Annotated in this window: 74 protein-coding genes and 2 pseudogenes (1 of these 76 cut by a window edge); 41 read left to right on the top strand and 35 right to left on the bottom strand. The window is 56.9% G+C overall.

Annotation, left to right across the window (positions count from 1 at the left end; all coding sequences use genetic code 11):
- Window positions 1–286 precede the first annotated feature (286 nt).
- Window positions 287–596 (top strand): annotated as a pseudogene (locus ACR0K1_RS08875) (DDE-type integrase/transposase/recombinase); the annotation flags it as partial.
- A 49-nt stretch (window positions 597–645) separates the two neighbouring features.
- On the opposite strand, the pseudogene ACR0K1_RS08870 reads toward ACR0K1_RS08875, so the two are convergent.
- The 4 genes and pseudogenes from ACR0K1_RS08870 to ACR0K1_RS08855 form a co-directional block, all read right to left on the bottom strand.
- A pseudogene (locus ACR0K1_RS08870) lies at window positions 646–1,348 on the bottom strand (PfkB family carbohydrate kinase).
- A gap of 230 nt (window positions 1,349–1,578) precedes the next feature.
- A complete protein-coding gene (locus tag ACR0K1_RS08865; protein WP_480850068.1) occupies window positions 1,579–2,493 on the bottom strand; it encodes a 2-hydroxyacid dehydrogenase in 915 nt (304 codons plus the stop codon).
- Window positions 2,493–2,849, bottom strand: a complete 357-nt coding sequence (locus ACR0K1_RS08860; protein ID WP_480850066.1) for a hypothetical protein — start codon at window positions 2,847–2,849, stop codon at window positions 2,493–2,495. Before ACR0K1_RS08860 ends, ACR0K1_RS08865 begins: the two co-directional genes overlap by 1 nt.
- Window positions 2,846–3,184, bottom strand: coding sequence for a cupin domain-containing protein (locus ACR0K1_RS08855; protein WP_480617677.1), 339 nt, complete (start codon window positions 3,182–3,184; stop codon window positions 2,846–2,848). The genes ACR0K1_RS08860 and ACR0K1_RS08855 overlap by 4 nt, the downstream gene beginning before the upstream one ends.
- A 441-nt stretch (window positions 3,185–3,625) precedes the next feature.
- On the opposite strand from ACR0K1_RS08855, the gene ACR0K1_RS08850 reads away from it, so the two are divergent.
- Window positions 3,626–4,147: a glutathione peroxidase gene (locus ACR0K1_RS08850; protein ID WP_480850064.1), complete on the top strand. Its 522-nt coding sequence runs from the start codon at window positions 3,626–3,628 to the stop codon at window positions 4,145–4,147.
- A gap of 543 nt (window positions 4,148–4,690) precedes the next feature.
- Here ACR0K1_RS08850 and ACR0K1_RS08845 read toward each other — a convergent pair.
- The 6 genes from ACR0K1_RS08845 to ACR0K1_RS08820 form a co-directional block, all read right to left on the bottom strand.
- Window positions 4,691–5,500, bottom strand: coding sequence for an NAD-dependent epimerase/dehydratase family protein (locus ACR0K1_RS08845; RefSeq protein WP_480850062.1), 810 nt, complete (start codon window positions 5,498–5,500; stop codon window positions 4,691–4,693).
- A complete protein-coding gene (locus ACR0K1_RS08840; protein WP_480850060.1) occupies window positions 5,488–6,390 on the bottom strand; it encodes a hypothetical protein in 903 nt (300 codons plus the stop codon). The genes ACR0K1_RS08845 and ACR0K1_RS08840 overlap by 13 nt, the downstream gene beginning before the upstream one ends.
- Before the next feature lie 52 nt (window positions 6,391–6,442).
- A complete protein-coding gene (locus tag ACR0K1_RS08835) occupies window positions 6,443–7,438 on the bottom strand; it encodes a substrate-binding domain-containing protein (protein WP_010437236.1) in 996 nt (331 codons plus the stop codon).
- 56 nt (window positions 7,439–7,494) lie between these two features.
- The gene (locus tag ACR0K1_RS08830) at window positions 7,495–8,481 is read right to left on the bottom strand and encodes an ABC transporter permease (RefSeq protein WP_174818509.1); all 987 of its coding nucleotides are present in this window, start codon (window positions 8,479–8,481) and stop codon (window positions 7,495–7,497) included.
- Window positions 8,482–8,483: 2 nt separating this feature from the next.
- Entirely contained in the window at window positions 8,484–10,079 is a 1,596-nt protein-coding gene (locus ACR0K1_RS08825; RefSeq protein ID WP_480850057.1) for a sugar ABC transporter ATP-binding protein, read from the bottom strand.
- Between the two features lie 105 nt (window positions 10,080–10,184).
- Window positions 10,185–10,856, bottom strand: a complete 672-nt coding sequence (locus ACR0K1_RS08820; RefSeq protein ID WP_170546594.1) for a GntR family transcriptional regulator — start codon at window positions 10,854–10,856, stop codon at window positions 10,185–10,187.
- A gap of 106 nt (window positions 10,857–10,962) precedes the next feature.
- On the opposite strand from ACR0K1_RS08820, the gene ACR0K1_RS08815 reads away from it, so the two are divergent.
- The 13 genes from ACR0K1_RS08815 to ACR0K1_RS08755 all read left to right on the top strand — a co-directional run bounded on the left by ACR0K1_RS08815 (window position 10,963) and on the right by ACR0K1_RS08755 (window position 21,676).
- Window positions 10,963–11,832 (top strand): SMP-30/gluconolactonase/LRE family protein, encoded by an 870-nt coding sequence (locus tag ACR0K1_RS08815; protein ID WP_480850055.1) that lies wholly within the window; start codon window positions 10,963–10,965, stop codon window positions 11,830–11,832.
- A gap of 26 nt (window positions 11,833–11,858) precedes the next feature.
- Window positions 11,859–12,893 carry a sugar ABC transporter substrate-binding protein gene (locus tag ACR0K1_RS08810; protein ID WP_480850053.1) on the top strand — a complete coding sequence of 345 codons (1,035 nt, stop codon included), beginning with the start codon at window positions 11,859–11,861 and terminating at the stop codon, window positions 12,891–12,893.
- Window positions 12,894–12,977: 84 nt separating this feature from the next.
- Window positions 12,978–14,501 (top strand): sugar ABC transporter ATP-binding protein, encoded by a 1,524-nt coding sequence (locus ACR0K1_RS08805; protein WP_480850051.1) that lies wholly within the window; start codon window positions 12,978–12,980, stop codon window positions 14,499–14,501.
- 41 nt (window positions 14,502–14,542) lie between these two features.
- Window positions 14,543–15,499: an ABC transporter permease gene (locus ACR0K1_RS08800; protein ID WP_480850049.1), complete on the top strand. Its 957-nt coding sequence runs from the start codon at window positions 14,543–14,545 to the stop codon at window positions 15,497–15,499.
- 1 nt (window position 15,500) lies between these two features.
- On the top strand, window positions 15,501–16,289 hold the full coding sequence (locus tag ACR0K1_RS08795) for an SDR family NAD(P)-dependent oxidoreductase (RefSeq protein WP_480850047.1): 789 nt from the start codon (window positions 15,501–15,503) through the stop codon (window positions 16,287–16,289).
- 22 nt (window positions 16,290–16,311) lie between these two features.
- Entirely contained in the window at window positions 16,312–16,806 is a 495-nt protein-coding gene (locus ACR0K1_RS08790) for a lactoylglutathione lyase family protein (RefSeq protein WP_010437254.1), read from the top strand.
- On the top strand, window positions 16,799–17,830 hold the full coding sequence (locus ACR0K1_RS08785) for a C-terminal binding protein (RefSeq protein WP_480850044.1): 1,032 nt from the start codon (window positions 16,799–16,801) through the stop codon (window positions 17,828–17,830). The genes ACR0K1_RS08790 and ACR0K1_RS08785 overlap by 8 nt, the downstream gene beginning before the upstream one ends.
- A 12-nt stretch (window positions 17,831–17,842) precedes the next feature.
- Window positions 17,843–18,532: an RraA family protein gene (locus tag ACR0K1_RS08780; protein ID WP_108861947.1), complete on the top strand. Its 690-nt coding sequence runs from the start codon at window positions 17,843–17,845 to the stop codon at window positions 18,530–18,532.
- Entirely contained in the window at window positions 18,513–19,433 is a 921-nt protein-coding gene (locus ACR0K1_RS08775) for a 2-dehydro-3-deoxygalactonokinase (protein ID WP_480850042.1), read from the top strand. The genes ACR0K1_RS08780 and ACR0K1_RS08775 overlap by 20 nt, the downstream gene beginning before the upstream one ends.
- Window positions 19,430–20,056, top strand: coding sequence for a 2-dehydro-3-deoxy-6-phosphogalactonate aldolase (locus tag ACR0K1_RS08770; RefSeq protein WP_480850039.1), 627 nt, complete (start codon window positions 19,430–19,432; stop codon window positions 20,054–20,056). The genes ACR0K1_RS08775 and ACR0K1_RS08770 overlap by 4 nt, the downstream gene beginning before the upstream one ends.
- Window positions 20,053–20,754: an SDR family NAD(P)-dependent oxidoreductase gene (locus tag ACR0K1_RS08765; RefSeq protein ID WP_480850037.1), complete on the top strand. Its 702-nt coding sequence runs from the start codon at window positions 20,053–20,055 to the stop codon at window positions 20,752–20,754. The genes ACR0K1_RS08770 and ACR0K1_RS08765 overlap by 4 nt, the downstream gene beginning before the upstream one ends.
- Before the next feature lie 9 nt (window positions 20,755–20,763).
- Window positions 20,764–21,282, top strand: coding sequence for a 2,4'-dihydroxyacetophenone dioxygenase family protein (locus ACR0K1_RS08760; protein ID WP_170347546.1), 519 nt, complete (start codon window positions 20,764–20,766; stop codon window positions 21,280–21,282).
- Window positions 21,248–21,676 carry a methylglyoxal synthase gene (locus ACR0K1_RS08755; RefSeq protein ID WP_480850035.1) on the top strand — a complete coding sequence of 143 codons (429 nt, stop codon included), beginning with the start codon at window positions 21,248–21,250 and terminating at the stop codon, window positions 21,674–21,676. The genes ACR0K1_RS08760 and ACR0K1_RS08755 overlap by 35 nt, the downstream gene beginning before the upstream one ends.
- Before the next feature lie 24 nt (window positions 21,677–21,700).
- Here the strand turns inward: ACR0K1_RS08755 and ACR0K1_RS08750 are convergent, their stop codons facing one another.
- The 4 genes from ACR0K1_RS08750 to ACR0K1_RS08735 form a co-directional block, all read right to left on the bottom strand.
- The gene (locus ACR0K1_RS08750; RefSeq protein ID WP_480850033.1) at window positions 21,701–22,846 is read right to left on the bottom strand and encodes an alpha-hydroxy acid oxidase; all 1,146 of its coding nucleotides are present in this window, start codon (window positions 22,844–22,846) and stop codon (window positions 21,701–21,703) included.
- Window positions 22,847–22,893: 47 nt separating this feature from the next.
- Entirely contained in the window at window positions 22,894–24,177 is a 1,284-nt protein-coding gene (locus tag ACR0K1_RS08745) for a TRAP transporter large permease (RefSeq protein ID WP_170357711.1), read from the bottom strand.
- Window positions 24,178–24,187: 10 nt separating this feature from the next.
- Complete coding sequence (locus tag ACR0K1_RS08740; protein ID WP_480850030.1) at window positions 24,188–24,673, bottom strand: TRAP transporter small permease; 486 nt, start codon at window positions 24,671–24,673, stop codon at window positions 24,188–24,190.
- 78 nt (window positions 24,674–24,751) lie between these two features.
- Complete coding sequence (locus tag ACR0K1_RS08735; protein ID WP_480850091.1) at window positions 24,752–25,714, bottom strand: TRAP transporter substrate-binding protein; 963 nt, start codon at window positions 25,712–25,714, stop codon at window positions 24,752–24,754.
- A gap of 154 nt (window positions 25,715–25,868) precedes the next feature.
- Here ACR0K1_RS08735 and ACR0K1_RS08730 point away from each other — a divergent pair, with 154 nt between their 5' ends.
- The 3 genes from ACR0K1_RS08730 (at window position 25,869) to ACR0K1_RS08720 (ending at window position 28,142) form a co-directional block, all read left to right on the top strand.
- Window positions 25,869–26,540, top strand: coding sequence for a GntR family transcriptional regulator (locus ACR0K1_RS08730; RefSeq protein ID WP_480850028.1), 672 nt, complete (start codon window positions 25,869–25,871; stop codon window positions 26,538–26,540).
- Window positions 26,541–26,714: 174 nt separating this feature from the next.
- Window positions 26,715–27,422: an IS6 family transposase gene (locus ACR0K1_RS08725; RefSeq protein WP_480850026.1), complete on the top strand. Its 708-nt coding sequence runs from the start codon at window positions 26,715–26,717 to the stop codon at window positions 27,420–27,422.
- 27 nt (window positions 27,423–27,449) lie between these two features.
- Window positions 27,450–28,142, top strand: a complete 693-nt coding sequence (locus ACR0K1_RS08720) for an IS6 family transposase (RefSeq protein ID WP_480850089.1) — start codon at window positions 27,450–27,452, stop codon at window positions 28,140–28,142.
- Window positions 28,143–28,376: 234 nt separating this feature from the next.
- On the opposite strand, the gene ACR0K1_RS08715 is transcribed toward ACR0K1_RS08720, so the two are convergent.
- The gene (locus ACR0K1_RS08715; protein WP_480850024.1) at window positions 28,377–29,540 is read right to left on the bottom strand and encodes a pyridoxal-phosphate-dependent aminotransferase family protein; all 1,164 of its coding nucleotides are present in this window, start codon (window positions 29,538–29,540) and stop codon (window positions 28,377–28,379) included.
- A 135-nt stretch (window positions 29,541–29,675) separates the two neighbouring features.
- Here ACR0K1_RS08715 and ACR0K1_RS08710 point away from each other — a divergent pair, with 135 nt between their 5' ends.
- On the top strand, window positions 29,676–32,552 hold the full coding sequence (locus ACR0K1_RS08710) for an FAD-binding and (Fe-S)-binding domain-containing protein (RefSeq protein ID WP_480850021.1): 2,877 nt from the start codon (window positions 29,676–29,678) through the stop codon (window positions 32,550–32,552).
- Window positions 32,553–32,561: 9 nt separating this feature from the next.
- Window positions 32,562–33,239, top strand: a complete 678-nt coding sequence (locus ACR0K1_RS08705; protein WP_480850019.1) for a GntR family transcriptional regulator — start codon at window positions 32,562–32,564, stop codon at window positions 33,237–33,239.
- A gap of 38 nt (window positions 33,240–33,277) precedes the next feature.
- Here ACR0K1_RS08705 and ACR0K1_RS08700 read toward each other — a convergent pair whose 3' ends face one another.
- The 5 genes from ACR0K1_RS08700 to ACR0K1_RS08680 all read right to left on the bottom strand — a co-directional run bounded on the left by ACR0K1_RS08700 (window position 33,278) and on the right by ACR0K1_RS08680 (window position 38,134).
- Complete coding sequence (locus ACR0K1_RS08700; protein WP_480850017.1) at window positions 33,278–34,354, bottom strand: Ldh family oxidoreductase; 1,077 nt, start codon at window positions 34,352–34,354, stop codon at window positions 33,278–33,280.
- Window positions 34,344–35,186 carry an ABC transporter permease gene (locus ACR0K1_RS08695; RefSeq protein ID WP_480611106.1) on the bottom strand — a complete coding sequence of 281 codons (843 nt, stop codon included), beginning with the start codon at window positions 35,184–35,186 and terminating at the stop codon, window positions 34,344–34,346. Before ACR0K1_RS08695 ends, ACR0K1_RS08700 begins: the two co-directional genes overlap by 11 nt.
- A gap of 26 nt (window positions 35,187–35,212) precedes the next feature.
- Window positions 35,213–36,022, bottom strand: coding sequence for an ABC transporter ATP-binding protein (locus ACR0K1_RS08690; protein WP_480850015.1), 810 nt, complete (start codon window positions 36,020–36,022; stop codon window positions 35,213–35,215).
- Entirely contained in the window at window positions 36,019–37,044 is a 1,026-nt protein-coding gene (locus ACR0K1_RS08685; protein ID WP_480609453.1) for an ABC transporter substrate-binding protein, read from the bottom strand. Before ACR0K1_RS08685 ends, ACR0K1_RS08690 begins: the two co-directional genes overlap by 4 nt.
- 61 nt (window positions 37,045–37,105) lie before the next feature.
- On the bottom strand, window positions 37,106–38,134 hold the full coding sequence (locus ACR0K1_RS08680) for a fumarylacetoacetate hydrolase family protein (protein ID WP_480850013.1): 1,029 nt from the start codon (window positions 38,132–38,134) through the stop codon (window positions 37,106–37,108).
- Between the two features lie 28 nt (window positions 38,135–38,162).
- Between ACR0K1_RS08680 and ACR0K1_RS08675 the strand changes: the two genes are divergently transcribed.
- From ACR0K1_RS08675 to ACR0K1_RS08585, 19 genes are all read left to right on the top strand, one after another.
- On the top strand, window positions 38,163–38,843 hold the full coding sequence (locus tag ACR0K1_RS08675; protein ID WP_480850011.1) for a FadR/GntR family transcriptional regulator: 681 nt from the start codon (window positions 38,163–38,165) through the stop codon (window positions 38,841–38,843).
- 194 nt (window positions 38,844–39,037) lie between these two features.
- Window positions 39,038–39,721 (top strand): fumarylacetoacetate hydrolase family protein, encoded by a 684-nt coding sequence (locus ACR0K1_RS08670; RefSeq protein WP_480850008.1) that lies wholly within the window; start codon window positions 39,038–39,040, stop codon window positions 39,719–39,721.
- 50 nt (window positions 39,722–39,771) lie between these two features.
- A complete protein-coding gene (locus ACR0K1_RS08665; RefSeq protein ID WP_480850006.1) occupies window positions 39,772–41,307 on the top strand; it encodes an acyl--CoA ligase in 1,536 nt (511 codons plus the stop codon).
- Between the two features lie 4 nt (window positions 41,308–41,311).
- Complete coding sequence (locus ACR0K1_RS08660; RefSeq protein ID WP_480850004.1) at window positions 41,312–42,289, top strand: 2-dehydropantoate 2-reductase; 978 nt, start codon at window positions 41,312–41,314, stop codon at window positions 42,287–42,289.
- 274 nt (window positions 42,290–42,563) lie between these two features.
- Window positions 42,564–43,619: a LacI family DNA-binding transcriptional regulator gene (locus tag ACR0K1_RS08655; RefSeq protein WP_480850002.1), complete on the top strand. Its 1,056-nt coding sequence runs from the start codon at window positions 42,564–42,566 to the stop codon at window positions 43,617–43,619.
- Window positions 43,620–43,733: 114 nt separating this feature from the next.
- Window positions 43,734–45,041: an ABC transporter substrate-binding protein gene (locus ACR0K1_RS08650; protein WP_480609471.1), complete on the top strand. Its 1,308-nt coding sequence runs from the start codon at window positions 43,734–43,736 to the stop codon at window positions 45,039–45,041.
- Between the two features lie 120 nt (window positions 45,042–45,161).
- A complete protein-coding gene (locus tag ACR0K1_RS08645; RefSeq protein ID WP_480850000.1) occupies window positions 45,162–46,028 on the top strand; it encodes a carbohydrate ABC transporter permease in 867 nt (288 codons plus the stop codon).
- A 10-nt stretch (window positions 46,029–46,038) separates the two neighbouring features.
- Window positions 46,039–46,869, top strand: coding sequence for a carbohydrate ABC transporter permease (locus ACR0K1_RS08640; RefSeq protein WP_480609473.1), 831 nt, complete (start codon window positions 46,039–46,041; stop codon window positions 46,867–46,869).
- Window positions 46,870–46,881: 12 nt separating this feature from the next.
- Entirely contained in the window at window positions 46,882–47,886 is a 1,005-nt protein-coding gene (locus tag ACR0K1_RS08635; RefSeq protein WP_480849998.1) for an ABC transporter ATP-binding protein, read from the top strand.
- The gene (locus ACR0K1_RS08630; RefSeq protein WP_480850086.1) at window positions 47,883–48,656 is read left to right on the top strand and encodes an L-iditol 2-dehydrogenase; all 774 of its coding nucleotides are present in this window, start codon (window positions 47,883–47,885) and stop codon (window positions 48,654–48,656) included. Before ACR0K1_RS08635 ends, ACR0K1_RS08630 begins: the two co-directional genes overlap by 4 nt.
- Complete coding sequence (locus tag ACR0K1_RS08625; protein WP_480849996.1) at window positions 48,644–50,119, top strand: mannitol dehydrogenase family protein; 1,476 nt, start codon at window positions 48,644–48,646, stop codon at window positions 50,117–50,119. The genes ACR0K1_RS08630 and ACR0K1_RS08625 overlap by 13 nt, the downstream gene beginning before the upstream one ends.
- A 165-nt stretch (window positions 50,120–50,284) precedes the next feature.
- The gene (locus tag ACR0K1_RS08620; protein ID WP_480609480.1) at window positions 50,285–50,524 is read left to right on the top strand and encodes a helix-turn-helix domain-containing protein; all 240 of its coding nucleotides are present in this window, start codon (window positions 50,285–50,287) and stop codon (window positions 50,522–50,524) included.
- Window positions 50,525–50,543: 19 nt separating this feature from the next.
- A complete protein-coding gene (locus ACR0K1_RS08615; protein WP_480849993.1) occupies window positions 50,544–52,922 on the top strand; it encodes a glycogen/starch/alpha-glucan phosphorylase in 2,379 nt (792 codons plus the stop codon).
- Window positions 52,919–55,120 (top strand): 1,4-alpha-glucan branching protein GlgB, encoded by a 2,202-nt coding sequence (gene glgB / locus ACR0K1_RS08610; RefSeq protein WP_480849991.1) that lies wholly within the window; start codon window positions 52,919–52,921, stop codon window positions 55,118–55,120. Before ACR0K1_RS08615 ends, glgB begins: the two co-directional genes overlap by 4 nt.
- 49 nt (window positions 55,121–55,169) lie before the next feature.
- Window positions 55,170–56,408: a glucose-1-phosphate adenylyltransferase gene (gene glgC / locus ACR0K1_RS08605; RefSeq protein WP_480849989.1), complete on the top strand. Its 1,239-nt coding sequence runs from the start codon at window positions 55,170–55,172 to the stop codon at window positions 56,406–56,408.
- Between the two features lies 1 nt (window position 56,409).
- The gene (glgA, locus tag ACR0K1_RS08600) at window positions 56,410–57,846 is read left to right on the top strand and encodes a glycogen synthase GlgA (RefSeq protein ID WP_480849988.1); all 1,437 of its coding nucleotides are present in this window, start codon (window positions 56,410–56,412) and stop codon (window positions 57,844–57,846) included.
- Window positions 57,843–59,948 (top strand): glycogen debranching protein GlgX, encoded by a 2,106-nt coding sequence (gene glgX, locus ACR0K1_RS08595; protein ID WP_480849986.1) that lies wholly within the window; start codon window positions 57,843–57,845, stop codon window positions 59,946–59,948. Before glgA ends, glgX begins: the two co-directional genes overlap by 4 nt.
- On the top strand, window positions 59,945–61,945 hold the full coding sequence (gene malQ / locus ACR0K1_RS08590; protein WP_480849983.1) for a 4-alpha-glucanotransferase: 2,001 nt from the start codon (window positions 59,945–59,947) through the stop codon (window positions 61,943–61,945). The genes glgX and malQ overlap by 4 nt, the downstream gene beginning before the upstream one ends.
- Window positions 61,933–63,564, top strand: a complete 1,632-nt coding sequence (locus tag ACR0K1_RS08585; RefSeq protein ID WP_480849981.1) for an alpha-D-glucose phosphate-specific phosphoglucomutase — start codon at window positions 61,933–61,935, stop codon at window positions 63,562–63,564. The genes malQ and ACR0K1_RS08585 overlap by 13 nt, the downstream gene beginning before the upstream one ends.
- A 74-nt stretch (window positions 63,565–63,638) precedes the next feature.
- Here ACR0K1_RS08585 and ACR0K1_RS08580 read toward each other — a convergent pair whose 3' ends face one another.
- The 11 genes from ACR0K1_RS08580 to ACR0K1_RS08530 form a co-directional block, all read right to left on the bottom strand.
- Window positions 63,639–65,102 (bottom strand): M81 family metallopeptidase, encoded by a 1,464-nt coding sequence (locus ACR0K1_RS08580; protein WP_480849979.1) that lies wholly within the window; start codon window positions 65,100–65,102, stop codon window positions 63,639–63,641.
- 16 nt (window positions 65,103–65,118) lie between these two features.
- Entirely contained in the window at window positions 65,119–65,973 is an 855-nt protein-coding gene (locus tag ACR0K1_RS08575; RefSeq protein ID WP_480849977.1) for an alpha/beta fold hydrolase, read from the bottom strand.
- A gap of 44 nt (window positions 65,974–66,017) precedes the next feature.
- The gene (locus ACR0K1_RS08570; RefSeq protein ID WP_480849975.1) at window positions 66,018–68,033 is read right to left on the bottom strand and encodes a CocE/NonD family hydrolase; all 2,016 of its coding nucleotides are present in this window, start codon (window positions 68,031–68,033) and stop codon (window positions 66,018–66,020) included.
- The gene (locus tag ACR0K1_RS08565; RefSeq protein WP_480849973.1) at window positions 68,030–69,031 is read right to left on the bottom strand and encodes an ABC transporter ATP-binding protein; all 1,002 of its coding nucleotides are present in this window, start codon (window positions 69,029–69,031) and stop codon (window positions 68,030–68,032) included. The genes ACR0K1_RS08570 and ACR0K1_RS08565 overlap by 4 nt, the downstream gene beginning before the upstream one ends.
- The gene (locus ACR0K1_RS08560; RefSeq protein ID WP_480849971.1) at window positions 69,028–70,014 is read right to left on the bottom strand and encodes an ABC transporter ATP-binding protein; all 987 of its coding nucleotides are present in this window, start codon (window positions 70,012–70,014) and stop codon (window positions 69,028–69,030) included. The genes ACR0K1_RS08565 and ACR0K1_RS08560 overlap by 4 nt, the downstream gene beginning before the upstream one ends.
- Entirely contained in the window at window positions 70,014–70,856 is an 843-nt protein-coding gene (locus tag ACR0K1_RS08555; protein ID WP_480849969.1) for an ABC transporter permease, read from the bottom strand. Before ACR0K1_RS08555 ends, ACR0K1_RS08560 begins: the two co-directional genes overlap by 1 nt.
- A gap of 16 nt (window positions 70,857–70,872) precedes the next feature.
- A complete protein-coding gene (locus ACR0K1_RS08550; protein ID WP_480849967.1) occupies window positions 70,873–71,817 on the bottom strand; it encodes an ABC transporter permease in 945 nt (314 codons plus the stop codon).
- 55 nt (window positions 71,818–71,872) lie between these two features.
- On the bottom strand, window positions 71,873–73,432 hold the full coding sequence (locus tag ACR0K1_RS08545; protein ID WP_480849965.1) for an ABC transporter substrate-binding protein: 1,560 nt from the start codon (window positions 73,430–73,432) through the stop codon (window positions 71,873–71,875).
- Between the two features lie 88 nt (window positions 73,433–73,520).
- A complete protein-coding gene (locus tag ACR0K1_RS08540) occupies window positions 73,521–74,213 on the bottom strand; it encodes a helix-turn-helix domain-containing protein (RefSeq protein ID WP_480849963.1) in 693 nt (230 codons plus the stop codon).
- Between the two features lie 129 nt (window positions 74,214–74,342).
- Window positions 74,343–76,382 (bottom strand): oxidoreductase, encoded by a 2,040-nt coding sequence (locus ACR0K1_RS08535; protein WP_480849960.1) that lies wholly within the window; start codon window positions 76,380–76,382, stop codon window positions 74,343–74,345.
- Window positions 76,379–77,041 (bottom strand): helix-turn-helix domain-containing protein, encoded by a 663-nt coding sequence (locus ACR0K1_RS08530; protein ID WP_480849958.1) that lies wholly within the window; start codon window positions 77,039–77,041, stop codon window positions 76,379–76,381. Before ACR0K1_RS08530 ends, ACR0K1_RS08535 begins: the two co-directional genes overlap by 4 nt.
- 166 nt (window positions 77,042–77,207) lie before the next feature.
- Here ACR0K1_RS08530 and ACR0K1_RS08525 point away from each other — a divergent pair, with 166 nt between their 5' ends.
- Complete coding sequence (locus ACR0K1_RS08525) at window positions 77,208–79,175, top strand: CocE/NonD family hydrolase (protein WP_480849955.1); 1,968 nt, start codon at window positions 77,208–77,210, stop codon at window positions 79,173–79,175.
- Window positions 79,176–79,249: 74 nt separating this feature from the next.
- Here ACR0K1_RS08525 and ACR0K1_RS08520 read toward each other — a convergent pair whose 3' ends face one another.
- From ACR0K1_RS08520 to ACR0K1_RS08510, 3 genes are read right to left on the bottom strand one after another with little or no spacing between them, the layout of a single operon-like run.
- On the bottom strand, window positions 79,250–80,065 hold the full coding sequence (locus tag ACR0K1_RS08520) for an alpha/beta fold hydrolase (RefSeq protein ID WP_480849953.1): 816 nt from the start codon (window positions 80,063–80,065) through the stop codon (window positions 79,250–79,252).
- Window positions 80,062–80,736 carry an RraA family protein gene (locus ACR0K1_RS08515; RefSeq protein ID WP_480849951.1) on the bottom strand — a complete coding sequence of 225 codons (675 nt, stop codon included), beginning with the start codon at window positions 80,734–80,736 and terminating at the stop codon, window positions 80,062–80,064. Before ACR0K1_RS08515 ends, ACR0K1_RS08520 begins: the two co-directional genes overlap by 4 nt.
- A 3-nt stretch (window positions 80,737–80,739) precedes the next feature.
- Complete coding sequence (locus tag ACR0K1_RS08510) at window positions 80,740–81,111, bottom strand: cupin domain-containing protein (RefSeq protein WP_480849949.1); 372 nt, start codon at window positions 81,109–81,111, stop codon at window positions 80,740–80,742.
- A 159-nt stretch (window positions 81,112–81,270) separates the two neighbouring features.
- Here ACR0K1_RS08510 and ACR0K1_RS08505 point away from each other — a divergent pair, with 159 nt between their 5' ends.
- Window positions 81,271–82,185, top strand: a complete 915-nt coding sequence (locus ACR0K1_RS08505; protein ID WP_480849947.1) for a LysR family transcriptional regulator — start codon at window positions 81,271–81,273, stop codon at window positions 82,183–82,185.
- Window positions 82,186–82,208: 23 nt separating this feature from the next.
- On the opposite strand, the gene ACR0K1_RS08500 is transcribed toward ACR0K1_RS08505, so the two are convergent.
- Window positions 82,209–82,820, bottom strand: partial view of a LacI family DNA-binding transcriptional regulator gene (locus tag ACR0K1_RS08500; RefSeq protein WP_480849945.1) — the 3' portion only. The gene runs 399 nt beyond the window's last position; 612 of the gene's 1,011 nt are visible here — the last part of the coding sequence; the start codon falls outside the window, past its right edge; the stop codon is at window positions 82,209–82,211.

Below are 82,820 nucleotides of genomic sequence, written 5' to 3'. Positions count from 1 at the left end.
AATCTAGCACCAAAAACCAGAGCGTTCGTGGATTACCTGGCGCGACGGTTTCGGGATTCCAAAGAAAACCAAAGGAACGGCTAACTACGTACAGAAACGATCGCGGCTGTCCAAATCAATCCAAACCCATCTGCTGTAAGTGCTTAATAGTCCGGCCGAAACCTGAAGAGAACTAATGGGGTATCTCGATCAGAAATCTGGCATTGGTCGGTAAATGCAGCATTGGTCACGGCCTTGTCAGAAGAGCTTTGGTTGAGCGGGCAGTGCGGTTGCGTAGCTTTTGCCCATGACCAGACCTACCTCTTTCAAATACTTTATAACCAATCCCGAGATCATCCGCCTTGCGGTGATGCTGTACTTCCGATTCCCGCTATCGCTTCGGAATGTCGAGAGATCTGTTACACTAGCGAGGCATCGACGTGAGCCACGAAACCGTCCGATACTTTTGGAACAGATTTGGCCCGATGTTTGCTGCCGGGATCAGACGGAAGCGTGTTCAGCAGCTGCGCGCATTATCGAAATGGAAGTGGCGGTTGGACGAGGGTTTCGTGAAAGTGAATGGCAAGAGACATTATTTTTGGCGGGCTGTTGGGTATGCCTAAGGTCATTCACCTGGTAGTGACGCGAGCGTCAACGACCTAAAATTCACAACAATATTGCACGACCCACAGCCGTTTCAATTCGATTTATAACGGCGCCCTTGGAAAGAACTACCCGTGACATCAGCGCTGGGCCTGAACAGACTGCCTCTTCTATTGATTGCTCGGAAAAACGGCTGGCGATGAACGCCGCATTAAAGCTGTCGCCGGCACCTATTGTATTAACTGGGTATTCAATTCGTTCAAACTTGAATTGTCGCGTCTCGTTTACTTTAGAGTAGTAAATCGGTCCGCCGCCTGTCTTCAGGAGAACACTCGGTGCTCCCAAAGCTCGCAGATTTAAGCGCCGGATCATGGGTTTTAACTTGCCAAAGTTCAGACACATCATCTTGGGATGGCAAAGCCAAAGTTGAAACGGCCAATGCTCGAGTGATCGATGTTCGGGCAAAGTCGGAGTCTTCCCAGAGAACCGACCTGTAGTTCAGGTCAAAGAAAACGTCGCGCCCGTCAGATTTGAGGTATTCCATCAGCCCAAGGAGACGAGCCCGAGCGTCTGTACTGAGAATCGCCAGTTTTACGGTTGAGACGAACAACGCCCGTGCATTTCTAACCGCGTTTTCTTCAAGCGCAGACAATTGTAGCAGGCCACGCGCTGCCGATTGGTCGCGCCAATAAGTGAATGAGCTGTCTCCGTTCTCATCGCATTCTATCGTGCTCAATCCAAGCGTTTTTGCGGGGACACTGGCTATGCAGTTTGTTTCTACGCCCTCACCGGTCAGATTGGACAGGACCCAATCTCACAAAGCGTCGTCCCCCAAGCCGTGTCACATATTTAACATTGCCCGGGCCGAGCACCTGGCCAAATAAATCGCCGTGTTCAGTGTGTCGCAACCATGCCCTTTTCGAGACCTCCCGGGAGAACCTTCGGACTGAGTCAGTTCGACCAGTGCCTCGCCAATAGATACGACCCGCGTCATTTTTAGAGCTCCAAGGGTGTTATAAGTGGCTTCCCGTCGAAGAAGGCTGCGAGATTGTCGATTACAAGCCGTCCCATCGCCTGTCGCGCATCCTTTGTCGCTGATGACTGATGAGGTGTCAGCACGACGTTTCTCATCTGCGCAAATTCCGGACGCGGAGACGGTTCATTCTCGAATACATCAAGCGCGGCACCCCCGATTACGCCCTCCTTCAGGGCAAAAACCAGGTCATCCTCGTTAACAATACTCCCGCGTGCGATATTGACTAGCAGTCCATTCTCGCCAAGTGCCTCAAGCACCTCGGCGTCTACTATTCCAGCTGTTTCAGCGCCGCCAGCCGCGGCGATAACGAGGATGTCCGCATCGCGGGCGAGGGCGGTTGCCGTCGCTCGATACTTATCTTCTTCTCCTGCTGCGGGTGCGCGTCCGGTGTACAATATTGTCATTCCAAAACCACGCGCCAATTCACCTATCCGCCGACCGATCCTGCCATACCCAAGAATTCCTAGGGTGCGGCCGCGTAAGCTGTAACCGAGACCAAGTTTGGACTTTGACCAGGCACCACTTCGCACATGATTGTCCCCTTCGACTACACGCCTGGCCGACGCTAGTATGAGTGCGACGGCGTTTTCTGCGACTGCGTCAGTCAACACGTCGGGAGTTGTGGTAACAACGATTCCACGTGCACGTGCTTGTTCAAGATCGATCTTGTCAACACCAACTCCATAAACCGCGATCAGCCGCAAGGCAGGCAGCTTTGCCATGATCTCACCCGGCAGGCCGATATTGCCTTTTGTGGCGACAGCCGTGACTCTTTTGGCTGAAGCCATTGCATCGGCCTCATCCACCGTTTCGAATCTGTCCCTGATTTCTTTGGTGATTTCTGGCGGTTGCAAAGGTGCGCGAAGCAGTATCATCAGCGTATTCCGATCAGGTCAGGCGCAATCCGCCGCGGTAGGCCGAGCGCGATCTCAGGGAAAACGATAGTCGCTAGAAGAACGCCCAACATGCCGGTCAGGTAGACCGTTTTCGGCCCCATGGATTTCAGCATAGCTAAACCTCCGATCTTCGATGCTATCTTCAGACACTGCCCGTAGGGTGGCGTGATGAGCCTGAAGCCAAGCGCCATATCGCCCACAATTCCAAAGTGAACCGGGTAGATAAAGGACAGCCTCAATGGCCTACCAGAGACGAGTTCGAATTCGTCAGACAGCACCCGGCGAAGGGCTGAACTGAACCCTTCAATCCACTCTTGGACAATGGATGAACTCATTTAAGGACTTCCATCGTAAACTTGTCGGATAAATGGACGCTAATGATCTCAAAGGGTCCTTTTCCTGAAGTCAAAACCGTATGTGGCGTATTTGCAGGAATAACCAAGATGTCGCCTTCTTTCACAACTGCCTCTTCGTCTCCAACAGTGACCCGAGCTTGTCCCTGACGCACCAGATGAACTTCGTCATATGAGTGCTTGTGGAACGGCGGTCCTTTGCCGGATTCTGTCACTTCATTGAAAAGAAACGAAATGCCCATTCCAGCGTTTTGCCCTTCGCGTTTTTCGTTCCAACCTTCGTCTGAGGCCCAATCAGTTCGCAAAAAAATGTTCATCTTAGTTATCCATTCTCCTGAGAGATGTCGCTCACCTAAAATTACAGCTTTACTTCCGAATTGTCCGCTTAGCAGGTTTTGGTGCGGTAAGAACCGGCTCAATCCGCATGAGTTTGTCTTACAATCGAACGATTTCAGAAGGCTAGGCCGCAAGCAGGATCAGGATCCATCTGAGTTTGGCTTAGGTTTCTGACAATTGGGCAGACGGGCCTCCAACACACGACCGATATCAAGTGCATTCGGTTAAAGCCGTTTTGGCAGAACTACTGAGAATTAGGGCAATTTCTGATCATGGGCCTGAAGTTACTTTTCGCATACTCCAAACTTTCAATTTTGGAGTTGCGACCATCGAGCTTAACGCGCAGCGCGCGCGATATCTCCGCAAAATGAAATCCACCCGTATTGATCTTGCGTATTCAAATAAAGAATTGGAGGCGTAGAATGTTGCGAGTAATTGTGCTTTGCGGCTTGATCTTGTTGGGCAAACAAGTGCGGGCTTTTGAACTTGATGCGCAGTTTGACTCGATCGACGGGGGAACGTTTTCGCTGTCAGATTGGCACGGCCAACCGGTTCTAGTGGTCAATACGGCATCACAGTGTGCGTTCACCCGTCAATACCGAGGGCTTCAAGACCTCTACGATCGGTATCGCAACCGCGGATTGGTTGTCGTCGCGGTCCCTTCGGATGACTTCAAACAAGAGTTGGCGACCAACGAAGAAGTGCGAGATTTCTGCGCGCTACAATACGGCATAGATTTGCCGATGAGCGTGATAACACGCGTGACTGGACCTGATGCTCACCAATTCTTCCGATTCTTGAAAGAGGAGGAAGGCTTCGTGCCACGGTGGAACTTCAACAAGGTCTTGATTGGCCCCGATGGCACGGTCGTCGAAACATTCAGCTCGACCGTTGATCCGCTTTCGGCCTCTATTACGAATGAGATCGAGGCACTCCTGCCGTGAACAGACGGATCACGCCACCCGTTCATCACAAAGTAAAAACACCCAAGTAATTGTGCGAGAACGGTCTGCGGCAGCACCTGACGTGATCCTTGTATTGGGGGATCAACTTTCGCCAAACATCGCGTCCCTGAACACGTCGGATCAAGCCCGCGACGTCGTCTTGATGGCTGAGAAAGGACATTGGGAATACAGAAACCGATGGCGGCTTTGTCCGCAAGGCGGTCACTCAGACAGAACGCAGCGAACGGCAGCTCTGAACCCAAAGTACCGAATGCTGGAGATTGCACAAATGTCCGCATCCGATGTTTAGGTGGCGCGAACTCAGATATTTACGCGCATGCCAGATTTGGTGCGATCCATAGCAACAAAAGTTCGAAAATTCCGGAGGTATTGTCAGAAGAACTTGGGTTGAGCGGGGCAGGGGTGTTATGTCGCTCTCCGTCGACCGCGAAGACGAAAACGCTTATCTTTTTAAGTTCTTAATTCGATACGAGGTTTCGAAAGCTGATTGTGCGAGACGCAACAATGCCCGGACCTTGTACTCTACCAATCCGGAAAACGTGTCGTGAAATAGCTGGGGAGTCGGACTGCAAACAGCCGTTTCAGCGTGGATCTTAAGACAATGCCCACTGTTGTTTTCGCGGGGCTTCCGTCCTTTGGAGAGTAGCCAATCGCTTGCCGCGTTTCGGTGATATCCCAGCGCATCCCCGGGTTATCTGACATTAGGTTCAGGGCTGCGAAGGAAATGTCCTTGGCATCTATTGCGGCGCGCATTCCGCCTAAAAAGTCCCGATCGCTCAGCCACATTTCCTGACCCCATCGGCCCATCGCCATATGCGAGCCGGGCTGATTGTCATGAGTCCATTGCGTCCATCCGATGCGCAGGCAGATGACCGACAGTCCTTGATGCTCGGCGAAATAGGCCCCTGTCCGTTCACAGAACAGCTTTGACATGCCGTAAGCGTTTACTGGCCCTGGTGGTGTCGTGCTGTTGAGAACGTCGTGCGTGAACCTTTTGTCGCCGTGAACCCAGTTGGAGCTGGCAAGAACCACGCGGCTGACGCCCATGGCTGCCGCATGGTGATAGAGAGAAAGCGTTGCATCCATATTGTGTTTGATCGCGGAGGCCCAAGTGGCGGAAGGCTCTCGGTCTCCGGCAAGATGCACGATAACGTCCACTCCCTTTAGCAAACTGACCCAACTGCTGTCGTCGGACAGGTCTGCGGTGTGAATGTCGGGATGATCAACGGGACGGATGTCGATGCCAGAGACGGTGTAATCGGAGTCGCTTTCTAGCACGTTGAAGAGTTTGCGGCCGAGATGCCCGCCTGCGCCTGTAATCAAGACATGCATGACAGGAACTCCTTGTTGTTTGTGAACCCCAATTGCATTTGGGTTGCATCTTCATCCGTCAAGACGCGGAACGTCTGCCGAAAACTCAGCGTTTCACTTGGTGCGAGCTTGCGTGCCGGGGAGTGCCACTCCGCTTCGCAATAGGCGTAATCGGCTGAATTAAAGACCTCAAACGGATAGTCGTGTGCAAATTGATCGCCCTTTTGAGGTTCTGGTACCGAGCACATTAGCAACGGGGCATCAGCGCCGCTCCGTACCAATGTACGACCGTTGGGGTTCGGTAGCCCGACCTTGAATTCCTGCTGTCTGTTGCAATCCACGACAATGCCTTTGCCGTGCGTAGCTATCATCCCTTCGGCAGAGCCAAAAACAGGATAAAATGCAGGGTCTTCCAATTCGACACCGACCTTGGTGGGGGTGTTAAGCATCATGACTGACCAAATGCCGGTCAGGCGCGAGGAGGTCCCATGGTTGACCACGATGTGTTCTATTTCCCAGCTTTCCGCCGAGGTCAGCGTGATGCGGCGCGACAATGACAAGTGCGAGGTCGGGCATAATGCGCTGGTCATGTCGATACGATTGCTGCTTCTTGAAGTGATCTGGTAAGAGCCGCTGTCCAACACGGGAAACGGAGCGCCGTTTACCCAGGATGCATCTGGGGCGATCCAAGTCTTCTCGCCGCCCCAGAGTGGAAAACCAAATTGTGGAGAGCGTGTGGGCAGATCAGTAAGCCGTGTGTCATCGACATCCAAACCGTCGAGATCTGCGTTTTGAAATAGGAGGGAGCGACCTTGGAAGTTTATATCCCATAAGCGGCCCCCGATGCCGGGCAGGAGTGTCAGCCGCAGATCCTTTTGCTGCAGGTGAAGAACGCTCCATCTGTCCGACATTTAACCCCTCCTATCGTTTTCCCGGCGCGATAGAATGCACCGGGACAATCGCTTAGGTGTGCTTGAACTGGACGACGTTCTCGGCAGTAATTGGCATAACCCCGGTTTCTACGCGCTCGGGTAGAGGATTGATGCCAGCCGCCTTCCAATCGGGCAAGACCTTCAGCGCGTCAGTGTTTTGCCAATGCATCATGTGGAAGGCGAGAAAGATCTCAAGATAGGATTTCTGCGCCACTGCGCCGTGAATTGTGCCGTCTTCGATATAGGGAAGCATATCATCATTTCGGTCCATCGCGACGATCTTGATGTCCTTGCGTCCCGCCTCATTCACGGCAATTGCAGCGCCTTTGCCGCTGTCGCCGTCCGTGCCGCCAATGCCAACAATATCCGGGTTCGCTTGAATGGCCTGAAGATAGGCTGTCGGCGCATAGGACGGGTCGGCCTTATCGTTGACGACGTCGACCACCTCGATATCCGGGTATTTCTCGGCAAAGATTTGTTTATACCCTTCGACCCGCTCCAATGTGGAGGGGGCAGGGAAAGTGCCGAGAATGACTTTGCCCTTACCGCCAATCGCTTGCGCCAGCATTTCGCCGCCGACACGTCCTGCCTGAACGCCGTTGATACCAAGGAATGTGGACCGGGGACTGTCGGGAATGTCGCCAATACAACATGTGACAGGAATACCGGCCTCAACCGCACGTTCGACGCCGGGGGCCAGAGTGGCCGGATCACCGGGGAAGATAAGGATGCCTGCGGGACGTCTTGCGATCAGTTCATCCAATTGGCGTGCTTGTGCGGCCGTGTCGAAATCCAACGGGCCCGTGAATGTGGCCTTGATGCCCATCAGTTCCTCAAGGTCTTCCATCGCATTTCGATAGTCCACCCAGAACGGCACCTGCGTGACGATGGACAGGAACACATACTCCTTGCCGGCCGCTTGCGCCATGGCTTCTTTGGACAGCATGGGCAGTCCGAACGCTGCGGCCAATCCAGCGGTGGTGCCCGCTGTCAGCAGCCTGCGCCGATTCACATTCAATTCAGTCATCGTAGTCTCCCTGTTTTGGATCTTTAGTTGTTGTTGAGTTTTGGAAAGCTTCGGGCTCAGCCCCGTTTGCTTCGGATCAGCATGTCCAAGGCGACCGCTGTAACGAGTACACCGCCGATGACGATCATCTGCCAGTAGATCGATACGGCCAGCATCGTCATAGTGTTGTTGATCAACGCGACGAAAACGACGCCGAGGAAAGCACCAAGAATAGTACCTTCGCCGCCGCGTAGGGATGCGCCACCGATGACAGCTGCTGCCAGAACCTGAAGTTCGATACCGTTTCCTGCCGTGGGCGTGCCGCTCATCAGGCGGGAGGCCAGCAATACACCCGCCAAAGCAGCCAGAATACCGGTCAGTGCGTACAGAATGATACGCACGCGTGTGACATGGATGCCTGACAACATCGCGGCCTTTTCATTGGCGCCGATGAAATAGACCTGACGGAAAAAGCGCGTATGGCGGACGGCCAGGTCAAACAGAACGACGAGCAGAATGGTGAACAAGACGATTACCGGAAAGCCGCCTATGTCAGCTTTGCCGATCCAGGCAAATGATGCCGGCAGGCTTGAGACAGAAAAACCTTCGGTCAGGACAAGAGCGATGCCTCGCGCGATCGACATCGTGCCGAGGGTCGCGATAAGCGGATTGATCCCGAGGCCGGTCACGAGCAAACCGTTCACTACCCCGACAATTCCACCCAACACTAATCCGCATACCACAGCGAGCGGAATTGGCATGCCAGTCAAAAGCAGCATGGCTACGACGGTAGAAGACAAAGCCATAACCGATCCAACGGAAAGATCGAACCCGCCGGATGCAAGTAGGATCGCCATACCGATCACGATGATCGCGGTGGGGGCCATGCCCACGGCCACGGCTCGAAAGTTCGAGAAGCTGAGGAAATAGGGATTAACGTTGGACATCACGATGATGATGGCGGCGATCAGAACGATCAGCGTCAGTTCACGAATATCAACAAACGCTTGCAAAACACGGCGCAGCAGCGGACGCTTCATGGGCAAGTTGGCTTGAGCGGTCATGGTCACGTCGCGACTCCTGATTGATTGGATTGGGGCGCATCAACAATTGGGGCGGAATTTCCGGCGGCCATTTGAAGAAGCGTGGTTTCGGTTGCCTCAGCGGCTGCGATGTCTCCCATGAGGCGACCGTCGTGGACGACAAGGATGCGGGTCGAGAGAGAGACAAGTTCGGGAAAATCGGATGACACGACGAGGATGGCCATTCCCTCGGCTGCTCGACGCAAAAGTTCCTTGTGAATTTGGAATTTGGCTCCGACATCGACCCCTTTTGTGGGCTCCTCAATGATCAGAAGAGCTGGCGCGCGTTTGAGCCACTTGGCCAACATAATCTTTTGCTGATTGCCCCCTGAGAGATCACCAACAAGTTCGTTAATCCCGCTGGTTTTGACACTGAAGGCGTCAATGGCTGTTTGGCTGGCTGCTTTGATCGAGCCCGAACGCATGAACCCAGCAGACGCATGATCGGAAAGACTGGCCGCGATCAGGTTGTCGCTGAGTGATTGTTCCAGAAAGAGGCCTTCAGTCTTGCGTTCTTCGGGAACAAACCCGACCCCAGCACGCATCGCCTGCCGCAAGGACGCAAAGTTAACAGGTTTGCCGTGAAGTCTGATCTCCCCGGTCGCGCCATGCATCAGCCCGACAATCGATCGAACAATCTCGCTACGGCGAGCGCCCATCAACCCCGCCATGCCTACAATCTCTCCGGCTTTAATGGAGAGAGAAATGTCTTCGAATTCACCTGGATGGGTTAGGTGTTGGACATGCAAAACCTCTTCGCCGTTAATCTTGCCTGACCGCGTGACATCACCGGGGTGAGCGCCGCCGATCATCTCGGCAACGACTTGTTCCTGAGAAGTTTCCGAAACCGGTAAAGTGCTGATGTGTCGCCCATCTCGCAAAACGGTAATGCGATCCGAGGTCTGGAAAATCTCGGCCATATGGTGGCTGACATAGACGATGCCAATCCCTTTTTTTGTCAGGGACTTTAGGACTTCGAATAGTGCCTCTACTTCGTCGGGTGCCAATGCAGATGTCGGTTCATCCAGCAAAAGGACGCGGGAATTCAACGACAGAGCCTTGGCGATTTCAACAATCTGGCGGGAGCTGATCGGCAAGTTTTCCACGGGTGTTGAGACGTCGATATCCAGACCGAATTCCGCCAGCAACGCCTCCGCTCGGCGGCGCAGTTCGGGCCAGTCAACTACGCCGAACCGGGTGGGTACGCGGCCCGCGTAGATGTTTTCCGCAACAGAGAGCGCGCCAGCGAGGCTGAGCTCTTGGAAAACACAGCCGATGCCCAGGGATTGCGCGTGCGATGGGCTTTCGACTCGCTGTTCCTTGCCGTCGCACAGGATACGCCCAGCAGAGGGTTGGTGAAGCCCATAAAACAGGCCGAGACAGGTGGATTTTCCGGCGCCGTTTTCCCCACAAAGCGCGTGAACTTCGCCGGGTCTCAATTCAAAGTCGACGCCATCCAAAACAATGTTCGTGCCGAAGCTTTTGCCAACCCGATCCAGCTGGATCAGTGGCTGTAGCCCTGGTGAATCAGGCTTCATTACTGGCGTCATACAAGCTTCCTCCCGCCTTTTGATTGGCATCTGATATCTCAGATGTCAACTGAAAAAGAAAAACCCGGGAGGTGCCCAAAAGAAAGGGGCGGCGTCGTTTTGGCCCGCCCCCGTCACAACGAAGCTACGTTTTTGCTAGGATGCGGTCGCTCCTTCGAGGACGATGGCGGCGCTTTTGTAGGCTTGTCTGGTGCGGTCAATATGCGCAGTGAGAAGAGATTTGATTTTGGCCATGTCGCCTTCGCGAACTGCAATAGCGATTTTCGAATGCTCATCGAAGGAGAGCTCAGTATGCTGTGGCAGCTTCGCCAAATGGGTTCGCAATGCGGCAATCTTACCGATGTAGCGTGTATAGCTGGCCGTCAGGTAGTCGTTACCTGCATGTTCAAAAATCAATTGATGAAATGCGGTATCCAGTGAAAGGTAGCCCTTTTCATTACCTCGCCTGCGTTCTTTCTCCATGTCCTTCACGACACGCTGCATGTCGCCGGCAAGACCTTCCGGGTTCCGCAACAACGCAAGTTCAAAGGCGGCAGTTTCGATAGCCTGTCTGAAATCGCAGATCTGAGTCACTTCCGGCTCAGACAGCGAAAAAACGCGTGCGCCTTTTTGAGGCTCGATACTGACCAACCCTTCGTCACGTAATTGAGCGAGTGCTTCGCGGACTGGCGATTTCGATACGCCCAACTCTTCGGAGATTTTTCGCTCCGACAAAACCTGACCCATTTTCAGGGAGCCATCGATAATACTATTCCGCAAATGTTCCAGTGCGAGTTCACGCAAAGACTTGGGTCTCTCAAGCGCCATCTGAGGATATCTCCAAAAAAAGGTGTTGCCAGATGCAAGATATCTGATACACCAGATTAGGCAAGCTGGTATATCAGATATCAGAATGTACTTAGGAGATCAAAAAGTGCGCGCAGAGTTGGTCGTCGATTGTAAGAACCAGCACGGGGAAGGGATTTTCTGGAATCCCGCCGATGGTCTTGTCTGGTGGACCGACATTGAAGGTTGTGCGCTTTGGTCATTTGATGCTGCAACGTTAGAAGCTGCCTCTCATGAGATGCCGGAGCGTGTGTGTTGCTTCGCGCCGCGCGCGTCTGGCGGTCTGATTGTTGCTTATGCTGATCGAGTTGTCTTGTTCGATTCGCCCAATAGCGAGGAAACCCTCGTGGCACGATTCGAGCCGAACAATCCGGAGACACGGCTGAACGACGGGCGAACCGATCGCCAGGGGCGATTGATTGTTGGAGGCATGAACGAAGTTTCTGGTAAGGCCGATTCGTCAGTCATCCTCGTCGATAAAGACTTGAGTGTGCGGACGATTATCGAAGGAGTGTCTTGCGCCAATTCGACTTGCTTTACATCCGACGGTGAGACGATGTTCTTCGCGGATACTCCGGATCGGGAAATCGTCGCATTTGATTACGACACCCGCAGTGGAACCGTTTCGAACCGTCGGCGGCACGCTTCTTTCAATGATGAGCCCGGCTTGCCTGATGGGTCCTGTGTCGATGCCGAAGGGGGCGTCTGGAACGCCGAATGGGAAGGCCATCGCGTTGTTCGCATCGCACCTGATGGCACGATAGATCGCGTGCTCGAGGTGCCGGTCTGGAAGCCCACCTGTTGCGCTTTCGGTGGCCCTGATCTCGACACGCTGTTCATCACGACCTCAAGGCTGATGAGTGACGAAGCAGCTTTAACAAAAGAACCGGAATCCGGCGGCCTCTTTGCTGTGAAACCCGGCGTTCGTGGCGTGATCGACGCGCCATTCAAAGGATAACCAACGAAATTCTGGAGGAGAAAACTATGTTGAAAACGCTTTTCACCACTACGCTTGCCGCGGGGTTCGCCACGCTGGCAACGGTCGCTCTGGCGGAAAATTATCCAACACCGGTTCCACTTGAGGACGGGGCACAAGCGCCAATCGATGCAATAGAACCCAAGAACGATACATTCCGGATCGCGTATATGCCGCCGGCGACCGAGTTCAACTACTACATCGCCATCGGTGAAGGTATCAAAGCGGTTGCTGCTGAGGCCGGGGTCGAAGTCTTCATGCTTGCGCCCCAGTCCGGTGCGGACATCAACGGCCAGATGGGTATGATCCAGGATGTGCTGACGCAGGATGTGGATGCGATCATCTTTGGTACACACGATGAATTTGCTGCCGCACCACTGCTTAAGCAGGCCGTCGACAAGGGCATGGCAGTTTTGATGATCAACTCGGACATCCCGAACTTCCCGACACCCATTCATGGCGTTGTCGGGTACTCTCAGCGGAACGGTACGCATGCTATCGCTGATTGGGCCATTGAGACTTATGGTGATCAACCGTTGAAAGTAGGCATCATCGAAGGGCAGCCTGGCTATCACTCGACCGAGCGGGTGGGCGGCTTCCTCGACGGTATCGAGGGCAACGAAAACTTCGACGTTGTGGTGTCTATTGACGGTAAATGGAACGTTGAAGGCGGCAACACAGCTGGCATGGATATCCTGCAGTCGAACCCCGATCTCGACATGATCTTTGCGGCGAACGACTACATGATCATCGGGGCATCTTTTGCGGCGAAAGCGCTTGGCCGCAGTGACATCGTCCTTTTGGGTAATGATGGCGACACGTCCGGCCTTGAAGAAATTGCGGCTGGCAACATCACGGCAACCGTCAACACCTCACCGTTCTTGATGGGTAAAGCGGCTATGCACGCAACCATTGATGCGCTCAACGGGTCCTATCCCGGCGGGTGGATCGAAACGCCCACATCAATTGAAGACAAAGACGGAGCGATAAGCGTGCTGCAAGAGCCAGAAAAGCTCTTCCCGCAGCCGTCCAAAGAGTACTGAGATTTCTCCCCGCTTCCCGGTGGCGCGTGCGCGTGCTGCCGGGTCGCAACTCAACCGAGTTTCACTTTTGTCGAGGCAATCGCAATGACACCCGCAGCGCCACTTTGGGAGTTTGTCGATATCACCAAGGCCTATCCTGGGGTTTTGGCGAATGACAAGGTTTGCATCCGGCTTATGCCCGGTTCCATACATGGGCTGCTGGGTGAAAATGGCTGTGGCAAGTCGACTATGATCAAGACTCTGTCCGGCGTGCAGCAACCCGATAGCGGTCAAATCCTGCACAATGGCAAGCCGGTCACGATCAGCGACCCGCAGGCGGCACGTGAATTGGGTGTCGCAACAGTTTTTCAGGAATTCTCGATCGTACCCGCCTTGTCGGTTGGCGAGAACATCTTCCTTGGCAATATGCCTCGGTCCCGCTTTGGTGTGATCGACTGGACCAAGGTCCACAACGAAGCCGCTCGCGTTCTGGCGGAAATGGATGTCGATGTTTCTCCCGAGACCATCACCGGCTCGCTATCGGTAGGCGAGCAACAACTGGTCGAGATCGCGAAAGCCGTCGCGATGGACGCCCGCATGATCATTCTGGATGAGCCGACAGCGGCATTGGGTGAGGATGAAATTGAGCGCCTGCACCAGCTACTGCGTAATATGCGTGAGCGCGGCACCGCTATTCTCTATGTGTCGCACAGGCTGGATGAGGTTGAACGGATCGTTGATGAAGTGACGATCCTACGCAACGGCTGTGTTGTGCGTGCAAGTGGCGAAACCAAGATCAACGTCTCTGAGATTGTCAGCGCAATGGTCGGTGAGGACATTGGTGAGCATTATCCGAAGGAGCAGAACGCGACCAAGGATATTGTGCTAGAGGCGGCGGGTCTGGCCACCCATTCGGGCGTGAAAGATGTATCGTTTTCGTTGCACCGGGGTGAAGTTCTGGGCTTGGGTGGTGTATTGGGCAGTGGCCGCACGGAGATTGCCCGCGCCCTATTCGGGACAGATGAGCTAACCGCCGGGCAGATATCACTGAACGGCAAACCAGTTCGCTTTCGCCGGGAAATTGATGCGATCCGTGCGGGTTTGGCGCTTGTTCCAGAGAACCGAAAGTTTGATGGGTTGTTCTTCAATTTCCGCGCAAGCGGGAACGTCACCGCAGCGTCCCTCGGCGGGCTAAGCCGGTTCGGTGTTTTGAATCTCAAGGCGGAAGAGCAAGCCACCCATGACCTGATCCGCGATCTGGAAATCTCGACCCAGGCTGAGGAAAAGACGGTCAACTTCTTGTCTGGTGGTAACCAGCAGAAGATTGTAATTGCACGCTGGCTGTTCTCAGCCTCGGACATTCTGATCCTTGATGAGCCGACGCAGGGGATCGATATCGGCGCTAAGATCGCTGTTTACAAGCTGATTAACAGGCTCACGCGGGCGGGAAAATCGATCATTCTAATCAGTTCAGACCATGATGAGTTGCTTGCGATGAGCGATCGGATTGCCGTCGTGCAGCATGGAACGATAGTGCGCACGGTCGATGCATCCGACCTTACTCATGACGATCTTGTTCGCGCGTCCGCCGACACCCCCCAATCCAAGCCTAAGGAGGCTTTCGCATGAAGCGGATCTTTGACACCCAGTTGATCGGACCATTCGCAGCAATGGTGATCGTCGCACTGATCGTGGCCCTTACGACCGAACGCTTCCTGAATCCGGGCAACCTTTCTAACCTGTCGCTACAGGTAAGCATCGTGGCCTTGATCGCGATCGGGTCTACGATCGTGATCTTCGCTGCGGGCATTGATCTGAGTTCCGGGTCTATGGTGGCTTTGCTGACCATGATCCTTGCGCAGATGTTGAAATTTGTCGGCATTCCACTGGTTCTGTCGTTGCCACTCATTCTCCTCATGGGCGGATTGCTTGGTCTGTTCATTGGGCTGATAACAGCCTATGGGCGTATCCCTTCTTTCATCACAACACTGGCGGCGTTGATTGCCTTCAGGGGCCTTGCCCTGACCTTCAACAATGGATCGCCGATCTTTTCGCTGGATCCGGCGCTGGAGCCAATATTTTACGGCAAGCTGTTCGGCGTTCCGATGCCTTTCTTCTACCTCGTGTTCTTCTACGTCCTTGCCGCGTTCACAATGAACTTTACGAAACTCGGCCGTGAGATCTATGCCGTGGGTGGCAATCCAGCCGCTGCCGTTCTGACGGGTATCAACGTACGTAAAGTTCAGACGACGACATTTGTCATCGCGGGTTTCATGACTGCGGTTGGTGCGATCCTGATGTCAGCGCGCCTCAACTCTGGTTCGCCCAACTATGGCCAGACCTTGGAACTTCAGGCCATTGCCGCTGCTGTTGTCGGCGGAGCCAGCCTTGCAGGTGGCCGCGGCAACATCCTCGCCACGCTGATGGGGGCGATGACAATCGTTATCGTCCAGAATGGTTTGAACCTGAACGCTGCGCCATCTTCGGTTCAGAACATCGTGCTGGGCCTGATCATTCTGTTGGCCGTTGGCATAGACATGTGGCGCGCGGAAATTTCGGGCTTGATGGGTCGAATGTTCGGTCGCCCTTCATCGCAGCAGTCATCTAACGTTAAGAAGGAGGCCTGAGATGGATCTGGGGCTCAAAAATAAGCTGGTTCTGGTGACTGGCTCAGGTTCCGGCATCGGCAAAGCCACTGCCCGGGTCTACCTGGAAGAGGGCGCGCGGGTCATCGTGCATGGCCTGACCGAGGCGGAAGTGTCCGACTGCGTCGACGACCTATCATCTCTGGGCGACGTTGAGGGCATTGCTGCCGACCTAACCAAGACCTCAGATGCAGAAACACTGGCGGATTTTGCGCGAGCTCGCGGTGCCGTAGACATTCTGGTGAATAATGTCGGCATCTTTTCGGTTAAGCCGTTTGAGGATCTCACGGATGACGACTGGGTGCACTATTTTAACATCAACGTCCTGTCCGCCGTTCGGATGAGCCGAATTTTCCTGCCTGACATGCTTGGCCGGGATAAGGGATCTATCATCAACATGGCCAGCGAAGCGGCAGTGAAACCACTACCTCATATGGTGCATTATTCTGTCACTAAAACTGCCATGTTAGGTCTGACACGTGGCATGGCAGAATTGACAAAGGGGACAAAAGTCCGGGTTAACTCGATCCTGCCTGGTCCAACCTGGACCGAAGGTGTCGAAGCCTATTTTGACGGCCTCGCCGATCAAAAGGGTGAGCCGCTCGACACGATCGTGGACAACTACTTCAAATCAGATGAGCCCACATCGCTCATACAACGCTTTGTCCAACCAGACGAAGTCGCCCGCATGATTGTCACGATCTCAGCAAGCACGGCCTCCAATGGTTCTGCGCACCGGATCGAAGGCGGCATCGTTCGCAACATTCTTTAACTTCTAACTGGAGGAGCCCTACATGGCCGCTCTCACTTTCTCTCACATCGGCATCACAGTTCCCGACCTGGAAAAAGCCGTGGAGTTTTATTCCAAGGCATTCGGCCTCTACGTGCTGATGGAACCAACTGAAATCCTGCATGACGAAAGCGCCATCGGTCAGATGTGCGACGATGTATTTGGGGAAGGTTGGGGAAGCTTCCGCATCGCGCATTTGTCGATGGGCGACGGTGTTGGCATCGAATTGTTTGAGTTCCCGAAGACCGTCGAAGAAGAACGCCCGTTTGAATATTGGCGGCGTGGCTTGTTTCATTTCTGCGTACAGGACGAGGATCTGGAAGGCCGCGTCAAGGTTATCGAAGACCTGGGCGGGCGCCAGCGCATGAGCCAAGTGCGCAAGTATTACCCAGGTGAAAAGCCCTATCGCATGGTCTATATGGAAGACCCTTTTGGCAACATTTTCGAGCTCTACAGCCACTCGTACGAATTGACCTATTCGGCGGGTGCTTATGACTGATCGCGCCGCCTTTCCCCCCAGAACGGACAAACCCAAGGTCGTGATCACCGATTACGACTTTGGTGATGTTGCCGTTGAGACGGAAATCCTGGAAGCCGCAGGAGCCGAGGTGATTGCGCTTCAGGCCAAACGTCAGGAAGACCTGTTCGATGTCGCGCCGCATTGCGCAGCGATGATGAACCAATATGCCCGGATCGGGAAAGAAACGATCACGCGGATGCGAAACTGCGAGGTCATCGCGCGCTATGGCGTAGGCGTGGATATCGTGGATGTCGGCACGGCGACGGAAAAGGGCATTCTCGTCACCAATGTGCAAAACTATTGCACCGAGGAAGTCGCCGATCACGCGATTGCCCTTTGGCTGACCCTGGCGCGCAAGTTGCCGGACTATGATCGAGCCACTCATGCAGGGGTCTGGAAGTGGCAAAGCGGGCAGCCGGTCTACCGGTTGCGCGGGCGGACGATGGGTGTCGTTTCGCTGGGTAAAATCGGGCAAGCCATCGTTGCGCGGGCGCAATCTTTCGGAGTTACGGTCATCGCTTACGACCCGTATTTGCCAAGAGAAGTCGCCGCGAAGATTGGGGTCGAGCTGGTGAGCAAGCCCGAATTGCTAGCAAGGTCCGACTATATCCTGATGCAGGCGCCGATGACGCCGAACACGCATCACTTTTTGTCGGATGCCGAGTTCTCGGTCATGAAACCCGGTGCGATACTCGTGAACACTGGACGCGGACCAACGGTCGACAACAAAGCCCTGTTCCGGGCGCTGACCGAAGGCCATTTGGCCGCTGCAGGGCTCGACGACCCCGAAGAAGAGCCGGCAAAGCGCGCCAACTGGACGCCTGATGACAACCCGTTGTTCAAACTGCCCAACGTCCTCGTAACACCACATGCCGCCTACTATTCCGAGGAATCAATACACGCAGCGCGGGTTACCGCGGCTACGCAAGTGGCCAAGGTCCTGACAGGACAAAAACCCGACTACACAGTCAATGCCGACGCATTGGCCGTATCCACCGCATAACAGGAGACAAGAATGCCAGACGTCAGCACAGACCTTAGGGTTTTCAATGATTTTGAAAGAAACCCGGAACTTCTCAAAAAATTCGACAAGGTGTTGGAGGCGTACTCTGCTGCTGCCATTTTTGCGGATGTGCAGTACCGAACAGGCGTGATGGACAGCGCCATCAAGCCTGCTTTCCGCGCCAAGGTGACAGGCCAGGCCGTGACGGTTCAGCTTTCAAAAGGCGATCTGGTCGACCCATTGCGAGCGCTTGAAATGGGACAACCCGGGGACGTGATCGTCGTGGACGCGGGTGGTGATCGTCAAACGTCAGTCTGCGGCGGTTTAATGGGCGGTCTAGCCAAGAACCGTGGCATACGCGGTATGATCGTTGATGGCACGGGGCGCGATACAGATGAGCTGGAAGACATCAACTGGCCAATCTGGACGCGAGCGATCACGCCGCGTGGAACGCACACGATGTTTTCAGAACGTAAAGAAGAACTTTCAATCAATGTGCCAATCGCCTGTGGGGGCGTCGTGGTAAACCCCGGAGATTTCATTGTAGCTGATCTTATGGGCGTCGTCGTGGTTCCACAGGAAATTGCCGAAGAAACCGTGCGCCTTGCTCAAGAGCAAGCTGACCGTGAGGAGGAAACCCGTAAATGGGTGGCCCAAGGCAAAACCGTTGAGGATCTGCTAAATGAATTCGGTCGCATCTGAGCCAGCGCTTATCGGCGTAGATTGGGGCACTTCATCGTTTCGTGCATTTCTCATTGGTGCGGAGGGCGAGGTGATCGATGGGGTCTCGTCGCCTGAAGGTATCATGCAGGTTGCGGGACAAACTTTTGAGGCGGTCCTTGATCGTCTCATCGGCCCTTGGGTCGCCAAGGCTAACCTGCCGATCCTGGCATCTGGCATGATCACCAGCCGCAATGGCTGGGTAGAAACGCAATATGCTGAAATGCCGCTGGGTGCTGGCGGTCTTGCGCGAGCGTTGGTCCCGCACGAAGCGGCCAACGGAGCGCGTATTCATTTTGTGACAGGTGCTTCGACAGAACATGCTGGAGGACCGGACGTAATGCGCGGCGAGGAGACCCAGATCATCGGGGCATCTTCGCTAGGCTTGAGTGAAGGTATGTTCGTGATGCCGGGAACGCACAGCAAATGGGTTCAGGTTGCGGACGGGAAGATCGTGGATTTCTCGACTTACATGACAGGTGAGATCTTTTCGGCGCTGAAAGAACACACGATCCTTGGCACCTTGATGAAGGAGGACGCTTTCAGCGAAGACGCATTCGAGATGGGCGTAAAGGCGGGCCTCAGTGGTGAGTCGAACCTGCTGCACAGCCTTTTTCATGTTCGAACGCTTCCTCTCATGGGCAAAATCCCAAAGGTTGCCACGGCCGACTACTTGTCAGGCTTGTTGATCGGGACCGAGGTTGCTGCCGCGACCGGCGAAGTAAAAGACGTCGGCACGATCACTGTTGTTGGACGAAGTGACTTGTCCGACCGATACGAAATAGCGCTTCGAACTGCTGGTTTCGACAGTCGTCGCGCGCCAGATGATATCGTTGCGAAAGGGCATTTTCTGATTGCTCGCGCTGCGGGGTTGGTTGGATGATTGACCTCACCGCAGCTCTTGCCGAGAACCCGCTGATTGCGATTTTGCGGGGGCTAGCACCAGAAAATGCGCGCCCGGTGTCTGATGTACTCTTCGATGCCGGGTTTCGGATAATCGAAGTGCCACTCAACTCACCGGGCCCGCTGGAATCGATAGGGCAGATCGCCGTGAAACATGGCGCTCAAGCCATAGTCGGCGCTGGCACAGTGTTGACTAAGGATCAGGTCGCGGCGGTCGCAGATGCAGGCGGGCGGATCATCGTGTCGCCCAATATGAACCCGGACGTCGGGCGCGCGGCTGTCGCTCGGGATCTTTATTGGTGTCCAGGAGTCATGACCCCCTCCGAGGCCTTTACGGCGTTGGATATCGGAGCTTCGGTCCTCAAATTCTTTCCGGCGGAAATGGTGCCACCACCTGCCATAGCTGCCATGCGCGCCGTATTGCCTGCAGACGCAGTCATCGCTGCGGTAGGGGGCATAACGCCGGAAACGATGGTGTCATACCATGCCGCGGGTGCAGATGGATATGGGTTGGGCTCCGCGCTGTTCAAACCGAGCTATACATTGGATGATATCGGCAGGCGCGCGCGCGCCTTCACCAGTGTATTGGAGGAACTTGGATGAAACAGGCCCTTGTTACGGGCGGTACGCGAGGGATTGGTGCGGGTGTTGCACGGTCGTTGGTAGACGCAGGTTGGTCCGTCATTGCCGCATCCGCCTCCCAATCCGAATTGGATGCATTCGAGCCTCAGTACGGGTTAAAGGTGCAGCTCTTGGATGTCACCGACCAGACGTCCATCAATGATGTATTCGGCGAACTCACGGGTCTCGATGCCTTGGTGAACTGCGCAGGTATTCTTTTGCGTGGCGAAGAATATGACATCGACGTCTTCGCCAAGGTGCTCGATGTGAATCTGACCGGCACCATGCGCTGCTGTCTTGCCGCGCATCCATTATTGGCTGAAGCGAGTGGGGCCATCGTCAACACTGCCTCTATGCTCAGTACCTTTGGTGGGCCTTTAGTTCCGGCGTATACCGCTTCTAAGGGCGGCGTGGCACAGTTGACCAAGGCCCTCGCAGGTCGCTGGGCCGAAGACGGTATCCGGGTCAATGCCATCGCGCCGGGTTGGATTGAGACAGAGATGACCCAGGGCCTTCGGCAAGACCCTGAACGAACAGCGGGGATCATGGCGCGTACGCCAATGAAACGCTGGGGGAAACCCGAAGAAGTCGGTGCGCTTGTGCGATGGCTTTTGAGTGAAAACGCCAGTTTTGTGACCGGATCGATCTATCCGGTTGATGGCGGCTATCTCGCTATGTGAGGAAAATCTATGAATGACGATGACACCGCCCGAATGCCATATCAATTGCCATTCCCCAAGGATGCGCAAGACGAGATCGTGATCCCGAATGCCATGAGTGAGGACGACAGATTATGGGTTCCGCAGGCAGAGAACGTCTGGTTCCGACCGCTCTGCCTGAACCGCTCGCAAGGTTATTGGATGAACCTTCTCAAAGTGCGCAAAGCTGGTGTTCTTTCGCGGCACCGCCATCCCCAGCCAGTCCACGGCTTCGTCCTGAAAGGGCGCTGGCACTATCTGGAACATGATTGGGTTGCAGAAGAAGGGGGATATGTCTTTGAGCCGCCGGGTGAGACGCATACTTTGGTCGTCCCCGACGATGTTGAAGAGATGGTCACCTATTTCCAGGTCAATGGCGTGATGTGCTATGTGGATCCGTGGGGCAAGGTCACTGGCTACGAAGATGTCTTTACCAAGATTGATCTGTGCCGAAAACACTTCGCGGAAGTCGGGCTTGGAGAAGATTACGTTGAACAATTCATCCGGTGATGCGCCGCGTTTCGCGCTTGTGGCCCATGATGCGCGAAAGGACGAAATCGTTGAATGGGTGGGTCTGCAATTGGCCCGCCTGTCCAGAGTACAAATCTTTTCGACAGGGACCACCGGTAGTCGCATAGAGCAAGCCTATCCGCAACTAGATGTGACCTGCCTGAAAAGCGGACCACTCGGAGGCGACCAACAGATCGGCGCCATGATCTGCGAAGAGAAACTGGATGCATTGATTTTCTTTGTCGACCCTCTCTCACCCATGCCACATGACGTCGACGTTAAGGCTCTGACCCGTCTCGCCACGGTATATGATCTGCCAATGGCATGTTCGCGCTCAACCGCGGATCTGATCGTCAAGGGGTTGATTGACGAGGATGACAACTCGCCTGTCTGATACGCCGCACGTCGGAATTGCCGATCAGCTGGTTCTCAGAAGGTGCTCTGCCAGCCCGCCGAGGTTTTCGCTGCCAAGCTGGCTCATGTTGGCCTCAATGTCAGCTTTCAGGATGTGAACGAGATGGTCGATCCCTCGTGCTCCGAACGCTGCAACGGCATATTGAAAGGCGCGTCCGACCATGACGAAATCTGCACCTTTCGCCAAGGCACGCATGATGTCCAATCCCCAGGCAACGCCAGAGTCATAGATCAGTGGCACATCTGTTCCGACCGCCTCGCGGATGTTCGGGAGTTGGTCAATCACGGCGGGCCCGGCTTCGAATTGACGCCCGGAGTGGTTTGAGACCCAGATGCAATCCACGCCTTCGGCCACCATTTTTTGCGCGTCCTCCGGCCGCAGGACACCCTTGACGATCAGGTGGCCCTCCCATTCCTGCCGAAGTTCGCGCAGGTAGTCCCAATCTGGAATCCCACGGATCAGAGCGCCTGCATGAGTAAAGCTTTCTCGCCCACGCGCGGGGACGTAATCGTCAAAGAACCGCATACGTGGCATGATGCCCTCGCGCAGATGCGCAAGACACCAGGCGGGTCGTGACGCCATTTCTGTCAGCGTGCGCAGGTCAGCTTTTGGAGGCACGGTCAGGTTGGCGCGGCGTTGTCGTTCGCGCCGGCTTTCTTCTGGTACGTCCACCGTGATGATCAGCGTATGAAATCCTGCTGCCTTAATCCTCGGCAGCATCGCGCGGCGCAAATCGCTGGAGTTCACCGGGTAATGCTGAAACCATCCGTTTTTGCCAATGTAAGGTGCCACATCTTCCGGTGAAGCAACCGCCACGCTCGACAACGAGAACGGAATGTTGTGAGCAACCGCTGCCTTGGCAAGCATCCGCTCTGCTCCTGCCCACATCAGGCCGGACATGCCTACCGGTGCTATCCCGAAAGGCAGATCGTATTTTTGACCCATCAATGTAGTCTGCAGTTCGGCCTTTGTTCGGCCACATAGCACACGCGGCATGAATCCTATGGCATCAAGTGCGTCACGGTTGACCTTCAATCCCAGCTCCCGGCCGGTCGCGCTGTCGAGGTATTCGAAAGCAAACTTCGGAATGCGCTTCTGTGCGGTTCGCCGAAGGTCTTCTATCGACGGGTGAGATAGGTCCAGATCCATCCGGGTCCTCTGGTGTTGTTGTCTAACGTTAGAAGGGCTTCAGCCGGTCACCAAAGGGATGGCAAGGCTAAGGAAATTGCGGGCACATAAGTGATGAACATCAACAAGATCAGCATGCCGGCAAAGAATGGCAGGATTGCCCGGCTGAGGCTTTCGATGGAAACCTTGGAAATGCTGCTGGCCACGAACAGGTTTACACCCAATGGCGGTGTGCAGAACCCAATGGCCAGGTTGACCGTCAAGATGACACCAAAAACGATCGGATCGACACCCAGCGCGGTTGCAACCGGCAGCAGGATCGGCGTCATGATGATGATCGACGAAATCGTCTCCATGAACATGCCGATCACCAGCAAAAGCAAATTGATCAACAACAAAATGATGATCGGATTGTCGGATAGGCTGGTGATTGTTGTTGCGAGCTCTGTCGGAATTCTTGCGAGCGTGATCAACCTGCCAAAGGCGGTCGCCATGATTACCAATATCAGAATGGTCCCGCTGGTCTTCGCGCTGCCCGCCAAAACCTCTGGCAGGTCCTTGAGGGTGATGTCGCCATAGACGAAGATGCCGATGAAGGCGGCATAGACTACGGCCACGGCACCGGCTTCGGTTGGGGTAAAGATGCCGCTATAGATACCCCCAAGAATAATCACGGGTACGAGAAGCGCCCAGATGGAAGACCGGAAGCTCTGCCAGACGCCAGGGCCTGAGAACGTGGTTGTCGATTGCTGAACAACCTCGTCCTTTCTCAGTAGAACGCGAGCCACCAACATGAACATGAGGGCAAAGAGGATGCCAGGAACAACACCTGCAAGAAACAGTTTGCCGATCGAAACCTCGGCAGTTACCCCATATATGATGAATGGAATACTTGGCGGTATCATAACGCCGATCATTCCTGAGGATGCCGTCAATGCGCCGCTGAATTTGCGCGTATAGCCGACCTTTTCCATCTCTGGGATCATGTTCGACCCGATAGCGGCTACGGTCGCAGGAGACGAACCGGATATGGCGGCAAAGAACACGCAGGCGAGTACGTTCACATAAGCAAGCCCACCCCGGATATGCCCGATCAGTGCATTGGCGAACCCAACCAGTCGACGAGACATTCCGCCGTGCTGCATCAGGTCGCCTGCCAATATGAACAGAGGGACGGCAATTAGAGGAAACGAGTCCGCGCCTGTTACCACCGACCGTGCCAAAAGAACCATGGGTGGCGTGCCATCCACAAAGACCATCACGATCATAGTGGCCAAGCCCAGACAGATGCCAATAGGCACGCTGAAGAGCAACAGAGCAAAAAGCGTCAAGAAAAGCGTTGTTGCAAGCATGCCGAACTCCTCACGCTTTGGTTCCTGCGATCAGACGCAGGGTTCGGATCAGATGTTGAGTGACGCGGATCGCGGACAGGCCCGCGCCAATCGGTGCCGAAGCATAAAGGATCGGAATCGGTAGTCCTAAAACGACCGACGTCTGGCTGGCTACAAAAGGCTGTCGGATAAGCCTGATGCATTCAATTGTCAGAACGATCAGAAATCCAAGGACAAGAAGCGCGATCACAACATCCGCGTAAAGCCTTGCGCGCTCGCTTAGGACATCACGCAGGACCGTGATACGCACATGATCGCTTGTGTGGAATGCATAGCTGACGCCAAGCCAGACAAACCATACAAACAGCCAAAGCGTTAGCTCTTCGCCCCATGAAAGAGAGGCATTCAGAATGTAGCGCATGAACACATTGCCAAAGATCAACAAGACAATCGCGGCCAGAAGTGCGCTGGCTAAGACCTTTTCGGCATTCATATCGATCCATTTGATAACCGACACCGTTCACCTCCCCTTGAACGAAAGGGGCACCCGAACCCTCATGGCACAGGTGCCCGTATTGGCTGAGTAGTCCGAGGGTCAGCTTCCGCTCGCTGCGGAAACCGCTGCTACCCAGTCGTCATAGGCTTCGGCGCCAACCTCGTCGCGATACTGCAGGCGGACGCTTTCGGTTTTGTCGGCAAAGGCCTGTCGCTGCTCTGCAGTCAGTTCCAGAACCTCGACACCGGCGGCACGGATCTGTTCCAACTGTTCCGCATCTTCGTTTGCGACCAGTTCCGCCTGATAGTCACGTGCGGCGGCCATCGAGTCCCGGACCAGTTGCTGATGCTCTGCGGACAGCGAGTCAAAGAACGGTTTGGAGATGACGGGCATATAGACCGCAAAGACATGGCCCGTGGTCGAAAGGTATTTCTGCACCTCGTAGAAACGCTGTGAGGTAATGATCGCCAGTGGGTTTTCCTGACCGTCGATCACGCCTTGCTGGAGAGCAGAATAGACTTCACCAAAGTTCATTGGCGTCGGGTTGGCCCCGAGCGTTTCGAATGTCGCCACATGCGCCGGAACCTTCATGGTGCGCAGCTTGACACCCTCGAGATCTGCGGGGGTTGCAACCGGACGGACATTGTTGGTCACATTGCGTACACCCAATTCAAGCCAGCCAAGACCGACCAATCCCTGGTTTTCGACCCGTGCAAGCATGTCATCACCAGCATCGCCATCAAGAACATCAAAGGCGATGTCCTTGGAGGAATACATGTAAGGCAGTTCAATTACTGCAAATGCCGGATCCCAGCCCGCGAAGAAAGAAGAAGGAGGAATGGCCATTTCCAGAACGCCGGTTTGAACACCTTCGATCATCTCGCGATCAGGGCCCATCTGCGACGAAGGGAATATCTGTACGTCGATCTCACCATTCGAGCCAGCTTCGACCAGTTCTTCAAATTTCAGTAGCGCGCGATGCATATGAAACGCTTCTGCTGCGCCATGTCCAACCTTAATGACTGTTTCAGCGGATGCTGCAAAAGCAAGCCCGGCTGACATGACGACGCCAAGCGCCAATGTTGATTTCCTGAACAAGGTATCCTCCCACGAATTTGGTTAGTTTTCGATCTACTATCTGAGATATCAGATATAATATAGAAATCAAGCTTACATGTGCTATTGTGTTAGAGAGACGAAATAGGACGAAGTGAAAATGACCGAGATTTTGCAGATTAAACGCCCGGATTCGTTGAGTAAAACTGCTGAAGAGCATATCCGAAAAGGCATAATCAATGGCACGTTTCAATTGGGTGAATCGTTGCCGGAAGTGAAGCTGTCAAATGCCATGGGCATCAGCAAAACTCCGATTCGCGAAGCTCTATCAGCTTTGAATCTTCAGGGGCTCGTTCAGATCTTTCCTCATCGAGGAGCCTTTGTATTCTCTCTTTCTCAAGAGGACGTGGTGCAGCTTTGCCAGTATCGGCTCATCCTAGAATCTGCAGCTTTGGAGCAGGCGCTTGAAAAGAACCCTTCGGTTCTGATCAATGAGCTGGCTACAATTGTTTCGAAGATGTCAGAAGCGCAGGAAGCGGATGAATTCGAGCAGTACTTGGAGCTTGACGCCGAGTTTCACGACGCGTTTTTCAGGTCCTGCGGAAACAGTTACCTGCGGGATGGATATCAAAAAGTCAGTGATATCGTCCAAACTATGCGGACACATCTGTCCAAGCGTTCCAATCGAACGAAGAAATCTTTCAAGGAACATCAATCGATCACATCGCTATTGGACGAGGGTAAAGTAAAAGCAGCAACGAACACCCTCAAACGTCAAATCACTCGCGGTGAGCGTTCTTATTCCGATTTGGTTGGTCTGAAGCAAGCATAGTTGTTCTGCCATCTGGGTCTTGTCAGAAGAACTTTGCTTGAGCGGGGCAGGGCGGTTGCGTAGCTTTTGCCCATGACCAAACCTGCCTCTTTCAAGTACTTCAAAACCAGTCCCGAGGGTCTTGTCAGAAGAACTTGTCTTGAGGCAGGCAAGGGTGTTGCATAGCTTTTGTCCATGACCAGACCTGCCTCTTTCAAATACTTTAAAACCAGTCCAGAGATCATCCGCTTGGCGGTTATGCTGTACATCCGTTTCCCGCTCTCGCTTCGGAACGTCGAAGATCTGCTGCATGAGAGAGGCATCGACGTGAGCCACGAAACTGTCCGGTATTGGTGGAACAGGTTTGGCCCAATGTTTGCTGCTGAGATCAGACGGAAGCGTGTTCAGCAATTGAGAGCATACTCCAAATGGAAGTGGCACGTGGATGAGGTTTTTGTGAAGGTGAACGGCAAACGCCACTACCTCTGGCGGGCCGTTGATCACGAAGGTGAAGTGCTTGAGGCTGTCGTCACGAAGCGTCGAAACAAGCAGGCCGCATTGAAATTCCTCAAGAAATTGATGAAGCGGCACGGTTGCGCCGAAAAGATCGTCACAGATCGCTTCGCTTCCTACAAGGCTGCGCTCAGAGAAATGGGCGCGCTTGAAAAACAACAGACGGGCAGGTGGCTCAACAACCGAGTCGAGAATTCGCACCTGCCGTTTCGACGGCGCGAACGCGCGATGCAGCGTTTCAGGCGCATGCGAAGTTTACAGAAATTCGCCGCCGTCCATTCCTCCGTTTACAACCACTTCAACCAGGAAAGATCGCTGGCCAGCAGAGATACCTTCAAGCTGACACGCACCGCCGCTCTTAGCGAGTGGCGTCAACTTTGTTCCGGATAGGTTCGCGGCTTCCGCGGCAAACTGAGACTGGTTCGAATTCGTCTGACAGCACCCTTCAAAACCAGTCCCGAGATCATCCGCCTTGCGGTGATGTTGTACATCCGCTTCCCGCTCTCGCTTCGGAATGTCGAAGATCTGCTGCACGAGCGAGGCATCGACGTGAGCCACGAAACTGTCCGGTATTGGTGGAACAGGTTTGGCTCGATGTTTGCTGCTGAGATCAGGCGGAAGCGGGTGCAGCAACTGCGCGCGTTCTCCAATTGGAAATGGCACGTGGACGAGGATTTCGTGAAGGTGAATGGCCAGCGGCATTATCTTTGGCGGGCCGTTGATCACGAAGGTGAGGTGTTGGAAGCCGTTGTCACCAAACGCCGAAACAAAGCTGCAGCACTAAAATTCCTCAAGAAATTAATAAAGCGCCATGGTGGTGCCGATGAGATCGTGACCGACCGTTTTGCATCTTACCAAGCAGTGCTTCGAGAAATAGGAGCGCTGGAAAAGGAACAAGCTGGCAGGTGGCTCAACAGCCGGGTCGAGAATTCGCATCTTCCCTTCAGACGACGAGAACGCGCCATGCAACGTTTCAGACGCATGCGAAGTTTACAGAAAATCGCGCCCGTCCATTCCTCCGACTACAACCACTTCAACCAGGAAAGGTCGCTCGCCAGCAGAGATACCTTCAAGCTGACCCGCACCGCCGCTCTTACCGAGTGGCGTTAACTTTGTTCCGGATAGGTTCACGGTTTTAGCGGCAAACTTAGACTAGTTCGAATTCGTCTGACAGCACCGCCACTCATGCCTGCCTCACTTCAATTGCGTTTCTGATCCGGAATTGTGCCGCAATTCCCGCGCGTTGGTGCGCATTGTCAATCAGAGCATGACCTCTCTCGGAACTGAACTTATCCAAGCAGGAGATCGCGGACCTGGTTGCGTTCTTGCAGTGTCTTTCCAGCATCACGCAGCCTTGAGATACTCCAACGCAGCCTGTGTGCCGCCAGTGTTATGAGGCACGCCGCTTTTGGCGAGCCCCATTTCCACGCCGGAGAGGGTCGCCATCAACATCAGGTCATTGAAATCGCCCAAGTGGCCTATGCGGAAAACCTTGTCGGCCACCTTGGACAGGCCATTTCCAAGTGAGATATCATAGTGCACCAGCGCCGTTGCGCGAAAGGCGTCGGCAGAATGTCCTTGAGGCATTTTGACTGCGGTCAGGACGCCCGATTCCTGGCCTTGGCGAGCGCATAGTACCTCAAGTCCCCATGCTTGCACTGCAGCCCGGGTCGCGGCTCCGTGGCGGGTGTGCCGGGCGAATACGTTGTCCAGCCCTTCCTCGTGCAACATGTCGATGGCCTCATTTAATCCGTAAAGAAGATTGGTGCCGGGAGTATATGGAAAAAACCCTTTCTGGTTTGGCCCTACCATATCCTGCCATTCCCAATAGCTTCGTGGCATCGTCACGGACTTTGAATGTTCCAGTGCGCGATCGCTGACGGCGTTGAAGCTTAGACCGGGCGGCAGCATCAGTCCTTTTTGCGAACCGGAGACACAGACATCAACGCCCCAGTCATCGAACCTAAAATCGATCGATGCCAGGCCAGAGATTGAGTCCACCATAAGAAGCGCAGGGTGCTTCGCCGCGTCGATAGCCCTGCGCACGTCTGTGATGGGCGAGACTGACCCTGTAGACGTTTCGTTATGGACAACGCAGACCGCCTTGATCTCGTGCTGATTGTCCGCGCGCAGGCGGTCTTCGATCTGATTGGGGTCTGCACCGCCACGCCAATCCCCTTCGATCAGCTCCGGCCGCAACCCAATTTTTCTGGCCAGGTTGCACCACATGAACGCGAAATGCCCTGTTTCGAACATGAGAACTTTTTCGCCCGGCGAGACTGTGTTCACAAGCGCGGCCTCCCAGGCTCCGGTACCGGAGGAAGGGTAGATAAAGACGTTCTGCTCTGTCCTGAAAATCGTTTTCATCCCGGCGAGGGCCTTATGCCCAACTTCTGCAAAATCGGGCCCTCGGTGGTCGATGGTCTGCATGCTGATGGCCTTCAGGATACGCTCCGGCACGGCACTTGGCCCTGGGATTTGCAAAAAATGTCTGCCCGCCTGACGCATCTGAACTGATCCTTCCGCTGGCGCCGCAAGTGTGGCGCGATTGGCTATTGGCAAAAGTTAATTATGAATTCATTATTCAGTCAACGGTGAAGTGATGCTTTGAATTGGGCTTGCAGGGAAGGGAAGGCGGACCCGATGCTTAAGAATGGAACGTTGCATCGCCGACTTTTGTCCGATGTCCAGGGCGAGGTGATGTCTGATCCGGCATCGCGTGCACGGTATGCGACCGACGCTTCAATCTATCAGATGATGCCGCTGGCCGTGGTGGTTCCCCGATCCACAGAAGATATACAGGCCGTGATTTCCGTTGCGCGCGACGAAGGATGTTCCGTTCTTCCGCGCGGTGGCGGTACGTCTCAATGCGGGCAAACGGTTAATCAAGGTGTTGTGCTGGATAACACCAGGCACTTGAATCGCATTCTGGACGTAGACGTTGAGAACCGCATCGCCCGCGTTCAGCCGGGTGTTGTTCTGGATCAACTGAACCAGGCATTGAAGCCGCATGGTCTGTGGTTTCCCGTCGATCCTTCTACCGCGTCTCGCTGCACTTTGGGAGGGATGGCGGCCAACAATTCTTCGGGTGGAAAGTCCCTGCGCTACGGGATCATGCGCGACAACGTCCGGGCAATAAGTGCAATCCTCAGCGACGGCATGGAAGCACGGTTCAGCGCCGATACGGCGGCATCTGGCGAGTATGCGGAATTGGTTGGAGACATGCGCGCACTGGGCCGTCGCGAGGCAGTTGAAATTGACGCCCGGTTTCCCAATGTCCAGCGCCGTGTGGGAGGGTACAATATCGACGCGCTGGTAGGTAACGATGTCAACATGTCCCATTTGCTGGTGGGGTCCGAAGGCACGCTGGCCTATTTCACAGAACTGGAACTGAACCTGGCTCAATTGCCGGGCGAAAAAGTCACCGGCGTGTGCCATTTCCCGACATTCCGCGCTGCCATGGAGGCGACGCAGCACCTCGTGACGCTCAAGCCGCAGGCGGTTGAGTTGATCGACGACACAATGATCGCATTGGGGCGCGAAATCCCACTATTCCGCGACACCATTGAGGCGTTTGTCGAAGGCAATCCCGAAGCCCTGTTGCTGGTGGAGTTTGCTGAGGGCAGCGCTGAGGCCAATGCCGCAAAACTGGCCGAGCTTTCGCAAATGATGGGAGATCTCGGGTTCGATTTCAACGGGGTGAAAAACCGGTGGGGCGGCGTTGTTTCGGTTACGGACACCTCTTTGCAGAACGCGATCGCCGAGTACCGGAAATCCGGGCTGAACGTCATGATGTCGATGAAAGAGGCTGGCAAGCCGATCTCATTCGTTGAAGATTGCGCCGTCCCGTTGCCTGATCTCGCCGATTACACCGCTGGCCTGACTGAGATATTTGCCCGGCACGGCACAAGGGGGACATGGTACGCGCATGCCTCTGTCGGGTGTTTACACGTCCGTCCTGTCCTGAACATGCGGCAGGACAAGGACGTCGGGACAATGAGAGCGATTGCCGGGGAGACCTTTGATCTGGTCAAGCGATACAAGGGATCTCATTCAGGCGAACACGGCGATGGGATCGTGCGATCAGAGTTTCATGGCAAGATGTTCGGCCCGCGTATCGTTTCTGCGTTTGAAGAGGTGAAAGCCCGGTTTGATCCCAACGGGTTAATGAACCCCGGCAAGATTGTGCATGCGCCCGCCATGGATGATCGCCGCCTGTTCCGCTATGGCCCCGACTATTCCGTTCCGGAATTCAAGACGGCGCTGGACTGGTCGGCTTGGCCCGGTGCCGGAGGCGGATTTCAGGGCGCCGTCGAGATGTGCAACAACAACGGTGCGTGCCGCAAGCTCAAGGGCGGCGTTATGTGTCCATCCTTCCGTGCGACCCGAAACGAGCGCGATGCTACGCGTGGCCGGGCAAACACATTGCGCTTTGCCATCAGCGGGCAGTTGTCGGGCGGTTTAACTTCGGACGCAATGCAGGACACGATGAAATTCTGCGTGTCCTGCAAAGCTTGTGCGCGTGAATGCCCGACTGGCGTCGACATGGCGCGCATGAAGATCGAAGTGCTTTCAGCCAAACGCAAAAAAGACGGGCTGTCATTGGCAGATAAATTGATAGCTTTTCTGCCGCGCTATGCCCCAAAAGCTGCCAAAGTCGCGTGGTTCATGAATGTACGAAACAAAATCGGACCCATCCGAAAGCTATTGGAAAAACCGACTGGTGTTTCGTCGCGGCGTGACCTGCCGGTGTGGTCGTCTGACCCGTTCCGGGATGCCGAGGCTCAGGACACCGATCCGCAGGTGCTTCTGTTTGCCGATGTGTTCAACCGGTATTTCGAGCCGGACAATCTGCGCGCCGCGGTTCGGGTTCTGCGTGCGCTCGGGCTTCAGGTTGCTATTGCACGAGATGACCAAACCGGAAGGCCGCTGGATTGCGGGCGTACGTTGTTGGCCGTGGGCTGCGTGGACGAGGCGCGCCACGAAGCGCAGCGCGTGATTGACGCGACACGAGATGCGATTGCCAGGGGCATACCAGTGGTCGGGCTTGAACCGTCTTCAATCCTCACTTTCCGGGATGAGTATCTGGCTCTTTGCCCGGGACGGGAAACGGAGGCGCTGGCGAAGGCCACTCATACCTTTGAGGAGTTTCTGGCCAAACAGCCGGACCTGCCCTTGAAACCGATAGATCGACCGATCTACGTGCATGGACATTGTCATCAGAAGGCACACGACGCCGTCACGCCAATGCTCAAACTTCTGAAGCGTATTCCCGAGGCGCGGGTTCACATGATTGAAAGCAGTTGTTGTGGTATGGCCGGGGCGTTTGGATATGCGCCAGACACAATTGACGTCTCGATCAAGATGGCAGAACTTGACCTGTTTCCAGCTTTGGAAGCGGCACCTGCGGATGCAATTGTTGTGGCGGATGGAACATCATGCCGGCACCAAATCACCGAAGGCACCCGACGGCAGCCCATGCACGTTGTGCGCTTGCTGGAACTGGTCCTTGATGTTTAGGAAGCGGACATGAACCTGACGGACAGCATCAAACGAACGACCCTGCACGAAGAGCTGGTCGAACGCCTGCGCAACCTTGTCGTCGAAGACGTGTTGAAACCGGGTGAAAAAGTGCCCGAGAAACAGCTTTGCGACTCGTTGGGTGTTTCACGGACACCGCTGCGAGAAGCCCTGAAGGTTCTTGCCTCTGAAGGCTTTGTGGTGCTGCAGGCCAATCGGGGTGCGCGCGTCGCGCGTGTGACGAGAGAGGAATTGGAGAACACGTTTCCAGTGCTCGCAGCGCTTGAGCAACTGGCGGGGGAACTGGCCTGTCAGCACATGGACGCAGCAGAAATTCAACGGATTGAGCGTTGCCACAAGGATATGCTGAAAGCTTACGAGGCGCGGGATCGGCAGGCGTATTTCAAAGCCAATCAGGACATCCATCAGGCATTCATACAGGGCGCGCGAAACGACATTCTGGAAAACCATCACAAGCTGCTGGCCGCGCGTGTCCGCCGTGCGCGTTTCATGGCCAATTTGTCCGACGAGCGCTGGGCACAGGCCATTGACGAACATGGAGCCATGATGGAGTTGCTCAGAGCCCGCGATGCAGACGGGCTGGGCAAAACCATGAAGCTTCACATGGTGAACAAGCTCTCGGCTCTTGTTAAAGCGCTGGAGGCTGAGGACGAACCGCCTCGCTAAACTCTGGTCAATAGCGCCAGCTTCTCTCGGATATGCCGCTAGCCAGTGTTGAGATCAGGAAACGGGGGCGTCAGCCCGCTGTCCAGGGCAAGTTTGTTGAGGTCTCGACAAAGAGCGGGGTTCAGCCTCAGACCGTCTTTGCGGCGGGCCTCGGCGGCGGCGGTTTTTCCGTCTCCGGGCAGGCGCACCGGGTCATGGCCGGGCAGGGGGGCGGATGCGCGCATTTCGGAAAAGACGCGGGCTGTGTTGGAAGCAAAGTTGTTTTCCATCCCAAACGCTGCCGGATCAAGCGCCATGACGAATTGCCCTGTATTTGTAGATGATGTTGTGTCTGAGGTGAAATTGACCACGTCAGAGCCGAAGGCCGCACCATTCAGCACCCCGGCCATCAACCCGATGGCCACGGAAAGACCGAAGCCTTTTGGACCGCCGATTGGCAAAAGAAAGCCTTCGGACTTGCGGGCCGGGTCCGTCAATGGATTTCCATCACGGCCCACCATCCAGCCCTCGGGCATAGGCCGGCCTTGCTGCAACAGGGTTTTAATCTTACCCATCGCGGCAACAGTCGTCGCCATATCAAATACATACGGGTCGGGGCCATCGGCAGGGGCTGAGAAAGCGATGGGATTGGTGCCCAGTAGCAAGTCGCTACCGCCATAGGGCGGAACGTGGTTCGCACTGCCAACGGCTGCGGCCATGCCCAGCATTCCCTGTTCGGCTTGTGGGCGCACATATAGCGCCAAAGGTCCCGCATGGTTGCCGCGCCGCACGCCGACCCAGCCGATACCGGCCTCTTTCGCCTTTTCTGTCGCAAGATCCCGCGCCGCCGACATAGCCAAATGCCCAAGGCCGTCATCGCCGTCAATCAAAGCGGTCGCGACGGTCTCATGTACTATTGTGACATTTGGCGTGGGATTGGAGCCACCCCCCGCCAGCCGGGCAAGATACTGACGCAGGCGAAAGACACCGTGGGTGCCGTAGCCATAAATGTCGGCCTCAACCATCGTCGAGGCCACCTGATCCGCATCTGCTTTTGGCACACCTCGCGTTTCGAGCGCGCTCGCCACAAATTCACGCAAGGTCTTGCAGTCTATTTTCACAGGCTCAGAAGTCATCTCTGCCAACCTGCTCTTTGTGCCAGAACACCAGTTTACGCTGTGTCCAAACCACAGTCGCAAAAACAGCCAGACCGACGAGGCTGAGATACAGGATCAACGAGAACACGCGCGGAGTGTTGAGTTGCGAGGCTGCAACACGGATCAACTCTCCGAATCCCTTTCCGCCGCCCAGGAATTCTCCGGTTATCGCACCCGCCATAACGCCGACCGCGCCGATTTTGAGGCCGGTGAATATCTGCGGCAGACCGGTTGGCAGTTTCATCTTGATCAATGTCTGCATCCGGCTCGCGCCCATCGTCTTGAACAACATGCGCGCGTTTTCGTCGGCGGCGTGAAGTCCGGCTGCGGTACCAACCACGATTGGAAACGTCGCGATAAAGGCCGCAAGCGCGACCTTGGATTCAATGCCGAAACCCAGCCACGCCACAAACAGAGGGGCAAACGCGACTTTCGGCATCGTATCGATCGACACCAAGTAGGGCATCACGGCCTTTTCGCCAAAGGCCGTTTCGCCAACCAGAACGCCCAGCGAGAACCCGATCGCGATTGCCAGCGCAAAACCATAGATGACCTCTTTTATGGTGATCCAAAGCGCTGCAAGCATGTAACCGCCGGTCAAAAGGTTCTGCCCCACGAAGATCATATCTTTGAGGGTTTCCAGCGGTGTCGGCAGAATGATCGGAGAGACCAGTCTAAGGCTGGTCACAATTTGCCAGGTGCCGACAAAGACCACGAAAACAAAGGTCATCGCCAGCCAGCGGGGAACCGAGTCGATAAAGTGAACTTTCTGCTCCCATACAGTGTCTTCTGCGGGGTCAGCGTCTTTCACGGAAGGTGAGTAATTCTGAACTTCGCTCACATGTCTTCTCCCTTATCCAGGAGGCTGCGAATGTAGTCTACGATAGCGCCAAATTTGGGTGTCGTCATCATATCGAGCGTTCTTGGGCGCGGCAGATCAACCTTGACGATTTCGGCAATCCTGCCCGGGCGCGGCTTCAAAACGACGATTTCGTCAGACAAAATAACGGCTTCCTGAATGGAATGCGTCACCAGAAAAGCGGTCGCATCCTGTTCCCGGCAGATCCGCTGCAATTCCATATTCATCATGTCGCGCGACAATTCGTCGAGCGCGCTGAACGGTTCGTCCATCAAAAGAACTGCTGGTTCCGTGATCAGCATACGGCAGATCGAAGCGCGCTGTGCCATCCCGCCTGACAATTCGTTTGGATATACGTTTTCGAACCCTTGCAAACCCACGATGTCCAAAAGTTCGTGCGCCTTGGCCATGGCTTGCTTGGCCGCCGCCTTTCCATCGCGGATCTCAATCGGCAAGACGATGTTTTCAACCGCTGATTTCCAGGGAAAAAGCGTCGCTTGCTGGAACATCATCCCAATGTCCCGGCGGGTCCCGGTGACGGGTTTCCCCTGCAGGATCACGCGCCCTTTGGTGGGCGGGATCAAACCCGCCATAATCTTGAGCAGAGTCGACTTGCCGCAGCCGCTGGACCCGATGACAGATGTGAAGCTTCCTTTCCGAAGCGTCAGATTAATATCCTCGAGAGCGACAACAAGATTGCGTGCATAGGTCTTGCTTACATGGGTCAACTCGTAGACCGGCGTGCCCAGGGGCGCGCCGGAAAACTCATGCGTGACTTCAGCGTTCATTTGCTGGCGGCCTCGTTGCCGATGGCGGCAAACTCATTGGTCCATGCGGCGCTCAGGTCATCCAGCGGCCCTGGGATTTCGCCCCCCGCAACAAGCGCATCCTGCCATTCCTGCCAGACTTCGGCGGGGTACCATCCCAAACCATTGCTTGGATCAGCCGCGATGGTTTTCGATCGTACGGCATCGAACAGCGCTGACTGAAACTCCTTGTCCTCGCCTTCCTGCGGATTGCCGTCCGCCAGATGTTTCAACACGGCTTCGCGGTTGGCGTCATCAAGCGCAAATGCATGGCCACGTGCGAATGCGCGGCTCCAGGCTTCGACCAATTCGCGGTCATTGGCGATTGTGTCGGCCATTGTGGCAATGCCGTTCCCGAAGAAACGCCCGAATTCCGCAGGCGTGATGTCACGCACCGCCATGCCGCGCTGGTTCAGAATTGCCGTGTCGGCGGTAGATGCAGAATACGCGTCGATTTCTCCGTTCAGGAAAGCCGCAGTTGCCGGGCCACCATCGCCGACGGTCAGGAAGGTGAAATCTTCACCCTCTTTCATGCCTGCTCCGGTCATCACATTGCGTGCAAAGCCCACTTCTGCGCCATCGGCGGTGCCGGTTCCGATGACCTTGCCGCGCAGTTCTTCAATGTTTTGGATGTCAGAATCTTCCGGCACCGCGATGCCGAAGTTGCTGCGCGCCGCGACGTTGTAGATATGCACGGCGTCCACATCCCGCGACCGTGCGGCAATCAGGGGGCCAGGCCCGGGGCGGCCGAAATGCGCTTGCCCGGCAGACAAAGCCTGAAGCACGGCGCCTGAGCCGTTGATCGCTTCGACGGTCACGTTCAGGCCTTCATCTGCGAAGTATCCTTCGCCTATGGCGACAAAGACAGGAAATGAGTTGATTGCCGAAGGGCTTGGCTGAACGAAAGTAATATCGCGCAGGTCTTGAGCAAAACCTATTGTTCCTAAAGCTCCCGCAACCGGAACTGCCGAAAGCAAGGACGCTGTGAAAGTCCTTCTGTTCATCATTGTAGTCTTCCTCCCTTGCATGGTTGGCGTCCCGCAAATTCAGCGATGCAGGAGCCACTTACACGGCGCGCACGGTATTCCTGAGCGTGCCGATTTCTGAAATTTCACAAACCACCGTGTCCCCGTCTTTCAGAAACTGCGGTGGGTCCATTGCGTATCCGACACCCGATGGCGTGCCGGTCGCGATGACGTCGCCAGGCTCCAGGGTCATGCCCTCTGACAGGGATGCGATCAGCGTTGGAATGTCGAAAATCATGTCCGACGTGGTTCCGTTTTGGCGCTGTTCGCCGTTGACCGTTAATCCGATTGACAACGCGTGCGGATCGCCGATTTCGTCGGCGGTCACAATGCACGGGCCCAATGGGCAAGACCCATCCAAACCCTTGCCCTTGAAGTACTGGCCACCATGCCGGCGTTGGATGTCGCGGGCGGTGATGTCGTTGAGGATCGTATAGCCGAATACATGGTCGAATGCATCGGCCCTGGCGATATTCCGCCCCGGTTTTCCAATCACGATTGCCAGTTCAACCTCATAGTCGATGGCTTGTGAGACCGTGGGGAATATCAGAATGTCTGCCTCTGGCGCAACGATCGAGGTCGGCGGTTTTGTGAAGAAAACCGGGTGGTCCGTTACACCAATTTTTTGATTTTGTGCCCGTTCGCCCTCGGCGATGTGTTCCGCATAATTGCGCCCCACACAGAATACGTTCTTACGCGGGGCGGGGATTGGCGCCAAAAACGGCGCATCATCCGGGACCAGTGCGTCCTTCAGATCACCTGCTTTGGCCGATGAAATGAGGGTGTTCAATACTCCAAGGGTCGCCTGACCACCTGCGATCAGATGCTGCATTGAACTGACGTTCAGCGTCTCGCCACGCATATTCGCTGCGCGCAGAATGTCCAACTTGCTGCCATCTTTCAGTATCGCCACGCAAACGGCGTGGCCTTCTACGGAAACAGTTGCTAATCGCACTCGGCACTCCTCCCTCGTGCTGATGTCAAGCTGTGGTCGCGGATCCCGTCCGGCGACTCGATTTTTTGCTTTCCTCTTGCCCTTGAGTTTTTTCCGACTTGGCGTTTCAATCAATCAACCAATCACTAAATTGGGTGGAGGCATGAACGCACCAACCGAACTCGCGCAGCGCGTACGCGACCTGATTAACAATGCCGGATATAGGCATAACGACAGACTTCCGCCAGAACGTGACCTGTGTTCAAAACTTGGGACAACCCGCAATCAGTTGCGCAGAGCCTTGGCAGAACTCGAGGCACAGGGGCTGATCTGGCGTCATGTGGGGCGGGGAACTTTTGTCGGTTCCAGACCGGTTCTGAACCTCACTGACGTTACCTATTTGGGCAATCAGATTAAACCTGAACAGGTTGTATCGGTGCGATTTACGATCGAACCGCAACTGAGCCGCCTGGCTGCGCTCCATTCCACCCGCTCTGATCGTGAGCAAATGAGGCTTTGCGCCGACAAATGCCGTACGGCAGAGGATTGGCGCACTTACGAAGCCTGGGACAACAATTTGCACTACGCCATAGCCCGCTCTACGCGTAACCAGCTGTTTCTGTACTTCTTTGAGACGTTGAATTCGGTCCGAAGGTCTATTGTTTGGGGGCAGCCGCGCGAGACTTTGAAGCCAGTGGAAGATTATTCCAGTTTTAGCGAACATGATGTGATCGTGTCTGCCATAGCAAAGGGCGACGGTGATCTTGCGGCCAGTGCCATGGTCGATCACTTGAAATCGGTCTATTCGCGTGTGTTGCCACAGAGCATCCAGTCCGACGGATAAGGCAGCGCCAAGGTCCAACCAATTTGGGAAATGGTCGGGGCAGATTAAAGCCGTAGCTCTTGCAAAACAGCTTAGATTTTGGCGAAGACTTGGTATGCGGCCACGTCCGTTTGAATGTGATGTGGCATCGATCGGAAGGTGTCTGTCCGTTTTGAAATCCGATCTTTGGCTGTCAAACGCTCAGGAGGAAAGCGATGTCCGACCATGTCATTCCCGCGCCGCAGGTGCATGTGATACCCGTAGCGGGGGGCGGCACGTTTCCGGTGCGTCGCGTTTATTGCATCGGGCGAAACTACGCGGCGCATGCGATTGAAATGGGTCACGACCCGAACCGGGAACCTCCGTTTTTCTTTCAGAAGAATCCGAACAACTTGGATCCGTCGGGCGAGTTTCCGTACCCGCCGCACAGTTCCGATGTGCACCACGAAGCTGAAATGTATGTGGCACTCAAGTCTGGCGGTACGAATATCCCGGTCGCCGATGCATTGGATCATGTCTTTGGGTACGGTCTTTCGCTGGATATGACCCGCCGCGACCTGCAGGGGCAAATGAAGAAAATGGGCCGCCCCTGGGAGATTGGAAAGGCGTTTGAACGCTCGGCCCCGTGCGGACCAGTTCACAAGGTGTCAGAGGTGGGGTATCTGGACAGAGGTCCGATTACACTGACAGTGAATGGTGAAATTCGGCAGGAGGGGGACCTGAACCAGATGATCTGGAAGGTCCCCGAGATGATCTCATACCTGAGCGAGTATTTCGAACTTGCCGCCGGTGACGTCATCCTTTCAGGAACGCCGTCTGGTGTTGGTCCCGTCAACCGTGGCGATGTTATGGTCCTGGCGGTCGACAAGCTGGGCAGCCTGAATGTCCGCGTAACTTAGCGACCGCCATACCAGCAAAAGTAACCGATGCTTGTGTAAACGGATAACGAATGCCCCATTTAGTCGCTGAATTGATCGCACGCCACGCCGACACTGCAAAGGCCATCGGCGCCCCCGGCCGACCCTGGTTGAGCCACCTCGGATTGCGCGAGCATTGTGCAAAGATCAAAATGGAATTGCATCAAATCGGGGTAGGCCGCGGCGACCGGGTGGCAATTGTGTTGCCCAACGGCCCAGAGATGGCAACGGCGTTCATTTCCGTCGCACAGGTGGCGACGACAGCACCTTTGAACCCGGCGTATACCTACGAAGAATACCTATTTTACCTCAAGGACTTGCAGGCCAAGGCTCTTCTTGTATCCGAAAACGAAAATGGACCCGCCGTAAATGCGGCAGGGGACCTTGGCATCGCTGTCCTGAGGGCGTCCTACGATAACTCACAACCAGCCGGACAGTTTTCCATTTTGTCCTGCGACCCGATTGGCGAGGCTGAAACATCCGCACCGGGTGAAGATGATGTTGCCCTGATCCTCCACACGTCAGGAACAACGTCGCGGCCCAAGATCGTTCCGCTGACGCAGGCCAATATCTACGCATCCGCGCGAAATGTGGCTTCGTCGTTGAATCTGACAATCGATGATCGTTGCCTGAGCATCATGCCGCTGTTTCATATCCACGGGCTGATCGCGGCAGTCGCCGCGTCTTTAGGCGCTGGATCTCAAATCAGTTGCGCCCCTGGTTTCAGCGCTCTTGGCTTTTTTTCGCAGGTCGCTGAGGTTGATCCGACCTGGTACACGGCGGTTCCGACAATGCACCAGGCTATTCTCGCCCGAGCGGCGCGAAACAAATCGATCATTGAGCAGTCGCGATTGCGATTCCTTCGGTCTTCGTCCGCCTCGTTACCTGCGCCGGTCATGGAGGCGTTGGTGGCCACATTTGATGCGCCTGTCATCGAAGCCTACGGAATGACTGAGGCCGCGCATCAAATGTGCTGCAATCCGCTTCCCCCACAAAAGCAAAAGCCCGGATCGGTTGGAATAGCCGCAGGCCCTGAAGTCAAAATTGCAGACGAGGCAGAAAATATATTGATCGATTCCCGGGACGTCGGAGAAATCGTTATCAGCGGTCCGAACGTGACACCGGGATACGAGAGCAACCCGCAGGCAAACGCCGACAATTTCTTTGAAGCCGATGGAAAGCGATGGTTTCGCACCGGTGACCAAGGGTCGTTCGACGAAGAGAATTACCTGCGGCTGACCGGGCGCCTCAAAGAACTGATCAATCGCGGTGGAGAAAAAATTAGCCCGCTTGAGGTCGATGCCGTACTTCTGAGCCACCCTGACGTTGCTCAGGCAGTGTGTTTTGCCGTTCCCCACGAAAAACTGGGCGAAGACGTCGCGGCGGCGGTGGTTCTGTCAGAAGGCGCGGTGATTGCGGATCATGAGGTCCGGGATTTCGTTGGCGCGCGGCTTGCTAAGTTCAAGGTGCCGACTTCGGTGGTCATTCTCGAAGAGATTCCAAAAGGCGCGACTGGTAAGATACAAAGGATCGGGCTCGCCACTAAATTGGGACTGGCAAAGGCTTAGACACATGAAAGTTTGCATCTTTGGTGCCGGAGCCATCGGAGGTTACGTAGCCGCAAAGCTCGCGCAGACAGACGTTGACGTCAGTGTCGTCGCGCGTGGTCCCCATCTGGCCGCAATGCAGGAAAAAGGGCTTACTCTACTTGAGGATGGACGGGACCCGATCAACGTGCCAATTCGCGCCTCGGACAATGCTGCCGATCTAGGTCCGCAGGATTACGTTTTCATCACACTAAAAGCGCACTCAGTTCCGGCTGTTGTTGACACAATGCAGCCCCTGATTGACGGCGAGACGACACTGGTAAGTGGAGTGAACGGGGTGCCCTGGTGGTATTTCCACAAGCTGGATGGTCCCTATGAGGGGGCGCGTTTGGCCTCGGTGGATCCGGGTGACGTGCAATGGAACGGTTTCGGGCCGGATCGGGTGCTTGGATGTGTCGTTTACCCGGCCGCAGAAGTTGTTGCCCCGGGATCGATCAAGCATGTCGAAGGCAATCGGTTTTCATTGGGCGAGCCCGATGGTTCTAAATCGGTCCGTGCTGCCAAGTTTTCGGCGGCACTGTCCGGGGCCGGGCTGCGTGCGCCCGTCAGACCAAGAATTCGGGACGAAATTTGGCTGAAACTGTGGGGTAACCTGTCGTTCAACCCGATTTCAGCGCTTACCCACGCAACACTTGATGTCTTGTGTACCGATCCGGACACACGCGCCGTGGCACGCGGAATGATGCTTGAGGCTCAGGAAATCGCCGAAAAACTTGGGGTCAGGTTTCCGATAGATGTCGAAAAACGTATTGATGGCGGGGCGGCCGTTGGGGCGCACAAGACCTCGATGTGGCAGGACTTGGAGTTGAGCCGACTAATGGAAATTGACGCACTGGTCACTTCAGTGCAGGAATTGGGGCAACTGACCGGCATCGCAACACCCACAATTGATACAGTGGCGTCACTGATAAAACTGAGGGCAAAGGTCGCCGGTCTTTATTGAGATTCTGCCAGCGATCGTCCGAAGGGATCAGCTTTGGGCGGGCGGGGAATTGAATAGCGATGCGGCACTACTTTCTTCGGGAATCGCGCGACTGAACTACAGCGCGACGGTCTGCCCCGGTATTCTCAAAGCATGCGCAATCAGCACGGCAGCTGATTGCCGACGACACCTTCAAATTCCAACCGGGTATGGATGCGAGAAGTTGCATCCAAAACCGGCCGACTTGACACTGTTGGTCTTTCATCAATAAATTTGACATTAATTTCCGCGCGACATGTTGAAACTTGGTGTGAGAAAAGAATTGAAACGCAAAATCCGAAACATGGAAGAATTTGCGACAATCAGTGGGATTTCCCGGCCCACCGTCTCAAAGTACTTTAACGATCCGGACAGCGTGCGCGTATCCACTAGAAAAAAGATCGAAGACGCCCTGGAAGAGTATGACTATCATCCGAATGTTTTTGCGATCAACCAAAACCGGCGTACGACCAAGAATATCGGTGTTGTCGTACCTAATCTGGCTGACCCCTTCTTTTCCGAGATCGGCAGACGCGTGGAACTTGCCTGCATTGATGCCGGTTACAGCCCGATTTTGCTCAGTTCGCACGGTAATCCGGAAATGGAGCGAGACAATCTAAACTCGCTCAGATCCCTCAAACCCGCTGGTGTTTTATTGGCACCGTTCGGAAGGTTCTCGGACACAGACACCGTCAAGGCATTTGACGAAGAAATTCCCGTCGTCTTGTTTGATGCCAACGTGAAAGATGTCGGACGGGCATTTGTCGGTACCGACCATTTTCAGAGCGTTGACCTGATGGTCGAGTACCTGTGCCGCAGCGGCGAGCCGCCTTGTTTTTTCGAAATGAAGAAGCCGCTCAATCCGAATGCCAATAAACACAGGCAAGCCTATATCGAAAGCATGGAGCGGCACGGCCAGACGGCGAACATTTTTCAAGTGGACGGGGAAGGCTGGGACTTTGAGGCAATTGGAAAAGCCGAAGGCGGCAGGCTCTTGTCCGAAGGGGCATTCAACACCAACACGATCCTGTGTAGCAATGACCGCTTTGCCATTGGTCTTTTGTCAGCGGCCTATGGGCTTGGCTTCAAGGTCGGTCACGGTCCGGAATGCAACCTCAGGATTGCGGGCCACGATGATCATCCCTTTTCCCGGTTCACATGCCCGCCTCTGACAACAATCGCGCAGGATTACGAAGCTATCGCGAATTGTTCGGTGTCCACACTGTTTGCATTGTTCGAGAACGGAGAATCCCCATCAGAAAGGCAGGAAACACTGTTTGACGGGCGTTTGATCATGCGGGAGTCGGCTTAGGGAATTATTAGTCGCGCAACCATCCTTAAATTTACGCGCGTAAATTTTTAATTGACTTCGCGTTGTGATTTTGACTAAGGTCGAAGTCATCATCCAACGAGGAGGAGAATTAGGATGTCATTCAAACAAGCTCTATATGCGGCGACGGCAATGACACTCGTCACTGCAAGTGGCGCGCTCGCAGAGAATCTTGTCATCGCCACCGTGAACAACGGCGATATGATTCGCATGCAAGGATTGACTCAGGACTTCACCGATAAGACAGGCCACACGGTCGAATGGGTCACATTGGAAGAAAATGTCCTGCGCCAGCGTGTCACCACGGACATTGCCGCCAAGGGTGGGTCTTTCGACATCATGACCATCGGCATGTACGAAACTCCGATCTGGGGTGCCAATGGGTGGCTGGTCTCGCTTGACGATCTTTCTGCCGAATATGACGCGGATGACATCCTGCCAGCAATGCGCGCCGGCCTGAGCCACGATGGCACTTTATACGCAGCACCGTTTTACGGCGAAAGCTCGATGATCATGTACCGCACCGACCTGATGGAGAAGGCTGGTCTGGAAATGCCCGAGGCACCGACCTGGCAATTCATCCGTGAAGCCGCAGCGGCGATGACGGACCGCGAAAATGACATCAACGGGGTCTGCCTGCGCGGCAAGGCAGGATGGGGTGAAGGCGGCGCCTTTATCACCGTGACCGCAAACTCCTTCGGCGCCCGCTGGTTTGACGAAGACTGGAATGCCCAGTTCGATCAGCCGGAATGGGCGGATGCCCTCAATTTCTTCGTCGGCATGATGGAAGAATCCGGCCCCACCGGCTACGCGACGAACGGTTTCAATGAGAACCTGAACCTGTTCCAGCAGGGCAAATGTGGTATGTGGATTGACGCCACCGTGGCGGCTTCGTTCGTTACAAATCCCGACGACTCCACCGTCGCCGACAAGGTTGGTTTCGCGTTGGCTCCGAATAGTGAAGGTGTCGACAGGAAAGCAAACTGGCTCTGGGCCTGGGCGCTGGCGGTTCCCGCCGGAACGCAAAAAGAAGCCGCGGCAAAAGAGTTCATCGAATGGGCGACCTCAAAAGACTATATTGAACTGGTTGCCGAAAACGAAGGCTGGGCCAATGTACCGCCGGGTGCGCGTACCTCGTTGTACGAAAACCCCAACTACCAGGAAGTTCCCTTCGCCCAAAAGACACTGGACTCAATTCTCGCAGCTGATCCGACAAACCCGACTGTGAAGCCGGTTCCGTATGTCGGCGTCCAGTTCGTGGCAATCCCGGAATTCGCGGGTATCGCCACCGAGGTGAGCCAGGAGTTCTCGGCCGTCTATGCAGGTCAGCAAACCGTTGACGAGGCGCTGGCCAAGGCCCAGGCGATTACCAACGACGCTATGGAAGCAGCTGGCTACCGCTAAGCGCTCCACCAGTCTCGGGCAATACTCTTCTCCCAAGTGTTGTCCGAGACGCCATCAATTATCAAAAACTTTGCACTGTTTAAGATAGCCTTATGGCAATCAACAGAGGAGGTATGCCCGATGGCTACTAAACACTCCCGATCAGCGGCGCGGCTTATGATGGCCCCAGCGGTCATCTTGCTCCTCGGCTGGATGCTCGTTCCGTTGATCATGACGCTTATTTTCTCGTTCAAGCAATACCTCCCCTTGCGTGGCGGAGACCTTGGGTGGGTCGGTTTCGACAACTATGTTCGTTTTGTCAGCTCCAGCGCGTTCTGGCCGTCAGTTTTGGCCACCCTGACAATCGTTGGCGGGGTTCTTCTGATCACCGTGATCTTTGGCGTATTGCTGGCGATCCTGTTGAACCAGCCGATGTGGGGGCAGGGTGTCGTCCGCATTCTGGTCATCGCGCCGTTCTTTGTCATGCCGACGGTTTCCGCGTTGGTGTGGAAGAACATGTTCATGGATCCGGTGAATGGCCTGCTCGCCCATTTGTGGCGCTTTTTCGGGGCCGAGCCGATCTCGTGGCTGTCCGAGGCGTCTTTGCCGTCGATTGTCATGATCGTTTCCTGGCAATGGCTGCCCTTCGCGACGCTGATCCTGTTGACCGCCATCCAGTCATTGGACGGGGAACAGCTTGAAGCGGCAGAAATGGACGGCGCGCCGCCGCTGAAACGGTTCGGCTACATCACTCTGCCGCATCTCAGCCGGGCGATTACGATCGTGGTTTTGATCCAGACGATCTTCCTGCTGGCAATCTTTGCAGAGATTTTCGTCACGACCGGAGGTGCCTTTGGCACGCGCACGCTGACCTACCTGATTTTCCAGCGTGTTCTCGAAAGTCAGAACGTTGGCCTCGGTTCAGCCGGTGGTGTCTACGCAATCATTCTCGCTAACATCGTCGCGATCTTCCTGATGCGCATCGTTGGCAAGAACCTGGACGCGTGAGGAGGAAAAAATGGCCCGCGCAGTAACTCAACAACGTAAGATCATCAATACAGCCGCCGCCTGGGGTGTTGGACTGCTGATCTTTTTCCCCATCCTTTGGACTGTCCTGACCAGCTTTAAAACTGAAGCCACCGCAATTGCAGACCCTCCGGTGTTCCTGGCATTCGACTGGACGCTTGAAAACTATTCTGCGGTGATGGAGCGGTCGAACTATGCCCGTTTCCTTTGGAACTCGATCATCATCGCAGGTGGGTCGACGATATTGGGCATCATCGTAGCGGTCCCCGCTGCGTGGTCGATGGCGTTCGTACCGTCCCGGCGCACCAAGGACATTCTGCTCTGGATGCTGTCCACCAAAATGCTTCCGGCGGTTGGGGTTCTGTACCCGATCTACCTGATCTGCATCAAACTTGGCATCCTCGACAGCCGGGGCGCGCTGGTCATCATCCTCATGCTGATGAACCTGCCGATCATCGTCTGGATGCTGTACACCTACTTCAAGGAAATCCCCGGTGAGATCCTGGAAGCGGCACGAATGGACGGTGCTACGCTGAAAGAGGAAATCCTCTATGTCCTCACACCGATGGCGGTTCCGGGCATAGCCTCGACCTTGCTGCTGAACTTCATTCTGGCCTGGAACGAGGCGTTTTGGACGCTGAACCTGACGGCAGCCAATGCGGCGCCGCTGACGGCCTTCATTGCCAGCTACTCCAGCCCCGAAGGCCTGTTCTTCGCCAAGCTCAGTGCAGCATCAACCATGGCCATTGCGCCAATCCTCATCCTTGGCTGGTTCAGCCAGAAACAACTTGTCAGCGGCCTGACCTTCGGCGCCGTCAAATAAGGAACTTGACCAATGGGACAAATCAAACTCAACCAAGTGACCAAAAGCTTCGGCGACGTGCAAGTCATTCCGCCTCTGGACCTCACGATTGGAGACGGCGAGTTCACGGTTTTTGTCGGACCTTCGGGCTGCGGTAAGTCCACACTGCTGCGCCTGATTGCGGGGCTCGAAGACATCACCTCAGGCCACATCGAAATCGACGGTTCGGACGCGACGGATGTGCCCCCCGCAAAGCGCGGTTTGGCAATGGTGTTCCAGTCCTACGCCCTGTACCCGCATATGTCGGTCCGCAAGAACATTGCGTTCCCGATGAAAATGGCGGGGATCGATGAAGACGAGCAAAACCGCCGGATCGAAGGTGCTGCGAAGGCGCTGAACCTTACCGATTATCTGGATCGGCGACCGGGGCAATTGTCAGGCGGCCAGCGGCAGCGCGTGGCCATCGGCCGGGCGATTGTTCGCGAACCGGCGGCCTTCCTTTTCGACGAACCGCTGTCCAACCTCGACGCAGCCCTGCGCGTTGGAATGCGGCTTGAGATCAGTGAACTGCACGAACGGCTCAAGACGACGATGATCTACGTGACCCACGATCAGGTCGAAGCCATGACCATGGCGGACAAGATCGTCGTTTTGCGGGCTGGTGTGATCGAACAGGTGGGCTCACCGCTGGAACTCTATCACAGCCCACGCAACGAATTTGTCGCGGGCTTCATCGGGTCTCCGAAAATGAACCTGATCAATGGGGCCGAGGCCGAGAAGAACGGCGCTGCCACAATCGGCATTCGCCCCGAGCACACGGATGTCAGCACCACTGACGGGATGTGGAAAGGCGTTGTCGGAGTGGCAGAGCACCTTGGATCAGACACGTTCATTCACGTCCATGACACAGGTCTTGCCGACATGGTGACTGTTCGGATTACCGGTGACATTCAGGCCAAGCACGGCGACACGATCTACCTGTCTCCGCAAATGGACAAGCTGCACAAATTCGACGCTCAGGGCCTGAGGATCGGATAATGCAACTGGCTGGAAAAACAGCCCTGATTACAGGCGCCGCCCGGGGGATCGGGCGGGCCTTTGCCGAGGCCTACGTTAACGAGGGCGCCCGGGTGGCCATTGCCGATATCAATATCGACAGCGCCCGCCAAAGCGCTGCGGCACTTGGCGAAAATGCAATTGCGGTGGCTTTGGATGTGACCGATCAGGTCAGTATCGACAACGCCGTGTCAGTTACCCTGGCCGAGTTCGGTCACATCGACATCCTTGTCAACAACGCAGCACTTTTTACAGCCGCCCCAATTGTTGAAATTGAGCGCAACGACTACCAGCGCGCTTTTGATGTCAATGTCGCAGGTACTCTTTTCATGATGCAGGCCGTGGCCCGGCACATGATCGAGCGCGGGAGGGGCGGCAGGATCATCAATATGGCAAGCCAAGCCGGCAGGCGCGGAGAACCGCTGGTCGCGGTCTATTGCGCAACAAAGGCTGCGGTTATCAGCCTTACCCAATCAGCCGGACTGAACCTGATCAGGCACCGAATAAACGTGAACGCTATCTCTCCGGGGGTCGTCGATGGCGAGCACTGGGATGGCGTCGATGCGTTTTTCGCCAAGTACGAAGGCAAGGCGCCCGGGCAAAAGAAAAAGGAAGTCGATGCCGCGGTGCCATACGGGCGCATGGGCACGCCGGACGATTTGACCGGCATGGCTGTTTTTCTGGCAAGCGATGCGGCGAATTACATCGTCGCACAAACTTACAATGTGGATGGTGGGCAATGGATGAGCTGATCTCCCTTTCGAACGCAACACTCGATCAACTGACCGTCGAACGCCCGAGATATGACCGTGCCGCCTTGAAACCCGGCATTGTTCATATAGGTGTCGGCAATTTCCACCGGGCGCATCAGGCGTGGTACCTGCATCGTTTGATGCAACAGGACAAAGCCCAAAACTGGGCCATAATCGGCGCGGGCGTGCGGCCATACGATGCAGTTATGCGCGAGAAACTGCTTGCTCAGGATTGCCTCACGACCCTCATCGAACTCGACCCGGAAAAAACCTCTGCCGAAGTCATAGGGTCCATGATCGACTATGTGCCGATTGAAGAGTCCAATGCGGCACTGATCCGCACGATGTCAGATCCGGCCATTCGCATCGTGTCCATGACCGTCACGGAAAGCGGATACTACATTGATCCGGTTACAAAGAGGTTCGATACCAACCACCCTGACGTGCAACACGATGCAAAAAACCCTTTGACACCCAGAACGGCCTTTGGTGCCGTCGTGGCCGCATTTCGCAATCGGCGCGACGCAGGGCATGCCCCGTTCACCGGGCTGAGCTGCGACAATCTTCAAAGCAACGGTTACGTCCTTCGGCAAACCGTGGTTTCGCTGGCGCGCATGTCTGATCCGGATTTGGCCGATTGGATCGACGCCAACGCTGCATTCCCAAATTCGATGGTGGACTGCATCGCCCCGGCGACAGGTCCAAGCGAACTGGCCCTTGCCGTGGACTTTGGAATTGATGATGCGGCAGTCGTTACGCATGAAGCGTATCGCCAATGGGTGATCGAAGATAAATTCTGCGCTGGGCGTCCGGATTGGGACGAGGTTGGCGCGATCTTCAACGATGACGTTCACGCTTACGAAACCATGAAAATCCGCATTCTCAATGCCGGACATCAGGTTCTCGCCAATGTGGGCGAGATTTTGGGGCTTCAAACGATTTCCGAATGCATGCGGAACCCGGCGGTCTCGCAATTCTTTGGCAAAGTTCAACGAACGGAAATCGCGCCTACGGTTTCATCGGTTTCCGGGAAAACTCCGGATGAATACGTAAGCCTCATTGAAAGCAGGTTTTCGAATCCAAGGATCGTGGACACAACCCGCCGGGTGGCGTTCGACGGATCGGCGCGCCATACCGGCTTCGTTTTGCCGATCTTGCGAGATCAGTTGCAGGCAGGGCGTTCCGTTGTCGGCTTAGCCCTGGTCGAAGCCCTGTGGGCCCGTATGTGCGCCGGCATGCGTGAAGACGGCAGTGTGATCGAGGCCAACGATCCCATTTGGAACAAATTGACCGAGGCCGCCCTTGCCGCAAAATCAAATCCGGCCGCGTGGCTGGAACAAAACTGGATTTATGGCGACTTGAAGGACGCCAAACAGTTTTCGAATGCGTTTTCCATGTGGTTCGATATGGTTTGGCAGAAGGGGTGCGAAGCCGCCCTTATCGCATATGTCGACGGGACTTGAGTCAAAATCTGTGGTCTTTATGGCTGGTACTTTTGGTAAGAAACTACGGATGACCGACCGGGACTGTCTGTCGCGTGGGATGCAGATGTGTCGGAGTTGAAATGAGGAAACTCAGGCACAACGCACGTGCTCCATCTGCGATGCCCAAAGAGACGGGAGAAAAAATTGAAACCAGAGCAGCTGAGAATGGCCCGTCATGCACTGGGGTTATCGTTAAAGGAGTTTGCGGATTTGTCGCGCGTATCTCACATGACGGTGCATCGTTTTGAAGCCGGGAAAAGTGGGGTCAAGCACGCTATGATCGAAGCTATGCGCACGACACTTGAAGCCGAAGGTGTTCAATTCCTGAGATATGGCAGTACGTCCGACGGTATCGGCGTCGCCATCAAATCCAATCCAACGTAAACGGGGCACCTGTTCCATCATGAAATCAGAAATCCTAAGACATCTCACTTATTCGCTGGGCAAAGATGCCGCGCATGCGTCGACCTATGACTGGCGCATGGCGGTTTCGCTCACGCTGCGCGACCGAATTGTCGACCCCTGGTTCGCAAGCACACGTGAGACGTACCAGTCCGGCGCAAAGCGCGTTTACTACCTTTCGATGGAATTCCTGATTGGCCGACTTGTCGAAGACATGACCGCGAACCTGGGATTGACGCAAGAAGTGCGCAAGGCCCTGACAGAACTGGGTCAGGATGTGTCTGCCGTTTTCAATGACGAACCTGATGCCGCCTTGGGCAACGGCGGTCTTGGGCGGCTGGCGGCGTGTTTCATGGATTCTCTCGCCACCCTTGGCATTCCGGCGTACGGCTATGGAATTCGCTATGAACATGGCCTGTTCGAGCAGAGTTTCGTCGATGGCCGCCAGGTCGAAAAGGCGGAAACATGGCTGAGCCAGCGCTTTGCATGGGAGTTCGAGCGTCCCGAAGCCTGCTACCGCATCTCATTTGGCGGCTATGTTACCCACCACGAAGGCAAGGCCGAATGGCACCCCGCTGATACAGTTCAGGCGCAGGCCTTCGATACGCCGGTCGTTGGCTGGAAAGGCACGTGGGGCAACACGCTCCGACTTTGGTCTGCCCGCCCCGAGAATGAGTTTGATTTGGAAAGCTTCAACCGGGGCGACTATTTGGCGGCCAGCCGTTCAGAAGCATTGGCGCGTACGATTTCGCGGGTTCTGTACCCCGACGACACCACAGACGCGGGCAAGGAACTGCGACTGAAGCAGGAGTACTTTTTTACCGCAGCATCGATAATGGACTTGCTTCGCCGCTTCCTCAGCGATCATGGCGACATTCGCGAGTTGCCGAATGCCGTTGCCATTCAGCTCAACGACACGCACCCGGCAATTGCCGGGCCCGAATTGGTTCGTATTCTGGCGGATGAACATGACCTGCCGCTGGACGAAGCGATTTCACTGGCGCGCCGGTGCCTTGGATATACCAACCACACGCTATTGCCGGAAGCGCTGGAACGTTGGCACGAAGGGCTTCTGGGCCGCGTCCTGCCGCGGCATCTGGAGATCATCCGGGCCATCGATGAGCAACAGCAGCAAGAGTTTCCCGGCAGCCCGCGCATCCTGAAGCATAACGAAGTTCATATGGGTGAACTGGCCTTTATCATGGCGCATAAGGTCAACGGCGTCTCGGCCTTGCACACTGATCTGGTGAAGGACACGGTCTTTGCCGATCTGAACCGCATTCACCCGGCCCGGATCATCAACCAGACAAACGGCATCACTCCGCGCCGGTGGTTGCACACCTGCAACCCGGTTCTGAGCGATCTGATCATCCGCGAAATCGGCGATGGCTGGGTGGCGGATCTGGAACAGTTGAAGCAGTTGAAAGGCCGCGCCGGGGACCGAAGCTTCCTGAACGATTTCAGCGCCGCCAAACGCCATAACAAGGAACAGTTGTCGAATTGGATCGCGACCAAATGCGGTGTTACGGTTGATCCGGATGCGATCTTCGACGTCCAGATCAAGCGCATTCACGAATACAAGCGCCAGCTGATGAATATTCTGGAAACTGTCGCGCTGTGGAATGAGATGCGGGACAATCCCGGTGCCGAATGGACGCCACGGGTCAAGATATTCGGCGGCAAGGCCGCGCCGGGCTATCATGTCGCTAAGCAAATCGTCCGGCTTGTCAATGACGTGGCGAAGGTCATCAATAGCGATCCTCTCACTGGCGATCTTCTGAAAGTTGTGTACCCAGCCAACTACAATGTCACGATGGCTGAAAACCTGATCCCGGCCGCAGATTTGTCCGAGCAGATTTCCACCGCCGGGAAAGAGGCTTCGGGCACAGGAAACATGAAATTCGCCCTGAACGGCGCGTTGACGATCGGCACGCTGGACGGGGCCAATGTCGAAATCCGCGAACATGTGGGGGCAGACAACTTCTTTCTGTTCGGCCTGACCGCGCAGGAAGTTATGGAGCGACGTAAGGTGCATGAATACGCCCGCGCCGCAATTGCCGCCAGCCCACGGCTGGAGCGTGTTTTGGGCCAGATTTTCGAAGGGGTGTTTTCCCCCGAAGAACCGGGCCGCTATCACGCGCTGATCGGCACGCTTTATGACCATGACTACTTTATGGTCACCTGCGATTTTAACAGCTATTTCGACACGCAGCGCCGTACTGATATTGCCTATCGCGACAGTCAGAACTGGGCCGCGATGGCGTTGCAGAATACGGCTAGAATGGGGTGGTTTTCGTCGGACCGGACGATCAGAGGCTATGCCCGGGATATCTGGCAGGCGGACAGTGTCCTGACCGAACCTTTGGGTAAATCGGCATGAGCAGCGACCTCCTCCAGTCCGGGGCTGTGGCCGCCATCGCTCGGGGCGAGCATAGCGATCCGTTCTCGGTCCTTGGATTGCACGAGGTCGACGGGCGGTTGGTGATCCGCTGTTTTCACCCCGAGGCGGACTCGGTCGAGGTTCTGGACCAAAAAACCGGGCGGAAGTTATGCGCGTTGTCCCGGGTTGATGCAGGCGTTTTTGCCGGCGTCATTCCGCGCCGGAAAAAGCGTTTCCCGTATGTGCTGCGCCTGACACGCCAAGGCGACAGCTGGACAGAGCAGGATCCCTACGCGTTCGGGCCGGTTCTTGGCGAAATTGATGAATATCTTCTAGGCGAGGGCACCCACGGTCAGCTGTGGCGCGCGCTCGGGGCGCATGTGACGTCGCATGAAGGCTGCACCGGCGTGCATTTCGCGGTGTGGGCACCAAACGCGCGGCGGGTGTCGGTTATCGGCGACTTCAACGGCTGGGATGGGCGCCGCAACGTGATGCGGCGACGCGGCGCAACCGGCGTGCATGAGATTTTCATGCCGGGGTTGGGCGAGGGGGCCGTTTATAAATTCGAAGTCTTGGGGTCTGACGGACATCTGATGCCGGAAAAGGCTGACCCGGTTGGATTCGGATCTGAACTGCCACCCAAAACAGCCTCGGTCGTGCGCGATCTCGGCAATTATCGCTGGGCCGATACGGATTGGATGACCCATCGAGGTTCACGCCAGAAGGTGGATCAACCGATTTCCGTCTACGAAGTGCATCTGGAAAGCTGGCGGCGTGTTCCGGAACAGGGTGACCGGTCACTAAGCTACCGGGAACTGGCTACCGAGCTGGTGACTTATGCCAGTGACATGGGCTTTACTCATATCGAACTGACGCCGATCTCGGAATACCCTTTTGGCGGTTCTTGGGGCTATCAACCCGTCGGCCTGTTCGCGCCGACCGTACGGTTCGGTGCGCCTGACGACTTTCGAGCGTTGGTGGATGCGTGCCATCAAGCGGACATGGGCCTGATCATCGACTGGGTGCCGGGCCATTTTCCGACCGATCCGCATGGGTTGGGGCGGTTTGACGGGTCCGCTCTGTACGAACATCTCGACCCGAAAGAAGGGTTTCACCCGGACTGGAACACGCTGGTCTATAACTATGGCCGGGCCGAAGTCTCGAACTACCTGATCGCGAACGCAAAATTTTGGATGGAGGAATACCATATCGACGGGCTTCGCGTCGATGCAGTGGCCTCGATGCTGTATCGCGATTATTCGCGGGAAGAGGGCGAATGGGTGCCCAATGTCCACGGCGGGCGCGAAAACCTGGAGGCCATTGGCTTCCTGCGGCAGATGAACGAGGCCGTTTATGCGGCATATCCTGACGCGATGACCATTGCCGAGGAATCCACGGCCTTTCCGGGCGTTTGCGCCATGACGTCCGAAGGCGGGCTGGGCTTTGGGTTCAAATGGAACATGGGCTGGATGAACGACACCTTGCGGTACATGGCCGAAGACCCCGTGAACCGAAAGTACCACCACGACAAGATGACCTTCGGGCTGCATTACGCCTTTTCCGAAAACTTCGTGCTACCGCTCAGCCATGATGAGGTCGTGCATGGGAAAGGATCACTTCTGGGCAGAATGCCCGGTGATGACTGGCAGCGATTTGCCAACCTGCGGGCTTACTACGGCTTCATGTGGGGCCATCCGGGCAAAAAGCTGATGTTCATGGGCGGGGAGTTCGCGCAGAGCGCCGAATGGAACCACGAACAAAGTCTTGATTGGCACCTGCTAGAGCAATCCGGCCACGCAGGTGTGCAACGGTTGGTCAGGGATCTGAACAAGCTCTATCGCGACACGCCCGCCATGTACCAGAAAGACGCGCGTCCGGAAGGGTTCGGCTGGATCGATGGCGGCAATGCCAGCGATTCAGTGTTTTCCTGGGTCCGATATGGAGCCGATGACAGCGCGCCGGTGTTGGTTGTCGCCAATTTCACCCCGGTGACCCGAACGGATTTCCGCGTTGGCGTTCCCTTTCCGGGTCATTGGGCGGAACGCTTGAACACCGATTCCACGTATTATGGCGGCAGCAATCAGGGCAATGGGGATGGGGTGAACTCCGAACCGATCGCGGCGCATGGCTGCGAAAACTCGGTGGTTATGACGGTTCCGCCCCTTGCCACCGTTTTCTTTGAATACAGACGCGAATAGACCGGCACCAATTTTGGGAGGACACCCATTGAAACAAGATCGTCGCAGAATGGCCAATCAGACCATGGCCTATGTTCTTGCAGGTGGCAGGGGAAGTCGTCTGAAGGAAATGACCGATGTCCGCGCGAAACCGGCGGTTTATTTTGGCGGAAAGACAAGGATTATCGACTTTGCCCTGTCCAACGCGGTGAATTCCGGCATCCGGCGGATCGGGGTCGCGACCCAGTACAAAGCACACAGTCTGATCCGGCACCTGCAAAGGGGGTGGAGCTTTTTTCGGGCGGAACGGAACGAGTCGCTGGACATTCTGCCTGCGTCCCAGCAGTTGAACGAAGACAATTGGTACAAGGGCACAGCCGATGCGGTGACCCAGAACATCAATGTCCTGCGTGGTTATGGACCAAAATACATCCTCGTGCTGGCCGGGGATCACATCTACAAGCAGGACTATTCGCTGATGATCGAACAGCATGTGCAATCCGGCGCGAAGGTGACGGTGGGCTGTATCGAGGTGCCGCGCGAAGAAGCCAAGGGCTTCGGTGTCATGGATGTGGACGAGACGGACAAAATCCTCAGCTTTGTTGAAAAGCCCGCCGACCCGCCGCCGATGCCCGGCCAGCCGGATATGTCACTGGCCAGCATGGGCATTTACGTGTTCGAAGCCGAATACCTGTATGACATTCTTCAGGCCGACGCGAAGTCGGAGACATCCAGCCACGACTTTGGCAAGGACATCATCCCGACCATCGTGGCCGAAGGCGGCGCGATGGCGCATCCGTTCAGCCGCTCCTGCGTCATGTCGGGGCTTGAAGATAAACCCTATTGGCGCGATGTCGGTACGATTGACGCCTATTGGCAGGCCAATATCGACCTGACCGATTTCAAACCGGGTCTGGACATTTACGCCACCGACTGGCCGATCTGGACCTATTCCGAACTGACGCCTCCGGCGAAATTCATTCACAATGAAGAAGGTCGTCGCGGTCAGGCCGTGTCTTCGATGGTGTCGGGGGGCTGCATCATCTCGGGGTCGTCCCTGTATCAGTGCCTGTTGTTCACCGGGGTCAAAACCCATTCCTTTTCACAACTGGAAGGCACCGTTGCCTTGCCGTATTGCGAGGTTGGGCGTCGGGCATACCTGAAGAACGTGGTGATCGATCGGGGTGTGAAAATCCCGCCCGGGCTGATTGTCGGTGAGGACCCAAAGCTTGACGCCAAGCGGTTCAGACGCACAGAAGGCGGCGTTTGCCTGATTACTCAAGCGATGATCGACCAGCTGGATTTGTGACATGAAAGTACTGATGGCCGCCTCGGAATGCGCCCCCCTCATCAAGACCGGAGGGTTGGCAGATGTGGTTGGCGCGCTTCCTTCTGCGCTGTCCGGGCATGGCATCGACTGCCGCATTCTTCTGCCGGCCTATCCTTCATTGCAGCCCTTGCTTAGTGAGGGGCGTCAGGTCGCGCAGTTCGATGATCTGCCCGGCTGCTACGGTCAGCTGGTTCAGGTCTCTACCCAAGGCCTGGACCTGCTGCTGCTGGACGCGCCGCAACTGTTTGATCGTCCCGGTCTGCCCTACACGGATCCCGATGGTGTGGATTGGGCAGACAATCATCTGCGTTTTGGCACGCTGGCACAGGCTGCGGCGCGGGTGGGGCTTGATGGTGTCGACGGTTGGCAGCCAGATATCGTCCACGCACATGACTGGCAGGCGGCTCTGACCCCTGTTTACCTCAGACAATCCGGTCAAGCCGCACCCAAGTCGGTTTTGACCATTCACAACATTGCCTTTCAGGGCCGCTTCGGCCCGCATGTTCTGTCCGAACTGGGGCTGCGCGGGGATTGGTTTCATCCCGAAGCGCTGGAATTTCACGGCGACCTCGGGTTTCTGAAGGGCGGATTGATGTTTGCCGACCGGATCACGACCGTCAGCCCCACTTATGCCCGGGAAATCCTGACGCCACAGTATGGAATGGGTCTGGAAGGCGTTTTGCAGTCCAGAACGAATAAACTGAGTGGCATTCTGAATGGAATTGACACCAGTACGTGGGATCCCTCGGGCGATCCGGCGCTGGCCCGAAGCTATAACGCGCGAAGCTTGGGGCGGAAGCATGACAACCGCACCGCGATTGCGGAACGCGTTGGGCTGGATTCCGATGCCACGGGGCCGCTGTTTTGTGTCATCAGCCGGTTGACGGAACAGAAAGGGCTGGATGCGCTGGCCGATGCCGTTTCGCACATTGTCGAACGCGGTGGCCAACTGGCTGTTTTGGGGTCTGGCGAACCAGCACTTGAACAGGCTTTTGTCGAAGCCAGCCAGCGCTTTGCCGGTTCCGTTGGCGTGGTGATCGGATATGACGAAGCCTTCGCCCATTTGCTGCAGGGCGGGTCTGACGCCATATTGATCCCGTCGCGGTTTGAACCTTGCGGTCTGACCCAGCTCTATGGGCTGCGCTATGGTACCGTGCCCGTCGTTGCGCGAACGGGTGGATTGGCCGACACGGTGATCGACGCAAATGTCGCGGCACTGAACGCGGAATGTGCAACCGGGTTTCTGTTTGACGAAGTGTCAAAAAACGGCATCGAAGCTGTGTTGGATCGCGTTTTCGACTGCTTTGATGACCAGAAGACGTGGCAGATGATGCAACGCGCAGCGATGCGGCAGGCGGTTGGCTGGAACCAATCGGCGCTGGACTATACTCAACTGTATCAGAGCTTGACTGAATGAAGGATCTGGGCCCCGCTCAACTGACAATTCAACCGGGAAACCCGTCGCGGCTGGGTGCGCATTTCGACGGTGAGGGGGTGAATTTTGCCCTGTTCTCCGAACATGCCTCGCGCGTCAACCTATGTCTGTTCGCAGAGGACGGCAAGACAGAGCTGATCCGGCTGGCCATGCCCGAACGCAACGGTGCCGTTTGGCATGGTTACGTGCCGGGCCTGAAACCCGGTGCACTCTATGGCTACCGCGTCGAAGGCCCCTTTGCGCCAGAGCGGGGGCACAGATTCAATGCCAACAAGCTGCTGTTGGACCCCTATACGCGCGAATTGCACGGAACTGTCACCCACGATCCGGCCATTCTGGGGTACCTGCCCAATTCCCCTTATGGCGATTTGTCCTTCAGCGAGGTCGACAGCGCGCCTTTTGTGCCCAAATCCGTTGTCTCGTATCCCGACAGTTTTGTGCCGGACGCGGTGACGCTGGGTCGCCGCTGGAACGGCACCTTCATCTTCGAGACGCATGTCAGAGGGGCGACCATGTTGCACCCCGACATTCCCGAAGATGTGAAAGGCACCTATGAAGGGCTGTCTTCACAGCCGGTTCTGGATCATCTGACGCGATTGGGTGTGACGGCAGTTGAAATCCTGCCCGTCCACGCCTTCACATCCGAAGGCGCCCTGCGCGCGCGGTCCATGCGGAACTACTGGGGCTACAACACGCTGGGGTTCTTTGCCCCCGAGCCCCGCTATTTCGGGCCATCCGGCGTGTTCGGGTTTCGCGCCATGGTCGAGCGGTTCCATGCTGCCGGGATCGAGGTCATTCTGGATGTGGTCTACAACCACTCTGCCGAAAGCGACCATCTCGGCCCGACCCTGAGTTTTCGCGGGATCGACAATGCGTCCTACTACATGCTGCTGGACGGGCAGCCTCGGTACTATGTGAACGACACCGGCACCGGAAACACGCTGCAGGTCAGGCATCCGTTTGTGCTGCGGATGGTTATGGACAGCCTGCGGTTCTGGGTGCAGAGCATGGGTGTCGACGGTTTCCGCTTTGATCTGGCCACGACTTTGGCGCGTGAGGCGCACGGTTTTGAAGTGGGCGGTGGATTTCTGGACGCCTTGCGACAAGACCCGGTTCTGGCAGGCGTCAAACTGATTGCCGAGCCCTGGGATGTCGGTCCGGGCGGCTACCAACTGGGCCGGTTCCCGCCCGAGTTTTCGGAATGGAACGATCGCTACCGGGACACGGTGCGCAAGTTCTGGCGCGGCGATACGCATTCGGCACAGGATATGGGCTCGGCCCTGTTGGGCTCGGCTGAATTGTTCGACACCAAGGGCCGTCAGGCGTGGTCTTCGGTCAATTTCGTGGCCTCTCATGACGGTTTCACATTGGCCGACACGACCCGCTATGTTCGGCGCCACAACGCCGCCAATGGCGAAGACAATCGCGACGGCCATCACAGCAATTACAGCGACAATTTCGGTGTGGAAGGCGAAAGCGACGACCCCGAAGTGAACGCCGCGCGCCAGCAGAGGATGCGCAACATGTTGGCCACCGTATTCCTCTCACAAGGCACTCCGATGCTGCTGGCTGGTGACGAGGGTGGCAATTCCCAAAACGGCAACAACAACGCGTATTGCCAGGACAATCCCGTCAGTTGGATCGACTGGGACACGCTGGACGGGGATCTGGTTGCGTTCACCGCCGCCCTGTCGCGCTTCCGGGCCAACCATCCGGTGCTCAGCCAAAACCGGTTCCTGCATGGTGCCGAACGGACAGACCGAAAGCCGGATGTCGAGTGGCGCGCCATGGACGGATCGCCGCTGAACTGGCGCGATCCGGGGTTGTCCAGCCTCTGTCTGATCCTGCGCGGCTGCGCCGAATGCGCGGCGGGCGACGCTTTGTCCGATGTTGTCCTGCTGGCCTTCAACAGGGAACGTGACGCGTTGGAACTGCGGCTGCCGTCGAGCGGGGACAGAGTTTGGCGGAAGGAAATCGATACGTCGGTTCCGCATCAGGTGCCTAGTGACATCACGTTTGCCACAACGACAATTCCTGCAAACTCGGTGGCTGCTTTTGTGTTGAAAGAGCGGTCGGTGGAATGATGGGCAGCGACGACAAACTGCGCCGACTGGCACAGGATTGCGGTATTCATCTGGGCTATCACGCCTGGGACGGAACGCATCAGTCATCGGATCCGCCAACCCTGAAAGCCCTGCTGCGCGCATTGGACATAGACGCCGAGACCGAAAGCGCCGTAACCGAAGCCTTGCGAGCGCGTGACGCGGAACGGGCAAGTCGCGACTTGCCGACCGAGCGGGTCATTCCGGCCGATGCGCCGTTTGAGATCACTCTGCCCGCGCCCGGTGAATGGATTGTGTTGGATGAAGAGGGTCACGCGGTTCAGGAGGGACGGGGGGAAACAAACCTCACGCTTCGACCTCTGCCCGTAGGGTATTTTACTTTGGTCGTGCGCGGTCAAGATCGTCAGGACGAAGTATTCCTGCTCAGCCGTCCGGCCCATGCGCCGACAATCGCAGACCTGACCGGGCAGAAGAAGGGTTGGGGGGTTTCGGGCGCGGTTTATGCGTTGCGGTCGCCATCAAACGGCGGATTGGGCAATTACACCGATCTCGGCCATGCTATGTCCGCCATGGGGCAATCGGGTGCGATGTATTTCGGGATCAACCCTGTCCATGCGCTGGGGTGGGCGGCGCGTGACACCATCAGCCCTTATTCGCCAAGTCACCGTGGATTTCTGAATATCGATCACATTGTAGCAGGCACCCGGCTTGAACCTGATCCGGCCTGTGCCTTGCTCGATTACCCGGCGTTTCGACAAAAACACCGCCCGGCCTTGGAAGCGGAGTTTCAGCAGTTCCAACAGAACACGACACCCGCACAACGCCGCGCGTTTCAGATGTTTTGCCGCGCCGAGGGGCAGGAACTGGCCCGCTTCGCTACGTTTGAAACCACTAGTGAGGCGCATGGCAGCGACTTTCGCAATTGGCCAAAATCTCTGCGCCAACCCGAAGGGGCAACGCCAACAGCCAGGGACGAGTTTCACGCCTGGCTGCAGTGGCGGGCTTCTACTCAGGTCGAGGGGGCACAGGCGACCGCCGTTCAATCCGGCATGGAACTGGGCCTTTACCTCGATCTTGCCGTTGGGGCACGACCCGGCGGTGCCGAGGTTTGGATGCATCAGGATCTGATCGCGCGTGGCGTGTCGATTGGGGCGCCACCCGATCAGCTTAGCCCGGCGGGGCAATCCTGGACTTTGGCGGCCTACGCCCCCAACAAACTGTCGAAAAACCGCTACGAACCCTTGCGGACTTTGCTGAGAAAACTGATGTCCCAGGCCGGGATCCTTCGGATAGATCATGTTCTTGGTCTGATGCGCAGCTTCTGGGTGCCCGAGGATGGCAGCCCGGGCGGCTATATCTCGCAACCCTTCGACGCGTTGCTTGCCGTGGTAGCCATTGAAGCGTGGCGCAATCGCTGCTGCGTCGTCGGCGAGGATCTAGGGTTGGTACCCGCCGGGTTTCGCGAACGCCTGAACGCCTCTGGCCTGTACAGTTACGCAGTTTGGCAATTTGAAGGTACATGCGACGGCGCATTGCGGTCAGCGCAGGATTTGCGCCCGTTCAGCATGGCCTGTTTCAGCACACATGATACGCCGACGATCCGAGGCTTCTGGCGCGGGCGCGATATCGAATGGTGGCGCGCCATCGGTTGGCTGTCCCGGGACAGGGCGATGGGTTTGCATGCCGCGCGGGCCGTCCAGCGGAATTCGCTGCGCCGTCACTGCGCCATCCCGCCAGAAGCAAGTTTGGAAGATATCTGCGGCGCAGTGCATGCAGAACTGGGCAAGAGCCCGGCAGAACTGGTGACGGTGCAACTGGACGACCTGTTGGGCAGCGAGCAGGCGCAGAACCTGCCCGGCACGATTGACGAGCACCCCAATTGGAGGCGTCCGGCCCCCGTGGCTGTCGAAGGATTTGCTGCCGTGCAAGGTCTGAAAGACATACGTAATTCGATGGAACCGGCGCGGGGTGCCCCTGCCGCCGTTCAACAGAAGGAATCTGATCCATGCCTTTCGTAGTGTTTCCCTGCACCCCCTTTGCGGGTCAGAAACCCGGCACCTCGGGACTGCGCAAAAAGACGCGGGTCTTTATGGAACCCGGATATCTCGAGAGTTTTGTGCAATCGATCTTCAACGCAATCGGCGGCGCGCAAGGCAAGACCTTTGTGATCGGAGGCGACGGCAGGTTTTTCAACGCCGAGGCCATCCAGATCATCTTGCGCATGGCTGCGGCCAATGGCGCAGCCCGTGCGATTGTCGGACAGAATGGCCTGTTGTCTACACCTGCCGCGTCCAATCTGATCCGCAAACATAAGGCTGACGGTGGCTTTATCCTGTCCGCCAGTCACAACCCCGGCGGCATCGACGCGGATTTCGGGCTGAAATTCAATGGTCCCAATGGCGGCCCGGCCTCTGAGAGCCTGACGGAAGAATTCTTTGCCCAGACACAGAGCATCACCGAGTATCGCACGCTTGAAGCCGAGGACATCGACCTTGGCAGGGTCGGGGTTTCGGCGCTTGAAGGTATGGACGTGGAGGTCGTCGACCCGGTCGCCGATTATGCGGCGCTCATGCGCGAGATCTTCGATTTCGACCGGATCAAAGCCCTGCTTGCCGACGGGTTCACCCTGCGTTTCGACGCAATGCACGCGGTCACGGGCCCTTATGCCACCGCTATCCTTGAAGCCGAGTTAGGTGCCCCAAAAGGATCGGTGCTGAACGCTGTGCCCTCGGTCGACTTTGGCAAAGGGCATCCCGACCCCAACCCGATCTGGGCCAAACCCCTTGTGGATATGGTCATGTCGCCGGATGGCCCGGATTTTGCTGCCGCGTCCGATGGGGATGGGGATCGCAACATGATCCTGGGCAAGGGGATCTATGTCACGCCCTCGGACAGTCTGGCCGTGCTGGCCGCCAATGCCCACCTTGCCCCGGGTTATGCCAAAGGGCTTGCCGGGGTTGCGCGCTCGATGCCGACCAGCGCTGCCGTTGATCGTGTCGCAGAAAGACTGGGACTGGATTGTTACGAGACGCCAACAGGCTGGAAGTTCTTCGGGAACCTGCTGGACGCCGGCCGCATTACGCTATGCGGCGAGGAAAGCGCCGGCACCGGCTCGGACCATGTGCGCGAAAAGGACGGCTTGTGGGCCGTGCTGCTGTGGCTGAACATTCTGGCCGAGCGTCGGGTTTCCGTCCGCGAGGTCATGGAGGATCACTGGCAGACCTATGGCCGCAACTACTATTCGCGGCATGACTATGAGGCCGTGGACAGCGCCAAGGCTTCTGAGATGATCGCAGATTTGACCGACCGGTTGCCGAAACTCCCGGGCAGCAACGTCGGCAACCTGGTTATCGCGGCAGCGGACCAGTTTTCGTACGAGGACCCGATAGATGGGTCGGTCAGCAAAAATCAGGGTGTGTGCATTGCGTTCGAGAATGGCTGCCGCGGCGTGATCCGCCTGTCGGGCACCGGAACGGACGGCGCTACCGTGCGCATGTATCTGGAACACTTCACACCCTTTGACGGCGATTTGGGTATGGATACCCAGACGGCGTTGCGGGATGCTGCCCAAACAATGGTCAAAATAGCCAAACTTCCGGAATTCTGTGACCGTCAGACACCGGACATCATGACATGAAAAGACGTCTCGAACGGTCTTTTTAGAAGACCTTGCCTCGGGCGGGCAGGGTACCAAAAGTGGACACAGCATTCTCAGAGTATTCGCACGCCCGCCCGCAGCTTTGCATAGTGCACATCCTTAAGTTCGCAAGGAAACTGCCCCGGTGCGGCGCACATCAGGACCTTTTGCGCGATGGGCTCGAAATCGGCGCGGAAGTGGGTTGTGCTTTTTACGCATAGTATGCGTGCGTTTTCGGGTTCCAGATTGAACAACCGGATTTGCGCCAGATCCAGACATTGATTTCGAATGCTGGTGACGATCACATGGGTTTGGGTTCCTATCAGTTCCAATGCGGCTGACGGCCCCAGTGTCGCGATACCACCGCCATACATTTCGCCCGTGTAACGGCATTGCCCATCGCTTAGGTGATGCACGCGGACCTGCGCGGTAAACGGCGTATCGCCCGGGCCTCGACCGCCAATTTCAGCGTCAAATTCTGCGCCGTGGCCCAAATCGTGGGCCTTTACCGCCAAAAGCGGATCATGCATCAGTCCCAGAATGGCTGAGGGTGCGTTCTGTTTAACAAGCTCTCGCAGCAGGCCGGTTGTGTCAGCCGAAGCCCCGGCGCCCGGGTTGTCCTGAACGTCGGCGATCACAACGGGTCCTGTTCCGGTTGCCGTCCGGGCGCGCTCGACAGCGTCTTTTGGGCTCAGCAAGGTGGTGTCGAACTGCGTTTCGGCCGCATGCAGGCTGGCCAAAACCTGTGCCGCCATTTGATCAGCGTCAGATTGCGAGGCACCATAGGCCACGACGGATGGTCCCGCGTCGGGGATATCCGCTGCCGTAAATCCCATCGCCAGTTCGACCAGTTTCTTTCGCGGCCCATCGAACCCGTCCAGCGCCGCGTATAGCGCATTGGCTGGCTCGGTTTCCGTGTATTGGCAATGCAGGGGGATCAGGTACGACCCTTGCCGCCACGCTTTTTTGGGTGGGCCGTTTGCACAGATTTCGCGGATCATCTGAAAAGCCCGAGCACCTGTCTCAGCCATGTCGAGATGCGGGTAGGTGCGGAAAATGGTCATTGCATCAGACAAATCCACCATGTGCCCCGAGATATTTGCGTGCATATCGAGGCTCGCAACAAGCGGCAGGTCGGGGCCGGTGACGCGTCTGATGCGCGCCAATAGCTCTCCTTCACCATCATCCCGGGATTCTGTGACCATGGCGCCATGCAGGTCCAGGAATACCCCATCGAGTTGTGCCATGCCCGAAAGCGCAGTGGTGATAAGACCGGCGATGGTGTCAAAAGCATGATCTGTGACCTTGCCGCCGGGCTCTGCCGCACACCACAGAATAGGTAACAATTCCGCACCAGCTGACTTTGCAGCCTGCGCGAACCCGGCGACGGGCAGGTTCATGCCGCGAGTAACCTCCAGAACGTCCTGACCCCGCAGCAATTCCGGCCAACTGTCGGCCTGCTCAAAATCGCTCAGCTTCGTAGGGGTATCGACGAACGTGTTGGTTTCGTGCTGAAATCCTGCAATTGCAATTCTCATCTAAGCAATCTGCCGCTTATGATTGCGCCAATTCGGCGGTCAAAATCTCCTGCAATTTCCTGGCCACGATGTCCGGTTTGTGGCGCGTCATCGAGACATGACCAAGCCCGGGAATTTCATGAAACACCCCGTTTGGGGCCAGATCAGAAACCACCTTGCACATGACCGGAGCGGTCTGAACATCCTCGGAAAAGGCGATGACATGGATCGGGACCGGGCAGGTTTTCAGGCCCTCGCGACAGTCGAATTCCAGACAGGCTTCCCACTGATCGATCGTCGCCTGCGGGTCCCGGTCGCGAAAGCGTTCGGTGTAAGATGCCTTGAGCTGTTCCCAAAGATCGGGCTCGTGCAGCGCCTTGGCCGGGAATGCATAAACGGCGTAGTGCGGTGCCAGAAAATAGTCGGGCAGGGTAATGCCATCCTTGCGCAGGTCGATCTCGGCCTGCATCCAGTCGCGGGTGAAGCCGTCGATGTAAGCCGAGGTGCCCATGGGAATGGCCAGCCGCACCTTGTCGGGGAAGTCTATCGCGGTTTGCTGTGTGACCAGTCCGCCCAGTGACAGACCGCAGACGGCAGCTTGGCCTCCCGCAAACGCGTCAATCACCGCAGCGCAATCGGCAGCATAATCGTGCATCGTCCAGGGGGGAGGGGGAGACTGGGTTTCACCCGCACCTCTCGGATCATATGTGATGCACTTGAAGCGGCCAGACAGGCGCGAGAACTGTTCGGAATAGGCCTCGGCCGTCTGATCGCCGCCGGGAACGAAAACGACCGGCGGCCCTTCCCCTTCGACGACAACACGCATGGTGACGCCGCCGATGGTCAGGTGATGGGTTTCGGCTTTAGGCCCAAACTCAGGGAAGGCTGGCATTGGAATGCTCCTATGGCCGCAGGGGCAAAAGATATTGCGTTTCGTCACATCCCGTTGCGGGGGATGATGTGCGTCTCTTCTTCTTCAAAGATCAGTTCCTCGCCCGACCAGGCCTTGAGGCGTGAAGTCAGGTGAAACTCTGTTTCCGTCGCCCTTTGCTCGGAATAGGTCCAGATTTTTGCGGACCAGTCTTCCCGGTCGAAACCCGCCGTTTGCTCCATGGTGGCGACGGCAGACAAGGGATCGCTTGGGTGGATCGTATAGCGTCGGTCGGACACGTCGCTCAGCACCGTTCCGATGTCATCAAGACGGAAATCGCCGATAGGGCCAAAAACACCACCATCCAGAAAGAAACGATGGGTCACTTCCCCGTTGGTCAGGTCAGTGTGCACCGAGCGCTCCATGGACCCGTCGCGGACATGTGTCTTTCTGGGGGCGATGTCCGAAGCAGCCGGTTCCGGCAGCGGGCGCGGTTCATCTGCGTGCATTGGCTGTTTTCGGACAGGCAGGTTCAGCCGTGATGTGCCGGGCTGAATCGTCAGCGTCACCGGCTGTGGAGCAGGCCACAGGACAGGCCAATAGGTCGACGCGATTTGCAGCGTGACGCGGTGGCCCGCAGGAACCCGGTAGCCGGTCCCATACAGGGGAACCGTTACGTTCATGTTTTCGTCGGGTGAAATCGACGTGGGCTGGATGTCGCTGTCGCGGTGGTTGAGGTTGCAAAACCCCCGCGCGATCAGCGTTTGGGCGCCATCCGGGGCCTCATCCACCAGCAATGCGGCGACAAATCCCTGCGGCTGGTCGGCGGATACCGTCAGGTCAACGCTGGGCTGGCCCAAAAGGTCGAGCGGTTCGGTCAGTGGCGGCCCTTGGAACTGCAACGCGCCCCCGGCGTCGATCCGGCAATCTGCGGCCATATCGCCGGGAATGGCGAATGAGCACATGTCGCCCGCAGCCGCCCCGAAACTTTGTGGAGAGCAGATGGACATCGAGGCTCCGGCTTGGGCCGTTTCGCCCAATTCATGATCATTCAGCCAGAATGTCCGTTCTGTGACATGGGGTGACGGCCAAGCGGGTTCTTCGACCCAGCGCCCAGTGCGTTGCAGATGAGTGCCCGAAGGGGCCGCGCTGTCCTGCAGGAAGAACCGCAGCGGCGGCTCATCCATCAGACCTGTGTCCTTTCCTTTCAGCCAATGGTCCCAAAACCGGATCACCTCGCCGACAAAATCGGCCTTCGGTCCGGGGATACCTTCATGAGGGTAAAGATGCGCCCAAGGCCCCATCAGGATTTTGACCGGACCTTTGAGGTGCTCGGCAATGCGGAAAGGCGTGTCGCGATACAGGTCCATCCAGCCGCCGAAGAAATACACCGGAACCTCTACATCCGCGTAATTCTCGCAGATCGACCCGCGCCGCCACATCTCGTCATGGGTTTGGTGTTCCAGCCACATAGCGGGCCAGAATTTCGCACCTTGCACACGGTCCCGCCACATGTCGATCCAGCGATCCGCGCCGACAATTTCGGGGTCAGGGGGCATCGCGTTGTAGAGCTGCATGATCGAGCCCCACCAGAAATTGTCATTGGCCAGACAGCCGCCGTAAAAGTGAATGTCCTCGCGCCACCGATCATCGGTGCCCATCACCGGTGCAATTGCTTTCAGTGCCGGGGGGCGTGTGGCCGCGACCTGAAACGCGTTATAGGCGCCCCAGCTTTTGCCAAACATGCCAACATTGCCGTCACACCAATCCTGCGCCGCAATCCATTGGATTATGTCGTGCCCATTCTGAATTTCCTGATGGGAGTATTCGTCTTCGGCCACGCCCTCACTGTCGCCATACCCTCGGATATCCACGCGGATCGACGCATAACCGGCGGCTGCAAAATGCGGGTGCATGCTTTCGTCGCGCATCCGTGTGCGATCCCGCCGACGATAGGGAATGTACTCGAGGATGCACGGCACAGGCTCCGCTCTGGCTGCCTCAGGCAACCAAAGCCGCGCGGCGAGTTTTGTGCCGTCCGGCATCGGAATCCAGACGGTTTCAATGACCTCGATGCTCATGATGCGACTCTTTCGGTGGTTTCCGGCGGGCGTGCGCCGGGTTCCAGTGGGAAATGGCAAGCCACCGCGCGCCCGTTTGTCACCTGCCTTTCGGGCGCATCCACGCTGCATCGCGATTGCGCCCAGGGGCAACGGGTGTGGAACTCGCACCCAGACGGACGGGCCAGCAGCGAGGGGACCTCGGCTGGCAGGGTGATCCGGTCATGGGTCTTGTCCGGGTCGGGCTCGGGGTTGGCCGACAGAAGCGCGGCGGTATAGGGGTGTTGCGGTGCGCTGAACACCTCTTCGGTGTCGCCAGCCTCGACGAAGCGGCCCAGATACATCACCGCAGTTCGGTCCGCCACATGGTGCACCACGTGAAGGTTATGCGTGATGATCACCATCGCCAGCCCGAGCCGTTCGCGCAGATCGTTCAGCAGGTTCAGAACCTCGCCCTGAACGGATACGTCCAGACCTGCTGTGGGCTCATCCGCGATGATCAGTGCCGGGTCCAGCGCGATGGCCCGCGCCACGCCAACCCGGCGGGCCTGTCCACCCGACAACTGATGCGGAAAGCGTGAGGCGAAACTTGTCGGCAAACCCACCAGTGTCAGCAGGCGCTCGGCCTCTTCCCGCAGATTGCGGCCTTCGATTCCGTGGATGCGGAAAGGCTCGGTCACCAGATCGCCCACGGTCATACGGGGCGAGAGGGACCCTACGGGGTCCTGAAACATCATCGACATACGCTTGCGGACCGGCTTCATCGCCTTGCGGTCCAATTCGTCGATGCGCTGATCCTCGAACGTAATCGCCCCGGCGCTGATCTCTTGCAGACCATTTACGGCGCGGGCAAGTGTGGTTTTGCCTGACCCGCTTTCGCCGACAAGGGCAAAGGTCTCTCCCCGGTTGACCTCGAAGCTGACCCCGGCCACGCCAAGGATCGCGCTTTTGCGCCCCAGCCCGCCAACCGGAAACGAGACCTGCACATCTTCGACCTTGAGAATGGGATCGCTACTCATGCCGTCACTCCGGTTGCAGCGGGGGTGTCTGCGACAAAGCAACGGGCGATATGGCCGTCTCCGATGTCTTTGTCGGGTGACGGGGCCGAGCAGGCGTCGACAACACGGTCGCACCGGTTGGCGAAGATACAACCGGCAGGCCGGGCCCGCAGGTCTGGGATTTCGCCGGGAATCGTCGGCAGATGTCGGGTGCGTTCGCTTTGTCGGGCCGGATCGCATTCCAGCAGCCGCGCCGTGTAGGGGTGGCGCGGGTCCTGGAAAATCTGCCGGACAGTGCCGCGTTCCACTACTTCACCCGCATACATCACAACGACATCGTCGCAGAGTTCAGCGATGACACCCAGATGGTGCGAGATGAACATGACCGAACAGCCAATCTTCTGCTGCAGGTCCTTGAGCAGCTCGATCGTCGTCACCTCAAGCGTTGCATCCAGCGCCGTTGTGGGTTCGTCCGCGATCAGCAGAGCGGGCTCCATCATCAACGCCATGGCGATGGCGATCCGCTGCTTCATCCCGCCCGAGAACTGATGCGGATAGCGCGCCAGCGCCGCGCGGGCATCCGGGATGCGCACCAGTTCCAGCATCTCGACCGCGCGTTCCGTCTTTTCCTCTTTCGACAGCGAAGAGCGGTATTGGATATTCAGCATCTGCTTGCCGACCGAGATCACCGGGTTCAGCGCGCCCATCGGGTCCTGGAATACGGTTGCGATACGCGGGCCGCGCAGGTCGCGCATGCGTGACGGGGGCAGGGTGGTCAGCTCATCCTGTCCTTCAAACAGGATTGACCCGCTGTCGATGCTGCCATTATCGGCCAGCAGGCCCAGAATGGCGTTGATCAGCGTTGATTTTCCGCAGCCGGATTCCCCCACGATTCCGACAATGCGGTTCTCGGGCACATCGAAAGTCACATCTTTCAATGCGTGCAGCGGTCCCGCCTCGGTCGAGAAGCTGACGTTCAGAGTGTCTATGCGCAGCGTGGTCATCAGCGTCCTTTCAGCCGGGGATCGAACACGTCCCGCAGCGTCTCGCCCAGGAAGGTAAAGCCCAGCGTGGTGATGATGATCGGCACACCGCCTGCAATCGCGATCCAGGCGGTATCGCGGATATTGGTGAACCCGTCATTCAGGATAGACCCCCAGCTTGGGGTGGGGGGGCGAACGCCGAGGCCCAGAAAGCTCATCCCCGCTTCGATGCCGATCACGACCGGGATGTCCATCGACGCGAGGATAACCAGCGGGCCGATCACGTTGGGCAGAATATGCACCCGCAGAATGCGCGCTGACGACGCGCCCATGCTTTGCGCCGCTGTCACGTATTCCGAGGTTTTCAAGGCGATGGTTTGCGTACGTATGATCCGCGCGTATCCGGGCACAGTGACCAGAACGACGACGACCATCACAGCGGTCAGTGACGGGCCCATCAGGGTCACCAGCGCAAGGGCCAGCATGACGGTCGGAAAGCTCTTCATCGCGTCGAACAGCAGGATCATCAGGTTGTCCAGCCAACGCGGGCCGTAGCCTGCGATCAGGCCCAGAATGATGCCGATCACCAGCGAGACGGCGGTCGATACCAGCGCGACAAACAGCGCGATGCGCCCACCGTAAAGAACACGCGCAAACAGGTCGCGCCCCAACTGGTCGGTGCCCATCAGATGTGTACCGCTCGGGCCCTGAAACCGGTCGCGCGGATTGATCTTGGTCGGGTCCCAGCCGGTCAGCAGATCGGCAAACATCGCGCCAAAGATCACGAACAGCACAAGGAACAATCCCAGCGCGCCCAAAGGCTCGCGCAGGATTTTGCGGATCGGGCGCCACAGCTCGGCCATGCGCCCGGGGGCGGGGTTAGAAACTGCTTCTGACACGGGGATCCAATGCTCCGATGATGAGGTCTGCCAACAGGTTGAGCAGAACGAACAGGACGGTGGTGATCAGAACGGTGCCTGTCACGATGGGGAAGTTGCGGGTCAGGATGGCGTCATAGACCAGCTTGCCGACACCGGGGCGGGCAAAGACGATCTCGGCAAAGACAGCCGAGGACAACATCTGACCGATGCCCACACCCAGCAAGGTGACCGTGGGCAGGATCGCAATCGACAGCGCATAGCGATAGGTGATCGTCCGATCCAGCAAGCCAAAGGCGCGCGCCGTGCGGATATGGCTGGCCTCAAGCACTTCGAGCATCGAGGCGCGGACCATGCGGGCGATATAGCCCACCCATCCCAAACCAACCGCAAGTGAGGGCAGGATCAAATGGGTCAGTTGATCGCCCAGATTACCGGGCTCGCCCGCGCCGATGGCGGGCAGCCAGCGCAGTTCGACCGCAAAGATCAGCAGGGCGTAGATTGCGATCACAAAGGACGGCACCGCGATCACGGCCACGGACAGGATACCGACAACCCGGTCGGCCCAGCTGCCACGGCTGACAGCAGCCCAGCAGCCCAGCGGAATACCCAGCGCCACCGACCACGTGATGCCGCCGACGATCAGGGCCAGCGTATAAGGCAGTTGTTCGAAGACAACGGTTGTGACGGGACGGCCCGACAGAACCTCGTCGCCAAGATCGCCGGTCCAGGCCCCGATGTAGAAATTCCAGAACTGTACCAGAACTGGCTGGTTCAGCCCCATCTTCTCGCGCAGGGCGGCGCGCATTTCCTCGGTCGCCCGAGGCCCCAGCGCGACCGAGGCCGGGTCGCCGGGGATCAGATAGATCATGCAAAACAGCAGGAACATGGCGACCGACACAATCGCCGCAGCCAGCCCAAGCCGTTTGAAAAAATAGCTCAGCATACGTGCCCCCCAAAGGCCGTGCGGGCAGCGGCCATGCGCCGCCCGTGTGCATGGATCAGGCGGGTTTGAACAGCGGCAGCAGCGGCTCGCCATTCGGCTTGAGGCCCGGATTGACCGTATCCTTGTGGATCAGGCCGACCACCTCATGCGTCAGGAAGACATAGCAACCGCTTTCGTCCATGAGACCCTGCATCTTCTTGTAGATCTCATCGCGCTTGGCCGGGTCGCTTTCAACCAGACCTTCTTCGTGCAGCGCTTTGTATTCCTCGTTGTTGAAGCGTTCCCAGTTCCACACGCCAACCTGTTCCGGCGTGAACCAGACCGTCGCCCAGCTTGGGTCCGGGTTCATCGAGAAGCGGCTGAGCACAAGCTGCAGGTTCATGAAATAGTCGCCATCCTTCGAGCCCAGCGTCCAGAACGTGCCACTGTCATTCTGTTTGATCTCGCAGGTGATGCCGACCTCGGCCAGATTGGCCTGAATGACCTGCGCCGCCGTCAGGCGTTCAGACTGGTTCAGGATGTCCAGAGTGACGGTCATGCCTTCGGCACCTGCTTCGGCCAGCAACTCACGGGCCTTGTCCGGATCGTAGTCATAGGTCACGCTGTCCCGACTGCCCGGCAAGCCGGGCGCGATGATGCCATTGCCCACGGCGGCCGCCCCGAAATAGGCCGCATCAACAACGGTCTGCCGGTCAATCGCGTGCTGGATGGCGCGGCGGATACGAACGTCTTTCAACGCTTCGTTGTCCTGGTTCATGCCCAGCCAGACATAGGCCAGCGAGGGTTTTTCCTCGACAACCGATCCCTCAGGCGGGTTTTCCTTGAGCCGCGGCAGCGACGAGACCGAGGTCCAGGTATAGTCCAGATCGCCCGCTTCAAAGCCCAGCTCGGCGGTCGAGGGGTCTTCGATCGGCAGGATGTGAATTTCCTCGTACCCGCCGGGCTCATAGGCCCAATCCGGGTTGCGCTTCAGAACGGTTTTCTGCTTGGGGACCCATTCGGTCAGAATGTACTGACCGGATTGCGCCACCGGCTCGGACCCGATCTTGCCGCCGATTTCTTCGACCGCTTTGCGCGAAACTACGCAAGATGCTGGGGTCGGCAAGGTCGTTGTCCAAAGGGGAACGAACTTGTTCTTCAGATGGATCAGACCCGACAGGGTGTCTTTGACCTCAACCTCTTTCAACGCGCTCCAATCCCCGGCATAGGGGCTTTCATTGGCCGGGTCGGCAATACGCTCAATCGAGAACTTCACGTCATCCGCGGTCATCTGACCGAAGCCGTCAGTGAAACCGATGTTGTCGCGCAGTTTGAAGGCGATGGTCAGGTCGTCCAGCTGTTCGATGCTTTCAACAGCCACCGGTCGCCAATTCCATTCTTCGCCCGGCTGGTTCGAGACCAGCGGCGCATAGATCGACCGCATGATGTCGGCTTCGGGCAGGGCCAGCCAGAAGGCCGGGTCAAGAACCTGCAGGTCGCTATAGGACCGGATGGTCAGGACCGTGCCATCGGCGCTAACGGCCATATGCGGAAAGGCAAGGCTTGCGGCGCCAAGCGCACCGGCACCGGCCAGGACGGACCGCCTTGAAACGTCTCCTTTGAAGATGGAACTCATGTGCTTACTCCCTGTTTGTCGTGTCCGGGCATCCGTCCGGTTTGGTTGCTTGCGGGTTGGTGCCCGCGACTTCAGGTGCCAGCAGGCGTTATCCGTTCTTTTTCTTGTGTGACTGTGGCAGGTGCTCTGCAGCGCCAAGCGCAGAGAATCTTGGGATGATGACGGGCGAATTCACCCAGATCATGCGGGCAGGCTGATCCGAGACGTTGCGCAGAACGTGCAGGATGTCGCCGGGGAAACTGAAGCTGTCACCGGTTCGAAGCGTGACGGTTTCGTCTTCGAGAACAAGTTCCAGCTCGCCGTCCAATACGACACCATGCATCTCGCCATCGCGCGAGAAATACTGGTCGACGACCTGCTCGGAATAGGGGCGGTAGTCCGACACGCCAAGGCAAAACCCACCTCCGATGGAGCTGGACAACAGCTGGTCCGAATAGCCCGACTGCTCGATGGGCTCGTCATAAAGAAGGTTCAGATTTCGGCGGTTGGACTGCCGCACCACATAGGCGCGCTCCAACGGGCCAGAGCCGGGGCGGTGGTTGAAGAACCATTCCTCGGGCACGCCCAGGGCATCGGCGATCCGCGTGATCTTGTTGAGCGAGGCGCTGACGGTCCCGCGTTCGATCGCGCTCAGATGGCTGATCGAAACACCGCTGCTGCCAGCAAGCTCGGCCAGCGTCATCTGACGGGCTTTGCGCAGCTGCCGCACCTCGGCACCAAAGGCGGCAAGGCCTTCTTCGCTGGCGGTGCGGGCTTGGTTTTTCGATGGCCCCTGGCTCACGATCCCTCCCTTCGTTCGCTGGGTATCTGGGAATGCTACGACAGTTTTTCTTTTTCGCAAGAAAAATTCTTCATTTTTCCTGTATTCGATAAATTGGTACCCCTGACGACGGTGCTTACCCCCAACATTTCACCACCGAATTCCAAAGCGCAGCGCGTCATAGATTGCGGCGTGAATGTTGCGGGCAGAGACTGCGTCGCCGATGCGATATAGATCAAAAGGCGCTGCCGGGTCCGTCTGCGGGAACAGATCGCCCGTACCCGAGACCAGAGCGCCCTGATCCACCGCGCCGCGATTGCGCGACAGCGGTTTGAGATCAAAGTAAAGATCGTCCAGCGGCGTGGTGCCCTGATTGACAACCACTTGATCATAAACCTGTTTTTCAACCAGATCCGAGTAATCCGTACCGATCATTGCCTGCACCTGGTTGCCCGATTTTCCAAGCGCTTTCAGGGTCCGGGTAACTGTAAACACGGCCCCGGACTTCTGGAGCGACCTCATATAGGGCACGAGGTTCATCGCCATGACCTCGGGCGCGAAGCTGCGGTCGCGCGTCATGATCTCGACCCGGCCCCCGGTTGCCGCGATGACCTCGGCTGCCATCAGGGCGGGGTGGTCCCCGGCATCATCATAGATCAGCACGTTTTTGCCCGGCTGCACATCGCCCGACAGGATGTCCCAGGCCGAAATCGCCAGTTCATTGCCCGAATCGAGGATTGTTGTTTCCGGCAGCCCGCCGGTCGCGATCACGACCATGTCCGGTGACAGGACGGTCACGTCTTCAACGTCTGCGAAGGTGTTGAAGCGGAATGTCACGTCCCGAGCGGCACATTGCGCCGTGCGCCAGTCGATGATCCCGTTCATCTCGGATCGACGTTTGGACTGCGCTGTCAAACGGACCTGCCCTCCGGGTTCGGGGGCGGCTTCAAGAACGATGACCTCATGCCCGCGCTCGGCCGCAACACGCGCGGCCTCCAAACCGCCGGGACCAGCACCGACGATGACCGCGCAGCGCGGAGTGCCGGTCTTGGGAATAACGTGCGGCATGGCCAGCTCGCGCCCGGTGGCCGGGTTGTGGATGCACAGCGCCTCGCCCGCCTGATAAATCCGGTCCAGACAGTAGGTGGCGCCCACACAGGGCCGGATGTCGTCTTCCTGACCGGCTTCAACCTTTGACACGATCATCGGATCGGCCATATGGGCGCGGGTCATGCCCACCATGTCCAGAAGCCCTGCAGCCACAGCATACCGGGCGGTCGCGACGTCAGGGATACGAGACGCGTGGAACGTCGGCATTCCGGTCTCGGCCCGCACACGTCCGGCAAAGTCCAGATGCGGCGCGCTTTTCATGCCCTGCACCGGGATCACGTCGGTCATGGCCGGGTCGGTATGAATGCGACCCCGGATGACATTCAAAAAGTCCACCTGACCGCTGTCGCGCAGCCTGCGCGCGATCTCGAGCCCTTCCTCTTCGGTGATCCCACCCGTTTCAACTTCGTCGGCGGTGTAGCGCACGCCAACGAGGAACTCGGGCCCCACGCGGTCGCGGATCGCATCCAGAACCATGAAGCCAAAGCGCAGCCGGTTGTCGAGAATGCCGCCAAAGGGCGCGTCCATCGTGTTGGTGAAGGGCGACCAGAACTGATCCAGCAAGTGGCCATAGGCCTGCAATTCGATCCCATCCAATCCGGCGTCCTGCATCCGTTCGGCCGCATCGGCGTAGTCGGTCACGATCCGCTCGATATCGTAGTCTTCGATCTTTTTCGGAAAGGCCCGGTGCGCGGGTTCGCGGTAATGCGACGGCGATACCGATGGCAGCCAGTCGCCCTTGTTCCAGCCCGTACGCCGCCCGAGATGGGTCAATTGGATCATCACCGCGCAGCCATGTGTGTGGCAGGCATCAGTCAGTTCCCCCATCCAGCGCACGACCTCATCCTTATAGGCGAGAATATTGTTGAACACCGGCGGGCTGTCGCGGCTGACCGTGGCCGAGCCTGCGGTCATGGTCATCGCCACACCGGCTTTCGCGCGCATTTCGTGGTAAGCGCGATAGCGGTCTTTGGGCATGCCGTCTTCGGGGTAGGCGGGCTCATGACTGGTGGTCATGATTCTGTTTTTCAGCGTCAGATGCTTCAACTGGTAAGGTTGCAGCAGGACGTCGCGGCTCATGACGAGGTTTCCTGCTCGGAGCTCCGAGGCGCGACGACGTCTTTCGGAATGACCACAGGTGAAACGGCCCAAATCAGTCGACAGACCCGGTCGGTCCGGTTGCGCGCGTGGTGCGGAATCCGGGCGTCAAAGCTGTAGCTGTCTCCGGCGCGCAGGGTGATGAACTCATCCCCGATCTGCATCTCCAACTCGCCTTCCAGAACCAGTCCGTGCTCTTCGCCTTCGTGTTTCTGCAAGGGATCTTCGGGGCGTTCTGAATGAGGCGCGTATACCGCAAGCCCCATGTAAAACTGACCGCCGATCGAGCTGGACAGCAGATGGTCGGTATAGCCCAGCTCTGCCGCATCTTGACCGTACAGAGTGTTCAGTGCGCGCCGGTTCTGCATGCGCACGACAAAGGCCTGTTCCATCGGCCCGGACCCCGCGCGGCGGGCAAAGAACCAATCCGGGGTAACGTCCAGCGCGCTGGCGATCGCCTGCAGGACATCGACCGAAGGCTTCGACACGCCTCGTTCTATCGCCGACACGTGGCTTAGCGAGATGCCGGCATCTTCGCTCAGCTGTTTCAGCGTCAACTGCCGTGCCTTTCGCAATTGCCGAACCTCGCTGCCCAGCGAGGTGATTGCAGATGGCAATGCGACAACCTTTTCAGATGGCATGCGGCTCTCCGAGTCAGGGGTGGGCAGTGGAATTGCCTTCAGATTAGAAACATACTAGAAAAAATGAGTCAAATTCTTTTTCAAATTGAATACTGATTCAATATTGCAAGTTCAGATTGGATTTGCAGAAATGTCAGCGGGCTTGGCTCAATCACGGCGGACCAATATGGCGGTACAGGTTGATTTTCCTTTTGACGTGTCAGAGACCGACCACCTGTGGATCGGGATGCGCGATGGTATACGTCTGGCCGCCCGGCTATGGCGCCCGGTGACGCAAGATCCGGTTCCGGCGATTCTTGAATACATCCCGTATCGAAAAACCGACATGGTGCGCGCGCGAGACGAGCGGAACCATCCCTATTTTGCGGCCCACGGATATGCCTGCATCCGGGTGGATATGCGCGGGTCCGGTGACAGTGAAGGGCACATGCCAGACATGTACGCCCCGGACGAATTGGATGACGCGCGGCAGGTCATCGAATGGCTGGCCAAGCAACCCTGGTGCAATGGTCGCGTGGGGATGTTCGGCACGTCTTGGGGCGGCACTGCGTCTTTGCAGGCAAGCGTTGATGCGCCCGAGCCGCTGAAGGCCACGATTGCCGTCTGTGCAACCCATGACCGGTTTGAAGATGACATCCACTACATGGGTGGGTGCGTGCTGTCGGATACGTTTGAATGGGGGGCAACGCTGCCTTCGATCCTTGCCTCGCCCCCGTCCGGTAACGTGGGTCCCGATTGGAAGACGATGTGGAAAGAGAGGATCGAATACCTGACCTTTCCGCTGGAAAACTGGCTGCGCGAAGACGGCAGGGGTGAATATTGGCGGCACGGGTCTGTCACATTCAACGCCGATGAGCTCTCTGTGCCGATCCTGTCCATCGGGGGGTGGAGCGATCGCTATTCCAATTCCGTAATGGCTCTGGTCGATGCGCGGCCCGATCTGGTCTGGGGCGTCGTTGGCCCTTGGGGGCACCACTATCCGGATCATGGAACCCCGGGTCCCGCGATTGGGTTTCAGGCCTTGGCGTTGGACTGGTGGGATCATTGGTTGAAGCCGGACACGGCTGAAACACCCGATTGGCCCCGTCTGCGAGCCTGGATGCGCGAGTTCGATCCCCCGAGCGACACTTTGGCCGAGAGAGCCGGTAAATGGGTGCAAAGCGGTCCGGCATCACTGGAAACCGCGGTGCAAGAGCTGTCACTTTCCACGCTGAGAACCAGCGATGACGCCACCCCATGGCGCATTCCAGCCCACCCGGCGGTGGGGCAAAGTGCCGGAGATACGGGGTATTTCGGTCGCTTGGGCGGGTTGCCTCTGGATCAGAATGCGGATGATGCGCGCTCTTTGGTTTTTGAATCGGCTCCTTTGACCGAAGACATGGTTATCTACGGTGCCGTGACAGTTTGGCTGGGCGGGGATACCGGTGACCAATCGGGCCAGATTATTGCCAGGCTTGCGGACGTAAATACCGGCGGAGAAGCAGCGCGCATAAGCTATGGCATCCGAAACCTTTCGCTCGACGAAAACCTGGATCGCGCGCCGACCACTATAGGGGTTGGCAAATTCGCCGCCGATATCAAGCTTCACTCGACCGCCTATCGTGTTCGCAAAGGGCACAGGCTGCGGCTGGCCCTGTCTTCGTCCCACTGGCCCTTCATTCATGCAGAGGCGCGGAGGGAGGACATTATTCTGGAAACCGGAACGCTCTCTATTCCGGTTATGGAACAACTGCCCTCTGACTTGGCGGAACCTTTGCCGCCTGTACAAGATCTGCCGGAGCAGAAAACACACTCAACCCATGCACCCGGTGAGTTGGAGCGCTGGAAAGAAACCCGTGGCGATGTGATCGAAATGGGTTGGCATCAGCCGCTTGTAAAAACGGCTTACGCGCAAATCGATACGATTTTCAGCTACGAAGCCAGCATGGTGCATTCACTGGATATTTCGGCCTCGGTCGCGCAGGAGACGAATGTGAAACACAGGATGATTTTTGAGCGGCCTGACGGGGTTGCAGACGTCTCGATTGCATTGACCGCGCGTTCTTCTTCGGGGCGGACCATGGTCGATGCCGAACTAAATGTGGCGTGGAACAACTGTCCTTTTGCGACACGGAAGTGGTCTGTAACTCAGTAGGCTGTGCCGCAGTTTTCGAGGCGGCCATTTCGGATCTTCGTAGTGACCCGCCTCGTGCGATGCATTCGGTGATTTCACTGCCCAGCCGCACTATTCGAAAGGAACTGGCGGATGCGACGCCACATCTCTGGCGGGTTCGAGTACATGGGGAAATGGCCGCACTCTGGAATTTCGGCGAGTTCCACGCCCTGCGCGGCAATGTCGGACAGGTAGCTTAGCGTCGCGTTCTGGTCGCCATACATGAACATCTTCGGACAGGGCAGGCCCAGAAAGCGCTCCATCAGCCCAGCGTTATCCGATAGATCGACCATCGAGGTGAAAATGCCATGCACCGCCTCTGGCCGCACCTTGTGCGCCAATCCGGAAGCAAAGAGAGGGCTTGACCAGGCCGCGGCTTCGCGGGCGCGGTTGATGAAGGCGGTCATGAAGGCTTGCGGGTTCCCGGCGGGATAGTCGTGGATCTGACGGCTCAGAAAACAGTCTTCGGGCGCGATATTGCCCTCGATGTTACAAAAACTCAGGACGCGTTCGGGATGCGCGCTGGCCAGCATCAGAGCGGTAAGCCCGCCCATCGAATGCCCAATAAGGTGGAAACGTTCGATCCCTTCGGCCTGCAACATCGCAAGAGCGGTTTCGACAAGGAACGGGATATCCACACTGCTGACATCATCGCAGGTCGTCAGGCCAAATCCCGGAGCGTCATAAGCCAGAACCCCGTGCTGATCGAAAGCACGGTGGCGCGGAATGTCGGCGTAGTCTTCCTTGGTGGACCCAAAGCCGTGCAGAAAAAGGATAGGGGCTATTTCGCCGTTACGCCGGAGCGTGGAGACGTTCAAGTCCCTGCCATCGACGCGCAGGCTGTGCGAAATCTGCTGACATTCGGCGCTCATCCGATTTCCCTTTCCAAACAAGTCACCTCGGGCACGCCATAAATCTCTGCCAACGTCCCACCCGCGTCGAGTTCCGCCATAGCGCGGGCCTCTTTTTCTTTCAGGGCGCGATAGGCGGTGAGAACGGCGCCGACCCGCGACAGGGGAACAATCGTCACACCATCCGCGTCGGCTATGACCAGATCACCGGGCGCGACGGCAACGCCTCCGCAGGCGATCACCCCATCAACTTCACCGCCAAAATTCTTGTGTGGTCCGGCCGGAACGGTTCCGCGCGCAAAACAGGGGAAAGCTGAGGCCAAGATCTCTGCCCGGTCACGCACGGCCCCATCAACGACAAGACCGGCGACGCCTTTACGCCGGGCAGCTTCGGTCATCAACCCGCCCCAGACGGCATTGCCCAAAAATCCACCGGCATCCGCAACCAATACGTCACCCGGTTCCACCAGATTAAGCGCGGCATGCAACGCGCTGTTATCGCCCACAGTACAGCGAACCGTGCGAGCCTGACCGACCAACCGCATGTTCGCAGACAGCGGCTGTATGCCGCCATCCATGGCCTGCGCCCGGTTTAGGCAATCTGAAACGGCAGCCGCTTCCGCGCTGGTCCACGCGGCCAGTTCCTGTTCGGATAGACGGCGGAAATTGGCCTCATGTTGACTTACAGCCATGGCCTAGCTGGCTCCGAAACCGGATCCCGGCTTGCGATACTCATCGCGTGGCGGGGCAAAGATATCCAGTACGCGGCACCCATTGTCGCCCGCCCGCATCGTGTGTGGCACGCCGCCGGGCGTCCGCCAAAAATCCCCTTCTGCGAACGGGATTTCCTGATCCCCCTGAACGCGAATGCCTGATCCTTCAAGGCACAGGCCCCATTGTTCTTCTGGGTGGTGATGCAGGCTTCCCGATGCGCCCGGCTTTACCGTAACAACAGAAATCATCGCCTGATCGCCCGGATAGATGTGCGCCGTCAGCCCATCCGCCAGCCGCCGCAGGATTGCGTCACTGCCATTGTTGATATTGTGGAATTCCGGGTGTTTGGTCATGGCGTGTTTTCTCATCTAGCAGTGAACATCGTTTGACGGCGGCAGGGCGGTGCCCCACGACTTTGAGTATGTGTCCGTGCTTTTGACACAGGGCGACTAAACTTGAAAATCTTGTTAGTGTATCTCTGTGATAGCTTTTGCAGATCAAAGGTTCCGGCGATGAAGCAAATAGATTTTCGGCTGAACCGGCAATTGTGGATGTTTCTGGCCGTTGCCGAGGAGGAGCATTTCGGACGTGCAGCCGAGCGGCTTGGAATGACGCAACCGCCGCTGTCCGAGCATATCAAAACACTTGAAGCCGCACTGGGTGTCGCGCTTTTCGATCGATCCAGACGTGGCACGAAGCTCACGCCCGCGGGAACAGCGCTTTTGCCTGCTGTTCGGAAATTTGCCGATCAGGCTGCCGATCTGGAACGCACAGTCAGGGAGGTGGCCACCGGGCAGTCCGGGGTTCTGAACGTCGGGGCCATCACTTCGGCCATGACGGATATCATACCGCAATGGATGCGCAGTCTGCGCCAATGCGTCCCGGACCTTACGGTCTCAATTCATGAAATCGACAGTGCAGAAGCCGCGCCGGGTTTGCTCAGCGGGGCTTTGGACATGGCATTTTACCGATTGGATGGTGCGCCGGGCGACGGTCTTGACGGATTCCCGGTGACCTATGACAAACTGTGGATCGCTCTGCCCTCGGACGATCCCCGGGCAGACATAACGAAAATTTCCGTGTCCCTGATCACTGACAGCCCCCTTGTCATGCCGTCCCGAAAGGTAAGCCCGGTCTATTTCGACAGTATCGTTTCGGCCTGCAGAGGATATGGTTTTTCCCCGAGGATACTGCACGAAGTACGCTCGATTTCTTCGCAACTCGCCTATGTCAGCTGCGGGCAGGGCTTGGCGCTTGTGCCGGGTTCAATGGCAGGGCTGGCGCCCGAGAATGTTCGGGTTGTGCCTTTGCTCGAGGATATCTCGATCGTCACAACGGCGGTGGCCTGGCCTGCAGACAAGCACGCGCCTATGACCGATCGCGCTGTGGCAGTATTGCGTGATTTGATATCCGAGACCCCTCGTTGAGCGACTGGTTCAGGGCGGGCGCTTCAACCTTGCTTGGTGGAGTTTCTGACGACCAGATGTGCCCCCAGCTTTTCTGAGCTTGGAACCTGTTGCGTCGTGATCCAGTGGGCCAGTGCGTCTGCCGCCCGTTCGCCCATTTGGGAAACGGGCAGATGCACGCTTGTTAAGGGGGGGACAGACACGGCCGAGGTTGGCAGATCATCGACCCCCACCATGGAAATCTGATCCGGCACGGCAATCTGTTGGGCCTGAAGACCAAGCAACACCCCAAGGGCAACAACGTCAGACAGGCACAGAATTGCGTCCGGCTTGGTGTCCAGACTGCCGATGTGTTTTGCAACATCCGCGCCGCCCTGATGGCTGATCTCGGTCTCGAAGGTCGATAGCGTTCCGGTGAAGGGAAGGGCGTTGAGACCTGCAAGACGGTCTCGTGTGCGGTCATTGTCCTGAACTGGCCCGTGCACGACGGCAATGTTGCGATGGCCGAGGTCGGCAAGGTGCTGCAAGGCAAGCTGCGCCGCAGCCGCGTTGTCATATCCGATGGTCGGCAGCGGGCTTTCGGGGTCGAAGAAAGAGGTGATGATCGTTGGCACCATGGTGCGTTCGATCAGATCGTGAAAGGCGGGGTTATGCGT

Source organism: Ruegeria sp. F5, assembly GCF_056533845.1.
Note: the sequence above shows the minus strand (reverse complement) of the source record. Positions and strands in the feature narration are given on the sequence as shown.

Excerpts from the sequence above, each read along its gene's own strand:
- ACR0K1_RS08715 (WP_480850024.1), bottom strand. The coding sequence starts at position 29,540 with ATGCGTCAGGCGGGCAGACATTTTTTGCAAATCCCAGGGCCAAGTGCC.
- ACR0K1_RS08795 (WP_480850047.1), top strand. The coding sequence starts at position 15,501 with ATGGATCTGGGGCTCAAAAATAAGCTGGTTCTGGTGACTGGCTCAGGT.
- ACR0K1_RS08725 (WP_480850026.1), top strand. The coding sequence starts at position 26,715 with ATGACCAGACCTGCCTCTTTCAAATACTTTAAAACCAGTCCAGAGATC.
- ACR0K1_RS08850 (WP_480850064.1), top strand. The coding sequence starts at position 3,626 with ATGTTGCGAGTAATTGTGCTTTGCGGCTTGATCTTGTTGGGCAAACAA.
- ACR0K1_RS08820 (WP_170546594.1), bottom strand. The coding sequence starts at position 10,856 with ATGGCGCTTGAGAGACCCAAGTCTTTGCGTGAACTCGCACTGGAACAT.
- ACR0K1_RS08835 (WP_010437236.1), bottom strand. The coding sequence starts at position 7,438 with ATGACTGAATTGAATGTGAATCGGCGCAGGCTGCTGACAGCGGGCACC.
- ACR0K1_RS08670 (WP_480850008.1), top strand. The coding sequence starts at position 39,038 with ATGTCCGACCATGTCATTCCCGCGCCGCAGGTGCATGTGATACCCGTA.
- ACR0K1_RS08675 (WP_480850011.1), top strand. The coding sequence starts at position 38,163 with ATGAACGCACCAACCGAACTCGCGCAGCGCGTACGCGACCTGATTAAC.
- ACR0K1_RS08750 (WP_480850033.1), bottom strand. The coding sequence starts at position 22,846 with ATGGATCTGGACCTATCTCACCCGTCGATAGAAGACCTTCGGCGAACC.
- ACR0K1_RS08790 (WP_010437254.1), top strand. The coding sequence starts at position 16,312 with ATGGCCGCTCTCACTTTCTCTCACATCGGCATCACAGTTCCCGACCTG.
- ACR0K1_RS08575 (WP_480849977.1), bottom strand. The coding sequence starts at position 65,973 with ATGCCAGCCTTCCCTGAGTTTGGGCCTAAAGCCGAAACCCATCACCTG.
- ACR0K1_RS08655 (WP_480850002.1), top strand. The coding sequence starts at position 42,564 with ATGTTGAAACTTGGTGTGAGAAAAGAATTGAAACGCAAAATCCGAAAC.
- glgB (WP_480849991.1), top strand. The coding sequence starts at position 52,919 with ATGAGCAGCGACCTCCTCCAGTCCGGGGCTGTGGCCGCCATCGCTCGG.
- ACR0K1_RS08515 (WP_480849951.1), bottom strand. The coding sequence starts at position 80,736 with ATGGCTGTAAGTCAACATGAGGCCAATTTCCGCCGTCTATCCGAACAG.
- ACR0K1_RS08775 (WP_480850042.1), top strand. The coding sequence starts at position 18,513 with ATGAATTCGGTCGCATCTGAGCCAGCGCTTATCGGCGTAGATTGGGGC.
- ACR0K1_RS08510 (WP_480849949.1), bottom strand. The coding sequence starts at position 81,111 with ATGACCAAACACCCGGAATTCCACAATATCAACAATGGCAGTGACGCA.
- ACR0K1_RS08565 (WP_480849973.1), bottom strand. The coding sequence starts at position 69,031 with ATGAGTAGCGATCCCATTCTCAAGGTCGAAGATGTGCAGGTCTCGTTT.
- ACR0K1_RS08710 (WP_480850021.1), top strand. The coding sequence starts at position 29,676 with ATGCTTAAGAATGGAACGTTGCATCGCCGACTTTTGTCCGATGTCCAG.
- ACR0K1_RS08645 (WP_480850000.1), top strand. The coding sequence starts at position 45,162 with ATGGCTACTAAACACTCCCGATCAGCGGCGCGGCTTATGATGGCCCCA.
- ACR0K1_RS08735 (WP_480850091.1), bottom strand. The coding sequence starts at position 25,714 with ATGTCAGCCGGGCTTGCTTTTGCAGCATCCGCTGAAACAGTCATTAAG.
- ACR0K1_RS08780 (WP_108861947.1), top strand. The coding sequence starts at position 17,843 with ATGCCAGACGTCAGCACAGACCTTAGGGTTTTCAATGATTTTGAAAGA.
- ACR0K1_RS08615 (WP_480849993.1), top strand. The coding sequence starts at position 50,544 with ATGAAATCAGAAATCCTAAGACATCTCACTTATTCGCTGGGCAAAGAT.
- ACR0K1_RS08845 (WP_480850062.1), bottom strand. The coding sequence starts at position 5,500 with ATGCATGTCTTGATTACAGGCGCAGGCGGGCATCTCGGCCGCAAACTC.
- glgX (WP_480849986.1), top strand. The coding sequence starts at position 57,843 with ATGAAGGATCTGGGCCCCGCTCAACTGACAATTCAACCGGGAAACCCG.
- ACR0K1_RS08770 (WP_480850039.1), top strand. The coding sequence starts at position 19,430 with ATGATTGACCTCACCGCAGCTCTTGCCGAGAACCCGCTGATTGCGATT.
- glgC (WP_480849989.1), top strand. The coding sequence starts at position 55,170 with ATGGCCAATCAGACCATGGCCTATGTTCTTGCAGGTGGCAGGGGAAGT.
- ACR0K1_RS08765 (WP_480850037.1), top strand. The coding sequence starts at position 20,053 with ATGAAACAGGCCCTTGTTACGGGCGGTACGCGAGGGATTGGTGCGGGT.
- glgA (WP_480849988.1), top strand. The coding sequence starts at position 56,410 with ATGAAAGTACTGATGGCCGCCTCGGAATGCGCCCCCCTCATCAAGACC.
- ACR0K1_RS08805 (WP_480850051.1), top strand. The coding sequence starts at position 12,978 with ATGACACCCGCAGCGCCACTTTGGGAGTTTGTCGATATCACCAAGGCC.
- ACR0K1_RS08520 (WP_480849953.1), bottom strand. The coding sequence starts at position 80,065 with ATGAGCGCCGAATGTCAGCAGATTTCGCACAGCCTGCGCGTCGATGGC.
- ACR0K1_RS08855 (WP_480617677.1), bottom strand. The coding sequence starts at position 3,184 with ATGAACATTTTTTTGCGAACTGATTGGGCCTCAGACGAAGGTTGGAAC.
- ACR0K1_RS08865 (WP_480850068.1), bottom strand. The coding sequence starts at position 2,493 with ATGATACTGCTTCGCGCACCTTTGCAACCGCCAGAAATCACCAAAGAA.
- ACR0K1_RS08640 (WP_480609473.1), top strand. The coding sequence starts at position 46,039 with ATGGCCCGCGCAGTAACTCAACAACGTAAGATCATCAATACAGCCGCC.
- ACR0K1_RS08530 (WP_480849958.1), bottom strand. The coding sequence starts at position 77,041 with ATGCCATCTGAAAAGGTTGTCGCATTGCCATCTGCAATCACCTCGCTG.
- ACR0K1_RS08550 (WP_480849967.1), bottom strand. The coding sequence starts at position 71,817 with ATGCTGAGCTATTTTTTCAAACGGCTTGGGCTGGCTGCGGCGATTGTG.
- ACR0K1_RS08785 (WP_480850044.1), top strand. The coding sequence starts at position 16,799 with ATGACTGATCGCGCCGCCTTTCCCCCCAGAACGGACAAACCCAAGGTC.
- ACR0K1_RS08840 (WP_480850060.1), bottom strand. The coding sequence starts at position 6,390 with ATGTCGGACAGATGGAGCGTTCTTCACCTGCAGCAAAAGGATCTGCGG.
- ACR0K1_RS08700 (WP_480850017.1), bottom strand. The coding sequence starts at position 34,354 with ATGACTTCTGAGCCTGTGAAAATAGACTGCAAGACCTTGCGTGAATTT.
- ACR0K1_RS08580 (WP_480849979.1), bottom strand. The coding sequence starts at position 65,102 with ATGAGAATTGCAATTGCAGGATTTCAGCACGAAACCAACACGTTCGTC.
- ACR0K1_RS08650 (WP_480609471.1), top strand. The coding sequence starts at position 43,734 with ATGTCATTCAAACAAGCTCTATATGCGGCGACGGCAATGACACTCGTC.
- ACR0K1_RS08505 (WP_480849947.1), top strand. The coding sequence starts at position 81,271 with ATGAAGCAAATAGATTTTCGGCTGAACCGGCAATTGTGGATGTTTCTG.
- malQ (WP_480849983.1), top strand. The coding sequence starts at position 59,945 with ATGATGGGCAGCGACGACAAACTGCGCCGACTGGCACAGGATTGCGGT.
- ACR0K1_RS08730 (WP_480850028.1), top strand. The coding sequence starts at position 25,869 with ATGACCGAGATTTTGCAGATTAAACGCCCGGATTCGTTGAGTAAAACT.
- ACR0K1_RS08705 (WP_480850019.1), top strand. The coding sequence starts at position 32,562 with ATGAACCTGACGGACAGCATCAAACGAACGACCCTGCACGAAGAGCTG.
- ACR0K1_RS08860 (WP_480850066.1), bottom strand. The coding sequence starts at position 2,849 with ATGAGTTCATCCATTGTCCAAGAGTGGATTGAAGGGTTCAGTTCAGCC.
- ACR0K1_RS08555 (WP_480849969.1), bottom strand. The coding sequence starts at position 70,856 with ATGGCCGAGCTGTGGCGCCCGATCCGCAAAATCCTGCGCGAGCCTTTG.
- ACR0K1_RS08665 (WP_480850006.1), top strand. The coding sequence starts at position 39,772 with ATGCCCCATTTAGTCGCTGAATTGATCGCACGCCACGCCGACACTGCA.
- ACR0K1_RS08690 (WP_480850015.1), bottom strand. The coding sequence starts at position 36,022 with ATGAACGCTGAAGTCACGCATGAGTTTTCCGGCGCGCCCCTGGGCACG.
- ACR0K1_RS08560 (WP_480849971.1), bottom strand. The coding sequence starts at position 70,014 with ATGACCACGCTGCGCATAGACACTCTGAACGTCAGCTTCTCGACCGAG.
- ACR0K1_RS08545 (WP_480849965.1), bottom strand. The coding sequence starts at position 73,432 with ATGAGTTCCATCTTCAAAGGAGACGTTTCAAGGCGGTCCGTCCTGGCC.
- ACR0K1_RS08830 (WP_174818509.1), bottom strand. The coding sequence starts at position 8,481 with ATGACCGCTCAAGCCAACTTGCCCATGAAGCGTCCGCTGCTGCGCCGT.
- ACR0K1_RS08625 (WP_480849996.1), top strand. The coding sequence starts at position 48,644 with ATGGATGAGCTGATCTCCCTTTCGAACGCAACACTCGATCAACTGACC.
- ACR0K1_RS08745 (WP_170357711.1), bottom strand. The coding sequence starts at position 24,177 with ATGCTTGCAACAACGCTTTTCTTGACGCTTTTTGCTCTGTTGCTCTTC.
- ACR0K1_RS08825 (WP_480850057.1), bottom strand. The coding sequence starts at position 10,079 with ATGCCAATCAAAAGGCGGGAGGAAGCTTGTATGACGCCAGTAATGAAG.
- ACR0K1_RS08660 (WP_480850004.1), top strand. The coding sequence starts at position 41,312 with ATGAAAGTTTGCATCTTTGGTGCCGGAGCCATCGGAGGTTACGTAGCC.
- ACR0K1_RS08535 (WP_480849960.1), bottom strand. The coding sequence starts at position 76,382 with ATGAGCCGCGACGTCCTGCTGCAACCTTACCAGTTGAAGCATCTGACG.
- ACR0K1_RS08685 (WP_480609453.1), bottom strand. The coding sequence starts at position 37,044 with ATGAACAGAAGGACTTTCACAGCGTCCTTGCTTTCGGCAGTTCCGGTT.
- ACR0K1_RS08635 (WP_480849998.1), top strand. The coding sequence starts at position 46,882 with ATGGGACAAATCAAACTCAACCAAGTGACCAAAAGCTTCGGCGACGTG.
- ACR0K1_RS08760 (WP_170347546.1), top strand. The coding sequence starts at position 20,764 with ATGAATGACGATGACACCGCCCGAATGCCATATCAATTGCCATTCCCC.
- ACR0K1_RS08585 (WP_480849981.1), top strand. The coding sequence starts at position 61,933 with ATGCCTTTCGTAGTGTTTCCCTGCACCCCCTTTGCGGGTCAGAAACCC.
- ACR0K1_RS08570 (WP_480849975.1), bottom strand. The coding sequence starts at position 68,033 with ATGAGCATCGAGGTCATTGAAACCGTCTGGATTCCGATGCCGGACGGC.
- ACR0K1_RS08525 (WP_480849955.1), top strand. The coding sequence starts at position 77,208 with ATGGCGGTACAGGTTGATTTTCCTTTTGACGTGTCAGAGACCGACCAC.
- ACR0K1_RS08810 (WP_480850053.1), top strand. The coding sequence starts at position 11,859 with ATGTTGAAAACGCTTTTCACCACTACGCTTGCCGCGGGGTTCGCCACG.
- ACR0K1_RS08800 (WP_480850049.1), top strand. The coding sequence starts at position 14,543 with ATGGTGATCGTCGCACTGATCGTGGCCCTTACGACCGAACGCTTCCTG.